The organism is Caballeronia sp. INML2 (assembly GCF_023631365.1).
Classification (GTDB): domain Bacteria; phylum Pseudomonadota; class Gammaproteobacteria; order Burkholderiales; family Burkholderiaceae; genus Caballeronia; species Caballeronia turbans.
Genome location: NZ_JALQDH010000023.1, coordinates 56,165 through 171,080, shown reverse-complemented (window position 1 = coordinate 171,080; position 114,916 = coordinate 56,165). Strand labels below are relative to the sequence as shown.

The following is a 114,916-nucleotide window of genomic DNA, read 5'->3' as shown; positions in this document are numbered from 1 at the left end:
AATGCGGCGGCCCCGAGTTCTTCTCGGGCGGCTCGAAGCTGCTCACCGCGCGTGGCGAGAACGGCAAGCTCACGCCCGATGCGATCGAAGAACTCGTCACGAAACGCGCGGACATCCACTATCCGAAGCCGAAGGTCGTCGCGCTCACGCAGGCGACGGAAGTCGGCACCGTGTACACGGTCGAGGAAATCCGCGCGATCGCCGCGATTGCGAAGCGCCGCCATCTGAAAGTTCACATGGACGGTGCGCGTTTCGCCAACGCGGTCGCGACGCTGAACGTGCATCCGTCGGAGATCACGTGGCGCGCGGGCGTCGACGTGTTGTGCTTCGGCGGCACGAAGAACGGCTTGCCGGTGGGCGAGGCGGTCGTGTTCTTCGACAAGGCGCTCGCCGCCGATTTCGCCTATCGACTCAAACAGGCGGGGCAGCTCGCATCGAAGATGCGCTTCATCTCCGCGCCGTGGCTCGGCCTGCTCGACAACGACGTGTGGCTGCGCAACGCGCGTCATGCGAATGCGATGGCGCAACTGATGGCCGAGCGCCTCGCCGACATTCCCGGCGTGAGCCTGCTCTTCAAGCCCGAATCAAACGCGGTGTTCGCGGAACTGCCGGCGCGCGTTGCCACGGCGCTGCGTGCGAAGGGCTGGCGCTTCTATCAGTTCATCGGATCCGGCGGCTGCCGTCTGATGTGCGCATGGGACACGAAGCGCGAGACCGTTGAACGGTTCGTCGATGACGTGCGCACGTTGGCCGCGTCGATCTAACCCCGATTGACACGCGCGTCGCAGCGCTCCAACATGCCCGCACATTCCTCACCGGTTCCCGCGCCATGGCCTACATTTTCTACCTGACCCATATCCACCTCGGCTACGACGCGCTTCAGGCGCTGGAAAGCGAATGCGCGCGCATCGGGGTGAAGCGTCCGCTCGTCATCACCGATAAAGGCGTCGCGGCGGCGGGCCTCGCGAATCGTGTGATCGAAAGCGCGAAGCTCGGCGCGCTGCCGGTGTTCGACGACACGCCTTCGAATCCGACCGAAGCGATGGTCCTGCGAGCCGCGGAGCAGTACCGGCGCGAAGATTGCGATGGCCTCATCGCGGTGGGCGGCGGCTCGTCGATCGATCTGGCGAAGGGCGTTGCGATTGCGGCGACGCACGACGCGCCACTGACGACCTTCGCGACGATCGAAGGCGGTAGCGGCAGGATCACCGAGCGCGCCGCGCCGCTGATCGCGGTGCCGACCACGTCGGGCACGGGCAGCGAAGTGGCGCGCGGCGCGATCATCATTCTCGAGGACGGGCGCAAGCTCGGCTTCCATTCCTGGCATCTTTTGCCCAAATCCGCGATCTGCGATCCGTCGCTCACGCTCGGCCTGCCGCCGGCGCTCACCGCCGCAACCGGCATGGACGCGATCGCGCATTGCATCGAAACGTTTCTCGCGCCCGCGTTCAATCCGCCCGCCGACGGCATCGCGCTCGACGGGCTCGAACGCGCGTGGGCCAACATCGAGCGCGCGACGCACGACGGCCAGGACCGCGACGCGCGCCTGAACATGATGTCCGCGTCCATGCAGGGCGCGATGGCCTTTCAAAAGGGCCTGGGCTGCGTGCATTCGCTGTCGCATCCGCTGGGCGGGCTCGCGGTGAACGGCCGCACGTCGCTGCATCACGGCACGCTGAACGCGGTGGTTTTGCCCGCGGTGCTGCGCTTCAACGAGAGCGCGCCGTCGGTCGTCGCGGAACGGCGCTTCGCGCGCATGCGCCGCGTGATGAATCTCGCGGAGCACGCCGATGTCGCGCAGGCCGTGCACGACATGACCGCGCGCCTCGGCTTGCCGACGCGTCTCTCGCAGATGGGCGTCGACGAGAGCATGTTCGACAAGGTGGTGAAGGGCGCGCTCGCGGATCATTGCCACAAGACGAATCCGCGCGAGGCGAGTGCCGGCGATTATCGACGCATGCTGACGGAGTCTCTTTAAGCAATGAGCAAGCCGGTTCCGACCACGCGCGCGGACTACGCGCACTTTCTCGCGATCAGCACGCGCTGGTCGGATAACGACGTCTACGGGCATATCAACAACGTCGTCTACTACAGCTACTTCGACACGGTCGTCAACGAGTATCTGCTGCGCGCAGGCGTGCTCGATTTCAGCGAGGGCGAGACCACCGGCCTCGTCGTCGAGACGCGCTGCAACTTCTTTGCGCCGGTGGTGTTTCCTGAGCCGATCGAAGCGGGCTTGCGCGTCGAGCGGCTCGGCAACACGAGCGTGCGCTACGAAGTGGCGATCTTCACGCAAGGCTCAGACACCGCCGCCGCGCAAGGACACTTCGTGCATGTCTATGTGGATCGCGTGACGCGCAGGCCGGTGCCGCTGCCCGCGCCGCTCGTCGATGCGCTGAAGCCGCTCATCAACGGCTGAGGGTCGCGTTTTGCTCCAGTGGTTCTGCGTAAGTCTGCTCAACGGCGTGAGCGTGGGATTGCTGCTCTTCATGTTGTCGGCGGGCCTTACGCTGATCTTCTCCATGCTCGGCGTGCTCAACTTCGCACACGCGAGTTTCTATATGCTCGGCGCGTATGTCGGGCAGGCGCTCGCCGCGCATGGCGGATTCTGGTCCGCGTTGATGCTCGCGCCGGTCGTCGTGGGCATCGCGGGCGCCTTGTTCGAGCGATTGTTGTTGAGACGCGTGCATGCGCGCGGCGCGCTCGGGCAAATGCTGCTCACGTTCGGCGCGGCCATCGTGATCGGCGAAGGCGTCAAGCTCGTATGGGGGCTCGGGCCCTTGCCCGCGTCGATTCCTTCCGTGCTCGACGGTCCGCTTTTCACGCTCTACGGCGCGTCGTTCGCGCGCTACCGCGTGTTCATGATGACGATCGCGGTCCTGATGCTCGGCGCGCTCTGGCTGATACTGCGCATATCGAAGACGGGACTCGTCGTACGCGCGGCGCTCACGCATCCCGCAACGGTCGAAACGCTCGGCCATGACGTGCCGCGCGTGTTCACGATGGTCTTCGCCGTCGGCACCGCGCTTGCCGCGCTCGGTGGCGTGATCGGCGCGCCGCTCGCCGTCATCGAACCGGCGATGGCCGATGCAATGGGACCGATCGTGTTCGTCGTCGTCGTGATCGGCGGGCTCGGATCGCTGGGCGGCGCGCTCGTCGCGTCGCTTCTAATCGGCTGCGTGCAGACCTTCGCCGTGGGCGCGAGCGTGTCGGCGGGCAGCATCGCAGCATCGCTCGGCCTGACGCTGCCGCCCGCGTGGAGCGCGTTGACGGTCGCGCAGCTCGCGCCCGTGCTGCCCTATCTCGTGCTGGTCGCGATGCTGGCCGCGCGGCCGCGCGGACTCTTCGGCGAGCGCATGCAAGATGCGTAAGTTTCTTGCGCTCGCGCTGGCGCTCGCGCTGCCGCTCTTCTTCGATCGATCCTGGCTGCTCGCCTACAGCGCGCAGACCGCGACGCTCATCGTTTTCGCGCTCTCGTACAACTTGTTGCTCGGCGAGACCGGCCTGCTGTCGTTCGGCCACGCCGTATATTCGGGGCTCGGCGCATTCGCCGCCGCGCATGTGTTCAATCGCTACGGCGTGCCGTTGCCGCTCCTGCCGGTCGTCGGCGGATGCGCCGCGATGCTCGTCGCCGTCGTGTTCGGCGCGATCTCGACGCGGCGCGCGAGCACGCCTTTCGCGATGATCACGCTCGGCATCGGCGAGCTCGTCGCCGCGTGCGTGTGGCTCGTGCCCGGATGGTTCGGCGGCGAGGGCGGGGTGACGATCGACCGGGCGAGCGGGCCGTCGTTCTTCGCATGGACCTTCGGGCCGCTCCGTGAGGCCTATGCGCTGATCGCGTGCTGGTGCGTCGTATCGGCGCTCGCGATGTTCGCGTTCTCGCGCACGCCGATGTGCCGCCTCGCCAACGCCGTGCGCGACAATCCCGCGCGCGCGGCGGCGATCGGTTTCGCACCGGCGCGCGTGCGGTTTCGCGTGCTCGTCGTGTCGGCGTTCTTCGCGGGCATCGCGGGCGTGCTGGCGCTGATCAATGTGGAGCTGGTGTCATCGGAAAGCGTGGGCATCGCGCGCTCCACGAGCGTGCTGGTCGCCACGGTGATCGGCGGGACCGGCGCGTTCTTCGGGCCGGTGATCGGCGCGGTGCTGCTGACGTTCTTCAGCGTCGCCGTGGCGAGCGTGACCGCCGCGTGGCCGATGTATCTCGGGCTCTTTTTCATGTGGGTCGTGCTCGCCGCGCCGGAGGGCGTCGCGGGTGTCGTCAGGCGCGATGCGCGATCGCTGTGCTTCGGGGCGTTCAGCGCGATGGTCTGGGGCGTCGCGGTGGTCGTTCCGGTCGAAGCGCTCTATGCGGGACGAATCGATGCGCGTGCGTGGCTCATCGCGTTGGCGTGCGCATTGCTGGGTCTGTGGCTCACACGACGCGCGAGGGCCGCGCGATGAACGCCGCGCTCGAACTGCACGGCGTCACCCGACGCTACGGTGCGACGCAGGTGTTGCGCGGCGTCGATCTGCGCGTCGCGCAGGGCGAACGGCATGCGCTCATCGGACCGAACGGCGCGGGCAAGTCCACGCTTTTCGATCTGATCTCGGGCCGTGCGCGGCCGGATGACGGGCGCATCGTCGCGAACGGGATCGACATCACGGGCGAGCCGCCGCAGCGCGTCGCCCGAACGCTTGCGCGCAGCTTCCAGACGACGAGCGTATTCGGCGGCTTGTCCGTGCTCGACAATCTGCGTTGCGCGGCGCTCGGCGCGTCGTCATCGGGCTTTCTCGACCGATGGCTGCCTTCGCGAAAAATCGATGCGCGCGCACACGCGATGCTCGATGCCATCGGCCTTGCCGAACGCGCCTGCGAACTCGCCGCGCGTCTCACCTATGCCGAGCAACGCGCGCTCGATCTGGGCATCGCGCTCGCGACCGATGCGCCGCTCATCCTGCTCGACGAACCCACCGCCGGCATGAATCGCGCGGAAGCGACGCGCGCGCTCGCCTTGATCCGCGCGACGACGGAAGGGCGCACGCTGCTCGTGATCGAGCATGACATGGACGCGGTGTTCAGTCTCGCGGATCGCATTTCGGTGCTCGTGCGAGGGCGCGTGATTGCGACCGGCACGCCTGCTGCCATACGTGCGAATCGTGACGTGCGGCAAGCGTATCTCGGCGGAGTCGCGCCATGAGCGCTACATTGCGCATCGAAAATTTGCGTGCGTGGCATGGCGCGGCGCAGGCGCTGCACGGCGTGAATCTTCGTATCGCGGAAGGGGAAGTGGTCGCGCTCGTCGGCCGCAATGGGTCGGGGCGTTCGACGCTCGCGAAAGCCATCATGGGACTCGTGCGATGCGCGGGCGATGTGCGGTATGGCGAAGTTCAGCTCGTCGGGTTGCGGCCGCATCGCATCGCGCGGCTCGGCATCGGCTATGTGCCCGAAACGCGTGACGTGTTTCCGTCGCTGACCGTGCGCGAAAACCTGTTGCTCGGTGAACGCAAAGGCACGCGCTTTTCGCTGAGCGACGCGTATCGATTGTTTCCCGTGCTCGAGGAGCGCGCGTCGGTGAAAGCGGGTGCGCTATCGGGCGGCGAACAGCAAATGCTCGCGCTTGCACGCACGTTGACGGGCGATCCGTCGCTCGTCGTCATCGACGAACCCGGCGAAGGACTCGCGCCGCAAGTGCTCGCGCAAGTGGCCGCTTGTCTCGCGGCGCTGCGCGAACGCGGTGTGGCGATGCTGCTGATCGAAGAACGATTGACGATCGCGCGCATGCTCGATGCGCGCGTCGCGGTGATGGGGCATGGGGCGATTCAGTTCGATGGGGCGTGGGAGAGGCTTGCTCAGGACGAGCAAGTCATCGGCGACTGGCTTTCCATCGGCTAGGTCGACGCCTTGCTATCCCGCTCCACGATCCACTCGTGCTTAGGATCGTTCTTGAAGTGCCACGTGCGCTTGCTGCCCGCCATCACGTTCAGATAGTAGTTGTCGTAGCCATACGGCACGACCACCGGATGATATCCACGCGGCACCATCACGACATCGTGATTCTCGACGGCCATCGTTTCGTCGAGGTCGCGCTCGTCGGTATAGACGCGCTGAAACGCAAATCCTTGCGGCGGATTCAACCGATGATAGTACGTCTCTTCGAGCGAACTTTCGACCGGCACGTTGTCCTGATCGTGCTTGTGCGGCGGATAGCTCGATGCGTGTCCGCCCGGCGTGCGCACTTCGACCACGAGCAGGGACTCGGCCGCTTCCGTTTGCGGAAGAATGTCGCACACATAGCGCGTATTTGCGTTTTTGCCGCGCGTCGAGCGCTTCATCTGCGATGGCTCGATCAGCCGCGGCGGATACTCGCCCTTCGCGGGTGCGCTCGCGACGCCGATTTCCGCATCGCGTTCCGCACGCACGATCGCCGCGAGCTTCGGCGGCACATAGACCGCATAGGGCGCGGCGTCCTCGAACACGCTGTCGCGCGAGCCGATCGACTGATAATGCTCGTCGCCGGCCTCGACGCTCACGGTGCCCGTCAACACGACGATGCAGCTTTCGCGATCCGCGTCATACACATGCACGACATCGCCCGCGTTCAGGCGATACGCCGCGAAGCCGACATGCTTCCAGCCCGCGGAATCGGGCGTGACGCGCGCGATGGTTTGTCCCTCGCGCGATGCTTTCACCAGCAGGCTCATGCTGCCTCCTTGTATGTTCCGTCGACGAGCGCGCGCAGCGTGCGATAGCCCTTCTCGGCATATGCATAGCTCGGCGCGATCACCGGATCCTGTTCCGCTTCCACGACGAGCCAGCCGTCGTAGTCATGTTTCGCGAGACACGCGATGATGCCCGGGTAGTCCACGCAGCCATCGCCCGGGACGGAGAACGCGCCGTTGATGACCGCATCGAGAAAACTCCAGTTGCGGTTGCGCGCGAGCTTCACGATGTCCGGCCGCACGTCCTTGCAATGCACATGACATACGCGGGCGATGTGCTTCTGCAGCACGCTCAGGGCATCGCCGCCCGCGAACGTGATGTGTCCTGCGTCGAACAGGAGACCGACCGCATCGTTCGTCAGGGCCATCAGACGATCGACGTCCGCGGTCGTCTCGACATACGCCCCCATGTGATGATGATAGGCGACGCGCACGCCGCGCGTGAGTGTGAATTCGGCAAAGCGGTTCAGACGCTCGGCGTACTGGTTCCACTGCGCATCGGAGAAGAAGCGCGGACGTTGGTAGAGCGGACGCGGCGCGCCCTGAATCGACTGCGCGACTTCGCCGTAGACCATCACGGTTGCGCCGTTTTTCGCGAGCAGGTCGAGGTGCGGGCCTACGGCTTCGATTTCCTCCTCGGCGGTGCGCTCGGCGAGCCTGCCTGAGTACCAGCCGGATACGAGGGCGAGATCGTATTGGGCGAGCAGCGTCTTGAGCGCTTGCGGTTCGCGAGGGAACTTGTTGCCTAGTTCAAAACCTTCGTAGCCGATCTGTTTTCCTTCGCTTAGTGCGGTAGACAGAGGGGTCTCTCCGCCGAGCGAGGGCAGGTCGTCGTTCATCCACGACAGTGGGTTTATGCCTATGCGTACGTTTATGGGCATTGTTTGGTCCTCGGGTTTTCGTTTGCCTGGGTTTTTTGCGTTTGCTTTTGCTTTCGCTTTCGCCGGATCCCGTTTTCGTATTGGTTTATTAGCACTGCCCCTATGCGGGGCGGCAGTCACTTTCTTTGCTGCTGCAAAGAAAGTAACCAAAGAAAGCAGCTCGTTAGGCCCGCGGTCACACGCAGTTTGGCCACGCTTGCCATGTGATCGTGGGCTACCTAAGTGTCGCCCCCACAAGACTAATCGGGCTTGGCTCGCGCACGGTCTGTCACCGCGCGTCGCACAGCGGAGCGGTTCAGCACCAAATGGCTCCAGCCCGCTTCGCGGCCGACCGGTCCATCGGGTCTGCCCGAACTTTCTTTACTAACGCCTCCATCTCACTGCAAGTGCAGACCGATGTTGTCCCTTGCAAACCCAGCGGCAGCGCGTAGCGCTGTGCCGAAGCCGTTTGGTGCTGAACCAGCTTCGTTTGAGTACTAGCTAGTCAGACCGTGCGCGATCCCCGTCCGATGGGGCCTATGAGGGCACTCGCTACTGAGCCCACGATGGGCTGGCAAGCATGGCCAAACTGCGTGTGACCGCGGGCGTCTCGAGCTGCTTTCTTTGGTTACTTTCTTTGCAGCAGCAAAGAAAGTGACTGCCGCCCCGCACAGGGGCAACGCCAATAAACCAACAACAAAGCAGGCTTCCACGAAAAACCCCTTAAAGTCCCCTAGCCTCGAGCGCCCGCTCATAAGCCTCACGAGCAACGACGACCGCCGCGCGGTCCGATACTTCCGGCACGGCGACTTCCCACCACCATCCACCTTCCTCAGTGGGCCGAGCCGGATCGGTATCAATCGAAATCAGATAACTTCGATCTGCGGCCCGCGCGCGCTTCATCGCGGCTTGCAGCTCGTCGATGCTCGACACATGCTCCGACAAAGCCCCAAGCGCGCGCGCATGCATCGCGAAATCGATCTCGGGCGCACCGGGCGCGCCTTGCCTGCAATCGTCGATGAGATTGTTGAACGGCGCCCCGCCACAAGCCTGCTGCAATCGATTGATGCACCCGAAGCCGCGATTGTCGAGCAGCACCACGATGATTTTTGCGCCCAGCATCACCGAAGTCGCAAGTTCGCTATTCATCATCAGATAGCTGCCGTCGCCGACAATCACGATCACCTCGCGCTCGGGCCGCGCGAGCTTCACGCCCAGACCGCCTGCGATCTCATAGCCCATGCACGAATAACCGTATTCGACGTGATAACCGCCCGGTCGTCCGGTGCGCCAGAGCTTCTGCAAATCCGCAGGCAAGGTGCCGGCCGCACACACGACGATATCGTTCTCGGGCGATGCATCGTCCGAACGCTGCACCGCGCCGATGACATCGGCCTCGCGCGGCAACACGCCGTCCGCGAGTGGCGTGTTCGTCACATGCGCGACGGTCTCGCGCCACTCGTTCGCGAGCCGGTGCGCACGCGTCGTCCATTGCGGCGATGCGCGCCAGTCGCCGAGCGCCGCCGACAACGCATCGAGCGCGACACGCGCATCCGCCTGCACGGCAACGGCGTTCTGCTTCAACGCATCGAACGGATTCGCGTTGATCGCCACGAGCCGCGCCTGCGTGAAAAGCGTGTTCGATCCCGTCGTGAAATCCTGCAAGCGCGTGCCGACAGCGAGCACGCAATCGCTCGCATGGGCGAGTTCGTTCGCGCCCGATCCGCCCGTCACGCCGATGCCGCCGACGTTCAACGCATCGTCCCACGCCAGCGCACCTTTGCCCGCCTGCGTCTCCGCAACGGGAATGCCGTGCCTGTGCGCGAAGGTGCGCAAGGCATCGGTCGCGAGTCCGTACAGCACGCCGCCGCCCGATACGATCATCGGTTCACGTGCTTCGCGCAGCATCGCGGCGGCGCGTTCGATCTCGCGGGGAATCGGCGCGGGTGCATGGAACTCGACGACGGGCGGCGCGAAGAACGATGCAGGATAGTCATAGGCCATCGCCTGCACGTCCTGTGGCAACGCGAGCGTGACGGGGCCGCACAAGGCCGCGTCGGTGAGCACGCGAATCGCGCGCGGCAATGCGCTCAACAACTGCGCGGGATGCACGATGCGATCGAAGTATCGCGAGACCGCTTTCAATGCATCGTTCGCAGACACGCCGCCATCTTGACCGTCCTCGACTTGCTGCAGCACAGGGTCCGGCGCGCGCGACACGAAGATATCGCCAGGCAACAGAAGAACAGGCAAGCGATTCACATGCGCGAGCGCGGCGGCGGTCACGAGATTGGTCGCGCCCGGGCCGATGGACGTCGTCACCGCCATCATGCGGCGGCGCATGTGCGCCTTCGCATACGCGATCGCGCCATGCGCCATCGCCTGCTCGTTGTGCGCGCGATACGTCGGCAATTCATCCCGATGCCGATACAGCGCCTCGCCGATTCCCGCGACATTGCCGTGCCCGAAGATCGCGAACACGCCGCCGAAAAGCGCTTCTCCGTTACCGGTACGAAGCGCCGCGAGATAGCGCACGACGGCCTGCGCGGCGGTCAGTCGAACGGTCGCCGAAGTCGCGGCCGTCTCCGTTTGTGTAGCACGCTGGTTCATGCGGCTTGCTCCTGTTTGATCTGGCGATCGTCCACATGCGACGCGCCACGCGCTTCGCGCCATGCGCCGATCAAAGTTTCGAAGGTACGGCGCACGCGCGCGATCAATTCGCGGTCGTCGATCTCGTTTGCGAGCCACGCATGGCTCGGTTCATGAAAAATCGTGCGTCCGACGGTGAAGCCCTTGCAGGTCTTCGACGATGCCGCAGCCTTGAACCCGTCGCGCAACTGATCGACGGCCGCCGACAGCCCGAGCAGCACGACGCCGCGGCAATACGGATCGCGTTCGGCGATCAGCGCATCGATCGACTGCCACTGCTTCGCGCTCATCGGTTCGAGCTTCCACCATTCCGGATAGATGCCGAGGTTGTAGAGACGCTTCAACGCGCGATACACGGTGTCATCGTCCACGGGCGGACCGTTCTTCGGCACGATCACTTCGAGTAAAAGCTCGTTGCCGCTTTCCTGCACGGCATCGTAGAGCGCGCGCAACTGTGCTTCCTGTTCGAGCCGCACGTCATGCGGATGATCGGGGTGATATTGCACGAGACACTTCGCAACCTGCTCGCGCGGCCATTGCACGAGCGTCGTGCCGATCGAGCGGCCGTGATCGAACACGAGCGGCATCGAGCCCGGCAATTCGACCGGACGTCCGACCCACCAGCCGCGGCCCGTGGCGGCGTTCAGCGCATCCTGGCCGTAGCGGTCGTCGATCAGCACGCCGATGCGTCCTTCGACCCCGAGTTCCTTTTCGGTCTGCGCGACGGCATCGACGAACAGGTTTTTCAATGTGGCGATGCGCGTTTCGCTCGCGCCCGTCTGCTGCGCGAGATCGAAGAACTGGTTGCGATGATCGAACGCAAAGCCGAGCACTTCATCCCATTGCTTGCGCTTCGGGCTCACGCGGTGCAGCCGCGCGAGCGTCGCATCGCGATCCGGTCGGCGCATGCGTGCGGGATCTTCGCTGGCCGCGGCGAGGAAGTAATCCAGTTCGGCAGGCGTGGGCATTGCGGGCGCGCAGCCGTGACGCGACACGACGAGCGCGCCGCATGCATTGGCCGTTCGCGCACAGGCTTCGAGCGGCTCGTCGCGCAGCCAGCCAGAGAGGAAGCCGGACGCGAACGCATCGCCCGCGCCGAGCACGTTGAGCACCTCCACTTCGACGCCGCCGTGTATCGGCGCATCGTCGATGGAGGCGGGCACCGCGCCCTCGATGATCGAGCAGCCGAGCGGCCCGCGCTTCACCACGAGCGTCGCGTTCGTGACTTTGCGGACCATCGCGAGCGCGTTGATCAGATGGTCCTTGCCGCCCGCGATGCGAAACTCTTCTTCCGTGCCGATCACGAGATCGATCAGCGGCAGGATGCGCTGAAGATGCGCGGTAACGCCTTCGTTCGCGATGAAGCGCGTTTCGCCATCGGCCTTGCCCGTGAGACCCCACAGCACCGGCCGATAGTCGATGTCGAGGATCGTGCGCACGTCGTTGCGCCGCGCATAGTCGAGCGCGCGGCGGCTCGTGCGGTTCACCTGCTCGGTCGAGAAGTGCGTGCCCGTGATGAGCAATGCCTTCGACGACGCGATAAACGCTTCGTCGAAATCGGCTTCATCGACGGCCATGTCCGCGCAGTTCTCGCGATAGAACACGAGCGGAAACGTGTCGCGGTCTTCGAGGCCGAGCAGCACGAGGGCGGTGAGCCGTTCACGATCGATGCGCACATGGCTCACGTCGCAACCTTCGCGCTGGAGCGTCTCGGTGAGAAAGCGCCCCATGTGATCGTTGCCGACGCGCGCGAGCATCGACGAAGCGAGACCGAGCCGTGCGCAGCCGAACGCGATGTTCGCGGACGAGCCGCCGAGATATTTCGCGAACGTCGATACGTCTTCGAGGCGCGCGCCGACCTGCTGCGCATAGAGATCGACAGCGAGACGTCCGAGGCACACGATATCGCGTGTTCGGTCCGGCGCGAAGCGAGAGGTGGTTTGTGTTGGCATGGCTTGAATGTCCTCAGATCGTCGCGCCTTCGAGTTCGGTCATCATCTGCTGCATTTCGGCGCCGCCCGCCATCATGTCGAGCACTTCGTTCTTGCTGATGGTGTCCTTCGTGAACGTGCCCATCGAGCGGCCGCGATTGAGCAGCGTGAACGAATCGCCGATCGGATAGGCGTGATGCACGTTGTGCGTGATGAAGATCACCGAGATGCCTTTTTCGCGCGCCTTGTGGATCAGCTTCAGCACGTTGAAGCTCTGCTTCACGCCGAGCGCGGCGGTCGGTTCGTCGAGGATCAGCACGCGTGCGCCGAAGTGGATCGCACGCGCGATCGCAAGGCATTGCTTCTCGCCGCCGGACATCGTGCCGATGGGCTGATGCGGATCGCGCACGTTGATGCCCATTTCCGCAAGCTTGGCGCGCGAGGTTTCGGCGGCGAGATCGAGATCCATCACGCTGAAGAGGCCGAAGCGCTTCTTCTGCGGTTCGCGACCCATGAAAAAATTACGCGCCACCGAAAGCAGTGGCACGAGCGCGAGATCCTGATACACGGTCGCGATGCCGAGATCCAGCGCTTCCTTCGGCGATTCGAAATGGACCGGCTTGCCATCGACCAGATAGTCGCCGGAAGAGGGCGCATGCACGCCCGCGAGCGTCTTGATGAGCGTGGACTTGCCCGCGCCGTTGTCGCCGAGCAGGCAATGCACTTCGCCGCGCTTGAGCCGCAACGTGACGCCGTTGAGGGCGATCACCTTGCCGAAAAACTTGCTGACGTTCTCGAGTGCGAGGATGTTGTCGTCGTTCATGTCGGTTCTCCTCTCATTGAGCCTGCGAGACGCGGCGGCGCACGTAGTGGTTGAAGAGCACGGCGATCAGCAGCATCACGCCGAGGAACACACGGAACCAGTCCGAGCTCACGTTCGTATAAGTGATGCCGATCTGCACGACGCCGAAGATCAGTGCGCCGAAGCATGCGCCGACCACCGAGCCGTAACCGCCCGTCAGCAATGTGCCGCCGATGACCGCCGCGATGATCGCCTCGAATTCCTTCTGCAGGCCGCGGTCGGCCGCCGCGGAACCGATGTCGCACACTTGCAGCACGGCGAACAGGCACGAGCAGAACGCGGTCAGCACGAACAGCGAAATCTTCACGCGCTTCACCGGCACGCCGACGTTCTTCGCGGCATTCGCATCGCCCCCGACCGCGAGAATCCAGTTGCCGTAGCGCGTCTTGGCGAGCACGAACGCGCCGATTGCCGCGAGCACGAGCCACCAGATGATGACCTTCGGAATGCCCGGCACGAGCGGCTCGCCGCTATCGAGCAACTTGCCGATGCCCATGTGCGCGAGCCAGGTGAACACGCCGTGGAGGGCGACGCCATGAAAGAGCGTGTTGGCGATCGGATCGGCCTGCGCGAGATCGCCCACGCCGGAGATGATGGTGCGGTCCGCGAACATGATCGACAGCGCGAGCGTCAGGCCGCGCAGGATGAACAGGAAGGCGAGCGTGACGATGAACGAAGGCAGCCGCGTCCTCATCACGAGATAGCCGTTCAATGCGCCGAGCAGCATCGACATCACGAAGGCGAAGAGAATGGAAAGCGACAACGGCCAGTGAAAGTAGACCGAGGGCAACGCTACCATCATGCCCGCGAAACCGATCATCGAACCGATGGACAGGTCGAACTCGCCCGCGATCATGAGAAGACACGCGCCGACCGCGAGCAGCCCGAGATAGGCGGCGACCTGCGACCAGTTCATGACGCCGTCGAGGTTGAACATGCCCGACGAACCCGCGCCGAAGCCGAACACGAGGAACACGAGCACCGTGCCCGAAATGGCCGCGAATTCAGGGCGATTCAGCAAATGACCGAACCACGATTGCCGGCGTACGCGCTCATCCGAGGGCTTCGCGTTGTCAGGTGTGTCAGCGGTGTCCTGCTGAGGATTCACGTGGGGAGGGTAATGCTTGCCGGCTACGCCCATGATGGCTCCTTGAGACTCGAGACGAAGTTCAGTTCAGCGGCGATGCGCGCGCCCCTGCCGCGTCCGCGAACGGACGCAGTAAGGACACAGTGGACTTGAGAAAAGCGGGCGGTTCCTGGCTTACCGAAGCCGCCCGAAGAAGGTCATGCCGGGATCAACGATATTGACCGGCGTACTTCACGACCTTGTCGAGATTTTCTTTGGTGATGAAGCCCGGACCCGAACGAATGTTCCTGGGGCCGTACGACGGTTCCAATCCGTAGGTTGCGAGGCGTGCCTTGAACTTCGGATTCGCTTCGAGAATCTGGCGGATCTTCGCCGGATCGGTGGTGTGCTCCTTGTGGACGATCGCGAGTACCGCCACCGGGATATAGCCTTGCAGATACGGCTGCTGATCGATCGCGAACTTGATCGTGCCGTCCTTGATCGCTTTCGCGATGTCATCGGAGAAGTCGAAGGTGACGAAATAGACCTTGTTTTGCAGGCCCATTTGGGCGACTGCCTTGAGCGTCGCGGAAGCGGGCGTCGGTCCGAGCGTGAGGATCGCTTGCGTGTCCGGATGATTGCGCAGGAACGCCGAGACTTTCGACTGGATCTCGGTCGGGTCCTGGCCCGAATCGAGCGTCGCGGCCTTGTAGTCGACACCGAGCGCATCGGCGAAACCGCGGCAGCGATCGAACGAAACCGTGTTCGTCGCGATGTGGTTCACGCACAGAAACGATTTGATGCCCGCGGCCTTCGCCTTTTCGCCCGCCGCCTTGCCCGCGACATATTCGGGCTGGCCGACGTGCATGATCGCGCCCAGTTGCGCGCTTTGTTCTTCGGTGCCCGAGTTGATCGTAACGAGTGGAATTTTCTTCGCGGTGACCTTGTTGAGCGAACTCTTCAGCACGTCGAAGTCGGCGATGGTGGTGATGACGCCGTCGTAGTTGCGCGCGGCGGCCTGCTCGATCAGACGCGACATGTCCGCGATATCGCCGTTCGGCGGATTGCGGTAGTCCGTCTGCACGTTGAAGTCTTCATCCGCCTGCTTGATCGCGTTCTTGATGGTGTTCCACCAGGAATCCGAATCCGGCGCGTGGCTGATCAGCACGAACTTCGCGTCGGGCGCCGCGTGAGCGGGACTCGCCGCCATCAACGTTGCGCTGCACAACGCAGCAGCAGCCACCAGCGCGCGCAGCGCGGCCCGACCGTTGCAAAGGGTCATTGTCTCCACCTATCTCGGTTGTTGTTTGGTGTGATGTCTCGCGAGCCGACCTTTTGATGTGCCTTGCTCAGGACCAAGAGTAGGTCAGTTTTCGGTGGTCTGCAACAGATATTTTATTGGTTCAGCAAATGGAAAATACATTCCAATTTGCTTGCCGCGTTCCTATAATCGGTTCTACGACGAACATCGAAAGAGCCTCTGATGGATGACGCCAGCACCGACGTACAAAGCGTCGACGAACTCATGCAGCGGATCACCGACGCGTACGACTCCCTGCCGCGCCAGTTGAAGAGCGTCGCGAGCTACATCGAACAGCATCGCCAGAGCGTGATGATGGATCGCACGAGCGATATCGCGAGTGCATGCGGCGTGCACGCGTCCGCGGTCGTGCGTTTTGCGCAGCGCTTCGGCTTCTCCGGCTTCTCCGACTTGCAGGCCGTGTTCAGGCAGGCCTACACGGGCGCGGGCGGCTCGCAGCAGAGCTATCAGCAGCGCATCCGCAAGCTCATCGACGAGAAGGCGGGCGAGGCGTCGGGCCTGTCGGTGGCGCGCGAGTTCATCGCGGCGAGCCGCACGGGTCTCGACGAGCTCGAAGCCGGCCTCGACGACGCGCAGTTCGAAGCCGCCGTCGACATGCTTTCGCAGGCCGAGAACATCTATGTGATCGGCGTGCGCCGGTCGTTCGCGGTGGCAAGCTACATCGTCTATGCATTGCAGCACACGAAGAAGCGCGTGCATCTGATTTCGGGCTTCGGCGGCATGTTCCGCGAGCAGGTCCGCAGCGTGAAGAAGGGGGATGTGGTGGTCGCGATCAGCTTCGCGCCCTACGGCAAGGAAACGCAGTACTGCGTGCGCGCCGCGCAGCATCACGGTGCGAAGACCCTCGTCATCACCGATAGCCAGCTTTCGCCGCTCGCGCGTCACGCGAGCGCGAGCCTGTTCGTGAAGGAAGGCAGCGCGTTCGCGTTCCGTTCGCTCACGAGCACCATTTGCCTGTGCCAGGCGTTGTTCATCGCGCTCGCGTACCGGCTGGAGTTGAACGTCGAGGAATCCAAGGAGACAGGTGGCTATGACGATTGATGTGGCGGTGTTCGGGGCAGGGCGCATCGGCAAGATCCACGCGGCCAATCTCGCGCGGCAGCCGGGCGTGCGTTTGAAATACGTCGTCGATGTGAATCGTAACGCGGCGTGCGCGTTGGCGGCTTTATATGGAGCGCAGGTCGCCGACGTCGACGGCGCGATGGGCGATGCCTCCGTCGCTGCGACCGTCGTATGTTCGAGCACGGACACGCATGCGGATCTGATTCTCGCCTCCGCGGCGCAGAAGAAGCATGTGTTCTGCGAGAAGCCCGTCGATCTCACGATCGAGCGCGCGCGTGCGTGCGCCGATGCTGTCGCGCAAGCGGGCGTCGTCTGCATGATCGGCTTTCAGCGCCGCTTCGATCCCACGTTTTCGGCGCTGAAGACGCGCATCGATGCGGGCGAGATCGGCGAGCCGGAGATGCTGATCGTCACGAGCCGCGATCCGGGCGCGCCGCCGGTCGAGTACATCAAGCATTCGGGCGGCATCTTCAAGGACATGCTGATCCACGACTTCGATATCTTCCGCTGGATTCTCGACGACGAAGCCGACACGCTGCACGCGACGGGCAGTTGCCTGAGCGATCCGGCCATCGCCGATGCGGGCGATATCGATTCGACGGCAGTGACGATTCGCACGAAGCGCGGGCGTCTGTGCCAGATCAACACGGCGCGGCGCGCGGCGTATGGCTACGATCAGCGCTTCGAGTTGCTCGGCAGCGCCGGCATGCTGCAAGCGGGCAACGTGCGGCCGACGGAAGTCACCGCCTATACGACAGCGGCGGTCTCGAGCGACAAGCCCGAAGCGTTCTTTCTGGAGCGCTATCGCGCGGCCTACGCGGCGGAAATCGCGCATTTCTTCGATGCGGTCGAGTCGGGCAAGCCGGTGCGTACGACGGTCGCGGACGGATTGAAGGCGCTGGAACTGGCCGAAGCCGCGACGTTGTCGTGGCGCGAGAAGCGCATCGTCACGCTTGGGGAGAACGTCGCATGAATCCGTTGCGCGTCGGTATCGTCGGACTGGGGCGGCTCGGGCGCCGGCATGCGGAAAATCTCGCGTGGCACGTGCCGGGCGCGAGACTCGTCGCGGCGTGCAGCCCGGTGAAGGAAGAGCGTGCGTGGGCGGAGGCGTCGTTGCCCGAGTTGTCGCTACATGCGGACTACGATGAACTGCTCGCGGACGCTTCCATCGACGCGGTGTGGCTCGTCACGCCCACGTCGCTGCATGCGCGGCAGATCATCGCCGCATTGCGCGCGGGCAAGCACGTGTTCTGCGAGAAGCCGCTGTCGCTCGATCTCGCCGAATGCGACGCCGTGCTGGAAGAACATGCGCGTCATGCGCATCTGCATGTGATGATCGGCTTCGTGCGGCGCTTCGATGCGAGCTATCGCGATGCGTTCGACAGCATCGCGAAAGGGGCGATCGGCCGGCCCTTCATGGTGCGCTCGCAGACCTGCGACAAGAACGATCCGGACGGCTTCTTCGTGCGATTCGCGCCGACATCGGGCGGGCTCTTTCTCGATTGCAGCGTGCATGACATCGATCTCGCGCGCTGGCTGCTCGGCAATCCGCGCGCCCGGCGCGTATATGCGAGCGGCACCATTGCGATTCACGACGGCTTGCGCGAGTGCGGCGACATCGACAACGGCGTGGGCACCATCGAGTTCGAGGACGGGCGGATTGCGGTGTTGTACGCATCGCGCACGATGGCGCATGGGCACGACACGCAGACGGAGGTGATCGGCACGGCGGGCGCGCTGTCGGTGGGGCGCAATCCGCGCGCGAACCGCGTCGAGATCGCCGATGCAAACGGTATGCGCAATGCCTGCACGCCGACGTTCTTCGAGCGCTTCGAGGATGCGTTTTTGCGCGAGACACAGGCGTTCGTGGCGTTGCTCGCGGACGGGAGACCGACCGGGCTCACACTGGAAGATGCGCGGGAAGCGACGCGTATCGGCATCGCGATGCGGCAGGCTTATGAAAGCGGGCGGGCGGTGGAGTTGTGACTGCTGCGCTAGAATCGAACCTTCACCGAGCGCTCACCCACAGGCAAAGAAAGGTTCAATCGCGATGGAAGTTCACAAGGAAGTCGACGCGCGCGGGCTCAACTGTCCGTTGCCGATTCTGCGGGCCAAGAAGGCGCTCGCCGACATGACGAGCGGTCAGATTCTGAAAGTGCTCGCAACCGACCCGGGATCGCAGCGCGATTTCGCGGCGTTCGCCAAGCAGACCGGCAACGAGATCGTCGAGTCGACGTCGCAGGACAAGACGTTTATTTTTCTGATGCGTCGTCGCTGAAAGAGACAAACAGGCGTCCAAAGACAAAATGCCCGTCACGCAGGTGACGGGCATTTTTGTTCAACCGGATCGGCCAGTGCTTCAGCCTTCGAGAATCGGCGCGCGGTTGCGCAGGTATTCCTCGAAATCGGCCTTCACTTCCGGATGACGCAGGGCGAACTCCACCGTGGCCTTCAGATAGCCCAGCTTGCTGCCGCAATCGAAACGGGTGCCGTGGTACTTGTACGCGAGCACTTGCTCGTCCGACAGCAGCGATTGGATCGCGTCCGTCAGTTGCAGTTCGCCGCCCGCGCCCGGCTTCAGCGCGCGGATGTGATCGAAGATGCGCGGCTTGAGCACGTAACGGCCGACCACGCCCAGGTTCGACGGCGCCACGGCCGGTTCCGGCTTCTCGACGATGCCCGCGAGCTTGAAGATATTGTCTTCCCACTCCTTGCCGTCGATGACCCCGTAAGACTTCGATTCCTCAGGCGGGATTTCTTCGACGCCGATCACCGAGCTGTGATAGTGGTCGAACACTTCGATCATCTGCGTCATGACGGGCGGCTTGCCGTACAGCAAGTCGTCCGCGAGGATCACGGCGAACGGGTTGTCGCCGACGAGCTTCTCGGCGCACAGCACCGCGTGGCCGAGACCGAGTGCTTCGGCCTGACGAACATAGAAGCAGTCCACGTGGCTCGGCTTGATGCTGCGCACGAGTTCGAGCAGCTTGTCCTTGCCGCGCGCCTCGAGTTCCGCTTCGATCTCATAGGACTTGTCGAAATGGTCTTCGATGGCACGCTTGCTGCGACCCGTCACGAAGATCATTTCTGTAATGCCGGCCGCCATCGCTTCCTCGACCGCGTACTGAATCAGCGGCTTGTCCACGACAGGCAGCATTTCCTTCGGGCTTGCCTTGGTCGCCGGTAGGAACCGCGTGCCCAGACCCGCGACGGGAAAAACCGCTTTGGTAACTTTTAGCATGTGATGACCCTGATCCTCTTAATCATTGAAACGTCGAGACAACCGGAACGGATCGATAAATGATTCGAACCCCCAATTTCAGGCGGGCAGACGCAATAATTGGGCCTGAAGTTTCTCGATGGTGGTTCCGTATTCTGCCAGCCTTTTGCGCTCCTGTTCAACGACGGCCGCCGGTGCTTTTGCAACAAAGCTTTCATTCCCCAGCTTCGCGTTACATTTAGCGATCTCGGCATTCAGCCGGTCCACTTCCTTCGTCAGACGCTCACGCTCCGCGGCGACATCGATCTCGACTTTCAGCACGAGCTTGCTCGTGCCGACGATCGCGACCGGCGCGCCATGAGCCTCTTTGTCGAGGGCGGCTTCGTCGTCGATGATCTTCACTTCGGAAAGACGCGCGAGGGCGGCGATATACGGCGCGAACGTGGTGAGGCGCGCCGCGTCGCCGTGCGCGAGCAACGGCACCTTCACCGCGGGCGACAGATTCATTTCGCCACGCAGATTACGACATGCATCGATGACACTCTTCAGTTCGGCGGCCCACTGTTCCGCGGATTCGTCGATCTTTTTCTGCTCGGCGCGCGGGTAGGGCTGCGTCATGATCGAAACGTCGCCTTCCTTCGCGCCCGACGGGAACGCGTCGGTCAGCGGAGCGACCTTCTGCCACAGCGCCTCGGTGATGAACGGAATGATCGGATGTGCAAGGCGCAGCACCGTTTCCAGCACGCGCAACAGCGTGCGGCGCGTCGCGGTCTGCTGTTCCGGCGTGCCGTTCTGGATTTGCACCTTCGCGAGTTCGAGATACCAGTCGCAGTATTCATCCCACACGAACTTGTAAATCGCGTTCGCTACGTTGTCGAATCGATAGTCCGCGAAGCCCTTCTCGACTTCCGCCTCCACGCGCTGAAGCAGCGACACGATCCAGAAGTCGGCCTGCGAGAAATCGGTGTAGCCGCCCGGACCGCAATCGCCCGGCTTGCACGCGCCCGGATTCGCGAAGCCGCAATCGTGGCCTTCGCAATTCATCAACACGAAACGCGTGGCGTTCCACAGCTTGTTGCAGAAGTTGCGATAGCCCTCGCAGCGCGCGAGGTCGAAGTTCACGTTGCGGCCGAGCGTGGCCATCGACGCCATCGTGAAGCGCAGCGCATCCGTGCCGAACGACGGAATGCCTTCGGGGAATTCCTTGCGCGTCTTCTTCTCGATCTGCGCGGCGGCCTTCGGGTTCATGAGGCCCGTCGTGCGCTTCGCGACGAGCGATTCGAGATCGATGCCGTCCACGATGTCGATCGGGTCGAGCGTGTTGCCCTTGCTCTTCGACATCTTCTGACCTTCGGCGTCACGCACGAGGCCGTGCACATAGACGGTGTCGAACGGCACCTTTCCGGTGAAATGCGTCGTCATCATCACCATTCTGGCGACCCAGAAGAAGATGATGTCGAAACCGGTCACGAGCACGGAAGAGGGCAGGAATGCCTCGAGCTCCTTCGTCTTGTTCGGCCAGCCGAGCGACGAGAACGGCACGAGCGCGGAGGAGAACCACGTGTCGAGCACGTCTTCATCGCGCTTGAGCGGCCCTTTGTAGCCTTGCGCGTCGGCATCGGCGCGGGCCTCTTCCTCGGTCTTCGCGACGAAGATCTCGCCGTTCTCGCCGTACCACGCGGGAATCTGATGGCCCCACCACAACTGACGCGAGATGCACCAGTCCTGAATGTCCTCGAGCCACTGATAGTACGTCGTGGTCCAGTTCTCCGGCACGAACTTGATCCTGCCGCTTCTCACGACATCGAGCGACGTCTCCGTGATCGACTTGCCAGGATTGAACGTGCCTTCGGGCGCGGGCTTGGTCATCGCGACGAACCATTGGTCCGTGAGCATCGGCTCGATCACGACCTGCGTGCGATCGCCGCGCGGCACCATCAGCTTGTGCGGCTTGACGGATTCGAGCAGGCCGAGCGCTTCGAGATCCTTCACGACCTCCTTGCGCGCATCGAAGCGGTCCATGCCGCGATACTTCTCGGGCGCGTTGTCGTTGATCTTCGCGTCGAGCGTGAGGATCTCGATCTGCGGCAGCTTGTGGCGCTGGCCGACGGCGTAGTCGTTGAAATCGTGGGCGGGCGTGACCTTCACGACGCCGGTGCCGAATTCGCGATCGACGTATTCATCGGCGATGACGGGGATTTCGCGATCGCAAAGCGGCAGCACGACCGTCTTGCCGATCAGATGCTGATAGCGCTCGTCATCCGGATGCACCATCACGGCGACGTCGCCGAGCATGGTTTCGGGGCGCGTCGTCGCAACCGTCAGATGGCCGGAGCCGTCCGGCAGCGGATAGCGGATATGCCACAGGCTGCCGTTCTCTTCCTCGCTCACCACTTCGAGATCCGACACGGCCGTGCCGAGCACCGGGTCCCAGTTCACGAGACGCTTGCCCCGGTAGATGAGGCCTTGCTTGTAGAGCGTGACGAATACGTCACGCACGGCGGCCGACATCTTGTCGTCCATCGTGAAGTACTCGCGCGACCAGTCGATCGACGCGCCGAGGCGGCGCACCTGATTCGTGATCGTCGAGCCGGACTGCTGCTTCCATGCCCAGACGCGCTTCAGGAATTCCTCGCGGCCGAGGTCGTGGCGCGAGACGCCCTGCGCGTCGAGCTGGCGCTCGACGACGATCTGCGTCGCGATGCCCGCGTGGTCCGTGCCCGGCACCCACAGCGTGTTCTCGCCGAGCATGCGGTGATAGCGCGTGAGACCGTCCATGATGGTCTGGTTGAACGCATGCCCCATGTGCAGCGTCCCGGTGACGTTCGGAGGCGGCAACTGGATGGAGAAATTCTTCGCGCCTTCTTTGAACGTGGGCGCGCAAAGGCCGCGTTTTTCCCATTCCGGGCCCCATTGGGACTCGATCTTTTGAGGCTCGAAGCTCTTCGCAAGCGTGCTGTCGCTCATTTGTGGAATCTGCCGAAAAATGCGTGAAAAAATGCGGGGGAATCCCCAATTATAAGGTTCCGCGCGGTCCGTCGGACGAATTCGGGCCGTGGGCGGGCGCGCTGCGGCAGCCGGCGACTCCATCAGCGCGGTCTTATAATGACCGGCCCGTCGCCAGAATTATTTCTGGCCCGCTCTCCTGCCGCTGCACTTTCCCATGCCCGACCTGCTCGCGAATCTGAACCCCGAACAACTTGCCGCCGTGACGCTGCCGAACGAGCCCGCGCTCATTCTCGCGGGCGCCGGCAGCGGCAAGACGCGCGTGCTCATCACACGCATCGCATGGCTGATCCAGCAGGGCTATGCGTCGCCGCCGACGGTGCTGGCCGTCACCTTCACGAACAAGGCCGCGCGCGAAATGATGGCGCGTCTCTCCGCGCTTCTGCCGATCGACACGCGCGGGATGTGGATCGGCACCTTTCACGGCCTGTGCAACCGCATGCTGCGCGCGCATTACCGCGACGCCGGCCTGCCGCAGGCCTTCCAGATCCTCGATACGGCCGACCAGCTTTCGGCCATCAAGCGTCTGATGAAGGGCCTGAACGTCGACGACGAAAAGTATCCGGCGAAGAACCTCCAGTACTTCATCAACAACGCGAAGGAGCAGGGCTTGCGTCCGAAAGACGTCGATGCCACCGACGCGTTCAACCGCAAGTTCGTCGAGCTCTACGAAGCTTACGATCAGCAATGCCAGCGCGAGGGCGTCGTCGACTTTCCGGAGCTGCTGCTGCGCTGTCATGAGCTGCTCGCGCACAATCCGCCGCTGCGCGCGCACTATCAGGCGCGCTTTCGCAACATTCTCGTCGACGAGTTTCAGGACACGAACAAGCTGCAATATGCGTGGCTGAAACAGCTCGCGGGCGAGCACAACGCGATCTTCGCGGTCGGCGACGACGACCAGTCGATCTACGCATTCCGCGGCGCGAACGTCGGCAACATGCACGACTTCGAGCGCGAGTTTCGCGTGCGCAATCTCATCAAGCTGGAGCAGAACTACCGCTCGCACGGCCACATTCTCGATACGGCGAACTATCTCATCGCGAACAACGCGCGGCGGCTCGGCAAGAATCTGCGCACCGACGCGGGCCACGGCGAGCCGGTGCGCGTCTACGAGGCCGCCACGGATTCGCAGGAAGCGGGCTGGATCGTCGAGGAGATCAAGGCGCTCATCAATACGGGCGTGTCGCGCGGCGAGGTCGCGGTGCTTTATCGCAGCAACGCGCAGTCGCGGACCATCGAGCATACGCTCGTGAACGCGGGCATTCCGTATCGCGTGTATGGCGGCCTGCGCTTTTTCGAGCGTCAGGAAGTGAAGCATGCGCTCGCGTATCTGCGTCTGATCGACAACCCGAACGACGACACCGCGTTCGCGCGCGTCGTCAATTTCCCGACGCGCGGCATCGGTGCGCGTTCCATCGAGCAACTGGCCGACGCGGCGCGTCTCTACAACTGTTCGATGGCCGCCGCCGTGCCGTATGTCACCGGCAAGGCGGGCTCGAGCCTCGGCGCGTTCGCGACGCTCATCGCAAAGATGCGCGCCGAGACGCAGCAGATGAGCCTGTCGGAAACGGTCGAATACGTCGTGCGCGCGAGCGGTCTCGCCGCATTCTATGAAACCGAGCGCGAAGGGCAGGATCGTCTCGAGAACTTGCAGGAACTCGTGAACGCCGCGGCTGCGTTCGTCAGCGAGGAAGGGTACGGCCTCGACACGCCCGCGCGCTCGATTCCGCTGCGCCCGGGCGCGACATCGGCGCCGGAGATCGCGGCGGTGAGCGAGGACGGCGAGATCGAAGTGCTCGATGCGCCCGGCATCGCCGATCCCGCGCAGAATCCCGACACGATGACGCCGCTCGCCGGTTTTCTGTCGCACGCGTCGCTCGAAGCCGGCGACAACCAGGCGCAGGCCGGCCAGGACGCCGTGCAACTCATGACGGTGCACGCGGCGAAGGGCCTCGAGTTCACGGCGGTGTTCATCACCGGGCTGGAAGAAGGTTTGTTCCCGCACGAGAACAGCGCGCAGGAATCGGACGGGCTGGAGGAGGAGCGGCGTCTCATGTACGTGGCGATCACGCGGGCGAAGGAGCGGCTTTATCTGTCGTTCGCGCAGAGCCGCATGCTGCACGGTCAGACGCGCTACAACATCCGCTCGCGATTCTTCGATGAACTGCCGGAAGGCTCGCTCAAGTGGCTCACGCCGAAGATCGAGGCGGGCGCGCGCTGGGGCGGACGCGCCGACAACGCCGGCTGGGGCCGCGACTGGTTCGCGCGTCCCGGCCAGGAACGCGGGGGTTCGACCTACGGCGGCAGCCAGGCGAGCGCCACGCTGCCCGCGTTCGCGAACGAGCAGCGCGCGGCCGAGTCCGGCTTCAAGGTCGGCCAGGCCGTGTTTCACACGAAGTTCGGCGAAGGCACCGTGACGGCGCTCGAAGGCTCCGGCGGCGACGCGCGCGCGCAAGTGCGCTTCAAGCGCCACGGCGAAAAATGGCTCGCGCTCTCGGTCGCGAAGCTCCAGGCCGTGGAATGAGCATGAAGCGGCTCGGGATCATGGCGGCGCTGCCGCAGGAACTAGGTGATCTGATCGCGCAGATGCAGGCGGCGGGCGAGGTTCGCACGGTCACGCTCGGGCGGCGCGAGTACTACGTCGGCGAGGCGCATGGCCGGGCCGTCGTGGTCACACTGGCGCGCATCGGCAAGGTCGCCGCGGCGGCGACCGCGAGCGCGCTGATCCACGTCTTCGAGGCCGATGCCATCGTCTTCACCGGCGTCGCGGGCGGCGTGCGGGCGGATGTGCAGGTAGGCGACGTCGTCGTCGCGGATGCGTTGATGCAGCACGATCTCGATGCATCGCCGCTCTTTGCGCGCTACGAAGTGCCGCTGCTCGACCGCGCCGGGTTCGACGCCGATCGCCCGCTTTCCGACGTACTCGCCGCGGCCGCCGGCGCGTTCATCGCCGAGGAGGGCGGCGCGCTGTCGGAACGCTTCGCCGTCGCCGCGCCGCGCGTGCATCGCGGGCTCGTTGTGAGCGGCGATCGCTTCATCGCGAGCCACGACGCGCTCTTCGCATTGCGCGCTGCCTTGCCGGACGCGCTCGCGGTCGAAATGGAAGGCGCGGCCATCGCGCAGGTCTGCTACGAGCACGACGTGCCGTGCGCGGTCGTGCGCACGATTTCCGATACGGCCGACGCTGCCGCGCCCGCATCCTTCGCCGAATTCCTGACGTCGATCGCCGCGACTTACTCGTCGGGCATCTTGTCGCGGTTCTTGCGCGCCGCCGCCTGATTCATCGCCAACGCTCGCCTTCCGGTAGTCCTGGTTTTCATCGAAAATTCCCGCTTGTAGTTGAGAATGATTCTCAATACAATGAGTCGCTCGACGTGAGGCAGTCATCGAGCAAACGGGAGGTCCGACGACATGACCAACGATTTCACCGCCAGCGGCATCACGGGTAAAGAGCGTCCGCCGCGCGAGATGGACGAGCGTTGCGCGATTTCGACGAACGCCGCCAAGGTTCTCGAAACCACGCGCCGCGCATGGAGCGAAGCGGCCACTCAGGCGCCGAAGGAAGCGACGCGTCGTCCGCCGCGCGTCACGCAGCCCAGGAAACGCGTGACGCCGCGGCGTTCGCGCTGGCCGTCGCTCGTCGCCGCGCTGAACTACTGGAGCCCGAAACCGCTGTGAACGCCGCCGATTCCACTTCGACACCCGTCACGCTGCCCTCGCTCGCACTCGACGAGCGCCTTTTCGATGCGAGCCGATTCCCGCTCGTGCGCCTGCGTCCTCGCGCCGTGAAACCTGGTTACGCGTTCGCATGGAGTGCGCAGATGCGACGCCTCCTGGCGCTCGCGACGCCCTTCGTGCTGGTGGCCGAGCACGACGAGAACGAAACCGCCGACGACGCGCGTCTGCGCGCCGCCTGGATGCGCACGCATCGCGCGATGCTCGCCGCATATTGCCGCGGCCTGATCGTGATCGAGCCGCGCATCGCGGCGCGCGCAACGACGCGCGAAACGCTGCGCACGCTGACCGAGGGCAGCGGCGTGCGCATGGTCGTCGTGTCGAGCATCCGGGTCGCGGGCGAGCTTGCGCCGGTGCTGCTCAAGCATGCGGCCGCCGGGCCCGCGCCCGTTCCCGCCACGCGCAGCCGGGCGATCTGACGAGCGGACCGATCAGGGCGCGCCCTGTCTAGCAAGCGTTCGATGGCTGCTCTATCCTGTGTCGACCGGAGCCGGCGCTTCAGCGCCTGTTCCGGTCCCATGCACCGCATTCAAGCCAGCCAACGCCGCTTTGCAGAGGACGCGCATGCCGACTTACCAGGAAGCGTATCGACGGTCGATCGAGGAGCCCGAAGCGTTTTGGGCCGAACAGGCCCGACGCATTCATTGGCAGACGCCATTCGATCAGGTGCTCGACCGCAGCAAGCCGCCGTTCGCGCGCTGGTTCGTCGGCGGCAAGACGAATCTGTGCCATAACGCGGTGGACCGGCATCTGGCCTCGCGCGCGCAACAGGACGCGCTCGTCTATGTCTCGACGGAAACGGGCATCGAGCGCCGCTACACCTACGCCGAGCTGCATGCGGAAGTGAACCGGATGGCCGCCGTCATGCGTTCGCTGCATGTGGCGAAGGGCGACCGCGTGCTCATCTATCTGCCGATGATCCCCGAAGCGCTCTTCGCGATGCTCGCGTGCGCGCGTATCGGCGCAATTCATTCGGTCGTGTTCGGCGGCTTCGCGGCGCCGAATCTCGCGGCACGCATCGATGACGCCGAGCCTGCGCTCATCGTCACCGCCGATGCCGGCGCGCGCGCGGGCAAGGTGATCGACTACACGCCGCTCGTCGACGAAGCCCTGTCTCGCGCCGAATACAAGGTGCCGCAGGTGCTCCTGATCGACCGTCAGCTCGCGCCCGAGCGTCTGCAGGCGAGCTATCTCGTCTCGTACGAGCCGCTGCGCGAGCAATTCTTCGATGCCCACGTCCCCTGCGAATGGCTCGAATCCAACGAGCCTTCGTACGTGCTTTACACGTCCGGCACGACGGGCAGGCCGAAGGGCGTGCAGCGCGATGTCGGCGGTTACGCGGTGGCGCTCGCCGCATCGATGGAGCACATTTTTCAGGGCGCGCCGGGCGACACGATGTTCACCGCATCGGATGTCGGCTGGGTCGTCGGGCACAGCTACATCATCTATGCGCCGCTGATCGCCGGACTGACGACGGTGATGTACGAAGGCACGCCGATCCGTCCCGACGGCGGCGTCTGGTGGCGGCTCGTCGAGCAGTACAAAATCAACCTGATGTTCACCGCGCCGACTGCGATTCGCGTGCTCAAGAAGCAGGACCCGGCGCTGATGGAGAAATACGATCTGTCGAGTCTGCGCACGCTGTTTCTCGCGGGCGAGCCGCTCGACGAGCCGACCGCGCAGTGGATCCAGAGCGCGTTGAAGAAGCCCGTCATCGACAACTACTGGCAGACGGAAACCGGTTGGCCGATGATCGCGATTCCGCGCGGCATCGAGGAATTGCCGACGAAGCTCGGCTCGCCGGGCGTGCCGTCGATGGGCTTCGACCTCAAGCTGCGCAACGAAGCAACGGGCGATACATGCGCGCCGGGCGAGAAGGGCGTCGTCACGCTGTCGTATCCGTTGCCGCCGGGCTGCATGCAGACCGTGTGGCGCGATGACAAGCGTTTCGTCGATACGTACTGGAAGAGCGTGCCGGATCAGATGGTCTACTCGACCTTCGACTGGGGCGTGCAGGATGAAGACGGCTACGTGTCGATTCTCGGGCGCACCGACGACGTGATCAATGTCGCGGGGCATAGACTCGGGACGCGCGAGATCGAGGAGGCGCTGTCGGCGCATCCGGCCGTGGCCGAAGTCGCGGTCGTCGGAATTGCGGATTCGGTGAAGGGCCAGGCCGCGGCGGCGTTCGTCGTGCTGCGCGATGCGGATCGCATCAATGCGCCGGGCGCGCGCGAGGGCATGGAGGCGGAGCTCTGTCACGCGGTGGATTCGCAGCTCGGGGCGATCGCGCGTCCGGCCAGAGTCCATTTCGTGACGATGCTGCCCAAGACGCGCTCGGGGAAGCTGCTGCGAAGAGCGATCGCGGCGCTCGCCGAAGGGCGCGATCCGGGCGAGTTGCCGACCATCGAAGATCCGGGCGCGTTGATGCAGGTGAGAGAAGCGCTGGGAAACTGAGTGCCTGAAACGCGAAGGGCGCGCGATCCGCTGAAGGACCGGCGCGCCCGCCGCGATGCATCACGCCATGTTGCGATCAGCCCTTCGCATGCGCCTCATGCGTCTTCGGCAGCAACACTGTCAGCACGCCGAGCAACGGCAGGAACGCGCAAACCTTGTACACGTAGTCGATGCTGGTGGTATCGGCGAGATGCCCGAGCACCGCCGCGCCGACACCGCCCATCCCGAAGGCGAAGCCGAAGAACAGGCCCGCGACCATTCCGACCTTGCCCGGAATCAACTCCTGCGCATATACGAGAATCGCCGAGAACGCCGAGGCCAGCACGAGCCCGATGATCACCGACAGCACGCCCGTCCAGAAGAGATTCGCATAAGGCATCAGCAGCGTGAACGGCGCGACGCCGAGAATCGATACCCAGATCACCGCCTTGCGCCCGACCTTGTCGCCGACCGGCCCGCCGATGATCGTGCCCGCCGCCACTGCGGCGAGGAACACGAACAGGTGAATCTGCGCGGCCTGCACCGACAGGCCGAACTTGCTGATCAGATAGAACGTGAAGTAACTGGTGATGCTCGCGAGATAGAAGTACTTCGAGAACACGAGCAGCACGAGCACGCTCATTGCCATGATGACCTTGTTGCGCGGCAGCGTGGCATGCGCGACCTGCGCGCGGCCCTTCTTCGTCGCCGGATGACGCTTGTACCAGCGGCCGATGTTGGCCAGCACGAACATCGCGACGAGCGCCGCCGCCGAAAACCACGCGATGCTCTTCTGCCCGTGCGGGATGACGATCAGTGCGGCGAGCAGCGGCCCGAGCGACGAGCCCGCGTTGCCGCCGACCTGAAAGAGCGACTGCGCGAGGCCGTGCCTGCCGCCCGACGCCATGCGCGCGACCCGCGACGACTCCGGATGAAACACCGACGATCCGCAACCGACCAGCGCCGCGGCGATCAGCAGCGTGCCGAAATTGCCCGCGACCGACATCAGCAAGAGACCCGACAGCGTGAAGCCCATGCCGACGGGCAGCGAGTAAGGCTTCGGGTGCTTGTCCGTATATAACCCGACGAGCGGTTGCAGGAGCGAAGCCGTGACCTGATACACCAGCGTGATGAGGCCGATCTGTCCGAACGAGAGCGCGAACTCGCTCTTGAACATCGGATAGATCGCCAGAATCAGCGACTGGATCATGTCGTTCAAAAGGTGCGAGAAGCTGATCGCGCCCAGAACGGAATACACGGTGCGTTGCGTGCCCGTGCTCGCGGAACCCGCGGCGGCGGCGCCGGCCGATGCGCCGGAAGGCGACAAAGCGCCCTTGTCGATGCTCGTTTGCATGATGAATGGCAGAAAAGAAGCGGAAAACGTCCCAGGTTTTTGATCTCTTTCAGTGCGACATTTATGCGCAAGCTGAATTTCTGACAAGTTTAGGCTGTCCCCGTTGCGTTGTCCTGCCAAGCTTTGTCGCGAATCGGACACGATAACCGGCGCGTGTCGCGGTTGTTTCGTCTTACGCAACGATTTTTGGCCGGTTATAAAAAAGCGCGAATGGCGAACGCGTGTTCGCTTCGCAATAAAAAGGCTCAAGAAGCCGGCAAACTTGCCGTACTCCCGGTGGGGACCAGACCAGGGCTCGCCGCACGACGGCTTCGCCCGCAGATCAATTCGGGGATCGATCGATGAAACTGTTTTCGCTACGCACCGCAAAAGACGCGGGCTTCGTGGCGCACGCCGACGCCGCGGCGGCTGAAGCACATACGCACGAGCACACGACGAGGCGCGCGCTGTCCGTCAAGGCATCGCTCAGGCTCGCGTTCGGGCTCGTGCTCGCCGGGACGCTTGCCATCGGCGCGATTTCGCTCACGCAGATCAGCCGTCTGAACGGCGCGACCGAATCCATTTACACGCAAGGCTACGTCGCGAGCCGCGCGGCCGAGGAAACGCGCGGTTATCTGCTGCGTGCGAGCCGCTCGCAGAAGATGCTGCTCACCGCGTCCACCGCGAAAGAGCGCGACGATCTTGGCGCGCAGATCGAGCAGTCGCTCGCGGACATCGTGAAGGAGCAGACGCAGCTCGCGCAATATATCGATCACGCCGACAAGGACGCGCTCGCGCAGCAAAAGAGTTTCTCCACGGCGCTCGCGAAGTGGAGCGACAACCTGCGCACCTTCGTCAAGCTCGTGAAAGAGCAGCCGCTCGATCTTTCGCAGATGAACTGGCAAGTCGGCACGCAGGACGTGTCGCTGCTCGTCGAAACGGGCAAGCTCGAAAAGATGGTCGACGATCTCGTCGCGCGCCGTGGCGCCGCGGCCAAGGCGACGATCGATTCCGCCGCGTTCATCTTCCATTCGTCGTTCGTGATGGTCTCGGTGCTGACGCTCGGCTTGCTCGTGCTCGCGATCGTCGTCTCCGAATGGGTCGTGCGCCGTCTCGCCGGACAGCTCGGCGGCGAGCCCGGCTACGCGAAGGACATCGCGCGGCGCATCGCGTCGGGCGATCTCGCGTATCCGGTCAAGCTCAAGCGCCGCGACGATGCCTCGATGCTGCACGCGCTCTCCGAAATGCAGGCGGGCCTTTCGTCGACCGTCGGCGATATCGCCGCGAGCGCGGAGGCGATCGCATCGGCGTCGAGCGAGATTTCCACGGGCAACGTCGACCTGTCGCGCCGCACCGAGGAGCAGGCCGTCGCGCTGGAGAAGACCGCGGCCAGCATGGAGCAGCTCACATCGACGGTGCGTCAGAACGCGGACAACGCGAAGCAGGCGAGCACGCTCGCCGCAAACGCATCGGCGATCGCGGAGAAGGGCGGTGCCGTCGTCGGCCGCGTCGTCGAGACGATGCAGCGCATCGATGCCAGCGCGAAGAGTATCGGCGACATCATCGGCGTGATCGAGGGCATCGCGTTTCAGACCAACATCCTCGCGCTGAATGCGGCGGTCGAGGCCGCGCGCGCGGGCGAGCAGGGGCGCGGCTTCGCGGTCGTCGCGGGCGAGGTGCGCAGTCTCGCGCAGCGCTCGTCGTCGGCGGCGAAGGAGATCAAAGGCCTGATCGATACGTCGGTGTCGCGCGTGTCGGACGGCTCGGCCTACGCGCAGGAAGCCGGCGCGACGATGGAGGAAGTCGTGAAGGCGGTGCGCCGCGTCACGGACATCATGGGCGAGATTTCGGCGGCATCGGCGGAGCAGAAGACGGGCATCGAGTCGATTGGCGAAGCCGTCACGAAGATGGACGCGAACACGCAGCAGAACGCCGCGCTCGTCGAAGAGGCGGCAGCGGCGGCGCAATCGCTCGACGATCAGGCGCGCGCGCTGAAGTCGCTGGTGGGCAAATTCCAGTTGGCCTGACGCATTACGTCGATATAGAATCGCGGACGGGCGCGGCAGGGCGCCCGGTCTCGCGAAAGTCTTACGCACCTGCCACGCCTTGCATCAACTCCGGATCGAACCGCAACGTCGACCTTTACAGCCGCAGCGAGAACGGCGCAACAAAGGAACAACGTCATGTGGTCCACATCCTGTCCGATTTCTTCTTCCGTTTCCAACAGCGACTTTCTGCGCGAACACGCGCGGCGTCTGCTTCGCCATGCGCGCGACGGCGACACGAGCGCATCCATGCCCGTCTTGCGCCGCCTGCTCGCGGCAAAAGTCACGCGAGCGGAACGTCTCGCGGATCTGCACGCGATGCGCGGCGATCTGCAACTGAAGCATCTTCTTGCGATGCTCGCCGCCGAACTCGGCTACGCGAGCTGGGACGTCTGTAAGCCCGATATCGACGAACGAGCGGGCGCGATTATCGACCGCTATCGGCTCGACGCCGGCGCGTTCAACGACTACGAAAAGAACTGGTTTGCGAACGAGGCGGACGCGCGGGAATGGCAGCGTGCACACGGCGGCTATATCGTGCGATACGGCGAGCAGGCCGTGGCGATTCTCAAGCGGGAATGAGGCAGAAAGGCTGATGCGCGCAAGAAGGAAGCCGATCAGATCAGCTCGACTTCCTTCCAGTTCGCGCTAAGAAAAAAACGGCTCAGTTCCTTCGTAAGCTCGTTCAGCGCGCTCATCTCGGGTGCCGAGATCTTGCGCACGTGCTGCGGGGAAGTCCAGTCGCCGTAGATGAGCGCGACCGTCGAATCGTTCGATTTCACCGGCAGCAGCACGAAAGCCTGCGCCTCGCCGAGTGTGTCCTTGTACCAGCGCGGCAGGCGCGCGTCGATGCGCGCGTCGTGCGCATTCTCGATGAAGATGCCGACCGGATTCGTGATCGCGAGATGGAACACGTCCGGCCGGAAATCCGCGGAGAAGCGCAGTTGCGGCAGCATCGGCCCGACGCCCCCGCCGAGCGCGAGACGCGCGTGGAACTCGTTGTTGGCCTGGCGCACGAACACCACGGTGCGCGACAGGTGCAGGCTCCCGAGAATCGACTCCGAGGCCATCGAGAGCGCGGGCGCGAGGGCATTTTTCGATGGCAACGCGCGCAAGTCTTCGACGCTCGCACCGATGCGCGCTTGCGCCGATACATTCGCGCGAGCCATGGCATCGGCGTTTGCCTGCAGCTCGGAGATCTCGCGGATCACGCCGTCGCTCGCTTCCTCGTTCGCGAGCGCGAGGCTCATTGCCGTGAGCGTCTCGGCGTCCGTCTGGAGCGGGCCGCTGTAGCGGCTGGCGATATCGACGAGCGCCGATTCGCGGCCGTCCACGGCCACGTTCTGCGTGGTGAGCGCGTCGGCGACTTCGGTCGAATAGTTGGAGATGGCGCGCAGCCAGCGCACGTGCTTCGGCACGGTTTCGTCGACGGGCGCGTTGGGATCGGTCGCGCGCATGCCCTCGCGGATCGTCTCGGGCAGGCGCCAGCGATCCGCCGCTTCGAGGCCGATCTCATCGAAGGTGACGCCCAGAAGCGCGGCGCACGCATCGCTGTCCGGAATGTTCTCCGAGGCCGCCTTGCGCCGCAACTGATCCCACTCGTGTTCGAGATAGAACGCGACGAGCAGCTTGCCGATCTGCCGCATCAGCGTGCAGACGACCGCTTCCTCGGCGGAGCGCAAATCCTTGTGCTCGGTGAGCTGCCGCGCGACCGCGCCCGAGAGCAGGGTGCGGTTCAGTTCGAGCTTCGCGTCGATACGGCGCGGCGCGCTCTGATGGAAGTGATCGACGAGCTTCAGTCCCACGACGAGATGGCCGACCGCGTCCATGCCGAGGACCATCAGCGCGCGCGTGACGGTGGTGATATTGCCGCCGAACGCGATGTACATGGCCGAATTGGCGAGGCGCAGCACCTTCTGCGTGAGCCCGACGTCCGACAGCACGACTTGCACGAGCGACGTGAAGTCGAGGTCGTCATCGCTCATCGCGGACACGGTCGAGCGCAGCGCCTGAGACAGCATGGGGAAGTCCCCGCGCTCGCTCATGCGTGCCCACAACTTGTCCAGTAATTCGGCCTTGGTGCGTGCCATTGCTAAAAGTAAGAAGCCTGTTCGTTACGCGACGGCTGACCCGAGGCGGCCCAACAAATTCAATCCACCCTGACAACGAAATGTACACGTTATTAGGGAGTTACGGCGCGTCCTTCGATTAGAACACGAACGATCGCCCGCTCATGATGACTCATGCAGCACGAGCGTATTCGACTGGAACGAGCGCGCCAGCTCGTCCGACGGCATCGCGTGGCTGATGAGCCAGCCCTGAATATGGTCGCAGCCGAGGTCCGCCAGCAAATCGCGCTGCGCTTCGGTCTCCACCCCTTCGGCGACCAGTTCCAGCCCGAGCGACTGCGCGAGCCCGACGACCGCGCTCACGATCGCGCGGTTGTTGCGGGACGTAATCAGGTTCTCGACAAAGCTGCGGTCGATCTTGAGCTTCGAAAGCGGAAAACGTTGTAAATACGCGAGGCTCGAATACCCGGTGCCGAAATCGTCCACGGCGAAGCGAATGCCGATCGACCTCAGCGCTTCCAGAAGGCGCGTCGCTTCTTCCGGATCGTGCATCAGGAGGCTCTCGGTGATCTCGAAGACGAGCCGGCGCGCGTCGATGCCGGTGAGCGCGAGCGCTTCCTTCACGGCCGCGGTGAAGCGCTTGTCGCGGAACTGCTGCGGCGACACGTTCACCGACACGTAATCGAGCCGGATGCCGATCGCATCCCACTGCGTGATCTGCATGCACGCGGCCTTCAGCACCCAGTTGCCCAGATAGTTGATGAGGCCGATCGATTCCGCGAGCGGGATGAACGTCGACGGCGGCACGAGCCCGTGCACCGGATGATTCCAGCGCATCAGCGCTTCCACGCCGACCACCGCGCCCGTGCGGATCTTCGTGATCGGCTGGAAGTACAGCGAGAACTCGCCGTTGCGCACGGCTTCGTACAGATCCGCTTCGAGCTTCAGGCGCTCGGCGTCGGCGGGGTTGTCGTCGATCGTGTGGAAGACGAGCGCGTTGCCGCCCGATTCCTTCGCCTGCGCGAGCGCCTGGTCGGCCATGCGCAGCAGACTCGTTTGCGCGCCGCTCTTCGCGTTCTTGCCGCTCTGATCCGGATACAGCGCGACCCCCACGCTCGCCGACAAATGCGTGTGCTGCCCGCGATGCCGATACGGCTGCGCGATCGCGGTGAGCAGGCGCCGCCCGAGACCCTCGGCGAGTTCCGCCGTGGTGCCGGCGGGCAGGAGCACGGCGAATTCGTCGCCGGACACGCGGGCCACGCGCTCCCCGTGCCCGGCCGTGTGCTGGATGCGGCGCGCGGTCTCGCGCAGAAGCTCGTCGCCGGCGTCGTAGCCGAGCGCGCGGTTGATGCGCTGATAATCGTCGATGTCGAGCAGCACGAGTCCGGCGTGCGTGCGCATGAGCTCGGCCTCATCCTGCGCCGCGCTGATCGCCGTCTTGAGCGCAACGAGGTTGTCGAGGCCTGTCAGCGGATCGTGGTTGAGCGCGTGCGTGAGCGATGCCTCGCGCTCCCGCCAGTGCGCCACGTCGAACGCGGCGAGCGCGAAACCGGGCGCGCCGCGCGCGGCCGTCGATACGAGCCGCAGCTCGACGCAGACGGGATAGGTGAGCGACTTCACGACGGTCAGCGTCGCCGATTCGAGCCTGCCGCTCGCGCGCGCCCGGGCGACGAGCGCGTGCAGTTCGTCGGCCTCTTCGGACGCGACGAGATCGTGCAGCGTCAGCATGCTCAGATAGTCACGGTGATAGCCGATGAACTCGATGCTCGCATCCGATACATATTGAAAGCGCAGCGCGTCGTCGAGCTGCGCGAGGAAATCGACCGCGCCGAGCGTCGCTTCGGTTGCGCCGGCCAGGGCGGGTGCGGCGGTTACGGCAGTCGCCGCGCTCGTCACGGCGTCGCCGGACGGCTCCGGCGGGCTTGCTTCGGGATGCGCGTCGGGCGCGCGGTCGTGCTCCTTGCGCGCGGTGCTTCCCCATGCGCGCGCGAGCACATCGAGCGCGATGCGCCACGGTGCACGGCGGGAGACATTGATCCGGTTCGCTTGCATGGTCTCGTAGGGTTCTGGCGGCTGCGCTCCCCTTCGTCGGACGAACGGCGGCGCGCGAAACGCCGCGTCTCGCGGGTTCCGGCCGGGACGTGCCGCAATGCGCGCGGCACGCTCTATCAGGCGAGTTATCGGCGTGGTGAGCGATTTCTTTAACCCGTCACGAAGGTGCAACAATTCCGAGAGAGATCAAGTTTGTCCAGGAATTGTCGATATGAAGTTTCATATTATCTGGTCAGGCGAATTCGGTTACAGTGGCGCGTTTTCAGTGAGAACGGTTTCCCCGCGCGTGCGATCGTTGCCGGGCCTTCGTCGCGCTGTTGACCACCAGCATTCCGTTCGCCCCGTTTCCGCCCCATGATCGAATTCACCATGCAGCCGGCCTGCGCCATCGCCAGAATTCCGGAGCCGGCCTTCACGCAAGGCTTTACAGCGCCGCGGCGCGCCTCCGAGCGGTCCGTGCCATGCCCGATTCGTCCGTAAAGCGCGCGGCGCCGGCGAGGCGCGGACAGCGCGTATATGTCGGGCGCCAGCCGATCCTCGACGGCGACGGCGTGCTCGTCGCTTACGAACTGCTCTTTCGCGACAGTCCCGACAATCGCGCGCGCGTTCACGACGACATGCAGGCGACCGCGCATGTCGTCGCGCGCACGATCGGCGAGATCGGCGTGCCGGCGGTCCTCGGGCCGCATCCGGGCTACGTGAACATGAGCCGCGAGCTGCTGTTCGACGACATCGTCCACATCATGCAGCCCGAGCGCTTCGTGCTGGAATTGCTGGAGAACATCGCCTTCGACGAGACGCTCTTCAAGCGCTGCGCGCAATTGCGCAACGCGGGCTTTCGCTTCGCGCTCGACGATGTCGTGCGGCTCGACGATGCGCTGCTCGGCGCACTGCCATCGGTGGATATCGTCAAGGTCGATTTTCTGGCGGCGGATCATGACCATCTGCCCGAACTCGCGGCGGCGGTGAAACGGCGCGGCAAGCTGCTCGTGGCCGAGAAGGTCGAGACGCCCGACGATTTCACGCAAGCGCGCAAGCTCGGCTTCGACTTCTTCCAGGGCTATTTCTTCGCGCGGCCGCAGGTGCTGTCGGCGCGTCGCGCCAGTCCCGCGCGCGGCTCGCTGCTGCGCCTGATGGCCGTGCTCGCGGGGGAGCCCGGCATGCGCGAGCTGGAGGCGGAGCTGAAGCGCAACCCGGACATCGTCGTGCAGTTGATGCGCCTCGCCAATTCGAGTGCGCAGACGCGCGGGCGGCGCGTGTCGTCGCTGCGCGAGGCGATCGCGGCGACCGGCACGCGCCAGTTGATGCGTTGGACACAGTTGCTGCTCTACGCCGACGGCAGCGGCCTGCCGTGGCGCTCGGACCCGCTCCTGCAGCTCGTCGGCACGCGTGCGCGCTTTCTGGAGCTCGCCGCCGAAATGCTGCGTCCCGCCGACGAAGCCTTCTCCGATGCCGCGTTCATGACCGGCATCTTCTCGCTCGTGCATGTGGTGCTCGACATGCAGCCGGTGGAAATTCTCGATAAGCTCCATCTGGCGGCGGAAATCCGCGGCGCCATCCTGGCGGGCGAGGGGCCGCTCGGCGCGCTGCTCGGTATCGCACGGGCGGCGGAGCGGGGCGATGCGTCCGCGATCGACGCGAGCCGGCACGCCCGGCCATCGTTCGAGGCGCTCACGCCCGCCGTGCTCGCGAAACTGCAGTTCGATGCGGCGGCGTGGTTCGCCGGACATCGCATGGATCAGGGCGCGGACGACGCGTAGCACGCCGTCTTCGCATGAACGAGGTCATCGAAAGGAGCGCGCATGAAGAGCAGGCTTTCCAGCTTTATGGTGGGTGGTGCCTTTGCGATCGCGGCGGCGGTGCATCCGCTCACGGCAGGCGCGACGCTCAAGCCCGGCGATCCCGCGCCCGACTTCACCGCGCAGGCATCGCTCGGCGGCAACGTGTACGACTATTCGCTCGCCGACGCGCTCAGGAAAGGCCCGGTAGTCCTGTACTTCTATCCGGCTGCGTTCACCAAGGGCTGTACGATCGAGGCGCACGAATTCGCCGAAGCGGTCGATCAGTACAAGGCCGAGGGCGCGACGGTCATCGGCGTGTCGCATGACAACATCGACACATTGAAGAAGTTCTCCGTGAGCGAGTGCCGCAGCAAATTCCCGGTCGCGGCGGACGCGGACTCGAAGATCATCCGTTCCTACGACGCCTCCATGCCGATGAAAAGCACGATGGCCAATCGCGTGTCCTACGTGATCGCGCCTGACGGCAAGGTCATCTACGAATACACGAGCCTGTCGCCGGACCAGCATGTCGCGAACACGCTGCAGGCGCTGCGTGACTGGAACGCGAAGCACAAGGCGCAGTGATACGTTTCTGTTTCACCGGTTGAGCGCGCGGGAGACGCCATGCCCATCGTCGTCGGATTGATCGCCCTCGGATTGCTGATTTACGGCGCGATCTGGTCGTTCAACGCGCTTCATGCGCATTTCGGGCTGGGAGTGGCCGTCGCCGTGGCGGTCGTCGTATTGCTCGCGATCGCCGCCGGCGTAATGCGCTGGCTCGCGAGCCGCCGCGAGATCGCGCCGAACCTGCGCAAGGGGGAGAGCGGCGACTGGACGCATGAGCTCAAACGCGACTGGGGCGGCGTGCGGGTCGCGGCGGGCAAGCGTCTGTGCGATGTGCGCGTCGGCGACGAGCGCGGCAGCTATATCTTCGCGGACCTGCGCGGCGCGCGCATGCAGGAGCCGGGCGGCGCAAGCGGCGTGTGGCAGGTGGTGCTCGACGTGCAGGATGCGAACCATGGCGCATGGAATCTGCCGATGCGCGATCGCGGCGAGGCGCGCAAGTGGGCGCGGATACTGTCCCTCGCGACGCAGCAGAAGCTCTGATGCGGCTCGGAGTGCGTTGGGATGTTGTCCTGGGCTTCGCCGGGCGAAAGCCTAAAAGCTCTCACGCGTGATACCCGATATCCCCGCGCACCTTCCCGCGAAACACCCAATACGACCAGATCACATAAATCATCAGCACGGGCAGCAGGAACATCGTCCCGATCAGCAGAAACTGATGCGATAGCGGCGCGGCGGACGCATCCCAGAGCGTAACGGAAGGCGGCGCAATGAACGGCCACAGGCTGATCACGAGCCCCGTGAAGGCAAGAAAGAAGAGGCCGATCGAGCACAGGAACGGCATCACTTCCCGGCCTTTTGCAAGGCTCGACCACAGCGTCCACGCGAGCAGCGCGGTGAGCACCGGCACCGGCGCGAACACGAAGCTCTGCGGAAAGCCGAACCAGCGCGCCGCGATGCGCGCATCCTTGAGCGGCGTCCACAGGCTGATGAGCAGAATGAACACGATCACGCCGAAGAGCGCGTAGCGCGCCATGCGGCGGCTCCATTGCTGCAGTTCGCCTTCGGTCTTGAGCACGAGCCAGGTCGTGCCTTGCAGCGCATAACCGAAGATCAGCCCTACGCCGACCAGCAGCGGAAACGGCGCGACCCAGTTCCAGCTCGTGCCCACATAGACGCGGCCTTCGATCGGGAAGCCCTGAATGAACATGCCGAGCACGATGCCCTGCGAAAACGTCGCGACGAGCGAGCCGCAGCCGAACGCGCCGTCCCAGAGCCACTTGCGCGCGCCGATCACCTCGCGGAACTCGAACGCGACGCCGCGAAATATCAGCCCGAGCAGCATGAAGAGAATCGGGAAGTACACGGCCGGCACGATGATCGCGAACGCAAGCGGGAACACCGCGAAGAGCCCGCCGCCGCCGAGGATCAGCCACGTTTCGTTGAAGTCCCAGACCGGCGCGACGGAGTTGATCATGAGATTGCGCGATTCGGGGTCGCGACGCAGCAGGAACATCATGCCGACGCCGAGATCGAAGCCGTCGAGCAGCACATACATGAACACCGCCAGCGCGAGAATGGCGGCCCACAGCGGCACGAGATCGAGCATCGCGTTCTCCGTTTTCGACGTTAATGGCGCCCGCGGCCAGGCGGCACGATATCGTCGTCGCTGACGGGCCGCGTCGCGCCGCCCGCACTGGCCGATACCGCCGAGAGCGGACGCGCCGCGCGTGTCTTCGCGTCCAGTTCGTCCTTCTCGTGCGCATGCGCGACTTCCGCCGGCCCCACGCGCACGAGGCGCCGCAGCAGGAAGAAGCCCGCGCCGAAGATGACGACATAAGCCAGCATGTAGAGCAGCCACGAGAGGCCGACATCGGCCGCGGTGAGCGATGGCGTCACCGAATCCTTCGTGCGCAGGATGCCGTACACGGTCCACGGCTGGCGGCCGGCTTCGGTCGTCGTCCAGCCTGCGACCACCGCGATGAAGCCGAGCGGCATCGCCCAGGTGGCCGCGCGCAGCCAGCGCGGGCTCGTCTCGATTCTGCCGCGTGCGAACTGCACGATGCCCCACAGCACGAGCGCGAACATGAGAAGCGCGATGCCGACCATGATGTGAAACGCGAAGAACACGACGGCCACGGGCGGACGGTCCTCGCGCGGGAAGTCCTTCAGCCCGCGCACGAAGCCGTTCGGATCGTGCGTCAGATACAGGCTGCCGAGCACCGGAATCGAGATCTCGAAGTGATTGCGCTCTTCCTCCTGATCGGGAATCGAAAAGAGATTGGCGGGGATGCGCGTGCCTGATTCCCAGAGGCCTTCCATCGCCGCGAGCTTGGCGGGCTGATGTTGCAGCGTGTTGAGGCCGTGCGCGTCGCCGATCACCATCTGGACCGGCACCATGATGATGAGAAAGATCAGCGACATTTTCACCATCACGCGGCTTTCCTCGAGTGCGCGGCGCTGGCGCAGGTACATCGCGCCGACGCCGAGAATGACGAAGCCCGCCGTCACGAGAAACGCGCTCACCGTATGCCCGAGCCGGTACGGAAACGACGGCGTGAAGATCACGTCAAAAAAGCTCACCACTTCGAAGCGGCCGTCGGGCAGCATGCGATGGCCCTGCGGCGTCTGCATCCAGCTATTGACGGCGAGTATCCAGAACGACGAGATCACCGTGCCGGCGGCGACGAAAATCGCGGACATCACGTGCGCCCATTGCGGCACGAGCTTGCGCCCGAAAAGCAGCACGCCGAGAAACGCCGATTCGAGGAAGAACGCCGTCAGCACTTCATAGCCCATCAGCGGGCCGACGACGTTGGCGGTCGCGTCCGAAAAGCGGCTCCAGTTGGTGCCGAACTGGAAGGGCATCACGATGCCCGATACCACGCCCATCCCGAAAGACACCGCGAAGATCTTCAGCCAGAACGCCGAGAGCCGCCGGTAGACGTCGCGCTTCGTGATCCACCAGTTGAATTCGAGCGTCGCGATATAGCACGACAGGCCGACCGTGAACGCCGGAAGCAGAATGTGGAACGCGACGACCCACGCGAACTGGAAGCGGGAGAGCAGGACGGAATCGACATCCATGAACGCTCCTTTGTTCAGGCTTTTTGCAGCGGCTATGTCGAACGGCGCGCCCCGCGTGGGCGCTTTTTACTTAATACACGGTTTTCATGAACGCGGCCACGCGCCGCGCGACGCGGCACTGCATGCACCGGGCCGCGCATGCACCAGTTTGATACAATCGCAGGTCTGCTCTTAAGGCCATGTGGACGACCGCATGCGCCTCGTTTCATCGGGGACGGCCCCATTTTTAAAGGGAGTCGCCCGATGTCCTGGATTCTTCTTTTCATCGCCGGTCTGCTCGAAGTTGCGTGGGCCGCAGGTCTCAAATCGTCCGAGGGCTTCACTCGGCTCGGACCGTCCATCTTCACGATCATCACGGCTATCGGCAGTTTCGTTTTGCTCGCCATCGCCATGAAACAGTTGCCGCTCGGCACGGCCTATGCCGTATGGACGGGCATCGGCGCGCTCGGCGCATTCGTGTTCGGCATCGTCTTCCTGGGCGAGGCCTTTTCGGCGGCGCGCATCGTGAGCGCGGTGCTGATCGTCGCTGGGCTCGTCGGGCTCAAGATTTCGTCGGGGCACTAAGGCTTCATCGAGGTCTCGCCCGTTGCGTCGGCGCCACCCCGACGTGCGCCGGCGCACCGGGAAGGGCATTCGCTCGAACCGTTGCTGCACCGCGCGTATTTGGGTGGATATAATGGTCTGAGGTCATCCGTTTTCGTCTGATTCCTATATTCCGTTTTTTTGCACTATCTTCGTGGATGTAGGCACCTTCTTTCGAGATTTTCGGTCAGGCCGCTTTTTTCAGCCGGCAAATCGTCCGCCAGCGACGAACGCCGGCAGCAGGCAGCACAAGGGAGGCGGCAATGCTTGAGTCACTTTCGCTCGCAGCGGGCCTGTCATGGGCGAGCGGGCTGCGCCTGTATCTCACCGTCTTCATCGCCGGCATGTTCCAGCGCATGGGACTTGTCCATCTGCCGGATACGCTTGCGGTGCTCGGCTCGCCGTGGGTGATCGGCGCGGCGGCGGTGCTCGCGCTCGTCGAATTTCTCGCCGATAAAATTCCCGCCGTCGATTCCTTGTGGGACGCGGTCCACACCTTCATCCGCATTCCGGCGGGCGCCGTGCTCGCGGCCGGCTCGCTCGGCCACGCCGATCCGGCCCTGCTCACCGTCGCGGCGCTCGCGGGCGGCACGCTCGCCGGGGCATCGCATTTTGCGAAGGCGGGCACGCGCGCGCTCATCAATCTGTCGCCGGAGCCCGTGTCGAACTGGGCGGCATCGGCGACCGAGGACGTCGGCGCCCTCGCGGGCATCACGCTCGCGCTTTTCGTCCCGTTCCTGTTTCTCGTGCTCTTGCTCGCGTTTCTGGTGCTCGCCGGCTGGGCGCTGCCGCGTCTCGCGCGCGGCGTGCATGGTGGCGTGTCGCGCATGGCGAAGCACATGCTGCCGAGTTCCGATCGCATGAACCGGCTGCGGAGCAAGCACGATTGAGCACCGCATTCAGGAACGATCAGGCTGCACTCAAGGCTGGACATTCTCACCCGGCCATCAAACTCGGTTTTATGCAGACGGTGCGTCAGGCATGGCGCATGACCGCGCGTGACTGGCGCGCGGGCGAACTCACGATGCTCCTGCTCGCGCTGGTGCTCGCAGTGGCGGCGCTCTCGAGCGTGGGGTTCCTCGCGGATCGCATGCGTCAGGGGCTCGCGCGCGACGGCCGTCAGATGATCGCCGCCGATTTCGTCGTGCGCGCGGATCATCCCGTCGATCCGATGTTCGCGAAAGAGGCGAAATCGCTCGGACTGGAGACGGCGGGCACCACGATTTTTCCGAGCATGATCAGCTCGACGGCCGCGGAGCCGCTTTCGAGGCTCGCGGCGATCAAGGGCGTGACGCAAGGTTATCCGTTGCGCGGCGCGCTGCGCATCGCGCCCGGCACGGATGCCGCCGATGCGCCTGCGCATGGCATTCCCGCGCCCGGCACCGTCTGGGTCGATCCTGCCTTGCTCGATGCGCTCAAGACCCGCGTCGGCGGCGCGGTCAAGGTCGGCACGCGCACGTTCACGGTCGCGGGCGTCATCACGCGCGAACTGGATCGCGGCTTCTCGTTCGTCAACTTTTCGCCGCGCCTCATGATGCGCGCCGACGAGATCGCGGGCACGGGACTGATCGGGTATGGCAGCCGTGTGACGTACCGATTGCTCGTCGCCGGTTCCGACAGCAACGTCGAGCGGTTCGCAAGATTCGCGCGCGAGCAGGTCGACGGCGGCAAGCTGCGCGGCGTCGGCCTGGAATCGCTCTCCGACGGGCAGCCGCAGGTGCGCCAGACGATCGATCGCGCGAGCCACTTTCTCACGCTCGTCTCGCTGCTGACGGCGCTGCTCGCGGCGGTCGCGATCGCGATGGCGGCGCATCGTTTCGCGCGCCGGCATCTCGACGGCTGCGCGGCAATGCGCTGTCTCGGCGTCAGCCAGCGCACGCTGCGCGCGCTCTTTCTGAACGAATTCCTCGCGATCGGCGTGATCGGCAGCGCGGTCGGCATCGTGCTGGGTTTCGGCGGTCATCTCGTCTTGCTGAACTGGCTCGGTTCGCTCGTCGATGTCGAGTTGCCGCAGCCGAGCGTGTGGCCGGCGTTGCAGGGCATCGCGATGGGCCTCGTGCTTTTGCTCGGTTTCGCGCTGCCGCCGCTTCTGCCGATCACGCGAGTGCCGCCGGTCCACGTGATCCGCCGTGAACTCGGCGATGCGCAACGCGTCGCGCATGCGGCGTATGGCGTCGGCGTGCTGCTGTTCGCGGCGCTGCTGATCGTCGCGGCGGGAGAAGTGAAGCTGGGCGGCATCGTCGCGGGCGGCTTCGCGGCCGGACTACTCGTGTTCGGCGTGATCGCGCGGGCGGCGCTTTGGGCCGCAGCGCGCTTCGTGCGCCGCGAACGCAGCCGCGCGGGCGTCGGCTGGCGTTATGCGCTCGCGTCGCTGGAGCGGCGCAGTGGATCGAGCGCGCTGCAGATCACCGCGCTCGGCATAGGCCTGATGTGCCTGTTGCTCATCGGCATGACGCGCAACGATCTCATCAAGGGCTGGCGCGACGCGACGCCGCCTGATGCGCCGAATCAGTTCCTCATCGACATTCAGCCCGACCAGCGTCAGGGCGTGCTCGACTATCTGCACACGCACGGCCAGCCCGACGCCGGGCTCTCGCCGATGGTCCGCGCGCGTCTCGTCGCGATCAACGGCAAGCCGGTGAATCCGGACAACTATGACAAGGCCGATGCGAAGCGCCTCGTCGACCGCGAATTCAATCTGTCGTACACGACCGAGTTGCCCGGCGACAACCGCGTGACGCAAGGCGCGTGGTTCGGCAAGGACGGCAAGCCGCAGGTGTCGATCGAGGAGGGCATCGCGAAGACCATCCGCGTGAAGATGGGCGACACGCTGCGTTTCGACGTCGCCGGCCTGCCCGTCGAAGCGAGCGTGACGAGCGTGCGCAAGGTCGACTGGAACTCGTTCAAGGTCAACTTCTTCGTGCTGATGCCGCCCGAGGCGCTCGCCGATCTTCCGGCGACCTTCATCACGAGCTTCCATCTGCCGGCGGAAGAACAGCGCGTGATCGACGGCCTGGTCGCGCGTTATCCGAACGTGACGGCCATCGATATCGCGCCGATTCTCGCGCAGATCCATCGCACGCTCGCGCAGGTGATCGGCGCCGTGCAGTTCCTGTTCCTCTTCACGCTCGCGGCGGGTGTGCTCGTGCTGTACGCGGCGCTCGCCGGCACGCGCGACGAACGCGTGCGCGAGTCGGCGCTTCTGCGCGCGCTCGGCGCATCGCACAAACAGGTGCGCTCGGTGCAGGTCGCGGAGTTCGTGGCTGTGGGCGCGCTTTCGGGCCTGATGGCGGCGATCGGTGCGCAGGCCATCGGCTATGTGCTCGCAGCGCGCGTGTTCGAGTTTCATATCGATTTCAATCCGTGGCTCGTGCCGACGGGCATCGTCGCGGGCGTCGCATGCGCCGCGCTCGGCGGCTGGCTGAGCCTGCGGCGCGTGCTGGCGCGGCCCGCGCTGCAATCCCTGCGCGACGCCTAGTTTTCCGAATCTGAGCAATGACCGACGTAACTCCTGAAGACGAAGGGCAAAAGCCGACCGCTTTCGAGCTGATCGGCGGCGAGGAGCGCGTGCGCGCGCTCGTCGACCGTTTCTACGACCTGATGGATCTCGAGCCCGAATTCGCGGGCATTCGCGCGCTGCATCCGCCCACGCTCGACAATTCCCGCAACAAGACCTTCTGGTTCCTGTGCGGCTGGATGGGCGGGCCGGATCACTACATCGACCGCTTCGGGCATCCGCGATTGCGGGCGCGGCATCTGCCGTTCGCGATTGCATCGGGCGAGCGCGATCAGTGGCTGCGCTGCATGGCGTGGGCGATGGAGGACATCGGCCTCGACGAATCCTTGCGCGAGCGCCTTCTGACGTCCTTCTTCGACACCGCCGACTGGATGCGCAACCGTCCCGGTTGATTCGCGCCGTTTTGTATCGGTTCGACGGGGCCGTATCTGCTGCATCATGTTCGGTCGGCGGCGTGCTGGAGGCGCCCATCCCCGAATACAGCAAGGAATAAGAGACATGAGCACACGCGCACTCTTTCGCGAGGATGCCTATCTGACGCGTTGCGACGCGACCGTCACCGCCATCGACGAGCAGGGCATCCACCTCGATCGGACCGTGTTCTATCCGCTCGGCGGGGGGCAGGCCGGCGACGCCGGCACGCTGACGCTCGCGGACGGCACGGTCATCGCCATTGCCGATACGCGCAAGGCGAAGTTCGAAGGCGCGACGCCGGATGACGCCGTGCATGTGCCCGCGCCGGGTCAGGACGACGCGCTGGCGAAGTTCGCGGTCGGCGACACGGTGAGCGCGGAGATCGACTGGGCGCGGCGTTATCGGCATATGCGCCTGCATACCGCGAGCCATCTGATCTGCGCGGTGCTGCCGTTTCCGGTCGACGGCTGCAGCATCACGACCGATTACGCGCGCCTCGATCTGGCGACGGTCGAGCCAATCGAACGCGAAGCCGTGGAAGCGAAGCTGAACGCACTGGTCGGCGGCGCGCACGACGTGCAGACCGAATGGATCACCGACGACGAGATGGCCGCGCGCCCCGAACTCGTGCGCACGATGAGCGTGAAGCCGCCGATGGGCCTCGGCCGCGTGCGCCTGTTGCGCATCGAGAATGTGGATTTGCAGCCGTGCGGCGGCACGCATGTGCGCAATACCGGGGAGATCGGCGCACTGCGCATCGCGAAACTGGAGAAGAAGAGCGCGCGCACGCGGCGTCTCGTGCTCGAACTGGTTTGAGCATGGATCCGCGCGCTCAGGCGGTGCTCGATCTCTGGTTTGGTGAGCCGGGTTCTGCGGAGTTCGGAGCGGATCGCAAACTGTGGTGGCGGAAAAAGCGCGCTTTCGATTCGCTGCTTGCCGAGCGGTTCGGCTCGTTGCTGGAAGCGGCGCAGGTGGGCGGCTTGCAGGATTGGGAGCGCACGCCGCTCGGCACGCTCGCGTTGATCGTGCTGCTCGATCAACTGTCGCGCAATTGCTATCGGAACACGCCGCGCGCGTTTGCGGGCGACAGCCGCGCGCTTGCGCTGGCGCGGACGCTGGTCGAGCGCGGCGACGATCTGCGCCTGCCGAGCGCGTATCACCGCGCGTTCGCCTACATGCCGTTCGAGCATGACGAAGCGCCCGAAAGCCAACGCGAATCGTTGCGGCTCTTCAGAAAACTAAAAGACGAGACGGGCGTTTCGAGTTTTTACGAATCGGCGCTGGAGCACGCGGAGGTGATCGAACGATTCGGACGCTTTCCGCATCGCAACCGGATTCTCGGGCGGCAGATGTCGGCTGAGGAAGAAGCGTGGCTGGCGAAGCACGGCGGGTTCTGAGCGTCGCGCGTTCTAGAACTCCGTCGAGAGTCTTTCGTCGCGCATCCGCTTAGTCTGAGTCGGCTTTGATTCGATCAGCGCCCGCCCGCGACGTCGAGCAGCGCCCCCGTCACATACGACGACGCATCCGAAAGCAGCCACACGATCGACTCGCCGACTTCATCCGCCGTGCCCGGACGGCCGATGGGCGTCGTCACACCGAGCACCTGGGCGCGGTCGGGCTTGCCGCCGCTCGCGTGAATGTCCGTTTCGATCAGGCCCGGACGGATGGCGTTGACGCGCACGCCTTCACGTCCCAATTCCTTCGCGAGCCCGATGGTCAGCGTATCGATCGCGCCTTTCGATCCCGCGTAGTCCACGTATTCACCGGCACCGCCCAGCCGCGCCGCTGCCGACGAAACGTTCACGAGCGATCCGCCCCTGCCGCCGCGCGAACTCGACATGCGGCGCGCCGCCTCGCGCGCGCACAGGTACGCGCCGAGCACGTTGATGTCGAAGATGCGCTTCATGCGCGCGATGTCCATGTCCGCGAGCGCCGATCCGGGCGCGACGATGCCCGCGTTGTTCACGACGCCATCGATCTTGCCGAACGCCTTTTCGGTCGCATCGAACATCGCGATGATCGCGGCTTCGTCGCTCACGTCGCCGTGGATGGCGATCGCCTTGCCGCCCGCCGCCTGCACGGCTGCGACGGTTTCATCGGCGGCGGCCGCGTTCGACGCATAGTTCACGCCGACGGACCAGCCGCGCGCGCCCGCGAGCACCGCGGCCGAGCGGCCGATGCCACGGCTTGCGCCGGTAATCAGGATGACTTTGGACATTCGCTGTTCCTTAGACGGCGTTGCGCTTTTCGGACCACTTGTCGTTCGCGGGCGGAATGTAGCGCGCGAGTTTGCCGATCATCTCGGCGGGTTCGGCGGCGACCTGGATCATGTCGAGATACGGCGCCCGCATGAAACCTTCTTCGACGGTATGGCGCAGCATCGCCAAAAGGGGATCGAAGTAGCCGTTCACGTCCAGCAGGCCGACCGGCTTCTGGTGATATCCGAGCTGCGCCCACGTGTAGACCTCGAAAAACTCCTCGAACGTGCCGACGCCGCCCGGCATCGCGACGAACGCATCGGAGAGGTCGGCCATTTTCTTCTTGCGCTCGTGCATATCGGGCACGACGTGCAGTTCGGTAAGATCGGTATGGCCGACTTCCTTCGCGAGCAGCAGCTCGGGAATCACGCCCACTGCGCGGCCGCCCGCGGCGAGCACTTCATCGGCGATGAGGCCCATCAGTCCGACGCGGCCGCCGCCATACACGAGCGAAAGATCGTTCTCGACGAGCGCGCGGCCGAACGCCTTGGCCGCTTGCGCATAGACGGGGCGGGCTCCGTTCGAGGAGCCGCAATAGACACATACTGCCTTCATTTATCTGGAATCCTTTGTTTCGGTCTTCGATACCTCGTCGCGCGGCGGCAGGAAGTCCGCATACTCGCGCTTCGGAAGCTTACCGGAAACGAGGTCATCGAATAACTGGCGCGAGCGTCCGCGCAGATACGGCGCCATGATCGAGATGATATGCAGGCTCGCCTGATGCAGCTCGGCGCGGATCGCTTCCTGATCGTTGTACTTGCGCGGATTCATCACGTACTGGTACGAAAGCCAGTACGTGGCGATCACGCCGATATTGGTCGCGATCACCTTGATCTCTTCGGGCGTCGCGACCATTTCCTGATCGGCGACGAGCGCCTCGCACAACTGGCTCGCGAAGTGCACCTTGTGCGTGATGATCTGCTTAAAGTGCGTTTCCAGCGTGCGGTTGCGCGCGAGCAGGTCGTTCAGGTCGCGATACAGGAAGCGGTAAGTCCAGAGGAAATCCGCCATGTATTGCAGATACGACCACATCTCGTCGATCGTCGGGCGATGATCGTCAGGAAAGCGCAGGCGCTTCTGAATCTGCTGCTCGAACTGCGCGAAGATGCTGTTGATGATGTCGTCTTTGTTGCGGAAATGGTAGTACAGGTTACCCGGACTGATTTCCATCTCTTCGGCGATCGTCGTCGTGGTGACGTTCGGCTCGCCGATATCGTTGAACAACTTCAGCGACAGCTCGAGTATCCGTTCGCGGGTGCGGCGGGGTGGTTTGGCTTCCATGTCGTCCGACCTTGGGATCGGGCCGCGTCGGCTCGGGATGAGCGTTCGCGCGGCCGCTTCCGTTGCTATTTTTGAGAATGTCGGACGATTATAAACCGGTCGTTCGGCTGCACGGACGCGGGCTTTGCGCGCGGCTCCTCTCTTTTATAAGATACGCGCGAGCCACGCGGATGCAAGCGGCCACACAATCAGGCCCCACGTGATGACGCAGACGCCGAGCGCGACCATCACCGCCGCGCTGCCGAAATCCTTGGCCCGCTTCGACAGTTCGTGGCGTTCGAGCGAAATGCGGTCGATCGCCGCCTCGACGCTCGAGTTGAGCAATTCGACGATGAGCACCAGCAGCACCGACGCGATCAGCGCCGCGCGCTCGACCGGCGCGACCGGTACGAAGAGGCTGCATGGCAGCAGGATCGCGGCCAGCGTCAGCTCCTGCCGAAACGCGCTTTCCTCGCGGATCGCGACGCGAAAGCCGTAGAGCGAATTCTTCATCGCGTGCCACGCGCGCGTGAAGCCGCGGTTGCCCTTGTACGGATTGAAGGGCAGGTCGTCGGGGCCGAGCGGCTCGGTCGGCTGAGACGGCGTATCGTCGATCTCTTCAATGTCGTCGTCGAACGGATCGTGCGCGCGGGCCGCCGCGTACGACCCGGCGCGCGCGTTCGCTTCGGCTTTCTCCTGCGCCACGGCGCGTCGCGTCATGCGGCCGCCCGGTCCGAACTGGCGGCGCGCGACTCGAACTGCCGAAGATGCGAGGCGAACTGCTCCGACGCCGCGCGCCACGAGAAGCGCTCGGCCCACGCGCGCGCATCGGCGCGCTCGATCTTCAGCGCTTGCAGGCAGGCTTCGCGCAGATCCTCGTCGAGCGCGCCCGGGCCGTGTTCGCCGAGCACGTCGATCGGGCCCGTCACCGGATACGCCGCGACCGGCGTGCCGCAGGACATCGCTTCGAGCAGCACCAGGCCGAAGGTATCGGTGCGGCTCGGAAAGACGAATACGTCCGCCGCCGCGTAGACTTTCGCCAGCTCCGGCTGCGACAGCACGCCGAGATAGTTGACGTTCGTGTAGCGCGACTTCAGCTCCGCGAGCGCCGGGCCTTCGCCCGCGACCCACTTCGAACCGGGCAGATCGAGCTTCAGAAACGCCTCGACGTTCTTCTCGACCGCGACGCGCCCGACATACAAAAAGATCGGCCGCGCGGTGTCGAGCACCTTCGAGTCCATTGGACGAAAGATGTCGAGATCGACGCCGCGCGTCCACAGCACGACGTTATCGAAGCCGAAGCGTTCGAGGTCGCTCTTGACGACGGGCGTCGGCGCCATCACCGCCTGCGAGTCGCGATGGAACCAGTGCAGAAAGCGATACGTCATCGCGAGCGGAATGCCGAAGCGCGCTTTCACATACTCCGGAAAACGCGTGTGATATGCGGTCGTGAACGGCAGCTTGTGACGCAGCGCATACGAGCGCGCAGCGAGCCCGAGCGGGCCTTCCGTCGCGATATGCAGCGCGTCCGGCGCGAATGCGTCGATACGCTCGGCGACGCGCCGGCCCGGCAGCAGCGACAGGCGAATCTCGGGATAGGTCGGGCAAGGAATCGTTCTGAATTCGAGCGGCGTGAGCAACTCCACGCGATGACCGAGCGCGGTGAGTTCCTTCGTCGTTTGCGTGAGAGTGCGCACGACGCCATTGACCTGCGGCTCCCATGCGTCGGTAACGATCATGATTTTCATCGGATGCGGCCCAGAGTTGGTGTTGCCTGTCATGGCGTGGCGCGATGGCTAGACGGTCGCGCGTGCGCGCGTCAGGCGCGCTTCCGGCGAGCGCATCACGGTCCAGTAGACGACCTTCAGTTCGCCGTCATAGGTTTCGACGAGCGCCGAGAGACTCTCGACCCAGTCGCCGTCGTTGCAGTAGAGAATGCCGTCGATGTCGCGGATCTCGGCCTTGTGGATGTGCCCGCATACGACGCCGTCGCAGCCGCGGCGGCGTGCTTCGTCGGTCATCACGCGTTCGAACTGGGAAATGAAGTTCACCGCGTTCTTCACCTGATGCTTCAGGTACTGCGACAGCGACCAGTAATTGAAGCCGAGCCTCGTGCGCACGCGATTGAACCAGCGGTTGAGCAGCAGGATCGCCGTGTAGGCGGTGTCGCCGAGATAGGCGAGCCATTTTGCGTGCTGGATCACGCCGTCGAAGAGATCGCCGTGTACGATCCACAGGCGCTTGCCCGCAAGGGTCGTGTGGAAGGCCTCGCCGCGCACGTGGATGTCGCCGAACGCGAGATCGCAGAACTGCCGCGCGGCTTCATCGTGGTTGCCGGGGATGTAGACGACCTGCGTGCCCTTGCGCGCCTTGCGCAGGATCTTCTGCACGACGTCGTTATGCGCCTGCGGCCAGAACCAGCCTTTGCGCAATTGCCATCCGTCGATGATGTCGCCGACGAGGTACAGATATTCCGATTCGTGGTGCCGAAGGAAATCGAGGAGATAGTGCGCCTGGCAGCCGCCGGAACCGAGATGGATGTCCGAGAGCCAGATCGTGCGATACCGGTGCGGCTTATCGGCCGAATCAGCGAGATCGTCGTGATGGACGGACGCCGTGGCGCGCGAGTCGGACAAGCCCGGCGCGCCAGCGGAAGCAGACTCGGATGATTCGGTGGACTCGGATCGCAGTGCGAAGGGACCGGTGCGCTCGCTATTGTCGAAGCTGAAGGGGGAGGGCGGGTCGATTGCCGGGTGAACTGACGAGTTGAAGGCCATTGGCTCGCGCATCGGGTTTCGGTATGCGCATTGCGCCATGCGGCTGTGACCGAGCCGTGACAGTCACGAGAAGTTCTTATTACTTGGCAGGACGTTGTACTGCGACGATGCGCGTGCCGGCGAGGCGATCATGGAGGAACTGGCGCGCCGGATCGAGCCACACGGCGGCGGCCCACAGCGCGACCCACGCCGCGAAGACGGCGAGCGTCTGCGGTACGGCGAGGGAGAAGAGCGGATGCAGCGCGAGCGGCGGCAGGAACCACAGCCACGCGAGCACGTAGCGCGCGAACGCGCGCGCGGGTCCGACGGGCTGGCCCTGCGCATCGACGACCTTGACGCGCCAGGTCTTCATCGGCAGGGTCTGGCCGCCGTGCGTCCAGAAATACACGAAGTAGGCCGCGAGCACGATGCCGATCCACGACATCAGCCAGTTGTGATGCGTGAGGCCGTTGCGTTGCTGCGTGAGCGTGCTGAAAAGATAGCCGGCGAGGAACACCACGCCGAAGAGGATCACGCTTTCGTAGAGCATCGTTGCGAGGCGGCGGCGCAGCGTGGGCGCGCGCATCGGGTCGACGGTGACGACTGCGGGCTGAGCGCTCACGAGCCGTTGTACATCGAAGGCGCCTGTTGCGGCGATACCGGAATCGGTGTGGCCGGGACGATGCTCGCGGCGTTCGGAATAGCGGGTTGGGTCGGCACGCCGGAGATGGGCGCCGACGGCGCGGCTGCCGCACCCGATCCGCCTTCCGCATGTCCGGGAGCGTGCCCTTGCTCGCGCGCCGTGACGAGGCGATTGATGTCCTTCACTTCGGTCTTGCCCGTAGGCGGCGCGGAGACGATCGTCGGCCGGCGCACGTGCTCGCTCGCGGCCAGTTTTTTCTTCTGCTCTTCGGAGAGCTTCTGATAGGCGTCCCACGCCTTTTCGCGCTTGTCCGGCGGCACCGATTTGGAAACCTGATAGTTCTCGCGCGCGACCTTGCGCTGGTCGGGCGTGAGGCGCACCCATTCCTCCATGCGCTGATGCAGATGCTTCTGAGCCTCGGGCGACATCCGATGAAATCGTGACGCGATCTTCAGCCACTTCTGCTTGCGCTCGTCGGAGAACGAATCCCATTGCGACGCGAAGGGTGCGAGCGCCGCATGCTGCGCTTCGGTGAGGCGGCTCCAGGAGAGCGGGCCGGTGGACGCCAGCGCGGACAGCGTCGAGGCGTTCGAATCGGCCGTCGTGCCGGAGCCGCCGCTCGGCGCCGCGGCGGATGAAGGCGGGACGGCGGCGGGGGAATAAAAGCGCGGATAGGTCGCGGCGAAGGCAACCAGGCCCGCAATCGCGCAACCGAAGACAATCGCGAGACCGCGCTTGTAACTCACCCGAAAATTCCCCCGCTGTACTCAGTGCTTAATGATTGCGCGTCAGATACGCGTTGAACCCGTGATCCAGATAGGCGTCGATCGGCAGGCTGTCGCTCATCATGGCCGCGTCGATATCGGCGAGTTCCGCCTTACGCTGCTGATCTTCCCAATACGCGATGCCCGCCAGCCCGATGACGAGCGCCGCGAGCGGCCAAGCGAGGCCCAGCCCGCCAAGGCGTGCGAGCAGTCCCTTCGGACGACGATCGTCGTCGGTGCCGCCCGTCGTGAGCGTGGCGCCCGCGCCTGCTAGAGCCGGCGCGAACGCGGGCGCGGCCATCGCCACGGCCACTTTCTCCGGCTTCTTGCGCGCGATCGCGGCACGGCGCGCCTCGCGCAGCCGGTCGACGGCGGCAGCCGGAATATTCGACGTGTTCTCGTCCAGCGCGCGCACGACCTTCAGCGCGAACTCGTTTTCCTTCGTTTCAAGAGCGGAACTCATAGCGTGATCCCTTTGGCTTTCAGGGCTTGTGCGAGAGCGTGCGTAGCGCGTGAGCAATGTGTCTTCACGCTGCCCTCGGAGCACCCCATCGCGGCGGCCGTCTCAGCGACATCCATGTCTTCCCAGTAACGCATGAGAAACGCTTCCCGTTGACGCGCCGGCAGTTTCTGGATTTCGGCGTCGATCAGATTCAATACCTGCTCGCGCTCCAGACGGCTCTCGCTGCTTTCGCTGCCGACCGCGCTGTCCTCGGATTCGAAGGTTTCGAGTGGGTCGAATTCGTCGTCGTCGGCGTTGCCGAAGGACGAGAAGAGGCTGACCCAGGTGTTGCGCACCTTCTGGCGACGGAAATAATCGTGCGTCGCGTTCTGAAGGATACGCTGGAATAAAAGCGGAAGCTCGCTCGATGGGCGGTCGCCGTACTTCTCCGCCAGCTTGATCATCGCGTCTTGCACGATGTCGAGCGCCGCGTCGTCGTCGCGAACGGTGTACACGGTCTGCTTGAACGCGCGTCTTTCGACGCTCGCCAGGAAGTCGGCGAGTTCCTTGTCTGATGCCATCCGTTGGGGACCCGGCGCAACGAACTTGCGTCGAAAGGGATCGTGGAGTTCTGGGAAAACCTGCGAATCCTAGCAAAGTTTCGCCGCATCCGGAGCGATTGAGAGGTTTTGTTGCCACTTCCGACCTTCGCACGACCGATTGACCGTTCATTCGACAGGTTGTGCTTGCAAGCCGCTTTCACCCTTGGGGGCGCGCCGTCGGTGCGATCGGCGAATTCGGTAACTTTTTGCTTGACCCGCCGCGCGCCGCGCTGTTACATTTTCTGACTCGCATCATCAGTGAAATGTCTGCTTTGAGGCGAGCCCATGAAGTTCGCCTGTCAAACCTAGACGCGCCGCTTGAACCCGAGCCACAAGCCCGGCAGAGAGCACCCGATCAATTTTTTGCCGAAAATTCGAAAGGTGATGAATGAACATGCCTAGCGCGGAATTCTCCACGTCGGATACCACACCCCCTCACGAAGCTGACTCCATCGGCGGCACCGTGCTCATGCGCGCGCTCGCTGACGAGAACGTCGAATTCATCTGGGGCTATCCCGGCGGCTCGGTACTCTACATCTACGACGAGCTGTACAAGCAGGACCAGATTCAGCACATCCTCGTGCGTCACGAACAGGCCGCCGTGCATGCCGCCGACGCCTACGCGCGCTCGACGGGCAATGTGGGCGTGTGCCTCGTGACATCGGGCCCGGGCGTCACCAATGCCGTCACCGGCATCGCCACGGCCTACATGGATTCGATTCCGCTCGTCGTCATCAGCGGCCAGGTGCCCACCGCGGCCATCGGCCTCGACGCATTCCAGGAGTGCGATACCGTCGGCATCACGCGCCCGTGCGTGAAGCACAACTTCCTCGTGAAGGACGTGCGCGACCTCGCCGCGACGGTCAAGAAGGCGTTCTATATCGCGCGTACCGGCCGTCCCGGCCCGGTGCTGATCGACATTCCGAAGGACGTGTCGAAGGCGCCGTGCAAGTACGAGCCGATCAAGAGCGTGTCGCTGCGTTCGTACAACCCGGTCACGAAGGGTCATTCGGGCCAGATCCGCAAGGCGGTGCAACTGCTTTTGTCGGCGAAGCGTCCGTACATCTATACGGGCGGCGGCATCATTCTCGCGGATGCCTCGCGCGAGCTGAACCAGTTCGCCGATCTGCTCGGCTATCCGGTCACCAATACGCTGATGGGCCTCGGCGGCTATCGCGCGTCCGACAAGAAATTCCTTGGCATGCTCGGCATGCACGGCACGTACGAAGCCAACATGGCGATGCAGAACTGCGACGTGCTGATCGCGATCGGCGCGCGCTTCGACGACCGCGTGATCGGCGATCCGAAGCACTTCGCGTCGTCGCCGCGCAAGATCATCCATATCGATATCGATCCGTCGTCCATTTCCAAGCGCGTGAAGGTCGATATTCCGATCGTCGGCGACGTGAAGGAAGTGCTGAAGGAGCTGATCGAGCAGCTTCAGCACGCCGAGCACGGCCCGGACGCGCAGGCGCTCAAGCAATGGTGGGACGAGATCGAAGGCTGGCGCGCGAAGGACTGTCTGTCCTACGACCGCAAGAGCGAGATCATCAAGCCGCAGTACGTCGTCGAGAAGCTCTGGGAGCTCACCGACGGCAACGCGTTCGTGTGCTCGGACGTCGGCCAGCACCAGATGTGGGCGGCGCAGTTCTATCCGTTCAACAAGCCGCGCCGCTGGATCAACTCGGGCGGCCTCGGCACGATGGGCTTCGGCCTGCCGGCGGCGATGGGCGTGAAGATGGCCTTTCCGGACGACGAAGTCGTCTGCATCACCGGCGAAGGCTCCATCCAGATGTGCATTCAGGAGCTCTCGACGTGCAAGCAGTACAACACGCCCGTCAAGATCATCTCGCTGAACAACCGCTATCTCGGCATGGTGCGCCAGTGGCAGCAGATCGAGTACAAGAAGCGCTATTCCAGTTCGTACATGGACGCGCTGCCCGACTTCGTGAAGCTGGCTGAAGCGTATGGCCATGTCGGCATTCGTGTCGAAAAAACCGCGGACGTCGAACCGGCGCTGAAAGAAGCGCTGCGTTTGAAGGATCGCACCGTATTTCTCGACTTCCAGACCGATCCGACCGAAAACGTATTCCCAATGGTGCAGGCAGGCAAAGGCATCACGGAAATGCTGCTCGGCTCTGAGGATCTATAACGCGGCTTTGTCTCGCGAGGCTCGCGCGCGCCTGTCTTCACAAAGGACATGCGCTGCGCGCGGGTTTTTCGAACACACGCCACTTCTGGACACATTCGGGAATCACGACAATGAAACACATCATCTCCGTTTTGCTGGAAAACGAGCCGGGCGCGTTATCGCGTGTCGTCGGGCTCTTTTCGGCGCGCGGCTATAACATCGAAACGCTGACGGTGGCGCCGACCGAAGACAGTTCGCTGTCGCGGCTGACCATCGTTTCCATTGGCTCGGACGACGTGATCGAACAGATCACGAAGCACCTGAACCGCCTGATCGAGGTGGTGAAAGTGGTCGACCTGACAGAGGGCGCCCACATCGAGCGCGAGCTGATGCTCATCAAGGTAAGGGCGGTCGGAAAGGAACGTGAAGAGATGAAGCGCATGGCGGATATCTTCCGCGGCCGCATCATCGACGTGACCGAGAAGACCTACACGATGGAACTGACCGGCGCGTCCGACAAGCTCGACGCGTTCATTCAGGCGCTCGACGCCACTGCGATCCTCGAAACGGTTCGCACGGGCAGCTCCGGCATCGGCCGGGGCGAGCGGATTCTCAAGGTGTAACGGCGCCTCACCCATTCATTTGCAGCACACGTAGCGCAACCATTCAACGCATCAGGACTCAAGGAACCACCATGAAAGTTTTCTACGACAAGGACGCCGACCTCTCCCTCATCAAGGGCAAGCAAGTCACCATCATCGGTTATGGCTCGCAAGGCCATGCACACGCGCTGAACCTGAAGGACAGCGGCGTAAACGTGACGGTGGGTCTGCGTAAGGGCGGCGCATCGTGGAGCAAGGCCGAGAACGCGGGCCTCAAGGTGAAGGAAGTGGCCGAAGCCGTGAAGGGCGCCGATGTCGTCATGATGCTTCTGCCCGACGAGCAGATCGCCGAGGTCTACAAGAAGGAAGTGCACGACAATGCCAAGCAGGGCGCGGCGCTCGCGTTCGCCCACGGCTTCAACGTGCACTACGGTCAGGTGATTCCGCGCGCGGATCTGGACGTCATCATGATCGCGCCGAAGGCGCCGGGTCACACCGTTCGCAACACGTACAGCCAGGGTGGCGGCGTGCCGCACCTGATCGCGGTGGCGCAAGACAAGTCGGGCGCGGCGCGTGACGTGGCGCTGTCATACGCGGCGGCCAACGGCGGCGGCCGTGCGGGCATCATCGAGACGAACTTCCGTGAAGAAACCGAAACCGACCTGTTCGGCGAGCAAGCGGTTCTGTGCGGCGGCACCGTCGACCTGATTAAGGCCGGCTTCGAAACGCTGGTGGAAGCGGGCTACGCACCGGAAATGGCGTATTTCGAGTGCCTGCACGAACTGAAGCTGATCGTCGACCTGATCTATGAAGGCGGCATCGCCAACATGAACTACTCGATCTCGAACAACGCCGAATACGGCGAATACGTGACGGGTCCGCGCATCGTCACGGAAGAGACGAAGAAGGCGATGAAGGCCGTGCTGAAGGACATCCAGACCGGCGAATACGCGAAGAGCTTCATCATCGAGAACCGTGCCGGTGCGCCGACGCTGCAATCGCGCCGCCGCCTGACGTCCGAGCATCAGATCGAGCAAGTCGGCGAGAAGCTGCGCGCGATGATGCCGTGGATCGCGAAGAACAAGCTCGTCGACCAGTCGAAGAACTAAGCGTCACGATTTTTGCTGAATCGAAAGCCGTCCGGCAGCCCTGTGCGCCGGGCGGCTTTTGCTATCCTACGGTTTTTAGTGCGACGTGAGTCGCATCGACTGGACGGCGCAAGCCGTCCCATTGGTGGCACCTTGGGCCACCCCTTGTGTAGCAAACGAAACCGAGCGCCGTTTGGCTTGGAATCGTAGCTGTAGATGCGCAGGAGTCTTCGGACCCTTGCGCGTAATTGCATTGACCTGATTACCGTCAGGTTCCGCCCAGTTAGCGGCTTCAACTCCGCTAACAAAGCGGATTGGCGTATGTGATTTCAGGGAAGGTCGAGCGCAAGCTCGGTTTGTCATTGTTCAACCTCACGGGATTAGTCCCTATGAGGTAGAGAACCTGCTGTACGACCAGCAGTAGCCTAAGAGGACATGCGTCACTGGCAACGGTGGGGTGTGAAGCTTCTCTGACAATGTAGCCCCCGAAGTTTGGGTGACTGCCTGTTGTGAAACAGGTATTCGGAGACTCCTAGCAGCAAGGGGGTTGAGGCGCTAGGCTGGCTGATACGGTTAACGGAAGTGAACTGCTGATAAACCTCGTAAGTAGGACGATGCCAAAGCTGCTGATAGGCATTAACCAAAACGGTGTGCGGTCGGATAACTCGCTTGAAATTCGGGTTACGTCGTCTGAGGACCGCCGGGGGAAAGGCAGAACCTACGTCAGTCATGTGGCAGGCCGGGAACACGGTAAGCCCGTATCGTTGCCAGTGCAGTTGGGCTGGCAGGCGGCCCGCAAGGAACGCTGTTGACGATGCGGGTAGAGGATGACGGAGAAAGCGAATGACGGGCTGTAATGGTCCGGATAGGGATTGAGACATCATCCCACGCGAAAGCGGGCAGACTTCCGTCTGGTCTACCGTCGCAAGATGGCTGACAGACCTTGTGACTTGGTGAGACACGAGCGCTCGCGTTCGTGCGTAGTACCAGGATGACATATGGGCGCATGCGTCCATATTTGTTCAACTGTTGTTTCCCAGCGGGGTGTGTCTACCCCGCTGGGGAAGATGCGCCTTCTGCTGCGGGAATGATCAACCCAAGGTAGGAGAGCAGCATGAGAGTATCTGTCCGAAAGGATGGATCTGCGCTTTCCCACGTGCCTGACAACTGGCACGCCGTAGATTGGCGTCGCGTCGGACGGAACGTGAGAGGGATGCAGATACGAATTGCGAAGGCGACGCGGGAAGGCGACTGGCGCAGGGTGAAAGCCTTGCAACGGATGCTTACCCGCACGTTGTCCGCAAAGCGGTACGCGGTACGACGTGTTACGCAGAACCAAGGTGCGCGAACGGCCGGAGTCGATCGCGAACTGTGGGATTCGCCTGAGAGCCGGTGGGAAGCCATCGGCAGGTTGAAGCGGCGTGGATATAAGCCTTTGCCATTACGGAGAGTCTTTATCCCCAAGGCCAATGGAAACGAGCGCCCTCTGGGCATTCCGACCATGCGGGACAGGGCGATGCAAGCCCTGTATCTGCTGGCCTTGGAGCCGGTGTCGGAATCGACGAGTGATCCGAACTCTTATGGATTCAGACTCAATCGCTCGACAGCCGATGCCATGTCGCAGATATTCGTCGCAATGTCCCAGAAGGGCTCGGCCCGATGGGTGCTGGAAGCGGATATCAAAGGCTGCTTTGACTGGATCAACCACGACTGGTTGGAAAGCCATGTCCCGATGGACAAGGAGATCCTCCGGAAGTGGTTGAAGGCTGGCCTGATTCACAAGGGGCAGCTACAGGCGACTGAGGCCGGTACGCCGCAGGGAGGCATCATCTCCCCGACGCTGGCAAACGTGACGCTGAACGGGCTGGAGCGTGAACTGATCGCGCACCTCGGTGCGACGTTGGGAATCGCGAAAGCCAAGAAGCTGAAAGTGAATGTGGTGCGATACGCGGATGACTTTGTGATCACCGGCGACTCGAAAGAGATTCTGGAAAACGAGGTCAGGCCTTGGGTGGAAGCATTCCTTGCTGTTCGGGGCTTGCAACTGTCCGAGACAAAAACGCGGATCACCCACATTGACGAAGGCTTCGATTTCCTTGGGTGGAATTTCCGGAAGTATTCGGAAAAGCTGCTCATCAAGCCGAGCAAGAAGAACGTGCAGACGTTCTATCGAAAGGTGTCGGAAACGATCAGTGGCAACAAGACGGTAACGCACGAGGATTTGATCCGATTGCTGAACCAGATGCTACGGGGTTGGGCGCAGTATCACAGCCCCGTCGTAGCCAAGCAGGCGTATAGCCGCATGGAGTCTCTGATCTTCCGGAGACTTTGGTGGTGGTCAAAACGGCGACATCCAAACAAGGGTGCTGAATGGGTGAGGAAGAAATACTTTCATTCAGATGGCGCCCGACACTGGATTTTTGCTGTTCCTGTAGTTCGAGACGATGGCAGTAACGGCTTGACAGAGTTGTACCAGCTTCGCGGTACATCGATCAGGCGGCATCGCAAGATCAAAGGCGACTTCAATCCTTTTGATCCTGATTGGGAGCAGTATGGCGAACAACTGCGACAAGCGCGCATGGAAGCATCAATGCGACATCGCAAGCAATGGGTTTCGCTATACCTATTGCAAGGCGGGCTGTGTGCGCACTGCGGCTGTGCTCTGACACGAGAGACCGGTTGGCACGATCATCATCTGGAGTACCGGATGCATGGTGGTTCCGACGCCCTCTTCAATCGAGTGCTATTGCATCCCGACTGCCACCGACAAGTGCATGTAGGTAAAATTGCGCTAACTAAGCCGGCCCGGTCATAAAGCTGGGCTTTGTACGTAGATTGGAGCCGTATGCGGGGAAACTCGCACGTACGGTTCTTAGGGGGCTCTCCTTCTGCGAAGAAGGGGGGCTACCCTCCTAAAACACAGAACCCGTTCATGAACTATCCTCATCCGATCATTGCCCGCGAAGGCTGGCCGTTCATTGCCATCGCGGCTGTCGTCGCCATCCTCGTGCAAGCGACGGGCGGCTTCGGCTTCGCCTGGTTCTTCTGGCTGATCGTGATTTTCGTCGTCCAGTTCTTCCGCGATCCGGCCCGCCCGATTCCGACCCAGCCCAACGCGGTGCTGTGTCCGGCCGATGGGCGCATCGTCGCGGTCGAAACCGCGCACGATCCGTACGTGGGACGCGAGGCGCTCAAGATCAGCGTGTTCATGAACGTGTTCAACGTGCACTCGCAGCGCTCGCCGGTGGACGGCGCCATCACGAAGGTTCAGTACTTTCCGGGCGCGTATCTGAATGCGGCCGTCGACAAGGCGTCCACCGAAAACGAGCGCAATGCGGTCGTGCTGCAGACGGCGAGCGGGCATACCGTGACGTCGGTGCAGATCGCGGGCCTCATCGCGCGACGCATTCTGTGCTACGTGCACGTCGGCGAGCCGCTCACGCGCGGACAGCGCTACGGCTTCATCCGCTTCGGGTCGCGCGTCGACGTCTATCTGCCGATGGGCAGCCGCCCGCGTGTGTCGATCGGCGAGAAAGTTTCGGCTTCGTCGACGATCCTCGCCGAGTTCGCGCAATAACGCGGAGGACGCGATGGCGGCATTTAAACCGCGCCGTAACCGCGCGCCCGCGACGCCTCCGCGCGCGTTCCGCCGCAACAAGGCGGCTCAGGACGTCGGCGCCGTGGAGACGCGTCGCGCGAAGCGGCAGCAGTTTCTGCGCAAGCGCGGCATTTATTTGCTGCCCAATGCGTTCACCACGGCGGCCTTGTTCTGTGGCTTCTTCGCCGTGGTTCAGGCGATGAACGTCCGTTTCGAGATTGCGGCCATCGCCATTTTCGTCGCGATGGTGCTCGACGGCATGGACGGGCGCGTCGCGCGCATGACGCACACGCAGAGCGCGTTCGGCGAGCAGTTCGACAGTCTGTCGGACATGGTGTCGTTCGGCGTCGCGCCGGCGCTCGTGATGTACGAATGGGTATTGAAGGACCTCGGGCGCTGGGGCTGGCTCGCGGCGTTCGTGTATTGCTCGGGTGCGGCGTTGCGGCTCGCGCGCTTCAATACGAACGTCGGCGTGGTCGACAAGCGCTACTTTCAGGGCTTGCCGTCGCCGGCCGCGGCGGCGCTCATCGCCGGATTCGTGTGGCTCGCGACGGATAACCGCGTGCCGCTCAAGCTCGTGTGGCTGCCGTGGGTTGCGTTCGCGCTGACCGTTTATGCGGGCGTGACGATGGTGTCGAACGCGCCGTTTTACAGCGGCAAGGCGCTCGACGTGCGCTATCGCGTGCCGTTCGCGGGCGTGCTGCTGATCGTGGTGGCGTTCGTGCTCGTATCGTCCGATCCGCCGGTCATGCTGTTCTGCCTGTTCGTGCTGTACGGCTTTTCGGGCTACATCTGGTGGGGATATCTCGCGGTGCGCGGCAGGCCGAATCCGGCGCGCAGTTCGCAGCGGGAGCATTAGAGCGGAATCCGTTCAAGCAAAGAAAAGGCGGCAACCCTCCCGGATTGCCGCCTTTTTTGTTTCTCCATGCGCGTCGATCAACCCGCGACCAGCGTCCCGTTCTGAATGTGCACGCGCTGACCCTGCGCGAACGGCGGCGGGTTCTTGTACGTGAACGTGCGTGTCTTGCCGTTTTCCATCCGGACGCGCACCGAATAATCGGTTTCGCTGCGCAGATGCTTTTCGACCGAGTTACCCGCCAGGCCGCCGCCGAGCGCGCCGAGCAGCGTCATCGCGGTGCGGCCGCCGCCGCGCCCGAACTGATTGCCGACAACACCGCCCGCCACCGCGCCACCGACCGCGCCGATCCCCGTTCCGTGGCCTTCCTGCTTGACGGCGGAGATCGCCTCGACGGTTCCGCAGGCGGAGCAATACGCGGGGTGCTGCTGCGGCTGCTGCGCGTACGATGGCTGCAGGGGCTGCGGCTGTGCGGGCACCTGTTGCGCCTGCTGCTGGGCTGCTTGTTGTTCAACCGCTCGTTGTTGAGCCGCTTGTTGCTGAGCCGCCTGTTGTTGCGCGGCGGTGCGCTGCTGCGCCGCACTGGGCGCCGCGGATTCGACCACCGGCTGCTGCGCAACCGCCGCCGTCTGCGTCTGCGGATTCTGTGCCAGATTGCTCGATGCCTTCGGGAACAGTCCCGTCATCGCGGCAGTGGCCGCAAGGCTCGCGACGATCACAGCGCCCGCTGCCGTCGCGACGAGCGGATGCAGGCGCCGCTGCGGCGGCTGAGCGCCGCCGGAAGAGGGCGACGTGCTGAGTTTGTTGGTTCCGTTATCCATTGTTGAACCTCCGTTTCGAGGCGAAATGCTGCTACCAATGTCCGCTGTTACAACATGTCCGCAACACAATTCTGGGCGAGCCCGGGATTTTCGCTTTTCGGCTTGTAACAATTTGCGGGCGCATCGTGCTTTGATAAAAGCACGACCGGTGCCAACCATTGCAGCGCGCACCCATGGGCCCCCGCCGCCAATCCGGACTTGAAACTTTTACCAGCGGTTACAACAAAATCTGGGGCCGAAAAAAAAGCGCGCCGCGGGGGCGCGCTTTTTTCGCTTTTCGATCGAGCCAGAAACTCAGTCTTCGCGACGCAGATGCGGGAACAGAATCACATCGCGGATGCTCGGGCTATCGGTCAGCAACATGACCAGACGATCCACGCCGATGCCGCAGCCGCCCGTCGGCGGCATGCCGTGCTCGAGCGCGCGAATGTAGTCGGCGTCGAAGTACATCGCTTCCTCGTCGCCGGCGTCTTTCTGATCGACCTGCTTCTGAAAGCGTGCGGCCTGATCTTCCGGATCGTTCAGCTCCGAGAAGCCATTGGCGATTTCGCGCCCCGTGATGAACAATTCGAAGCGCTCGGTGATGCCCGGCACGGAATCCGACGCGCGCGCGAGCGGCGACACTTCGATCGGGTAATCGACGATATATGTCGGTTCCCACAATTGCGATTCCGCCGTCTCTTCGAACAGCGCGAGTTGCAGCGAACCGAGACCCGCGTTCAGGAAAGCCGGCTGCGTCGTATCGACGCCGAACTTCTTCAGTTCCGTGCGCAGGAACGCGGCGTCGGAGAGCTGCCCGTCGGTGTACTGAGGTGCGAATTTCTGAATCGCCTGATTGATCGTCAGGCGATGGAACGGCTTGCTCAGATCGAGCTCGCGGCCTTGATACGTGATGGTCGCTGTGCCGAGTGCATCGATGGCGGCCTGGCGGATCAGTTGCTCGGTGAAGTCCATCAGCCAGCGGTAATCGGTGTACGCGGCGTAGAACTCCATCATCGTGAATTCCGGATTGTGACGCGGCGACACGCCTTCGTTCCGGAAATTACGGTTGATCTCGAACACGCGCTCGAAGCCGCCGACGATCAGCCGCTTCAGATACAGCTCGGGCGCGATGCGCAGGAACATCTGCATGTCGAGCGCGTTGTGATGCGTGACGAAAGGCTTCGCCGCCGCGCCGCCCGGAATCGGGTGCAGCATCGGCGTTTCGACTTCCATGAAGTTCGCCTGCGACATGAAATTGCGGATTGACGTGACGGCCTTCGTGCGCGCCATGAACGTCTTGCGGGACTCCGGCGTGACGATCAGATCGACATAGCGCTGGCGATAGCGCATTTCCTGATCGGCCAGGCCGTGAAACTTGTCCGGCAGCGGACGCAGCGCCTTCGACAAAAGACGCAATTCCGTGCAGCGCACCGACAGTTCGCCCTTGTTCGTGCGGAACAGCACGCCTTTCGCGGCGATGATGTCGCCCAGATCCCACTTCTTGAAGGCGTCGTACGTTTCGACGCCGACATCGGCGGGCGTCACGAAAAACTGGATCTGGCCGCTGCCGTCCTGAACCGTCGCGAAGCTGGCCTTGCCCATTACGCGCTTGAGCATCATCCGGCCGGCGATCGCGACGGGCAGAGGATTCGCCTCGAGCGCGTCCTTGTCCGTTTCGGCGTATTCGCTCTGAAGTGCCGCGGCCTGATGCGTCGGGCGGAAATCGTTCGGATAGGCGACGCCTTGCTCGCGCAGCGCGCGCAGCTTTTCGCGTCGCTCGGCGATGATCTGGTTCTCTTCCAGTTCGGGAGCGGCGCCCGGTTGAGTCGGTTCGGTCATGATGATTCTTGGCTTTTAATGCGCGGATGCGCGGCGAAACGAAGCGAAGCGCGGATATCGCCGATGGATATCCGCGCCGAAAGACTTAAACGCCTTGTTTCAGGCTCGCGCCGATGAAGTCGTCGAGGTCGCCGTCGAGCACGGCGCGCGTGTTGCTCATTTCCACGTTGGTGCGCAGGTCCTTCACGCGGCTCTGGTCGAGCACGTAGGAGCGGATCTGATGGCCCCAGCCCACGTCGGTCTTGCTGGATTCGAGCTTGTCCTGTTCGGCCTGGCGCTTGCGCATCTCGAACTCGTAGAGACGCGCCTTCAGCATCTGCATGGCTTCCGCGCGGTTGCGGTGCTGCGAGCGGTCGTTCTGGCACTGCACGACGATGCCCGTGGGCGCGTGCGTCAGACGAACCGCGGAATCGGTCTTGTTGATGTGCTGGCCGCCCGCGCCCGATGCGCGATACGTGTCCGTGCGGATGTCGGCGGGATTGATTTCGATCTCGATCGAATCGTCGATCTCCGGATACACGAACACCGACGAAAACGACGTATGCCGGCCGCCCGACGAATCGAACGGCGACTTGCGCACGAGGCGGTGAATGCCCGTTTCGGTGCGCAGATAGCCGTACGCGTATTCACCTTCGACCTTGATCGTCGCGCTCTTGATGCCGGCGACATCGCCTTCGGATTCTTCTAGAACTTCGGTCTTGAAGCCCTTGCGCTCGCAGTAACGCAGGTACTGGCGCAGCAGCATGGACGCCCAGTCGCACGCTTCGGTGCCGCCCGCGCCCGCCTGAATGTCGATGAAGCAGTTGTTCGGATCGGCCGGGTTCGAGAACATCCGGCGGAATTCCATGTCCTCGACGCGGGCCCGCAGCGCGGCGGCGTCGGATTCGCAGGCGACGAGCGTGTCTTCGTCCTGTTCGTCGCGCGCCATGTCGAAGAGATCGCTGGCGTCGCGCAGGTCGTTGTCGAGCGCGGTGATGGTCGAGACCACGCCGTCGAGCAGCTTCTTTTCACGACCGAGCGCCTGGGCGTTCTTCGAGTCGTTCCAGACGTTCGGGTCTTCGAGTTCCTTGTTGACTTCGGCTAGACGCGCGGACTTGGCGTCGTAGTCAAAGATACCCCCGTAGCTCGGCCGCGCGGCGGCGCAGGTCGGCCAGAAGGCTTTCGATCGCGTTGAGACGTTCCGCTTCCATTGTCGATCTTCGGCTTCGTAAAAAGATGAAATTATAGCCGATCGACGCCTTCCGCCCGCTGGCGACGGCGCACGCGGATGCGCGCCTTGCAGGCGACACGGACCTGCCTACCGCGCCTCGCGCAGCGCTTCGAGCGCCGCGACGTGCTGCGCGGATTTTTCCGGCTTCGCGCCGATTTTCCTGTCGCAGAAAGTCTTTTCGATTTTCTGTACGCAGACGAAAGTCCGCAATCTTGCTTTGAGGCAACTCAGACAAAGACCGATGAAATCGATAGGGAGCGCCGAGCTTCGCTGGGCGTTTTTTGCGCGAAGAAAATCAGATCGTCGTCTTCGACATGGCGATACATATTGAACACGCCGTGAAACCGAAGGTCCGGTCGCGCTGCACGATGAAATCCGGCTGAAAACCGGTCGGCGATATAGCAGCGCCCGGGGCGTCGAAATATATTCGAGCACTTGCGTCATGACGAAGACGCTATATTCTTCTCGCGATTTGATGGCGGTATCCAACCGATTCGCGCATTCGCTTCGATTCGCTGGTCGGTCAGGAGAACGAGTCGCCGAAGAGGCAATGTCTTTTCGAAATATCCAGTGCGCGGGCGGTAAGCGCGGGATTCAGGCAACCCACCGCGCAAAGCGTGACATTGCGCAAGTTAATTTTTTTCGGCATTCATCGAGAGAAGAAAACGTCGGCTTCCGTAATCGCGTGATTTTAGTTGCGCCGGCGCGGGATGCGTGAGCACGTCCGTGAAAATGACAATTGATTGAGTCGTGCCGGCTGGCTTCCGCATGCGATCGTTTCGCCGAAGCCAGCCTGCTTGTTTCGTCAGACGGAGATCGGGGCGCGAGCGCGCTTCGATTCGAAGAATGCAACGAGTGCCGCGGCGTCTGGTCGACTAACGCCGTTGTGAATAAGGATTTGCTCGATATGCCGTGGAGGACTCACCTCTCGCATTCGCGCATACAGTTCATGTGCGACAGCGACTTTTTCCGGCGGAAAACAGTACATCCAGAGGGCGAAGAATTCGCCCGAAGCGACCGTGGCGGGATGAGCGTTTTGCGCAAGGAACCGGAGCTCGTCGACGTCGACGAGACGAGCCATGTTGAACAGCGCATGAAAGCCAAATGTCGGACCTGCCGGTTCGGTCAGCTCGATGGAAAATCGGTCGGCGATGCTTTCCGGCGCAAAGCGGATTGCATATTCCGTTTCGAGCACCGGGCGAAAGTTTCGACAGATGAGTACGTCTTCCGCGATGGCAGGATCAGGCTGGAATCGTGGATCGTTTGCCAAGATGTGCAAAAGCCGGGTAGAACGCAAGGAGAACCCGCCGTTTCCAACAGCCATGCCATTGGGGGAATTCGGCCAGCGTGCGCCGATGTAGTCGTATTCGAGAAAGTGGTCCGTCCATAGTCCGCCATCCAGAACGAAGCCGTCCCACTGAACGATGAGCACCCACGGCGTGCTGATGTGCTTGGCGAGCTCTTTCAGGATGAAGGCGCTGTACTGTGCCGCCGAGCTAATCGAAGGAATGGAAACGAGTCTCGCATGGGTGTCGATCTGCTTGTCCGTGAGCAGAATGGTCTCCCCGAAGAGGCAGTGTTTCTCTGAAAGAGCGAGTGCTCTCGATGCGAGCACAGGGTTCAGACAGTCCACCGCGCAAAGCGTGACGTTGCGCAGATCTATTTTTTCTTTTGGCATGAGGATCGAGGAAAACCTGGCGGCCGCGCCCTGGCATTGATGTCCTTCATCTCAGGACGATCAGATTTTTCGATAAATGAGACGAGGCGGAATTTAAATTCGGCCTCCCGTGCGATGCCCGACACGTCGTTCAGTCTGCATGCTCGACAATCAATTGCACCCGCGCGACACCATTCCACGAATCGCTGACGAGCCGGTACGCGACAGTCGCACGCGGCGGCAGCGGATCGACGTGGTTGAACCAGATCGCGTTGAAGCGCTGACGCCCGCGCAACAGCGACAGCTTCAGGTGCTTCTCTTTCACGAGTGCCTGCGACGCGACTTCGAACTCGCCAGAAAACGTGGGCGCGGGAAAGCCTTGTCCCCAGACGGCGGCGTCGAGCAGGTCGACGAACTGCGGCGTGAAATACGCGTCTTCCAGCTCGCCATCGGTTTCGAGCGTGCGCGAAAGCGCTTCGGGCGTCAGCCATTCGCGTCCGACTGCTTCGAACGCTTCGGTGAAGCGCGGAATGTCGGCGGTGGAAATCGTCAGGCCCGCGGCCATCGCGTGGCCGCCGAACTTGTGGATGAGGCCGGGCTCGCGCTTGCTGATGAGATCGACGGCATCGCGCAGATGAAAGCCGGGAATCGAACGGCCGGAGCCCTTGCAGAGCGTGCCGCTGTCGTCGGCGTGCGCGAACGTGAAGGACGGCCGATGGAACCGCTCCTTGAGCCGTCCCGCGACGATGCCGATCACGCCCTGGTGCCAGCTCGCATCGTAGAGCGTGAGCGTCGCGCGCTCGCCGGGATCGATCGTCTGCAGCTCGGCGAGCGCCTGCTGCTGCATGCCCGCTTCGATTTCGCGACGCTCGCGGTTCATCGAATCGAGTTGCTGCGCGAGTTCCCACGCGCGGCCGATGTCGTCGGTCGTCAGGCATTCGATGCCGAGCGACATGTCGGACAGCCGTCCCGCCGCGTTCAGGCGCGGGCCGAGCGCGAAGCCGAGATCGAAGCCCGACGCCGCGCGCGCATCGCGGCCGGCGGCGCGGAAGAGCGCCGCGACGCCCGGCTGCATGCGGCCCGAGCGAATCCGCTTCAAGCCTTGTGCGACGAGAATCCGGTTGTTGCAGTCGAGCTTGACGACATCGGCGACGGTGCCGAGCGCGACGAGATCGAGCAGGCCGTCGAGACGCGGCTCGGGCGCGTCCGTGTAAGCGCCGCGCTTGCGCAACTCCGCGCGCAACGCGAGCAGCACATAGAACATCACGCCCACGCCCGCGATGCACTTGCTCGGAAACTCGCAGCCCGGCTGGTTCGGATTGACGATCGCGCGCGCGGCGGGCAGTTCGTCGCCGGGCAGGTGGTGATCGGTGACGAGCACGTCGATGCCGAGGGCATTCGCCGCGGCGACGCCGTCCACGCTCGCGATACCGTTATCGACGGTAATCAGCAGATCCGGCAGGCCGGCTTTCGAACGCGCCGCCAACTCGACGATTTCCGGCGTGAGCCCGTAGCCGTATTCGAAGCGATTCGGCACCAGATAGTCGATGGTCGCGCCGAACATGCGCAGGCCGCGCACGGCGACCGCGCAGGCGGTGGCGCCGTCGCAGTCGTAATCGGCGACGACGAGCATGCGCTTGCCCGCGGCGAGCGCATCGGCGAGCACGACGGCGGCATCGTCGCAGCCTTTCAGGCCGGCGGGCGCGTGCAGGCGCTTGAACTCGGTTTCGACTTCATCGGGCGAGCTCACGCCGCGCGATGCATAGAGGCGCGCAATGACGGGATGCAGGCCGTGGCGCATCAGCGCTTCGGCGTCGGCGGGAGAAGAGGCGCGCGTAACGATTCGCGTCATTGCAGGGTATGCCTTATTCGATGAAGAGCGCCGCGATCGGACGGCGCCGCCAGAACTTGCGCAGATCGGCGCGCGTGACGGAAAGCGTGACCGAGCCGGTGTCGCCGCAGAGCGTAAGGCTCAGGCGGCCGAGCGAGCCATCGCCGAGCGCCTGCAGCGCGGGGGCGAACCACGCGGCTTCGAGTTCCTTGAGCGACGCGTTCCAGCGCGCCCAGTCCTGCTCGATGAACGGCGCGGAGAACGGATTCAGCTCGACGAGCGTCGCGCCTTGCGAGCCGTCTTTCGACACCGATGCAAACGACTCGGGCGGCGTCGACGGCTTGACGCCCGACGCGAGCGCGAGACCGCGCGTCGCCGCGGCGTCTGACATCACGCGTGCGAACGGTCTCGCCACGGGCCGCATCGTGCCTTGTCCGTGGAGCCAGATCGAGTTGATCGCGGGCAGGCCGCGCGATTCGCGTTCGAGATTCAGCGGGTGCTCGAACCACGCCATCTGCACTTCGTTCTGCAGCTTCATCCACGCGCGCGAGCGCTCGCCGGTGCGGGCTTCGTGGGGCAGCCAGATTTCGATGTTGCGGCCCGTCGCCCGCAGCGGCGATGCGCCCGCGAGCGAGCCGAGCGCCTCGCCCGAGACATACCAGCGCAACGGCGTCGGCGCTTGCAGCGTCACGCCGAGGTCTTCGATCACCGGCCGCGCCGTCTGAAGCAGTGCGCGCGCTTCTTCCGTATGCACGCCGAGCGTCTCGGGATCGATCAGCACCAGATGATCGTGCGCGATGCGCACGTGAACCGGCTCGATGCAGGCCCAGGGCGCATTGCCGGGCGTGCCGCCGTCGGCGAGCAGCATGAAGGGGGCGAGCGGGGCATCGTCGGCGTAGCGTTGATCGGCGGGCGTGACGGCGTTGAAGCGCCGGGCGATCCAGCGTTCGTGCGGCAGCGTGCGCTGGAAGTCCTCGCCGATGACGCGTTCCTCGAGCGTCGCGCGGGCGAGCAGCTTGTCGAGCGCCGCGCTCTCCAGGCCGTGCAGGGCGATGGCGGCGTCCGCGGCCGACGGCAGGGCGAACGGCAGCAGGAGATGGAGGTCGTGAACGGGCATGATGCTCGGCATTGTAGGGCAAAGCGGGTGGGGCGATGACGCCCGCCATGCCGGTTTTGCCCCGCGATCGACGCGTGCTCATGCGTCGCTTTCTCCATATATGGCAAACTTTCGCAGATTTCACGCTTGGTCGTGGCAAGCCGGCGCGCTTCGCCGCCGTCGCCATGCATCCGCGAAGATCGCCGCGTCATTTCAGACGATGCCGGCGATGCCGCGCAAAGAGCGACCACCGCGCCACCGGGGCATAACAACGCTGGACAGCAGCAGAAAGGAATCGCTTGAAACTTCCGTACGAATGGCAGATCGGCTGGCGCTACACGCGCGCCAGCAAACGCACCACAGGCAACGGCTTCATCTCCTTCATCGCGCTCGTGTCGATGGCGGGCATCGCGCTCGGCGTCGCTGCGCTGATCGTCGTGCTGTCGGTCATGAACGGCTTCCAGAAGGAAGTGCGAGACAGGATGCTGTCGGTGCTCGCGCACGTCGAAATCTTCTCGCCGACCGGCTCCATGCCCAACTGGCAACTGACCGCCCAGGAAGCGCGCCGCAATCCGGAAGTGATGGGCGCCGCGCCCTATGTCGAAGCGCAGGCGCTGCTGACGCGCCAGGGCGCGGTGAGCGGCGTCGCGCTGCGCGGCGTGGAGCCGTCGCTGGAGCCGGAAGTGTCGGATATCGGCAAGGACATGCGCGCAGGCAAGCTGACGGATCTCAAGCCGGGCGAGTTCGGCATCGTGCTGGGCAAGGATCTCGCCGCCAATCTCGGCGTGATAAACGGCGACAAGATCACGCTCGTCGCGCCCGAAGGCACCATCACGCCGGCAGGGATGATGCCGCGACTCAAGCAGTTCACCGTCGTCGGCGTCTTCGAGTCCGGTCACTATGAATACGATTCGACGCTCGCGCTCATCGAAATCCACGACGCCGAGGCGCTCTTCCGTCTGCCCGCGCCGACCGGCGTGCGCCTGCGCCTGAAGGACATGCAGCGCGCGCCCGAAGTCGCGCGGCAGCTCGCGCGCACGCTGTCGGGCGATTTGTATATCCGCGACTGGACGCAGCAGAACAAGACGTGGTTCTCCGCCGTGCAGATCGAAAAGCGCATGATGTTCATCATCCTCACGCTGATCATCGCGGTGGCGGCGTTCAATCTCGTGTCCTCGCTCGTGATGACCGTCACCGACAAGCAGGCCGATATCGCCATCCTGCGCACGCTCGGCGCGCAGCCCGGCTCGATCATGAAGATCTTCGTCGTGCAGGGCGTGACGATCGGCTTCATCGGCACGGCGCTCGGCGTGACCTTCGGCTGTCTCGTCGCGTGGAGCATTCCGTGGCTCGTGCCGATGATCGAGCATCTCTTCAACGTCCAGTTCCTGCCGTCTTCGGTGTATTTCATCAGCGAACTGCCGTCGGAACTCGTGCCGGGCGACGTCGCCAAGATCGGCGTCATCGCGTTCCTGTTGTCGTCGCTCGCGACGCTCTATCCGAGCTGGCGCGGTGCGAAGGTTCGTCCGGCGGAGGCGCTGCGCTATGAGTGATCTGATTCCGCCCAGCAATCTCGTTCTGCAGGCATCGGCCATTTCGAAGACGTTCGTGCAGGGCGGCTTCAATGTGCAGGTGCTCAACAACGCGCAGCTCGACGTGATGCGCGGCGAGAAGCTCGCGATCGTCGGCGCATCGGGCTCGGGCAAGAGCACGCTCCTGCATGTGCTCGGCGGGCTGGACGAGCCGAGCGCGGGCAAGGTTTCGCTGCTCGGCAAGCCGTTCACCGAGCTGAAGGAGAAGGAGCGCAACGAGCTGCGCAACCGTGCGCTCGGCTTCGTGTATCAGTTCCATCATCTGCTGCCGGAATTCACGGCGCTCGATAACGTCGCGATGCCGTTGCGCATCCGCCGCATGTCCGAAGAGGATGCGCGCCGCCAGGCGCAGGAGATGCTGGAACGCGTGGGCATCGGTCATCGCGCGAAGCATCGGCCGGGCGAGTTGTCGGGCGGGGAGCGACAGCGTGTGGCCATCGCGCGCGCGCTCGTCACGCGTCCCGCGTGCGTGCTCGCCGACGAACCCACAGGCAATCTCGACGGCGGCACGGCCGACACCGTCTTCAACCTGATGCTGGAGCTGTCGCAGACGCTCGAAACGAGTTTCGTGATCGTCACGCACGATCCCGATCTCGCCGCACGCTGCGACCGCATCATGCGCCTGCGCGACGGCGTGCTGCACGAAGAGCCGCCGGTGCCGGTATAACGCGTTGCTGTGCGGGAGGCGTCATGTGGATCGATACGCATTGTCATCTCGATGCCGGAGAGTTCGACGCCGACCGCGATGCCGTCGCGAGCGCGGCGCTCGATGCGGGCGTGACGCGCATCGTGATACCGGGCGTGGATCGCGGCAACATCGCGGCGGTGCGCGCGCTCGCGCATCGCATCGCGGGCGGCGCATACGCGCTCGGCATTCATCCGCTTTTCACGCCGGGCGCGCATGAAGACGATCTGCGCGTGCTGCGCGAGGAGATCGAGGCGAGTCTCGATGATCCGTTGTTCGTCGGCATCGGCGAAATCGGGCTCGACTATTTCGTTCCGACGCTCGACGATGCGCGCCAGCAATTCTTCTACAACGAACAGTTGAAGCTCGCGCGCGAGTTCGGCCTGCCGGTGATTTGCCATGTGCGCAAGTCGCAGGACAAGGTGCTGAAAGGCTTGCGCGTGCACGATATTCATCGGGGCATCGCGCACGCGTTCAACGGTAGTTTCCAGCAGGCCGAGGCGTTCATCGCGCACGGCATGCATCTCGGATTCGGCGGCAATCTCACGTTCGAACGCGCGCTGCAGATCCGGCGGCTCGCGGCCGAGCTTCCGCTTGAGGCGATCGTGCTCGAAACCGATGCGCCCGATATCGCGCCTTCGTGGCGCTACAAGCAACGCAACACGCCCGATCAGGTCGCGCGCATCGCAACGGTGCTCGCGCAGTTGCGCGGCATCGACGAAAACACGCTTGCCCTAGGCACAACGGCTAACGCTCACGCAGCGCTCCCACGGCTCGCGCCCGCCTCTTCATAATCGTTTCGATCGACGTCCGTCTCTGCGAGCGCGCGTCTGCGGCAACGAAAACGAAGAGGAAGAAGTGCGGGCGATTCTGCTGGGATTTGCGCTGGGCGTCTGGGGATTGCAACAGCAGGCTCGCTTGCCGGACGCAATCGTGTGGTTCGCGGGCTGCGCGGCGTTCATCGTGGCGATGACGCTCGGCGCGATGAAGCCGCGCGTGCGCATCGCGAGCTTCGCGCTCGGCGCCTGCGCGCTCGGCTTCGCCTATGCCGCGGTGCGCGCTGAAGTCCGGCTGCGCGAGCAGTTGCCCGCCGCGTACGAGCAACGCGACATCGAGCTGACGGGCTTCGTGCGCGGGCTTTCCGAGCAACGGGCGGACGGCGCGCGCCTGCTCTTCGAAGTCGAAGCGAACGGCGCGGGTCTGCGCGACTTTCCGCGCATCGTGCGATTGTTGTGGATGTCGCCGGATCGAACGCCACTCCGCGCTGGCGAACGATGGACGCTGAGCGCGCGTTTGAAGCGCGCGCATGCCGATGCGAACTTCGGCCTGCGCGATGGCGAAGCGAGCCTGCTCGAACGCGGCATTCGCGCAACGGGCACTGTGTCGGCTGCGCGCACGCCGCGGCGCGTGAGTCCCGATGCGATGGGCCCGCGTCTGATGATCGACCGTCTGCGTGCCCGCGCGCGCGATCGCATCGAATCGGTGCTGGGGCACGCGCCGCATCGCGGGATCATCGTCGCGCTCGCGGTGGGCGCGCAGGAGGCGGTCAGCGATGCCGACTGGGCCCTCATGCGCGCGACCGGCACGAGTCATCTCGTCGCGATATCGGGGTTGCACATCGGCTTCGTCGCGGGACTGGCGGCGTTGATCTTCGGCTTCGTGTGGAAGCGGCTCAGGTTGCGCGGCGTGCCCGCGCCATTGATCGTGGCCGCGCCGAAAGTGGCGGCGGCCGGTGCGGCCGTGTTCGCCGCCTGCTACGCCGCGCTCGCCGGATTCAACGTGCCGGCGCAACGCACGGTCTGGATGCTGCTGATCGTCGCCATCGCGTTTCTGTGCGGAAGGCGGCCCGCGTCGTCGCTCGTGCTCTTGTGGGCGCTCGTGCTCGTGCTGGTCGCCGATCCGTGGGCGGTGACATCGCCGGGATTCTGGCTGTCGTTCTGCGCGGTGGCGGCGATATTGCACGCGATCGCGGCGGCGGGGCGAGTCGAGTCACGCGCGCAGGCTCGAGAGCACGACGAAATCGAACAGTGGGATCGCGTCGATCCGAGTGAAGTCGGACAGCGGCCGGCGCACGCGACCGGGCCGAGACTGCTTCCTCGCATCACGCGGCTCGGCGGCCGTGCACGGCGTCACGCCACGTCGAGCGCGCGCGTGCAGTACGCGATAACCATCGCGCTCGCGCCGCTCACCGTGTATTGGTTCTCACAGATTCCGTTGCTCGGTCCGCTCGCGAACGCGTTCGCGATACCGTGGATCAGCGTGCTCGTGACACCCGCGACGCTCGCGGGCCTGATGCTTCCCGCGCCGCTCGATGCGCCGATGCTCCACGCCGCGCACGCCGCGCTCTCGGTGCTTTGCGACTTACTCGCGCGCCTCGCCGACGCCGTGCCATCGCCGCTCTGGTTTCTCCCGAAGCCTGATGCGTTTGCGCTCGCGGCATCGTGCATCGGTGTCGCGTGGGCGCTCGCGCCGCGAGGCTGGCCGCTGCGCTTCGCCGCGCCGCTCACCTGGCTGCCGCTTCTCGCTCCCGCGACGCATCCCGCGCCCGAAGGCGCGTTTCGCGTCACCGCGCTCGATGTCGGGCAGGGCTCGGCACTCGTCGTCGAGACGGCGCGGCATGCGTTGCTCTTCGACGCCGGGCCCGGTCCCGAATCGACGCACGCGGGCGAGCGCATCGTCGCGCCGTATCTCCAGGCCGCGGGCGTTCGCATGCTCGATACGCTCGTCATCAGCCATTCCGATTCGGATCACGCAGGCGGCGCGCCCGCCGTATTGCAATCGATCGAAGTGCGCCAGTTGCTGGCGTCGCTGCCCGCGACGGACGCGTTGTGGCCGAACGCGCGCGCACGCGGCGCGCAAACGCTGCGCTGTACGGCGGGACAGCGCTGGACGTGGGACGGTGTGGAATTCCGCGTGCTGTGGCCCGAGCCGGGGCCGCTCTCGGGAAAGCCGAATCATCAGTCGTGCGTGCTGAAGGTGACGAGCGCGGCGGGGCGCGCGGCGCTGTTCGCGGCCGATATCGAAGCGGACGTCGAACGCGCGCTGATCGCTCGCGACCGCGCCGCCTTGCATGCCGACGTGCTGATCGCGCCGCATCACGGCAGCCGGACGTCGTCGACCGAGCCTTTCCTCGATTCTGTCGGGCCGTTGGCGGCGATATTTCAGGTAGGCTATCGCAACCGCTTTCACCATCCGCACCCGACCGTGTTCGCGCGCTACGGGTTGCGCGAGATCGCGCTTTCGCGCAGCGACGACGACGGCGCGGCGCGCATCGACATCGGCGGGCAGATCGTGCTCGAGCGCTACCGGCAGACGCACGCGCGCTACTGGATGGGGCGTTGAAACCAGAACAAGAACGGAGACGAATCCCGCTTGAAAGACATCATCCATTTCTCACACGCGAACGGCTTTCCGGCATCGGTCTATCGCACGATTTTTGCGGAGCTTTCCGACGATTACGACGTTCGCAGCATCGAGTGCATCGGGCATGATGCGCGCTTTCCGGTGACGCGCGACTGGCCGTATCTCGTCGATCAGCTCATCGACGACATGAGCCGCTATCGGCGGGAAGCGGACAGCGCGCATCCGAAGGTGTGGCTCGTCGGGCATTCGCTGGGCGGCTATCTGTCGCTGATGGCGGCGCTGAAGCGCCCGCAATGGGTGAAAGGCGTGGTGATGCTCGATTCCCCCGTGATTGCCGGCTGGAGAAGCAGCCTTCTGCGCGTTACGCAATGGACCGGACTGGATGAGCGGCTGTCGCCCGCCGCCGCGACCAGGAAGCGCCGGACGCAGTGGGCGAGCCGCGACGAGGCATGGCGGCATTTTTTGTCGAAGCCCGCGTTCGCGCGCTGGGACGAGCGCATGCTCTCCGACTACATCGACTTCGGCATTCCGCAGACTCATGCGAACGGCGCGCGCTCGCTCGCATTCGATCGTCACATCGAATATCTGATCTATCGCACGCTGCCGCATACGCTCGGCGCGCGACTCGCGCACGGCGTGCCGGTGCCGGTCGGGTTCATCGCGGGGACGCGTTCGCGCGAGGTGCGGCAAGTGGGACTCGGCATGACGCGGCGCATCGCCGGCGCGCGGATCGAATGGATGGAAGGCAGCCATCTCTTTCCGATGGAGCGCCCGATCGACACCGCGCGCGCAGTGCAGCGCCTGCTTAAAGCGATGCAGTCATCACAATGACGAAGCGGCCAAAAGGGCGCGAGCACGCACGCGGGACTTGACGAACGGCCCGTGCGACGTTCCGCAAAAATGACGCGGAAATGCGCAGATTCGTAGCCAATCCCGACGTCTGGCGCGCTTCGTGGGAATCTGCCTTTACGGTATAATCCGTTTTTCCCGCGAGCATCTAGCGATGACCAAATATGTATTCGTCACCGGCGGCGTAGTTTCGTCCCTTGGCAAGGGTATTGCCGCCGCCTCTCTCGCCGCGATCCTCGAATCGCGCGGTCTCAAAGTCACTCTCCTCAAGCTCGATCCCTACATCAACGTCGACCCCGGCACGATGAGCCCGTTTCAGCACGGCGAAGTGTTCGTGACGGAAGACGGCGCGGAGACCGACCTCGACCTCGGCCACTACGAGCGCTTCATCAGCACGAAGATGCGCAAGGCCAATAACTTCACCACCGGCCAGATTTACGAATCGGTGATCCGCAAGGAACGCCGCGGCGAATATCTGGGCAAGACGGTGCAGGTCATTCCGCACATCACCAACGAAATCCAGGCTTTCGTCGAGCGTGGCGCCGCAGCGGCGACGTGCGGTCAGCCGGATGTGGCGATCGTGGAAGTCGGCGGCACGGTGGGCGACATCGAGTCGCTGCCGTTCCTCGAAGCCGCGCGTCAGATGAGCCTGCGCATGGGCCGCAACAGCGCGTGCTTCGTGCACCTCACGCTAGTGCCGTTCATCGCGACCGCGGGCGAGCTGAAGACGAAGCCCACGCAGCACAGCGTGCAGAAGCTGCGCGAAATCGGTATCTATCCGAACGTGCTGCTGTGCCGCGCGGACCGTCCGATTCCCGATGACGAGCGCGCCAAGATCTCGATGTTTTCGAACGTGCCTGAAGACGCCGTGATCTCCGTGTGGGACGCGGACAGCATCTACAAGATTCCGCAGATGCTCAACGACCAGCACCTCGACGACATCATCTGCGAAGAGCTCAAGCTCTCGCCGCCGCCGGCCGATCTGACAATGTGGTCGAACCTCGTCGAGAAGCTCGAGAACCCGAAGCATGAAGTGACCATCGGCATGGTCGGCAAGTATGTCGAGCTGACGGAGTCGTACAAGTCGCTGATCGAAGCGCTGCGTCATGCCGCCATCCATACGTCGACGAAGGTCAACATCGAGTACATCGATTCCGAGCAGATCGACGCCGAAGGCACCGATGCGCTCAAGCATCTCGACGCGGTGCTCGTTCCGGGCGGTTTCGGCCGTCGCGGCACGGAAGGCAAGATCAAGGCCATCCGTTATGCGCGCGAATCGAAGACGCCTTATCTCGGCATCTGCCTCGGCATGCAGCTCGCGGTGATCGAATTCGCGCGCGACGTCGCCGGTCTCGCCGATGCGAACAGCACCGAGTTCGATCAGGACACGCAGAACCCGGTCGTTGCGCTCATCACCGAGTGGTACGACCGCGCGGGCCGCATCGAGAAGCGCAGCGAGGAGTCGGATCTCGGCGGCACCATGCGTCTCGGATCGCAAAAGTGCCCGATCAAGCCTGGCACGATGGCCGAGCGCATCTACGGCAGCGATGTGAACGAGCGTCATCGTCACCGTTATGAAGTCAATAACCGTTTCGTGCCCCAGCTCGAAGCCGGCGGGCTTATCATCAGCGCCCGTACCCCGAGCGAGGACCTGCCCGAGATGATGGAGTTGCCGCAGTCGCTGCACCCGTGGTTCGTCGGCGTGCAGTTCCACCCCGAATTCACGTCGACGCCGCGCGACGGGCATCCGCTCTTCAAGGCGTTCGTCGATGCGGCGCGCGTTCATGCCGAATCCGTCGACGCGAAGGCGCCGGCCCGGGCTGCGGCGACCGCGGGAGCGCAAGCATGAAGCTGTGTCACTTCGAGGCCGGCCTCGACAAGCCGTTTTTTCTGATCGCGGGCACGTGTGTCGTCGAATCGGAGCAAATGACGATCGACGTCGCCGGGCGCCTCAAGGAGATGACCGAGAAGCTCGGCGTGCCGTTCATCTACAAGTCGTCCTACGACAAGGCGAACCGCAGCTCGGGCAAGTCGTTCCGTGGCCTCGGCATGGACGAAGGGCTGCGCATTCTCGGCGAAGTGAAGAAGCAACTCGGCGTGCCGGTTCTCACGGACGTCCACGCCGAGCACGAGATCGAAGCGGTCGCATCGGTCGTGGACGTGCTGCAGACGCCCGCGTTTCTGTGCCGCCAGACCGATTTCATCCACGCTTGCGCGCGTTCGGGCAAGCCGGTGAACATCAAGAAGGGTCAGTTTCTCGCGCCGCACGACATGAAGAACGTGATCGACAAGGCGCGCGATGCCGCGCGTGAAGCGGGTCTCTCGGAAGACCGCTTCATGGCGTGTGAGCGCGGTGTGTCGTTCGGCTATAACAACCTCGTGTCCGACATGCGCTCGCTTGCGATCATGCGTGAAACCAATGCGCCGGTCGTGTTCGACGCGACGCACTCGGTGCAGTTGCCGGGCGGGCAGGGCACGAGCTCGGGCGGTCAGCGCGAATTCGTTCCGGTGCTGGCGCGCGCGGCGGTCGCCACGGGCGTCGCGGGCCTCTTCATGGAGACGCATCCGGAGCCGGCCTGTGCGAAGTCGGACGGCCCGAACGCGGTGCCGCTGCAGCACATGGAGGCGCTGCTCTCCACGCTCATCACCATCGATCGCGCGGTGAAGAGCGGCTCGTTCCTCGAGAACGATTTCAACTGAGTATCTGCGGCAAAAGGAAGTGGGGCGCGGGCGTCATCATCGGCGGGCGTGTCACGAAAAAACAGGTCGCCTGGCGTGACCGGAGCAACGGAGGAGCGTGCAGCGCGTGAGGGCGGTATCCGCGTACCCGCGCCGATCAGCGGGGCCAACGCCCGCTCCAACGAAAGCGATGCGGATCGAGTCGCTATCCCGAAACGACCGCTCTTTGCGCCGGCGCTGAACCGGTGGTCATCGAAAGGGTCTGAGCGAAGCAGTGAAGCGCGTGCCGCCGCGTGTATCGAAGTGTAAAAACAGGCGGCGCGCTTCGTTGCGACTGACAGAATTCATCGTCATTTCTTGAGGAAACCATGAGTGCTATCGTAGATATCATCGGCCGCGAGATTCTCGATTCGCGAGGCAATCCGACCGTCGAATGCGACGTGTTGCTCGAATCGGGCACGATGGGCCGCGCGGCGGTTCCGTCGGGTGCGTCCACCGGTTCGCGCGAAGCCATCGAACTGCGCGACGACGAAGCCGGCCGCTACAACGGCAAGGGCGTGCTGAAGGCCGTCGAACACATCAACACCGAGATTTCCGAAGCCATCATGGGCCTCGACGCCTCGGAACAGGCTTTCCTCGACAAGACCCTGCTCGAGCTCGACGGCACCGACAACAAGTCGCGCCTCGGCGCCAACGCGATGCTCGCCGTCTCGATGGCGGTCGCGAAGGCCGCGGCCGAGGAAGCCGGCCTGCCGCTGTACCGCTACTTCGGCGGCTCGGGTGCGATGCAACTGCCGGTGCCGATGATGAACATCGTCAACGGCGGCGCGCACGCGAACAACAGCCTGGACATTCAGGAATTCATGATCGTCCCGGTCAGCCAGCCGACTTTCCGCGAAGCGCTTCGCTGCGGCGCGGAAGTGTTCCACGCGCTCAAGAAGATCCTGGCCGAGCGCGGCATGAGCACGGCCGTGGGCGACGAAGGCGGCTTCGCACCGAACTTCGGTAGCAACGACGAGTGCCTGTCGACGATTCTGCAGGCTATCGAGAAGGCCGGTTATCGCGCCGGTGAAGACGTGCTGCTCGCGCTCGACTGCGCGGCGAGCGAGTTTTACCACGACGGCAAGTACCAGCTCGCGGGCGAAGGCCTGCAATTGTCGTCGAACGAATTCGCCGATTACCTCGCGACGCTCGCAGACAAATTTCCGATCGTCTCGATCGAAGACGGCATGCACGAGTCCGACTGGGAAGGCTGGAAGATCCTGACCGACAAGCTCGGCAAGAAGATCCAGCTCGTCGGCGACGATCTGTTCGTGACGAACACGCGCATCCTGAAGGAAGGCATCGAGAAGGGCATCGCCAACTCGATCCTCATCAAGATCAACCAGATCGGCACGCTGACGGAAACCTTCGCGGCAATCGAAATGGCCAAGCGCGCAGGCTACACGGCCGTGATCTCGCACCGCTCGGGCGAGACGGAAGACTCGACGATCGCCGATATCGCCGTCGGCCTCAACGCCGGGCAGATCAAGACCGGCTCGCTGTCGCGTAGCGACCGCATCTCGAAGTACAACCAGCTGCTGCGCATCGAGGAAGACCTCGGCGATATCGCGAGCTACCCGGGCAAGTCGGCGTTCTACAACTTGCGCTAAAGCTTTTGCCGCTTTAGTCGATAAAGACGCTTAGTCGTCTTTAAAGCGTCATCTTTTGAAGCCCGCCGCCCACGGCATTCTTGCCGCCGGGCGGCGCTTATTTCGGCTACGTGAATGCGGCTCGTAACTGTCGTTCTGATTCTGCTGCTGGTGCTGATCCAATACCCGCTCTGGTGGGGCCACGGCGGCTGGCTGCGCGTGCATGAATTGCAGCAGCAGCTCGCGCAGCAGACGGAGAAGAACACGAACCTGAGGTTGCGCAACGAGCGCGTTCAGGGCGAAGTGCAGGATCTGCAAAACGGCACTGCCGCCGTGGAAGAGCGTGCGCGCTACGAAATGGGCATGGTGAAGGACAGCGAGGTATTCGTTCAGTTCGTCGCGCCGAATTCGAATGCGCCCGTCAACTCCGCCAACGTGCCGGGCATGAACGGTTCGACGCGCGGTCAGGTCTCGGCGGCGCCGCTGCGCGTGGTGCCGAATCCGGTGTCGCGTTCGAAGCAGGAATTGCGCGATCTGGACAAGAAGGCGCAGAAGGAAAAAGCAGCCGAAGCGAAGAAGAAACAGCCGGCAGGCACGGCGCAGTAGCGTGGCGGCTCCCCGGTCGGAACAAAAAAGCGCGGTCATCGACCGCGCTTTTTTTCTGCCGAGCCTGTTGCCGGATCGATTACCACCAGGTGCCGAATCCGACGCCAGTGCCCCAGTACGGACCGCCCCAGCCGCCGCTCGAATAGCCTCCGTACACCGAGACCGGCATGGGTGCGTAGAACTGCGACATCGTCTTCGCCGCATTGCCCGCGGCGGCAGCTTGCTGCGATTCGTTTAGCGCCTGCTTGTCGATGGCGTTGTACCGTTCCATCTGCTGCTGTGGCGTCAGCGTCTCTTGGGGCGCGGACGGCGTATCGGGCAAGCGGCTATAGATCGGCGAAGGACCGGGCGGATCCATCATGCAGCCGGCGAAGAGTGCGACGCCGGCAAGGCATGGCAGCAGTTTCCAGTTGAATGGTGTGGTTTTCATTTACGACCTCCAGCGGGCCGGACATCTGTACAGGAGCCCCAATCATAGCTTGCGGAGTCTGTCGTGAGTCTAGGCCGTAAGCGGGTGCGCCGAACGGTCACCGGGCCTCCGAAGCCCTTGGCGCATGCGGCGCAACCTCCCGCTGGACAAGGCTTTCGCGGCGTTTCAGTGGCGCCGGTCCGACGCCGGACTCACGCCTTGTGAGAGTTCTTTTGCGACAAAAAGTTGCGCAACGTCGACGGTGTCGAAGTCGTAGCGCTGATTGCAGAACTCGCAATGCACTTCGACGTTACCGCGCTCTGCGATCACGCCGTCGACTTCCTCGCGGCCGAGCATCTTGAGCATGCCGCCGACTTTTTCACGCGAGCACGTGCACTGAAAACGCGCCGGCGCGGGATCGAAGTGCTGCACGTTCTCCTGCCAGAACAGGCGCTTGAAGACCGTGTCCGGTTCTTCTTTCAGCAATTCTTCCGTCGAAAGCGTGCTGCCGAGATGGCAGACGCGCTGCCAGGTGTCCGCGTCGTGTTCGCCCGGGTGCGGAACGATGCCGCCATCGCCCGGCAGCTTCTGCAAAAGCATGCCGACGGCGCGATCGGTGTCGGCGGCGAGCCATAGGCGCGTGTCGAGCTGCTCGGAGTGATGCATGTAGTGCTCGAGCACCTCGGCCATCGACGAGAGCGGGCCGTGTTCGCCCGACAGCGGCACGATGCCCTGATACGGTTGCTGTCCCGGCTTCTTGTCGGCCGGATCGAGCGTGATGACGCAGCGCCCGCGTCCGTGACGGTTCAGTAGCTCGGCGAGCGACATTTCGTTCTCGAGCTCGCGCTCGGTCCCTTCGGCGAGCTTCGCAGTGGCGCGCAGCGAGAGGTTGGAATTGCATTGCACGACCAGCATCTTCACCGGTCCGTCGCCGTAGATTTGCATGACGAGCGTGCCGTCGAACTTGAGGTTCGCGGATAAAAGCGCACATGCGGCCATCATCTCGCCGAGCACGTTGCGCACTGCCGCAGGGTACGAGCGGCGCGCGAGCACTTCCTGCCACGTATGGCGCAATGAGACGATCTCGCCGCGCACGGGCGCCGCGTTGAACATGAATTTCTGCAACTGGTCGTTCACAACTCTTCCTTGGGTGTTGAGGCTCGCCCGGTCTTCCGGGTCTCAGCCGATGCGCACGAGCTGCGCCTTGTAATATTCGCGCCGGTCGGCGTAACTTGCCGTGGCCGCGCGCATGCGTGCGATATCCGCCTCGCCGATTTCCCGCACCGCCTTCGCGGGCGCGCCGAGAATCAGCGTGTTGTCCGGGAATACCTTGCCTTCGGTGACGACGGCGCCCGCGCCAACCAGACAGTTGCGGCCGATCACCGCACCATTCAAGACCACGGCCTGGATCCCGATCAGCGAGCCTTCCTTGATCGTGCAGCCGTGCAGCATCGCCTGATGACCGACGGTGACATCGTTTTCGATCGTCAGAGGAAAGCCGGGGTCGGCGTGCAGCACCGCGCCTTCCTGCACGTTGCTGCCACGCCCGACGACGATCGGCTCGTTGTCGCCGCGCAGCGAGGCGCCGGGCCACACGCTCGTGTTTTCCTCGAGCGTCACGCGCCCGATGATGGTCGCGGTGTCCGCGAGGAACACGCTTTCATGGATGGTCGGGGCGTCGTCGCCGAGTTTGTAGATGGCCACATTGTCTCCTGGGGCGTGGTGTCGTAAGGGCGGGGCGCTGGTGGCGCTAAAATGCGCGCCTGCCGGTGCGGCTTGACGGTCACGGCCGTCCCGGTCGCACCGATCGTTGCGCGGATTGTTACGCGGATTGTTACGCGATGTGCGGCGTCCGCCGGGATTACCATTTTAGCTGTTTGCCGTAAGCGTCCGCTGGACCGCGCGGTTCGAGGCCTGTTTTCGAGATCGTTCGATGCACCACCCTGTGATTCCCACCAAAGACGACGCCGACGCCTGCGCGCGCCGCGCGGCGCTCGCCATCCTGCGCGAGCGCGACCCCGCGACGAAGGCGGCGCGCGCCGGCGCGCTGTTCGAGGCGGCGCGCGCGCAGCCATCCCGAATCGATCGGCAGGCCACGTTCGATGAACCCGGTGATCTGCCCGGCCGGCCCGGACGTCCGGAACTCGTCGAGCCGTCGTCGCTGAAGCGTCGCAGCATGCAGTCGGAGGCGGGCCGCGCCGTATTGCTGCATGCGCTCGCGCACATCGAATTCAATGCCATCAATCTCGCGCTCGACGCCGTCTGGCGATTTCCGTCGATGCCGCAGGATTTTTATCTCGACTGGTTGAAAGTCGCGGCTGAGGAAGCGCATCACTTTTCGCTGCTGAGCGCGCGGCTGGCCGATTTCGGCCATGCCTACGGCGATTTCCCGGCGCACGACGGCCTGTGGGAGATGGCGCAGCGCACGCGCGGCGACGTGCTCGCCCGCATGGCCCTCGTGCCGCGCACGCTGGAGGCTCGCGGGCTCGACGCGTCGCCGCCCATCCGCAAGCGCCTCGCGCAGGCGGGCGATCACGCGTCCGCGGCGATTCTCGATGTCATCCTGCGCGACGAAATCGGCCACGTGCTGATCGGCAATCGCTGGTTCCGTTTCCTGTGCGACGGCCTGGGTCTCGATCCGCACGCGACCTATGAACGCCTCGCCGAGCAGTACCACGCGCCGAAGCTGCGCGGCCCGTTCAACTTCGAGGCGCGCCGCGACGCGGGTTTTGACGAAGCCGAACTGCGAGCGCTCGCCGGCCTGGACGACGCGAAATAGGCTGCGGCCATCGCCGCTATAATCGAACGATCATCCTTTATTCGAGGCGGCATCATGAAAGAATCGCGCTCCGAATTCGTCGATGCGCGCGGTGTGCGTCTGCATGTGCGCCGCTGGGGTTCGCCCGACGCCCCGATGCTCTTCATGCTGCACGGCTGGATGGATATGAGCGCGTCGTTCCAGTTCGTCGTCGATGCGCTCGCCGGCGACTGGCAGGTCCTCGCGCCCGACGCGCGCGGCTTCGGCCTGTCGGACTGGCCGGTCGCTCAAAAGGGCGGCGGGCATTACTACTTTCCGGACTACCTCGCCGATCTCGACGTGCTGCTCGATCAGTTCGCGCCGGGCGTGCAGGTGAATCTCGTCGGTCACAGCATGGGCGCGAACGTCGCGCTGCTTTATGCAGGCGTGCGGCCCGAGCGCGTGCGCCGCGTGGTCGATCTGGAAGGCTTCGGTCTGCCGGCTGCGCGCGCATCGCAATCGCCCGGGCGCATCGCGCAATGGCTCGACGATCTGCGCGCGCCGCCGGCACTGCGCAGCTATGCGGGCCTCGATGAAGTCGCCGATCGGCTGATCCGCACGAATCCGCGTCTGCCGCTCGCGCGTGCGCGCTATCTCGCGCAGCACTGGTCGCGCGAGCAAAGCGACGGACGCTTCCATCTGCTGGCCGACCCGGCGCACAAGTTGCGCGGACCGACGCTGTATCGGCTGGACGAGGTCACCGCCGCGTGGGCGCGGGTCACGGCGCCGGTCCTGCACGTCGAGGCGAAGGACTCGCCGACGCTCGCCGCCCTCGCGGGACAGACGCCCGTCGCCGAGTTCAAGACGCGCTTCGCCGCTTTTGCCGACTGGCGCGAGGAAATCGTCGACGGCGCCGGGCACATGATCCATCACGACCAGCCGGCGCGCGTCGCGTCGCTGATTGACGCGTTCTGCGCATGAGCGGCGCGCCGGTAAGAAGGGGCCTGCATAACCGGCGTGTCATGCCATTACAGTTAGAATGTCAGTGAAACCCCAGAGCCGAAAATGAACGCCGATCTGCATTGCCACTCCACCGTGTCCGACGGCCAGTTCGCGCCCGCCGAAGTTGCGCAGCGCGCGCATGCGAACGGCGTGACGCTGTGGTCGCTCACGGATCACGATCAGCTCGGCGGGCAGAAGGAAGCGCGCAAGGCCGCCGAGGCGCTCGGGATGGGCTACCTGCCCGGCGTCGAGATCTCGGTGACGTGGGCGTCGCGCACGGTGCACATCGTCGGCATGAACGTCGATCCGGACAACGAGGCGCTGCTTGCCGGGCTCGAATGCACGCGCAACGGGCGCGCGGCGCGCGGTGTGGCGATCGGCGAGGCGCTCGCGGCGATCGGCATTCCGGATTGCTACAAGGGCGCGCTGCGCTTCACCGACGATCCCGACATGATTTCGCGCACGCACTTCGCGCGGTATCTGGTGGAGGCGGGTTACGCGCAGTCCACCGCGGACGTGTTCACGCGCTATCTCGGCGACGGCAAGCCGGGCTTCGTCGGGCATCGCTGGGCGAAGCTCGCGGATGCCGTCAAATGGATCAAGGATGCGGGCGGTGAGCCGATCATCGCGCATCCGGGGCGTTACGATTACACGCCGGTCGAATTCGCCGCGCTCTTCGACGAATTCATCCAGCTCGGCGGCCATGCGATCGAGGTGGTGACGGGCAGCCACACGCCCGACCAGTACCGCGAATACGCCGACGTTGCGCGCCGCTACGGCTTTGAGGCGTCGCGCGGCTCGGACTTTCACGGCGCGGGCGAAGGGCGCGTCGATCTCGGCCGCCTTCCGCCGCTGCCTGACGATCTCACGCCCGTCTGGGAACGCTGGCTCTAGCGTTTCCCTGGCGCGCGTCGTTCCGGCCCTGCGCGCACGGTCTTTGCATCAACGGTAATTTTCCGCACGCACATCGCGTCAGGCGCGCTCGCGCGTGATCCGCGCCGCGCCTGGGCATTCGCGATAACGATCGAAACAATAAGGCGTCGCCATGTCTCAATTCTTTCGCATTCATCCGGACAATCCGCAGCCGCGGCTCATCAATCAGGCCGTGCAGATCATCAAGGACGGCGGCGTCGTTGCGTTGCCAACGGATTCGAGCTACGCGCTCGGATGCCATCTCGACGACAAGGACGCCGTCGAGCGATTGCGACGCATTCGCGGCATCGACGACAAGCAGTTGCTGTCGCTGCTCGTGCGCGATCTTTCCGAGCTCTCGAACTTCGCGATGGTCGACAACCAGCAGTACCGCCTCATCAAGTCGGTGACGCCGGGGCCTTATGTGTTCGTACTGCAGGCGACCAAGGAAGTGCCGCGCCGGCTGTCGCACCCGTCACGCAAGACGATCGGGCTGCGCGTGCCGGACCACGCGATCACGCTTGCGCTGCTGGAGGCGCTCGGCGAGCCGCTTCTCGCCTCGACGCTGATCCTGCCGCCCGACACCGAGCCGCTCAACGACGCGGAGGAAATTCGCGAGCGCCTGGAAAAGCAGGTCGAGCTCGTGATCGATGCCGGTGCGTGTCCGGCGGAGCCGTCGACGGTGATCGACCTTTCATCGGGGGAGCCAGTGCTCGTGCGCGCGGGGAGAGGCAGTCTCGAACCGTTCGGGCTCACGGCGTAAGCGCCGCGCAGTAGCGCACACGGGCCTACGACCCGATCAAGCGTTTTCGCACATCATGGGCGAAATAGTGCGCGCCCGGCGCCGTCGTGCGCGTCGGATCGGACCTGCCCGCTTGATACAATAGCGCCCCATGGACCCTTCCCTGATACAGACCATCGCGGTTTACGCGCTCCCCGTGATCTTCGCAATCACGCTGCACGAGGCCGCGCATGGCTATGCCGCGCGCTTGCTCGGCGACAACACGGCCTACGTTCTGGGCCGCGTTTCCATGAACCCGATGCGCCATATCGATCCGATCGGCACGATCCTGATTCCGATCGTCCTGTACTTCGTGACGAGCGGCGCGTTCATGTTCGGCTACGCGAAGCCTGTGCCGGTCGCGTTCGGCAACCTGCGCAATCCACGCTGGGGCAGCCTGTGGGTCGCCGCGGCCGGCCCGGGCAGCAACTTCGTGCAGGCGCTCATTTGGGGCGTGATCGCGGTAATGCTCGCGGCTTTTCACGTCGACGAACTGTTCTTCACGCGCATGGCGGCCGCGGGCGTCGGCGTGAATCTCGTGCTCGGCGTCCTGAATCTTTTCCCGTTGCCGCCGCTCGACGGCGGCCGCGTCGTCATGGCGCTCCTGCCGGTGCGCGCGTCGATCGCGTTTTCGAAGCTCGAGCCGTACGGCTTCTTCATCGTGATGGCGCTTGTCGTGACCGGCGTGCTGACGCGCTACTGGCTCGGGCCGCTCGTGAACGTCGGTTACACGGCGGTGTCGGCTATTCTGAATCCCCTTGCTTCACTATTCCCATAACATCATGTTCCCAGACCGTATCTTCTCCGGCATGCGGCCCACCGGGTCGCTGCACCTCGGCCACTATCACGGCGTGCTGAAAAACTGGGTGCGGCTGCAGTCCGAGTACCCGTGCTTCTTCGCGGTGGTCGACTGGCACGCGCTCACGACGCACTACGAGACGCCCGAGGTCATCGAGAAAAACGTGTGGGAGGTGCTCATCGACTGGCTGGCATCAGGCATCGATCCGGCGCAGGCGACGCTTTTCATCCAGAGCCGTGTGCCCGAGCATGCCGAACTGTCGCTGCTGCTCGGCATGGGCACGCCGCTCGGCTGGCTCGAACGCGTGCCGACCTATAAGGAGCAGATCGAGAAGCTGCGCGAGAAGGATCTTTCGACCTACGGCTTCCTCGGCTATCCGGTGCTGATGGCGGCGGACATCCTCCTGTATCGCGCGTCGCTCGTCCCGGTCGGTGAGGATCAGGTGCCGCACGTCGAGATGACGCGCGAGATCGCGCGCCGCTTCAACTACCTGTACGGCCGCGAGCCGGGCTTCGAGGAAAAGGCGATGGAAGCCGCGAAGAAGCTCGGCGGCAAGCGCGCGAAGCTCTATCACGAGTTGCGCGTCGCGTATCAGCAGGAAGGCGACGACGAAGCGCTCGAGCAAGCGCGCGCGATGCTGCAGGAATCGCAGAGTCTGTCGATGAGCGACCGCGAGCGGCTGTTCGGTTATCTGGAAGGTTCGCGCAAGATCATTCTCGTCGAGCCGCAGGTGCTGCTGACCGAAGCGTCCCGCATGCCGGGGCTCGACGGGCAGAAGATGTCGAAATCCTATGGCAATACCATCGGTTTGCGCGAGGATGCCGCGACCATCGAGCAGAAGGTCCGCAGGATGCCGACCGACCCGGCGCGCGTGCGGCGCACCGATCCGGGCGATCCCGACAAGTGCCCGGTGTGGCAGCTGCATCAGGTCTATACGGACGAAAAGACGCACGAATGGGTGCAGAAGGGCTGCCGTAGCGCAGGCATTGGCTGCCTGGAATGCAAGCAGCCGGTGATCGAAGGCATTCTGCGCGAGCAGCAGCCGATGCTCGAGCGCGCGCAAAAGTACATGGACGACCCGTCGCTGTTGCGCGCGATCGTCGCGGACGGCTGCGACAAGGCGCGCAAGTTCGCCACGGAGACGATGCGCGACGTGCGCGAGGCGATGGGCCTGTCCTACAGCTGATGGAAGGCGTGCCGAGTCCGTGGGTCGTGCGCTGGGCGCATCTCGTCGCGCCCGCCGGCGTTGTGCTCGACGTCGCTGCGGGCAGCGGCCGACACACGCGCTGGTTCGCGGCGCGCGGCTTTTCGGTTCTGGCCATCGACCGCGATGCCGACGCGCTCGTTTCGATGTCCGCCATACCGCGCATCGAGACGCTTACGGCCGACATCGAAAATGCGCGCTGGCCGCTGCCGGACGACCGAACGTTTGACGCAATCGTGGTCACGAATTACCTGCATCGCCCGCTGTTCGGGCACTTCATCGATGCGCTCGCACCCGGCGGCGTGCTGATCTACGAGACCTTCGCGGCCGGCAATGGCAGTATCGGCAAGCCGTCGAATCCCGCGTTTCTGCTCGAACCCGGCGAATTGCTCGAAGTAGTGAGAGGGCGTCTGCGCGTGATCGCCTACGAGGACGGATTCACCGACGTCCCGCGTCCTGCCTATGTGCAGCGAATTTGCGCGGTTCGTGAAGCGCAGTCAGCGAAAGGGTGGGCGGAAAACGCGCTCACGATTGGTAACACACCCTCGGGTCCGCCGCGTTACGCGCTCGGCGGCTAATCCGCTACAATCGCGTAATATCGCTTTTTGCGATTAAATTCACGATTAAATTCATAGAGTTTCATGACAAACGGAACACACGGCGGCATCCAGATCCGCGGCAGCATCCCTGCCATCGTCACACCGATGCACGAGGACGGTAGTCTTGATCTGCCGGCGTTTCGAAAACTGATCGACTGGCACGTCGAGCAAGGCTCGAACGGTCTCGTCGTGGTCGGCACCAGCGGCGAATCGGCCACCTTGTCGGTCGAAGAGCACATTCTGATGATCCAGACGGCCGTCGAGCACACGGCGAAGCGTTTCCCGATCATCGCGGGCGCGGGCGGCAATTCGACGGCCGAGGCCATCGAACTCTCGAAGCACGCGAAGAAAGTCGGCGCCGACGCCACGCTGCAAGTCGTGCCGTATTACAACAAGCCGACGCAGGAAGGCATGTACCGCCATTTCCGCACCATCGCGGAAGCGGTCGATCTGCCGGTGCTCCTCTACAACGTGCCGGGCCGCACCGTTGCCGACATGAGCAACGAGACGATCCTGCGCCTCGCCGAAGTGCCGGGCATCATCGGCGTGAAGGAAGCGACGGGCAATATCGATCGCGCGGCGCATCTGATCAAGCACGCGCCGGCGAACTTCTCGATTTTCAGCGGCGACGATCCCACGGCCATCGCGCTGATGCTTCTGGGCGGCCACGGCAATATCTCGGTGACGGCCAATGTCGCGCCGAAGGAAATGAGCCAGCTCTGCCGCGCCGCGATCGAAGGCGATGCGATCACCGCGCGCCGCATCCATCTGAAGCTGCTGTCGCTGCACAAGCAACTCTTCTGCGAATCGAATCCGATTCCGGCCAAGTGGGCGCTGCAAGCGCTCGGCCGTATGGAAGGCGGCATCCGTCTGCCGCTCACGCCGCTCGACGCGCGTTATCACGACGTGGTGCGTGACGCGTTGCGCGACGCCGGGCTTCTTGCCTGATCACACGTGGCGGCGCGCCAAGTCACAAAGAATCGAAAGGCCGCGCCGCCGCAGGTGATCGAAATGAACCACACCTTCAGTCATCAACCGCCGCTCATTGGCCTCGACATTGGCTTCGCTGAGCCGCTCGGCTAGACCGGGTTCGGCGCGAGGCAATGCGTCATCAGCAGCAAAGAAGGACCTCATGAAATTTTCCGCTCTTCTTACTCATGCCAAACGTGTGAGCGTGCTGTCGCTCGGCGCCGGCGCGCTCTTCTCGCTTGCGGGTTGCGACACGCTCAACGACTGGCTCGCGCCGGATCGCGTCAACTACAAGGCTGCCGAAACCGCGCCGTCGCTCACGGTTCCGTCCGACCTGACCACGGCCGACATCAGCCAGCGCTATGCCGCGCCGCCGAAGATCAACTCGCTCGGCGGCGCCGCCGAGCGTTCGGTCACGCCGGCCGGCAACCCGACGCTCGGCGTGCCGAACGCGCAGGATCCGTTCGGCATGCACATCGAGAGCGACGGCGATCGCCGCTGGCTCGTCGTCGATGGCCGCTCGCCCGATCAGATCTGGGGACCGCTGAAGGAGTTCTGGGAAGAGAACGGCTTCACGCTCAAGACCGATGCGCCGCAGACCGGCATCATGGCGACCGACTGGGCGGAGAACCGCGCGAACATTCCGAACGACTGGTTCAGAAACAGCGTGGGCAAGCTGCTCGATTTCGCGTACTCGTCCGGGACGCGCGACATGTTCCGCACACAAGTCGACCGCGCGTCCGACGGCTCGACGGATATCTCCATCACGCACAGCGCGATGGAAGAAGTGCTGACGGGCCAGGACAAGACCTCATCGCGCTGGGAGGCGCGTCCGCGCAATCCGGCGCTCGAAGCCGCGGTGCTCACGAAGCTGATGCAGAAATTCGGCCTGACCGAAGCGCAGTCGCAAAAGCTGATGGCACAGGCGCGTCCGTCGGGGGCGAAGGTGGCCGTGGATCAAAGCGCGGGCGGTTCCACGCTCGACCTCGCCGAGCCGTTCGATCGCGCATGGCTGCGCGTGGGCCTCGCGCTCGATCGCACGAACTTCACGGTCGACAATCGCGATCGCGACAAGGGCATCTACTACGTCCATTTTTCGGACTCCATGGCGGAGCTGAAGAAGGACGGTCTCTTCGGCAAGTTCTTTTCGGGCAACACGCCAAAGCCGACGCGACAGTTCCTCGTCAACGTGAGGCCGAAGGCAGAGTCGGTCACGCAAGTCGGTGTCGTCGATGCGAATGGCCAGCCGGACACCTCGTCCGATGCGCAGCGTATCGTGTCGTTGCTGCATGCTCAGTTGAACTAGACGAACGCGTTAGTCAGTCGATGATGAGTTCATTGTGAGATTCGCCAGTCTCGGCAGCGGCAGCGAGGGCAATGCATTGCTCGTCGAGGCGTCGAGCGGCGCGACCACGACGCGCGTGCTGCTCGATTGCGGATTCTCCGGCAAGGAAGTCGAGCGCCGCCTCGCGCGCCTGAACTGCCGCGCCGAGGATCTGGACGCCATCGTCATCACGCACGAGCACACGGATCATATCGGCAGCGCGTTGACGCTCGCGCGCCGGTGGTCCATTCCGCTGCACATGAGCTGGGGCACGGCGCGCGCGATCGGCGCCGACGAAGCCAACGTCGAATTGAACGTGCTCTGGGGCGATGAAAGCGTCGCGATCGGCGATCTGAACGTGATGCCGTACACCGTGCCTCACGATGCCCGCGAGCCGCTGCAATATGTCTTCTCCGACGGCGCTTGCCGTCTCGGCGTGCTGACGGATGTCGGCGTCTCCACGCCGCATATCACGAACGTGCTGAGCGGCTGTGACGCGCTCGTGCTCGAATCGAATCACGATGTCGAGATGCTCGCCGCGAGCCGCTATCCGCCTTCGCTGAAGGCGCGCATCGGCGGAACGCACGGGCACCTGAACAATGAAGCGGCGGCGGCCATTCTCGCATCGCTCGACCGTTCCAGGCTGCGTCATCTCGTGGCCGCTCACCTTAGCCAGCAAAATAATCTGCCGCATCTTGCGCAAGCTGCGCTTGCGGCCGTGCTGGGCGCGTCTGCGGTCGATATCGTCGTCGCGACCCAGGCGGAAGGTTTCGACTGGCTCACGCTCTAGATAAATAACGCGACGCGCTGCGCGCGCATCGGCGCAGAATGCAGATACAAAAAAACCGGCCCAAGAGCCGGTTTTTTTGTTTGCAGGACCGCATCGAGCGGCCTGCGGCGTGCGCCAACCGCCTTACTGGCTTGCGCCCGATGCCGGAGCGGCAGCCGAAGCGGCAGCGTCCGAAGCTGCGCCAGCAGCCGAAGCTGCGTCGCTTGCAGCGGCCGAAGCGCTCGATGCAGCAGCGTTTGCGTCCGAAGCAGCAGCAGCCGGAGCCGAAGCAGCCGACGTATCGCTTGCAGCGCTCGGAGCAGCCGTTTCGCTAGACTTGTTGCATGCAGCCAGAGCAACAGCAGCCAACAGGGATGCTACGAGGAGGGATTTCTTCATGATCACGTCCTTTTATGGTTAAAGGTAAGCAACAGCGCAAAGTACCGGTAATGTGTGCTCCAACACCGACCTGGGCCGCTGTGGAGACTCACAATTCTTTTTTGTGTGAGACTTCCTACGGCTTGGCCGGAAATTATAGGCACTTTCGTAACGACCGTCGATAAATCAGGGGACGATACGTTGTCTTTCTCATACAAACTTTCATATTGCGGAACAGCAAAATTCTAGCATCCGCAGCGTATCAGGAAGTCTCGTGAAGGCAAGCCTGTCAAGGCAAAGCACCCATCCGGAGCCAGCCCGCACAATACCATTCGTGCAGCAGCGCTGTCATTGACGATTCGTCTGTAAGTGTTACAAAGCGTTTCGCTTCCAGACAGCGAGCATCGGCCAATTCGGGGAGCCACTTTTTAAGCCTGGACGACAACATTGCGGCTTCACCATTTACGAAAAATGACCGCGCGTCATAGAGCAAAATAGTCTTTCTATCCAGCCTGACGCCCGTCTTTTTGGCTCTTTCCACAAATTTTTGCTCATTCAACGCGCGCTCGGGCGGGTCGAATACGACATTCGCTTTCGGCTCGCTCAAATACGTGCCTAAAAACGCCGCGATGTCCTTTTCGTTCCAGTTGACGTTCGCAAGGATCGCGCCAACACGGTCGACGAGCAGGGCGGGCAGCGCCGCCGGACTCGACACGGGCTCCTGCGCCGGATCGCGATAGCGCGCGTTCCCTTTAGGGCCATCCGAGGCGTCGCCCATGCGCTCGGCGAGGTGATAGAGAAACTGCGCCGTGAGTTCGTGCGTGGAGGGCGCGCGAAAGCCGATCGACGCGGTCATGCATTCGCCTTCCGCGATGCCGTCGTGCGCGATATGCGGCGGCAGATAGAGCATGTCGCCGGGCTCCAGCACCCATTCCTCCTCGGGCTCGAAGTGCTGTAAAACTTTCAACGGCAGTCCGGGTATTAGCGAAAGGTCGCGCTGCGCCCCGATGCGCCAGCGCCGCTTGCCATGCACCTGGAGCAGAAAGACATCATAGGAGTCGAAGTGCGGTCCGACACCGCCGCCATCGGTCGCATACGAGATCATCATGTCGTCGAGACGCGCGTCCGGAATGAAACGGAACCGGTTCATCAACGCGTGCGCGCGATCGTCGTGCAGATTCACGCCCTGCACGAGCAGCGTCCACTCGCGTTTCTTCACCGGGGGCAATTCGTCGGGCGCGAACGGGCCGTGCTCCAGATTCCAGGTGTTGCGAAAATGTGTGATGAGACGCGACTCGACGTCGTCGAGATCTGCGAGCTCGAACAGCTCGTCGCGTGCGAGCGGCGCCGTAATATCGGGAATGGCCTGCCGGATCAGAAGGGGCTTTTTCTGCCAGTAACGCCGCATGAACTGTCGCGGCGTACGGTTGCCCAACAGGGGTGTGAGTTCGTCTGGCAAAGGCGCGCGAGCATGCGCGGGAAGGCCGGAAACCGGGGATGGTGTTGCGTCTTGGGGCCGCTTGGGCATCGTATAATCGAGGCTTGTATCTTGGAGGATCCAATGAAAATTGCGAAAGACACTGTCGTTTCGGTCGCTTACAAGCTATCGGATGCGCAAGGCAATCTGATCGAGGAGAGCGACGAGCCGATGGTCTATCTGCACGGCGGCTATGATGGCACGTTCCCCAAGATCGAGGAAGCGCTCGACGGTCACGAGGCGGGCTATGAAACGCTCATTCAGCTCGAACCGCAGGATGCGTTCGGCGAGTACGATCCGGAACTCGTGAAGGTCGAAGAGCGCAGCCGTTTTCCCGAGCCGCTGGAAGTGGGCATGCAGTTCGAGGGCACGCCCGAAGACGGCGATGACGACGTCGACTCGCTGATCTACACCGTGACCGACGTCGCCGAAGACAAAGTCGTGCTCGACGGCAATCATCCGCTCGCGGGCATGGCGCTGCGTTTCTCGTTGTCGGTGCAGGAAGTACGCACGGCGACGGATGACGAGATTCAGCATCAGCACGCGCATGGCGCGGACGGCCTGCACGTCATCGACGAAGATGAAGACGACGATGACGGCGAGCCGCGCAAGGATGCAGGTCCGACGCTGCATTGAGCGCGTCGACCGCTCAGGAAAGCGCAGCTTCGGCTGCGCTTTTTTATTGTCCGCTCGCGCCGTTTTGCACGCCCGATGCAGGTACCGGATAGATCGGCGGCAAGGACTGCGGCGGCGTCAGGATCGGCGGCAGACCGGACGCAGGTAGCGGCATCGAAGGCGGCGGGGGCAGCGACTCCGGCAGATCGTTGCGCGGCAGCGCAGGCGGCGCCGATTCCGGCAACGCGGGTTGCGGTGCGGGATAGGGCGCCGGATAAGGTGCATAAGGCTCGCTCGGCTGCGCGGGCGCTCCGGGCGGCGGCGCGTTCGATTCTCGCGTACGGGTCTCCTTCACATCGCGCACGCGCAGTCGAAACGGCGGATGCCATTGCGCATCGCTTTGCACTTCGAGCCATTGCGATTGCGGCTTTCTGAACGCGAGCGCGACGCGCGTGAGATTCGTGACGATCAAGCCCTTGTCGTTGCGCAATGGCTGGTCGATATGAAAGCCGTTCGGCTCCGGCGCATCGGTGCCGTGGATCACGATGACCGGTCCGCGAAAACTTTCGGCCGCCTTCACGAGACTGCGCTTCAGTTCGAGGAAGCCATCGCGCGGCTGGTTCGAGCGCGAGAAGTGCAGCCATGCAAAGCGTTCGCGCCGCTCGTAGCGAGAGAAGTCAGGATCGGCCTGAAGCACGATCACGAGCGCGCGCATCTCGGAGCGTCGCGCCGATTCCGCCGCATGTTCCAGCCAGAAGCTCGTCGCGACGGCGCGGTCTTCGAACTCGCCGTTGCGTCCCCCCGCGGTCAGATAGTGATTGTTCGGGCTCGGCACATTCAGCCCGATGAACGCGATGCCTTGCGCCTGCCAGCGCACGATTTCGCGGAACGTGCGAAAGCGCGCGAGGTCGCTCTCGCGCGACAGTGTGAGCGGACTTTGTCCAAGCGAACTGGCATCCGTGAAGAAGAGCTGACGCACGAAATCGAGCCGTTCGACCGGGTCGTAAGCGCCCGCATGCGCGAGGCCGCAATCGGCCCAGTCGTGCTGGCCGAGCAATAGCACGACTGGCGTGCGCGACGCGTCCAGCAGGTCGTGCCGCGACTGATAGATGCTGTCGCGACACGGCTCGGTGCTGCCCTTGAAGTTGCCGTCGTAGACGATGAACGCGATGCTGCCGTCGCGCCCGATCGCATCGAGCATGCGGCGCACGGGTGCTTCGTCGGCGGGGCGGGTGAGGGCGTCGGAAATCACGGCGAAGCCGAGCGGCGCGTTCCCCTCGGCGTGCGCATGCGCGATCGCGCCGCATGCGAGCGCGACCGCGATCGTCACGGCGCTTGTCAGGCGCGCCGCGGCGTTGCGCTCGACGCGCGGAGCGCCACGCTCAACGCGATGCATCCGGCGGACGATTCGCCAGTTCATGCAGTTCGTAGAGCAGATCGAGCGCTTCGCGCGGGCGCAGATCGTTCGGATCGAGCGCGCGCAGCTTGTCCATCACCGGATGTTCCGGCGCTTCGGTCTTCTCCAGCTCTTCGTGGGGCGGATCGTCGTCTCCATACGGCGTATACGGCTGGCTCGCGAACAGATCGAACTGTGCAGCGGGCTGGCTGGCCGATTGCTGTTCCAGATGCACGAGATGCTTGCGCGCCGCGCGAATCACCGCCGCTGGCACGCCCGCGAGTTGCGCGACCTGCAGGCCGTAGCTCTGATTGGCCGGACCTTCGCTCACCGCGTGCAGGAACACGATGCCATGATCGTGCTCGACCGCCGACAGATGCACGTTCGCCGCCTGGGCGAACTCCGCGGGCAGTTGCGTAAGCTCGAAGTAGTGCGTCGCGAAGAGCGTGTAACAGCCGTTGTGCGTGAGCAGATGCCGCGCGATCGCCCACGCGAGCGCGAGGCCGTCGAAGGTCGAGGTGCCGCGCCCGATCTCGTCCATCAGCACGAGGCTCGATGCGCTCGAGTCGTTGAGGATCGCCGCCGCTTCGGTCATCTCGACCATGAAAGTCGAGCGGCCGCCCGCGAGATCGTCGGCCGCGCCGATGCGGGTGAAGATGCGGTCGAGGGCGCCGAAACGCGCGCGTTTCGCGGGCACGTAACTGCCGACGTAAGCCATCAACGCGATCAGCGCGGTCTGACGCATGAAGGTCGATTTGCCGCCCATGTTCGGGCCTGTGATGAGCAGGAGCTTCCGGTCCTGACTCAGGCAACAATCGTTGGCGATGAACTGCTCGACCTGCGCCTCGACGACCGGATGCCGGCCCTGTTCGATATCGATGCCCGCATCGGCGGTGAATTCCGGCGCGACCCAGTCGAGCGCGCGGGCGCGTTCGGCAAACGCGCACAGGAGATCGAGTTCCGCGAGCGCACTTGCGACGCGCTGGCAATCCCCGATGAATGGCAGCAGAGTCTGCAGCAGCGCGTCGTACAGCGCGCGTTCTCGGGCGAGGGCGCGCTCCTGAGCGGACAGCGCTTTGTCCTCGAAAGCCTTCAATTCTGGCGTGATGTAGCGCTCGGCGTTCTTGAGCGTCTGACGGCGGCGGTAGTCGTCGGGAACCTTGTCGGTCTGCCCGCGCGTGACTTCGATGTAGAAGCCATGCACCTTGTTGTATTCGACGCGCAGATTCGCAATGCCCGTGCGCGTGCGCTCGCGCGCTTCGAGGTCGATCAGGAACTGATCGCAGTTCTCCGAAATATCGCGCAGTTCATCGAGATCCGGATCGTAACCGCGCGCGATCACGCCGCCGTCGCGAATCAATGCGGCGGGCTCGGTCGCGATGGCGTTCGTCAGAAGATCGAGACACTCGTGCGGCGGCTCCAGCTCGGCGGCGATGCGCTCCAGCGCCGGCGTGTGCGCGGCGAGGCTCGCGACGAGCGCGCGCAGGTCTGGCAGCGCGGCGAAGGTATCGCGCAGGCTCGACAGATCGCGTGGCCGCGCCGACAGCAACGCGAGACGGCCCGTGATGCGCTCGATGTCCGAGATCTTGCGCAGCGCGCCGCGCAGGGTGTCGAGACCGCCGGTCGTGGGCGCGTCGAGCAATGCGCCGATCGCTTGCTGGCGCGCCTGCGCGATCGATGCATCGCGCGGCGGATGATGCAGCCAGTGGCGCAGCAGACGGCTGCCCATCGTCGTGCAGCAGGTGTCGAGCAGCGAGAAGAGGGTGGGCGACTCGGTGCCCCGCAGCGTCTCCGTGAGTTCCAGATTGCGCCGCGTGGCGGGATCGAGCCCGATGTATTCCGATTCGTATTCGACCTTCAGGCTGCGCACGTGACGCAACTGCTGACCTTGAGTCGCCGCAGCGTAGAGCAGCAGCGCGCCAGCCGCGCCGCACGCGCAGGTGAGGGTTTGCGCGCCGAAGCCGTCGAGGCTCGCGACGTCGAGCTGCTCGCGCAAGCGCTGCGTGCCCGACCCGACATCGAAGTGCCATGCCGGAACGCGCGTGGTCGCACCGGGATTCGTCACGCCGAGCGATGCCGGGACGTCGGTGATCGAATCCGCGATGAGCGTTTCGGCCGGACGAATGCGCTCGAGCGCCGTGCTGACTTGTCCCGGCGCGACTTCCGCGAGGCGCAATGCGCCGCTCGCGAGATTGAGCCACGCGAGACCGACGCTCGTGACGACGCCGCGACGATTGTGCGCAGGGCAGAGCGCCAACAGATAGACGTCGCTCTTGTCCGAGAGCAGGGCCGCGTCGGTCAGCGTGCCCGGCGTGACGACGCGCACGACCTTGCGCTCGACCGGCCCCTTCGAGATCGCCGGATCGCCGATCTGTTCGCAAATCGCAACCGACTCGCCGAGCTTCACGAGCTTCGCGAGATATTGCTCGCATGCGTGATGCGGAACGCCCGCCATTTTGATCGGATTGCCGCCCGACGCGCCGCGCTGCGTGAGCGTGAGATCGAGCAGGCGCGCGGCCTTTTCGGCGTCATCGAAGAAAAGCTCGTAGAAATCGCCCATCCGGTAGAAAACGAGCGTGCCGGGATGCTCCGCCTTGATGCGCAGATACTGCTGCATCATCGGCGTGTGCTGGGACAGATCCGCGAGCGGCGCGGTGTCGGTGGAGGTGTCGGGGGATGCCGTGTGATTGCCCATCTTGCGTGCTGTGAAAGCCGGAACGACCAAACGGCCGGACGCGACGTGCACCGGCCGCCAATCAGCCGATAGGGCAAGAGTTTAACCTGTCGCGGGAAGACGGCGATTCGGCCAGATGGCCAATGGACTGTTGCTGCGGGCAATTACATCGTGCCCTCACGCCTATCGCGAGAACAGCGCATGCCGCCGGAACAATCGCGAGACCGTTCCGGCGGCAGATTCAGACGAAGCCGCAGCGCTTCACGCGCGCCCGGCGAGATAACCGATGAGCAACGCGAGGCCGGCCACCGCGCCGAGCGTGTGCCACGGCTTGTCATGGACGAATTCGTCGGCGTAACCGGCGGCATCGTTCAGCTTGCCGGTGATGGCGCCGCCCGCGCCGTTCATCTGCGAACGCGCGATTTTGAGCTTCGATTGCAACTCCTTGCGCAGCTTGTCCGCGTCGATGTCCTTGGCGTTCTGGATCGAGCTTTCCAGATCGTCGAGCAGACTGCGCAACTGGCCGCTGGCCGAATCGACCGCGTCACTCGCACCGCGCACCGCGCGCTGGCCGAGATCGGCTGCGCCATTGATCTTGCTGTCGAGCGTCGAACGTGTGAACAATCCCATTTTCATGCTCCTTTATTGACGTTGCCGAATGAATGTCGCCGGGTCCGCCTTCCTGTCGTCACTGTCGTCACGTCTTGTGCGGAAATCCCTGCGCGCCTACAACTTTACGACTTCGCCCCGGGCGTGCGCGTTCCCTCCCTTCTTCCTCCTCCGCGGCGCCGGGGTATGAACCCAGAATATACGCTGCAGCAAGGTTCATTCCTCGACCAGCGCGATGAGATCCGTATTACGCTCGTTCTGCGTGTGACGGCGCATTGCGAGCGCCATCATCAGACACACGAACAGACCGAATACGACGATGATCCATTGCACCGGCACATTGATCGTCAAGAGCAGCGCGTAGGTGCCGAGCATCGCGAGCACGGCGATATTCTGATTGAAGTTCTGCACCGCGATGGAATGTCCGGCGGACAGCAACGTCGCGCCGCGATGCTGCAGGATCGCGTTCATGGGCACGATGAAAAAGCCGGACAGGCTGCCGAGCGCGATCATCAGCGGATACGCCATCAGGATGTACGCCGGCGCGAACCACGGGCCGATATGCACGCCCGAGTCTGCCGGGAACAGGTCCTTGTTATAGAACGCCATCGCGACCGCCACCGCGCCGATGAGCACGCCCACGGGCAACACTTTGAGCGACTGGCGCAGCATGATCCACGCGGACGCCGCCGCCGCCCCCAGCGCGATGCCCAGGCCTGTCACGCCCTGCAGGATGGCGGCTTTCGAGAGCGACAGGCCCAGATTCGCGTCGGCCCATTTGAGCACGAGCAACTGAAGTGTGACGGCCGAGCCCCAGAGCAGCGTCGTGACCCACAGCGCGATCTGCCCGAGCTTGTCTTTCCACAGCACCTTGAAGCAATGCGAAAAATCGTGGACGAGCCTCGTCGGCTCCGTCAAAAGGTTTGGATAACGCGCGCCGGTGTCGGGAATGAACACGTTGATGACGGCCGCCGACGCATAGATCACCATCACGGCGAAAAGCGCGGCGTGCGCGGCGGTATTCACGAGCGGCAAATGCGCATGCGTAACCCAGCGCGCGACGACCTGACTCACGAGCGCGCCGCCGATCACGGTGCCGAGGATCGTCGAGCCGACCGTCGCGGATTCGAGCCACGCGTTCGCCGCGATCAGCTTCTGCGGCGGCAGCAGCTCGGTGAGAATGCCGTACTTCGCAGGCGAATAAGCGGCCGCGCCGAGACCGACGACGCCATATGCGAGCATCGGATGGACGCCTGCGATCATCATCGCGCAGCCGGCCGCCTTGAGCGCGTTCGAGACGAACATGACGTGGCGCTTCTGGATGGCATCGGCGAATGCGCCCACGAACGGTGCGAGCACCACATACGAAATCGTGAAGAAGATTTGCAGAAGCGGTGTGACCCACGGCGCCGAATGCACGACGGCGAGCATCGCGATCGCGGCGATCAGGAGCGCATTGTCGGCGAGCGAGGAGACGAACTGCGCGGCGATGATCGTGTAGAAGCCTTTCTTCATGAGCTGGCGTGACGTGTGGCGCGGCGCGCGGCGCAAGAGCGGGGCAGACGGGGAAAAAGTGCGCATCGCCCGTGCGGACACGAGGGCAAAGTTTGCACTGTAACGGAGCCCTGCATTCGTTGCAGAGCAGGCGGCGCGCCCGGGGCGCGAGAGGAGGGAAACGACGGGGCGCAAGGCGCGCCCCGCCGATGCGCTTATTCGCCGGTCAGACGCGTGCGCGAATACATGTCGAGAATCTTGACCATCTGCGCGTACACCTTCGGATTGGCGGCGACGATCTCGTTCTTGAACAGGAAATCCGATTCGCCGGTGTAGTTGCCGACGAGCCCGCCCGCTTCGGTCACGATCAGGCTGCCCGCGGCCACGTCCCACGGATGGATGCCTTGCTCGAAGAAGCCGTCGAGACGCCCAGCCGCGACGTTCGCGAGGTCGAGCGCGGCGGCGCCCGGACGGCGCAGGCCCGCGCACGACAGCGTCATTTCGCTGAAGAGGCGCATGTAGCCGTTGAGGCCCTGGCCGTCGCGGAACGGAAAGCCCGTGCCGATGAGCGCGTCCGACAGACGATCTAGCTTGCCGACGCGAATGCGCCGTTCGTTCAGATACGCGCCGCGGCCGCGCGATGCGGTGAAGAGGTCGTTGCGCGTCGGATCGTAGATGACCGCCTGCTGCACGACGCCCTTGTGCGCGAGCGCGATCGACACGCAATAGTACGGAAAGCCGTGGATGAAGTTGGTCGTGCCGTCGAGCGGATCGATGATCCACTGGAACTCCGACTCGCGATCCGTTTCGCCGGATTCTTCGGCGAGGATGGAGTGATCGGGATAGGCAGTGTGCAGTGTCTCGATGATGGCGGCTTCGGACGCCTTGTCGACTTCCGTCACGAAGTCGTTGTGCTGTTTCTTGCTGACCTGGATGCGATCCAGATCGAGCGACGCGCGATTGATGATCTGTCCGGCGCGGCGTGCGGCCTTGACAGCGATGTTGAGCATCGGATGCATGAGCGAAATCCTCTGACCGCCGCGCGCTCATGTGAACGGATGCGCGCGGGCGGAAAAGTTGGCGACAACGACTATGTCGACGAAAGACGAATTGAATAAGAGCGGTGCGTTCGCGCGAAGGTTCGACTCGATGAAAAAACCGTTCGCGGCGCGCGAAGGGGCCATTTTACCCGAAAGTGGCCGCGCGCTTTCGCCGGTTCTGCAAAGCGCGTTAACATAGCGGGTTCGCACATCAGCAGACATCGCGCCTTGGAACCCAACGAACTTTCCGCGCCCGCAGGCGGCTTCACCTCCACGCGCTTCATCCTCGTCGAGCCGAGTCATCCGGGCAATGTCGGCGCCGCCGCGCGCGCGTTGAAGACGATGGGCTTCGCGCGCCTGGTCCTCGTCGCGCCGCGCATCGCCGGCGTCAAGAACGAGCCCGAAGCCATCGCGATGGCCTCCGGCGCCGATGACGTCCTCGCGTCCGCCCACGTCGTCGATACGCTCGCCGACGCGCTCGTGGGCGTGCACTGGTCCGTCGCGCTCACGGCACGCATGCGCGAATACGGTCCGCCGCAGATGCCCCCGCGCGCGCTTGCCGGGCGCGCGCATGAGTTCGTGCGCCAGGGCGACATCGCGCTCGTGTTCGGCAACGAGCGCACGGGCCTGTCGAACGCGGATGTCGAGCGCTGCAGCGCGCTTGCGCATATTCCTGCCAACCCCGCCTACAGTTCGCTCAATCTCGCGCAGGCCGTCCAAGTGCTCGCTTACGAGCTGCGGCTCGCGTTTCAGGCGCCGGCGCGTGCGCTCGCCGTCGCCGAATCGTCGGGGCAGAGTGCGTCGAGCGATGAAATCGAAGGCATGTACGCGCATCTCGAAGAGGCGCTCGTCGCGCTCGAGTTCCTCGATCCGGACAATCCGAAGAAGCTGATGTCGCGCGTGCGGCGGCTCTTCGCGCGCGCGGGGCTGGAGCGCGAAGAGGTGAATATCCTGCGCGGAATGGCAAAGCACATCCTCCTGCACGCGAACAAAGACTAGAACGCGCGTGCTCTGATCTGACCGATAGCAGCGACCGCGCTGCCATCGGGGGCATCGAGCGAACTCTCCGCGCTCGCCCTACAATCGGCAAAAAACCGCGACAGCCGATATAAGCTTTGCGTGTTCCGTGCTTAAGGCCTTGCACTGCACGAACGTCTGCGCGCCCCCTTCCCACAATCGAGATATCGCCATGTTCGACCGACTTCGCGAAGACATTGCCGCCATCCGCGAGCGCGATCCCGCCGCCCGCAGCGCGTGGGAGGTCGTCACCTGTTATCCCGGGCTGCACGCGATCGTCCTGCATCGTGTAGCAAACGCGTGCTGGCGGGCGCAATGGCGCTGGCTCGCGCGCTTCGTGTCGCAGCTTGCGCGCTTCCTTACGGGCATCGAGATTCATCCGGGCGCGACGCTCGGGCGGCGCGTGTTCATCGATCACGGCATGGGCGTGGTGATTGGCGAGACCGCTGAAATTGGCGACGACTGCACGATCTATCAGGGCGTGACGCTCGGCGGCACCTCACTCACGCGCGGCGCGAAGCGCCATCCGACGCTCGAGCGCGGCGTGATCGTCGGCGCGGGCGCAAAAGTGCTCGGCGGCTTTACTATCGGCGCGGATGCGAAGATCGGCTCGAACGCGGTGGTCGTGAAGCCGGTGCCGGCGGGCGGCACGGCGGTGGGCAATCCGGCGCGCATCGTGATGCCGGCGGTTTCCAGGCCGAAGGAAACGAAGCACGAAGGTTTCTGCGCTTACGGCATCACGCCGAACGCGGACGATCCGGTCTCGCTCGCCATCCACGGCCTGATCGATCACGCGTCGACGCAGACGCAGCGCATCGACGACATCGTCGCGGCGCTCGAGCGGCTCGGCGCGCGCGTGGAAGCGCTCAATGCCGTCGATGGCGCCGCGCTCGTCGATCTCAAGCGTCTGTGTACGTCGATGGACGGCAAGACGGCGGAAGAGCGCGCCGCTTCGCTGGAGCGATAGGGCGCTACTAGAGCGGCAGCGCGCGCACGCCTTCGTCGTCGAGACGGAGATAGCCGCCGCGCGGCGTATTGGCGTCCAGCTCCCAGTCCGGCAAGACCCAGCGCACGCCCTCGACTTCGCGATGCATCGCCGGACGATGTGTGTGGCCGTGAATCAGCGTATTCGTGCGGCTCTTGATGAAGAGTTCGGACACTGCCTTCCTGGTCACGTCGTATTTGGCCTTGATGCCGGTCATGCGCGAGCCTTCGCTCTTCGTGCGCATGCGCTGGCCTATTCCCAGGCGCGTGTCGAGCGGCAACGCCAGAAAAAGGCGCTGCGCGAACCTGTTGCGCGCGAACGCGCGAAAGCCCTGATACGCGCGATCCGCCGTGCACAGACCGTCGCCGTGCGCGAGCACGATGCGCTTGCCGAACGCGGTGATCACGAAGGGGTCGGGCAGGGGCAATGCGCCCGCATCTTTCATGAAGCGCTTGCCCAGCAGGAAATCGCGATTGCCGTGCATCACATAGAGACCGATGCCGCGTTCGGACAGCGTGTGCATGAGGCGCGTCATGCGGCGCGCGAAGTCGGCGCGCGCGTCGGTCGCGGGACCGTCGAGAATGTCGTCGCCGATCCAGAACTCGAACAGGTCGCCGAGAATGAAAACGGAGTCCGCGTCGTTCGCCGTGACCTCGATGAAATGCTCGAAGGCGGCGACCGTTTTCGGAATCGCTTCCGAGAGATGCAGGTCGGCAATGAAAAACAGCGGGCGCGCTTTGTTCGCTGCGCCCGCTGCTTCGCGATCGAATGAAGTCTTCGTATCGATCATGCAATGACCGGGATCAGACCACGACGGCCTTCTCGATCACCACGTCGTCGACCGGCACGTCCTGGTGGAAGCCCTTCGAACCCGTCTTGACCTTTTTGATCTTCTCGACCACGTCCATGCCTTCGACGACACGGCCGAACACGGTATAGCCCCAACCTTGCGGCGTCGGCGACGAGTGGTTCAGGAAGTCGTTGTCCTTCACGTTGATGAAGAACTGCGCGGTTGCCGAATGCGGATCGTTCGTGCGCGCCATCGCGATCGTGCCGGTGTCGTTCTTGAGACCGTTGTTGGCTTCGTTGTTGACCGGCGCATCGGTCGGCTTCTGGTTCATGCCCGGCTCGAAGCCGCCGCCCTGGATCATGAAGCCGTCGATCACGCGGTGGAACACGGTGTTGTCGTAATGACCCTTCTTCACGTAGTTGAGGAAGTTCTCGACGGTCTTCGGCGCCTTCTCGGCGTCCAGTTCCAGCTTGATGACGCCGTGGTTCGTATGTAGTTCGACCATGATGGTGTTTTCTCCAATGTGTTTGATTGAGCCCCGACGCGGCCTGCGCGCGAGGTCAGCGACATGCGCTTCGGATTACTGCGAGACCACGGTGGCCGACTCGATCACGGTCGGCTTTTGCGGCACGTCCTGCATCGGGCCGCGCGTGGTGGTCGGGCTGCCCTCGATCTTCTTCACGACGTCCATGCCCGCGACGACCTTGCCGAACACGGCATAGCCGTTGCCGTCAGGGCTCGGATAGTCGAGACCCGCATTATCGACCGTATTGATGAAGAACTGGGCGGTGGCCGAGTTCGGGTCGCTCGTGCGCGCCATCGCGATCGTGCCCGTTGCGTTCTTCAGACCGTTCTTGCTTTCGAGCGGAATCGGCGCCCGCGTCGGCTTCTCGGCGAAGCTCGTGCTGAAGCCGCCGCCCTGGATCATGAAGCCCGGAATCACGCGGTGAAAGATCGTGCCGCTGTACTGACCGGACTTCACATAGTCGAGAAAGTTCGCGACTGTCTTCGGCGCCTTCTCGGGATACAGCTCGACCTTGATGTCGCCTTGCGTGGTCTTGAAGAGCACGGTGGGGTGCGCAGCCTGCGCAGTCGGCTGGGCGAACGCCGGTGCGCTCGCAATCAGGGCAGCGCTCGAAAGCGCCAACATCAGGAATTTCATGAAGGATGGATCCTCGTGTGGTGAATGCAGACAGTCGAGCGCGAAGGGCGCTTACGGTTGCGCCTTCGGCGCGACATAGGGCGTGGTCGGCAGCGGGCCGGTCGGCCCGCCGAACGGCGAATACTCGTCGGGCGCTGGCATGGCCGGCGAGCCGGTGTCGGACGCAGGCGCCCATTCGTCGGCGGCCGTGCGCGGCGCGATTGCCGCACCCGCGCCGGATGCGCCTTCCGCCGCGCCCGCGCGCTTCTTCGGAGGCGTGTAGATGTTCTGGATCGCCGTGATGCGCTGGCTCGTGATCGGGCTCTTCGAGCCGAGCGATTGCGCGCGCTTGTACGACTCGCTCGCGAGACGAAGATAAAGATCGCCCAGATTGTCGTATGCGAGCGCATAGCCGGGGTTCGCCTTGACCGCCGTTTCGAGCGCGGCGCGCGCGTCTTCGTAGCGGCCCTTCTTCGCGTAGAGAGCGGCGAGATTGTTGTATGGCTCGGGCAGTTCTGGATAGGCCTGCGTGAGCTCGGTGAAGGCGGTGATGGCTTCGTCGTCGCGGTTCAGGCGCGCGAGCACGGTTGCGCGCTTGAACTTCGCCTGCACGTCGCGCGGATTGGCCGCGATGCGCGCATCGAGTTGCGTGAGTGCGGCGCTCCAGTCCTTGTTCGCGATGGCCGAATCGACTTGCGGCGTGTCGTCGCGCGTGGCGGTCGAGGTCTGCGCGAGCGCGGCCCCGGACATGCCGACGCATGCGGCGAAGCCGAGCGTCGCGATGGCGAGCGTCCGGGCGGCGAATGTGCCGAGCGTCCGGGAAGCGAACCGGCAAGAGAGTTGCAGAGACGTGCGCGCTTTGCGATGAGTCACTTGGAATCGAGTCAATGAAGGTTGCAGCGAAAGAAGCCACGAAAGCGGCGAAAGAGACCGCGAGCGCGTGAGGGCGTGAACGATCGCGAGGATCGGAGAGCGAGCAGATTTGCCCGATGCGGCGCACTGTCCGGCAAGGCTTTCGGCCTGGCCCGGAGCGCGGCTTGCAAAGCCCGCCGCGCGGCCGCTTCGACATTTCATAGGCTCAAGTCCCGGTGTTATACTCCGACCCATTCTAACAAAAGGTCTGCACGTCCCGCGCACGTGTCTTGCGCCTGGTTCTCCGGGCACGCATGCCGCGCCGACGCCAGACTATCTTTCGCCACTCGTGGCCGCCTCCGTCCTGGTCGCATGACCGTCGTGTTCGTGCTCGCGTGTGGGTCTCGTTTGCTCCCGCGCGCTTCGAACACGCCGCCTGCTGCCCGGCATACGGTCGACTCCGGTCCATGCTTCGCCTTCTATGAACTCGCTGCGCATCTACAACACGCTCGCCCGTGACAAGCAACCCTTCACGCCGCTCAAAGCCGGCGAGGTACGCATGTATGTCTGCGGAATGACGGTGTATGACTATTGTCACATCGGCCATGCGCGCGTGATGGTGGTCTTCGATATCGTGCAACGATGGCTGCGCACGCTCGGCTACAAGGTCACGTATGTGCAGAACATCACGGACATCGACGACAAGATCATCCGCCGCGCAGTCGAGAACAACGAGCCGATCAAGTCGCTCACGCATCGCTTCATCACGGCGATGCATGAAGACGCGGCCGCGCTCGGCGTCGCGCGCCCGGACATCGAGCCGCGCGCGACCGACTTCATCCCGCAGATGCTCGGCATGATCGATGCATTGGAGGCGAACGGCTACGCGTATCAGGCGAAGGACGGCGACGTGAACTACGCGGTGCGCAAGTTCGCCGACTACGGCAAGCTGTCGGGCAAGTCGATCGAAGACCTGCGCGCGGGCGAGCGCGTCGCCGCGAACGATGCGAAGGAAGATCCGCTCGACTTCGTGCTGTGGAAGCGGGCGAAGGCCGGCGAGCCCGCCGACTCCGGCTGGGATTCGAAGTGGGGCCGCGGGCGTCCGGGCTGGCACATCGAATGTTCCGCGATGGGCTGCACGCTGCTCGGCGATCACTTCGACATTCACGGCGGCGGGCAGGACCTGCAGTTCCCGCATCACGAGAACGAAATCGCGCAGAGCGAAGGCGCGACCGGCAAGACGTTCGTGAACTACTGGATGCACAACGGCTACGTGCAGATCGACAACGAGAAGATGTCGAAGTCGCTCGGCAACTTCTTCACGATCCGCGAAGTCCTTGAAAAATTTGATGCCGAAGTGGTGCGCTTCTTTATTGCGCGGGCACACTACCGGTCGCCGCTGAATTACAGCGACGTGCATATCGACGATGCGAAGAACGCGTTGACGCGCCTATATACGGCGTTGAAGGATGTCGAGCCGGACAATCAGCAACTTGACTGGAACGAGGCGAACGCGCAGCGTTTCCAGTCTGCGATGAACGACGACTTCAACACGCCGGTGGCCGTATCAGTGTTGTTCGATCTCGCGAGCGAAGTGAATCGTACGCGCGAGCCCGCGCTCGCTCGTCAGCTCAAGGGTCTCGCGGGCGTGCTCGGTCTACTCGGGCGCGAGCCGCGTGTGTTCCTGCAGCAGGCGAGCGGCACGGGTTCGGAGCCGCGACTTTCGCCGCAGGAGATCGAAGCGAAGATCGCCGGACGCATTGCCGCGAAGCAGGCGAAGAACTACGCCGAAGCAGACCGGATTCGTGCCGAATTGCTCGAAGCCGGTATTGCGCTTGAAGACAAACCGGGTGGGTCGACCGAATGGCGCCGCGTGTGAGCGCGACCATTCGAACCCTCTGATCGACTCACCAGGCAGGAGGCAAGATGGCAACGGCCAGGAAGACGCCGGTCAAACGACCCGCGTCTGTCAGCGATGCGTCGGGCGCGGCAAAGCGCACGCGCGGCGCGCAAACGAAAGCGGACACGCAGCAGATTGATGGCGCAGGTGCGACGGGCGGCCGCAAGACGGCGCTCAAGCGCGGCCCCGCCGGCGCGAAGCCGGCGAGAAGCGCCGCGCTCAAGGCGGCGAAGCCCGAGACGGCGGCGCGCCTGAACGGGGCCGCACGCCCATCCAACGCAGGCACGGAAGAAGCCGAAGCGTCGCCCGCGAAGGGCAACGGCCGCGCGGTTGCCGGCGATGGCGCGAGCGCGCAGGCGCTCGTCGCGGAGCGGGGCGAAGTCGTGCGCAAGTCGCGCGTCGTCACGGCCGACGCGGCGGTGCCGGTGCAGATCGGCGGGCTCACGCGCGAAATCGTTCGTCCCGACTACTGGGATCGTGCGTGCGCCGATCTCATGAAGCGCGACCGCATCCTCAAGAAGCTGATCCCGAAGTTCGGCGAGATCCATCTCGTCAATCTCGGCGATCCATTCTCGACGCTCGCGCGCTCGGTGGCCGGTCAGCAGATTTCAGTGAAGGCGGCGCAAGCGATCTGGGAGCGCGTGAAAGGCGCATGCCCGGAGGTCCATCCCGCGCATTTCATCCGTCTCGGCCACGAGAAGCTGCAGGCGTGCGGTTTGTCCAGACGCAAGGCCGAATACATTCTCGATCTCGCGCAGCATTTCGAATCCGGCGCGCTGCATGTCGATGCATGGACATCGATGGACGACGAAGCCGTGATCGCCGAGCTCACGCAGATTCGCGGCATCGGCCGATGGACGGCCGAGATGTTCCTCATCTTCAATCTGTCGCGCCCGGACGTTTTGCCGCTCGACGATCTCGGCCTGATTCAGGCAATCAGCGTCAACTACTTCAGCGGGGAGCCGGTGACGCGCAGCGAGGCGCGCGAAGTGGCGGCGAACTGGGAACCATGGCGCACGGTCGCGACCTGGTACATGTGGCGCAGTCTCAATCCGATTCCGGCGGATCACTAAAATACACACGCGCGGGGCGCGCGAATTTCGCGACCTATCGTTGATTTATAATCGATAGTTCCCGCGCGAATTTTTGAGGGACGGACGCGGTTAGAATACGCGCTGCCCGATGTTCTAGGACTCGAACATATGAAGACCACGTTTCTGGATTTCGAGCAGCCGATCGCTGAACTCGAAGCGAAGATCGAAGAACTCCGCTTCGTTCAGGACGATTCCGCTGTCGATATTTCGGAAGAAATCGAGCGGCTGTCGAAAAAGAGCCAGCAGCTCACGAAGGATCTCTACGCGAACCTGTCGCCCTGGCAAGTTTCGCAGATTGCGCGTCACCCGCAGCGTCCGTACACGCTCGACTATGTGAGCGAGCTTTTCACCGATTTCCACGAATTGCATGGCGACCGCGCCTTCGCGGACGACCTCGCGATCGTCGGCGGTTTCGCGCGTTTCAACGGTCAGCCGTGCATGGTGATCGGCCATCAGAAGGGCCGCGATACGAAGGAACGCGCGCTGCGCAACTTCGGCATGCCGCGTCCGGAAGGTTATCGCAAGGCCGAGCGTCTGATGCGCACGGCCGAGAAGTTCAGCCTGCCGATCTTCACGTTCGTCGATACGCCGGGCGCCTATCCGGGCATCGGCGCGGAAGAGCGCGGACAGTCCGAAGCCATCGGACGCAATCTGTATGTGATGGCCGAGCTCAAAACGCCGATCATCACGACGATCATCGGCGAGGGCGGCTCGGGCGGCGCGCTCGCGATCGCAGTCGCCGATACCGTGATGATGCTGCAGTTCTCAACCTATTCGGTGATTTCGCCCGAAGGCTGCGCGTCGATTCTGTGGAAGAGCGCGGCGAAGGCGCCCGAGGCGGCCGAGGCACTCGGCCTCACGGCGCATCGCCTGAAGGCGCTCGGTCTGATCGACAAGATCGTGAACGAGCCGCTCGGCGGCGCGCACCGCGATGCGAAGGGTATGGCCGCGCTCCTGCGCCGCGCGCTCGCCGATTCGCTGCGTCAGTTCCAGGGCATGAGCGTCAACGACTTGCGCGAGCGTCGCTTCGAGAAGCTGATGGCGTACGGCAAGTACAAGGAATCGCTGCCGGGCGCGTAATCCCGCCATCGTTCGTCATCTCATCTTTCACGAACTCTCGTGACATCCGATAACGAAACCCCAGCCGGCCGCCTCGTCTTCGAGGCGGTGCGCGCGTCGGTTTCGGACGCGGACCTTTCCTCCGATGCGCTTCTCGCGGTCGCCTTGAGCGGCGGGCTCGACTCCACCGTGCTGCTCGATGCCGCCGTGCGCTGCTTCGGCGCGCGGCGCATCGTCGCGCTGCATATTCATCATGGCCTGAGTCCCAATGCGAACGCGTGGGCCGCGCATTGCGAGCGCTTCGCGGCGTCGCTCGACGTGCGTTACGCCGCGCGTCATGTCGATGTCGCGCGCGCGGGCGGCGAGAGCCTCGAAGCGGCGGCGCGCGACGCGCGTTACCGCGCGCTCGACGACCTCTGCGACGAGCACGGCGCGAACGCGCTCCTGATCGCGCATCACGCCGACGATCAGGCCGAAACCGTGCTGCTGCAATTGCTGCGCGGCGCGGGCGTCGCGGGTCTGGCGGCGATGGCGCCGCAGCGGGCGGACGGCGCGGTGCCGCGTCTGCGTCCGCTTCTGCGATTGCTGCGCGCGCAACTCGAGCAATACGCGCACGAGCGCGATCTGAGCTGGATCGACGACGAATCCAACGGCGACACGCGCTACTCGCGCAACGCGCTTCGGCATGACGTGCTCCCCGTGCTCGCGGTGCATTTCCCCGGTTTTCGCGACGCGCTCGCGCGCACGGCATCGCATGCGGCGTCGGCGCAGCGGCTTCTGGATCAGCTCGCGCGCATCGATCTCGTGCATGTGCGAAGCACGAGCGAAGAGGGCGCGCTCATGCTCGACGCGTTCCTCGCACTCGACGACGATCGCGCGATCAACCTCATGCGTTTCTGGATTCGCTCGCGCGGCCTGCTGGCGGCATCGACGGCGCGTATCGCCGACATGCTGCGCCAGTTGCGCGATGTGGCTGCCGCGCGCGATGGCCATGCGCTGCGCGTCGATCATGCGGGGCATAGCCTGCGCGTCTATCGCAATGTGCTGTTCTGGGAACCGGGCGACAGCGCTGACGCGCCCGATCTCGACGACGGCGCGGCCCCGTTCAAAGCCGTTGTGGAACTGCAATGGCGGGACGAGGAGGTGTGGCGCCTGCCGCAATGGCGCGGCTCGTTCGTGTTCGAACCTGTCGATGCGCCCGGCGACGACGTCGTCGGGGAAGGCGTGTTGCGCGCCGCGCCGCTCGCCGCGCGCTCGCGGGTGGGCGGGGAACGCATGCGCGTGGCGTCCGAAGCGCCGAGCCGCACGCTCAAGAACCTGTTTCAGGAGCGCGGCGTGCCGGCGTGGAAGCGCGATGTGCCGATGCTTTTCGTCGGCGAGGCGTTGCTCTTCGTGCCGCATGTGGGCGTGAATCGCGACGCGGCGCCGAGTGCGGCGCACGGCCCGCTGCGCCGCATTTCATGGCGGCCGGATTTACTGCTGGCGTAGGGCGCTTGAGGCAGGCGTTGAGCCGAAGTCGGTAAAATCGCCGCCACGGTCGCTCCATCTTGTAATTTCAGCCTCGATCGGGTACGGTAACTCGTTTTCGCCCAAGCGCGTGTTTGCGCGGCATCTCCGTTCAAAAGACTCGATTTCGCCCGCAACGACGCATCCGTGCGCCGCATACAACATTCGTGCGAGCGCGCGACGGGCGTGCGGCAGCGCCCGCTGCTCGTAGGCTTCGACATCCCCTGAAGCAAATCGAGCGCGAGTCTCAAG

Annotated in this window: 105 protein-coding genes (1 of these 105 only partly in view); 59 read left to right on the top strand and 46 right to left on the bottom strand. The window is 64.1% G+C overall.

From position 1 onward, the window contains the following. The 7 genes from NCT32_RS09250 to NCT32_RS09220 all read left to right on the top strand — a co-directional run. Positions 1–764, top strand: the 3' portion of a protein-coding gene (locus tag NCT32_RS09250; RefSeq protein ID WP_061121001.1) for a low specificity L-threonine aldolase. Its footprint begins 271 nt before the window's first position; 764 of the gene's 1,035 nt are visible here — the last part of the coding sequence; the start codon falls outside the window, past its left edge; its stop codon occupies positions 762–764. A 65-nt stretch (positions 765–829) separates the two neighbouring features. Beyond that, positions 830–1,978, top strand: a complete 1,149-nt coding sequence (locus NCT32_RS09245; protein ID WP_061120944.1) for an iron-containing alcohol dehydrogenase — start codon at positions 830–832, stop codon at positions 1,976–1,978. Positions 1,979–1,981: 3 nt separating this feature from the next. Beyond that, positions 1,982–2,419, top strand: coding sequence for a thioesterase family protein (locus NCT32_RS09240; RefSeq protein ID WP_061120943.1), 438 nt, complete (start codon positions 1,982–1,984; stop codon positions 2,417–2,419). A gap of 70 nt (positions 2,420–2,489) precedes the next feature. Continuing rightward, positions 2,490–3,371 carry a branched-chain amino acid ABC transporter permease gene (locus NCT32_RS09235; protein ID WP_061120999.1) on the top strand — a complete coding sequence of 294 codons (882 nt, stop codon included), beginning with the start codon at positions 2,490–2,492 and terminating at the stop codon, positions 3,369–3,371. Continuing rightward, on the top strand, positions 3,364–4,440 hold the full coding sequence (locus NCT32_RS09230; RefSeq protein WP_061120942.1) for a branched-chain amino acid ABC transporter permease: 1,077 nt from the start codon (positions 3,364–3,366) through the stop codon (positions 4,438–4,440). The genes NCT32_RS09235 and NCT32_RS09230 overlap by 8 nt, the downstream gene beginning before the upstream one ends. Further along, complete coding sequence (locus NCT32_RS09225) at positions 4,437–5,177, top strand: ABC transporter ATP-binding protein (protein WP_061121000.1); 741 nt, start codon at positions 4,437–4,439, stop codon at positions 5,175–5,177. Before NCT32_RS09230 ends, NCT32_RS09225 begins: the two co-directional genes overlap by 4 nt. Beyond that, positions 5,174–5,872, top strand: coding sequence for an ABC transporter ATP-binding protein (locus NCT32_RS09220; RefSeq protein WP_061120941.1), 699 nt, complete (start codon positions 5,174–5,176; stop codon positions 5,870–5,872). Before NCT32_RS09225 ends, NCT32_RS09220 begins: the two co-directional genes overlap by 4 nt. Here the strand turns inward: NCT32_RS09220 and iolB are convergent. The 7 genes from iolB to NCT32_RS09185 all read right to left on the bottom strand — a co-directional run bounded on the left by iolB (position 5,869) and on the right by NCT32_RS09185 (position 15,349). Further along, positions 5,869–6,681 (bottom strand): 5-deoxy-glucuronate isomerase, encoded by an 813-nt coding sequence (gene iolB / locus NCT32_RS09215; protein ID WP_061120940.1) that lies wholly within the window; start codon positions 6,679–6,681, stop codon positions 5,869–5,871. The genes NCT32_RS09220 and iolB overlap by 4 nt on opposite strands. Further along, positions 6,678–7,580 carry a myo-inosose-2 dehydratase gene (iolE, locus tag NCT32_RS09210; RefSeq protein ID WP_061120939.1) on the bottom strand — a complete coding sequence of 301 codons (903 nt, stop codon included), beginning with the start codon at positions 7,578–7,580 and terminating at the stop codon, positions 6,678–6,680. The genes iolB and iolE overlap by 4 nt, the downstream gene beginning before the upstream one ends. Before the next feature lie 702 nt (positions 7,581–8,282). Next, positions 8,283–10,169 carry a 3D-(3,5/4)-trihydroxycyclohexane-1,2-dione acylhydrolase (decyclizing) gene (gene iolD / locus NCT32_RS09205; protein WP_061119723.1) on the bottom strand — a complete coding sequence of 629 codons (1,887 nt, stop codon included), beginning with the start codon at positions 10,167–10,169 and terminating at the stop codon, positions 8,283–8,285. Beyond that, positions 10,166–12,160: a bifunctional 5-dehydro-2-deoxygluconokinase/5-dehydro-2-deoxyphosphogluconate aldolase gene (iolC, locus tag NCT32_RS09200; protein ID WP_061119722.1), complete on the bottom strand. Its 1,995-nt coding sequence runs from the start codon at positions 12,158–12,160 to the stop codon at positions 10,166–10,168. The genes iolD and iolC overlap by 4 nt, the downstream gene beginning before the upstream one ends. A 13-nt stretch (positions 12,161–12,173) precedes the next feature. Then, positions 12,174–12,962: an ATP-binding cassette domain-containing protein gene (locus tag NCT32_RS09195; protein WP_061119721.1), complete on the bottom strand. Its 789-nt coding sequence runs from the start codon at positions 12,960–12,962 to the stop codon at positions 12,174–12,176. A gap of 13 nt (positions 12,963–12,975) precedes the next feature. Then, positions 12,976–14,142 (bottom strand): ABC transporter permease, encoded by a 1,167-nt coding sequence (locus tag NCT32_RS09190; RefSeq protein ID WP_061119720.1) that lies wholly within the window; start codon positions 14,140–14,142, stop codon positions 12,976–12,978. A 154-nt stretch (positions 14,143–14,296) separates the two neighbouring features. Further along, on the bottom strand, positions 14,297–15,349 hold the full coding sequence (locus NCT32_RS09185) for a sugar ABC transporter substrate-binding protein (protein ID WP_061119719.1): 1,053 nt from the start codon (positions 15,347–15,349) through the stop codon (positions 14,297–14,299). A 201-nt stretch (positions 15,350–15,550) separates the two neighbouring features. Between NCT32_RS09185 and NCT32_RS09180 the strand changes: the two genes are divergently transcribed. The 4 genes from NCT32_RS09180 (at position 15,551) to NCT32_RS09165 (ending at position 18,728) form a co-directional block, all read left to right on the top strand. Beyond that, the gene (locus tag NCT32_RS09180; protein WP_061119718.1) at positions 15,551–16,429 is read left to right on the top strand and encodes a MurR/RpiR family transcriptional regulator; all 879 of its coding nucleotides are present in this window, start codon (positions 15,551–15,553) and stop codon (positions 16,427–16,429) included. Further along, positions 16,419–17,423: an inositol 2-dehydrogenase gene (iolG, locus tag NCT32_RS09175; RefSeq protein ID WP_061119717.1), complete on the top strand. Its 1,005-nt coding sequence runs from the start codon at positions 16,419–16,421 to the stop codon at positions 17,421–17,423. The genes NCT32_RS09180 and iolG overlap by 11 nt, the downstream gene beginning before the upstream one ends. Further along, a complete protein-coding gene (locus NCT32_RS09170) occupies positions 17,420–18,436 on the top strand; it encodes a Gfo/Idh/MocA family oxidoreductase (RefSeq protein WP_061119716.1) in 1,017 nt (338 codons plus the stop codon). The genes iolG and NCT32_RS09170 overlap by 4 nt, the downstream gene beginning before the upstream one ends. 64 nt (positions 18,437–18,500) lie before the next feature. Continuing rightward, positions 18,501–18,728, top strand: coding sequence for a sulfurtransferase TusA family protein (locus NCT32_RS09165; protein ID WP_035509205.1), 228 nt, complete (start codon positions 18,501–18,503; stop codon positions 18,726–18,728). A gap of 81 nt (positions 18,729–18,809) precedes the next feature. Here NCT32_RS09165 and galU read toward each other — a convergent pair whose 3' ends face one another. Further along, positions 18,810–19,691 (bottom strand): UTP--glucose-1-phosphate uridylyltransferase GalU, encoded by an 882-nt coding sequence (gene galU, locus NCT32_RS09160; protein WP_061119715.1) that lies wholly within the window; start codon positions 19,689–19,691, stop codon positions 18,810–18,812. A 78-nt stretch (positions 19,692–19,769) separates the two neighbouring features. After that, entirely contained in the window at positions 19,770–22,637 is a 2,868-nt protein-coding gene (locus tag NCT32_RS09155; RefSeq protein ID WP_061119714.1) for a valine--tRNA ligase, read from the bottom strand. A gap of 196 nt (positions 22,638–22,833) precedes the next feature. Here NCT32_RS09155 and NCT32_RS09150 point away from each other — a divergent pair, with 196 nt between their 5' ends. From NCT32_RS09150 to NCT32_RS09130, 5 genes are all read left to right on the top strand, one after another. Further along, entirely contained in the window at positions 22,834–25,200 is a 2,367-nt protein-coding gene (locus NCT32_RS09150) for a UvrD-helicase domain-containing protein (RefSeq protein WP_061119713.1), read from the top strand. Positions 25,201–25,202: 2 nt separating this feature from the next. Further along, positions 25,203–25,955, top strand: coding sequence for a 5'-methylthioadenosine/adenosylhomocysteine nucleosidase (locus NCT32_RS09145; protein ID WP_086961307.1), 753 nt, complete (start codon positions 25,203–25,205; stop codon positions 25,953–25,955). A gap of 132 nt (positions 25,956–26,087) precedes the next feature. Continuing rightward, positions 26,088–26,354 (top strand): hypothetical protein, encoded by a 267-nt coding sequence (locus tag NCT32_RS09140; RefSeq protein ID WP_061119711.1) that lies wholly within the window; start codon positions 26,088–26,090, stop codon positions 26,352–26,354. Beyond that, positions 26,351–26,830, top strand: coding sequence for a hypothetical protein (locus NCT32_RS09135; protein WP_061119710.1), 480 nt, complete (start codon positions 26,351–26,353; stop codon positions 26,828–26,830). Before NCT32_RS09140 ends, NCT32_RS09135 begins: the two co-directional genes overlap by 4 nt. Positions 26,831–26,975: 145 nt before the next feature. Then, positions 26,976–28,868 (top strand): propionate--CoA ligase, encoded by a 1,893-nt coding sequence (locus tag NCT32_RS09130; RefSeq protein WP_061119709.1) that lies wholly within the window; start codon positions 26,976–26,978, stop codon positions 28,866–28,868. Between the two features lie 76 nt (positions 28,869–28,944). Here the strand turns inward: NCT32_RS09130 and NCT32_RS09125 are convergent, their stop codons facing one another. Further along, a complete protein-coding gene (locus NCT32_RS09125; protein ID WP_061119708.1) occupies positions 28,945–30,201 on the bottom strand; it encodes an MFS transporter in 1,257 nt (418 codons plus the stop codon). Between the two features lie 341 nt (positions 30,202–30,542). Here NCT32_RS09125 and NCT32_RS09120 point away from each other — a divergent pair, with 341 nt between their 5' ends. Further along, positions 30,543–32,207, top strand: coding sequence for a methyl-accepting chemotaxis protein (locus NCT32_RS09120; RefSeq protein ID WP_061119707.1), 1,665 nt, complete (start codon positions 30,543–30,545; stop codon positions 32,205–32,207). Positions 32,208–32,363: 156 nt separating this feature from the next. Beyond that, positions 32,364–32,807 carry a hypothetical protein gene (locus NCT32_RS09115; RefSeq protein WP_061119706.1) on the top strand — a complete coding sequence of 148 codons (444 nt, stop codon included), beginning with the start codon at positions 32,364–32,366 and terminating at the stop codon, positions 32,805–32,807. A gap of 35 nt (positions 32,808–32,842) precedes the next feature. On the opposite strand, the gene NCT32_RS09110 is transcribed toward NCT32_RS09115, so the two are convergent. Continuing rightward, positions 32,843–34,315 carry an HDOD domain-containing protein gene (locus NCT32_RS09110; RefSeq protein WP_061119705.1) on the bottom strand — a complete coding sequence of 491 codons (1,473 nt, stop codon included), beginning with the start codon at positions 34,313–34,315 and terminating at the stop codon, positions 32,843–32,845. Positions 34,316–34,456: 141 nt separating this feature from the next. Next, positions 34,457–36,346: a bifunctional diguanylate cyclase/phosphodiesterase gene (locus NCT32_RS09105; RefSeq protein ID WP_061119704.1), complete on the bottom strand. Its 1,890-nt coding sequence runs from the start codon at positions 36,344–36,346 to the stop codon at positions 34,457–34,459. 461 nt (positions 36,347–36,807) lie between these two features. On the opposite strand from NCT32_RS09105, the gene NCT32_RS09100 reads away from it, so the two are divergent. From NCT32_RS09100 to NCT32_RS09090, 3 genes are all read left to right on the top strand, one after another. Next, a complete protein-coding gene (locus NCT32_RS09100; RefSeq protein WP_061119703.1) occupies positions 36,808–38,106 on the top strand; it encodes an EAL and HDOD domain-containing protein in 1,299 nt (432 codons plus the stop codon). A 66-nt stretch (positions 38,107–38,172) separates the two neighbouring features. Next, entirely contained in the window at positions 38,173–38,712 is a 540-nt protein-coding gene (locus NCT32_RS09095; protein WP_409219275.1) for a peroxiredoxin, read from the top strand. 39 nt (positions 38,713–38,751) lie between these two features. Further along, a complete protein-coding gene (locus tag NCT32_RS09090) occupies positions 38,752–39,234 on the top strand; it encodes a hypothetical protein (protein ID WP_061119701.1) in 483 nt (160 codons plus the stop codon). Between the two features lie 61 nt (positions 39,235–39,295). Here the strand turns inward: NCT32_RS09090 and cydB are convergent, their stop codons facing one another. Both cydB and NCT32_RS09080 read right to left on the bottom strand, forming a co-directional pair. Continuing rightward, positions 39,296–40,300 carry a cytochrome d ubiquinol oxidase subunit II gene (cydB, locus tag NCT32_RS09085; protein WP_061119700.1) on the bottom strand — a complete coding sequence of 335 codons (1,005 nt, stop codon included), beginning with the start codon at positions 40,298–40,300 and terminating at the stop codon, positions 39,296–39,298. Between the two features lie 20 nt (positions 40,301–40,320). Beyond that, the gene (locus NCT32_RS09080; protein WP_061119699.1) at positions 40,321–41,778 is read right to left on the bottom strand and encodes a cytochrome ubiquinol oxidase subunit I; all 1,458 of its coding nucleotides are present in this window, start codon (positions 41,776–41,778) and stop codon (positions 40,321–40,323) included. A gap of 243 nt (positions 41,779–42,021) precedes the next feature. On the opposite strand from NCT32_RS09080, the gene sugE reads away from it, so the two are divergent. The 6 genes from sugE (at position 42,022) to NCT32_RS09050 (ending at position 47,688) form a co-directional block, all read left to right on the top strand. Continuing rightward, complete coding sequence (gene sugE, locus NCT32_RS09075) at positions 42,022–42,342, top strand: quaternary ammonium compound efflux SMR transporter SugE (protein ID WP_061119698.1); 321 nt, start codon at positions 42,022–42,024, stop codon at positions 42,340–42,342. A gap of 281 nt (positions 42,343–42,623) precedes the next feature. Then, entirely contained in the window at positions 42,624–43,250 is a 627-nt protein-coding gene (locus NCT32_RS09070; protein WP_061119697.1) for a DUF4126 domain-containing protein, read from the top strand. A 71-nt stretch (positions 43,251–43,321) separates the two neighbouring features. Further along, entirely contained in the window at positions 43,322–45,838 is a 2,517-nt protein-coding gene (locus tag NCT32_RS09065) for an ABC transporter permease (protein ID WP_409241527.1), read from the top strand. Positions 45,839–45,855: 17 nt separating this feature from the next. Further along, entirely contained in the window at positions 45,856–46,269 is a 414-nt protein-coding gene (locus NCT32_RS09060; protein ID WP_061119695.1) for a group II truncated hemoglobin, read from the top strand. A gap of 106 nt (positions 46,270–46,375) precedes the next feature. Next, positions 46,376–47,107 carry an alanyl-tRNA editing protein gene (locus tag NCT32_RS09055; RefSeq protein ID WP_250476832.1) on the top strand — a complete coding sequence of 244 codons (732 nt, stop codon included), beginning with the start codon at positions 46,376–46,378 and terminating at the stop codon, positions 47,105–47,107. A 2-nt stretch (positions 47,108–47,109) separates the two neighbouring features. Continuing rightward, positions 47,110–47,688, top strand: a complete 579-nt coding sequence (locus NCT32_RS09050) for a DUF924 family protein (RefSeq protein WP_061119693.1) — start codon at positions 47,110–47,112, stop codon at positions 47,686–47,688. Between the two features lie 74 nt (positions 47,689–47,762). Here the strand turns inward: NCT32_RS09050 and NCT32_RS09045 are convergent, their stop codons facing one another. The 10 genes from NCT32_RS09045 to NCT32_RS09000 form a co-directional block, all read right to left on the bottom strand. After that, the gene (locus NCT32_RS09045; protein WP_061119692.1) at positions 47,763–48,509 is read right to left on the bottom strand and encodes an SDR family oxidoreductase; all 747 of its coding nucleotides are present in this window, start codon (positions 48,507–48,509) and stop codon (positions 47,763–47,765) included. 10 nt (positions 48,510–48,519) lie between these two features. After that, positions 48,520–49,104, bottom strand: coding sequence for a TIGR00730 family Rossman fold protein (locus tag NCT32_RS09040; protein ID WP_061119691.1), 585 nt, complete (start codon positions 49,102–49,104; stop codon positions 48,520–48,522). Then, positions 49,105–49,830: a TetR/AcrR family transcriptional regulator gene (locus tag NCT32_RS09035; RefSeq protein ID WP_061119690.1), complete on the bottom strand. Its 726-nt coding sequence runs from the start codon at positions 49,828–49,830 to the stop codon at positions 49,105–49,107. Positions 49,831–49,974: 144 nt separating this feature from the next. Further along, a complete protein-coding gene (locus tag NCT32_RS09030) occupies positions 49,975–50,529 on the bottom strand; it encodes a diacylglycerol kinase (RefSeq protein ID WP_061119689.1) in 555 nt (184 codons plus the stop codon). Next, on the bottom strand, positions 50,526–51,557 hold the full coding sequence (locus NCT32_RS09025) for a glycosyltransferase family 1 protein (RefSeq protein WP_061119734.1): 1,032 nt from the start codon (positions 51,555–51,557) through the stop codon (positions 50,526–50,528). Before NCT32_RS09025 ends, NCT32_RS09030 begins: the two co-directional genes overlap by 4 nt. A gap of 48 nt (positions 51,558–51,605) precedes the next feature. After that, positions 51,606–52,586, bottom strand: a complete 981-nt coding sequence (locus tag NCT32_RS09020) for a UDP-2,3-diacylglucosamine diphosphatase (RefSeq protein WP_250476846.1) — start codon at positions 52,584–52,586, stop codon at positions 51,606–51,608. A 79-nt stretch (positions 52,587–52,665) separates the two neighbouring features. After that, on the bottom strand, positions 52,666–53,187 hold the full coding sequence (locus tag NCT32_RS09015) for an RDD family protein (protein WP_409219273.1): 522 nt from the start codon (positions 53,185–53,187) through the stop codon (positions 52,666–52,668). After that, positions 53,184–53,954, bottom strand: a complete 771-nt coding sequence (locus tag NCT32_RS09010) for a DUF3106 domain-containing protein (protein WP_061119688.1) — start codon at positions 53,952–53,954, stop codon at positions 53,184–53,186. Before NCT32_RS09010 ends, NCT32_RS09015 begins: the two co-directional genes overlap by 4 nt. A 28-nt stretch (positions 53,955–53,982) precedes the next feature. Beyond that, the gene (locus NCT32_RS09005) at positions 53,983–54,435 is read right to left on the bottom strand and encodes a DUF3619 family protein (RefSeq protein ID WP_061119687.1); all 453 of its coding nucleotides are present in this window, start codon (positions 54,433–54,435) and stop codon (positions 53,983–53,985) included. Next, the gene (locus tag NCT32_RS09000; RefSeq protein WP_061119686.1) at positions 54,432–54,995 is read right to left on the bottom strand and encodes an RNA polymerase sigma factor; all 564 of its coding nucleotides are present in this window, start codon (positions 54,993–54,995) and stop codon (positions 54,432–54,434) included. The genes NCT32_RS09005 and NCT32_RS09000 overlap by 4 nt, the downstream gene beginning before the upstream one ends. Positions 54,996–55,404: 409 nt before the next feature. On the opposite strand from NCT32_RS09000, the gene NCT32_RS08995 reads away from it, so the two are divergent. The 6 genes from NCT32_RS08995 (at position 55,405) to pssA (ending at position 63,294) form a co-directional block, all read left to right on the top strand. Next, the gene (locus tag NCT32_RS08995; RefSeq protein ID WP_061119685.1) at positions 55,405–57,168 is read left to right on the top strand and encodes an acetolactate synthase 3 catalytic subunit; all 1,764 of its coding nucleotides are present in this window, start codon (positions 55,405–55,407) and stop codon (positions 57,166–57,168) included. Positions 57,169–57,278: 110 nt separating this feature from the next. Beyond that, on the top strand, positions 57,279–57,770 hold the full coding sequence (ilvN, locus tag NCT32_RS08990; RefSeq protein WP_008341906.1) for an acetolactate synthase small subunit: 492 nt from the start codon (positions 57,279–57,281) through the stop codon (positions 57,768–57,770). A 71-nt stretch (positions 57,771–57,841) separates the two neighbouring features. After that, positions 57,842–58,858 carry a ketol-acid reductoisomerase gene (gene ilvC / locus NCT32_RS08985; RefSeq protein ID WP_061119684.1) on the top strand — a complete coding sequence of 339 codons (1,017 nt, stop codon included), beginning with the start codon at positions 57,842–57,844 and terminating at the stop codon, positions 58,856–58,858. Between the two features lie 1,093 nt (positions 58,859–59,951). Further along, positions 59,952–61,652 (top strand): group II intron reverse transcriptase/maturase, encoded by a 1,701-nt coding sequence (gene ltrA, locus NCT32_RS08980; protein ID WP_250490107.1) that lies wholly within the window; start codon positions 59,952–59,954, stop codon positions 61,650–61,652. 117 nt (positions 61,653–61,769) lie between these two features. Further along, on the top strand, positions 61,770–62,414 hold the full coding sequence (locus NCT32_RS08975; RefSeq protein WP_061119682.1) for a phosphatidylserine decarboxylase: 645 nt from the start codon (positions 61,770–61,772) through the stop codon (positions 62,412–62,414). A 13-nt stretch (positions 62,415–62,427) separates the two neighbouring features. Next, on the top strand, positions 62,428–63,294 hold the full coding sequence (pssA, locus tag NCT32_RS08970) for a CDP-diacylglycerol--serine O-phosphatidyltransferase (protein WP_061119681.1): 867 nt from the start codon (positions 62,428–62,430) through the stop codon (positions 63,292–63,294). A gap of 77 nt (positions 63,295–63,371) precedes the next feature. Here pssA and NCT32_RS08965 read toward each other — a convergent pair whose 3' ends face one another. The 7 genes from NCT32_RS08965 to NCT32_RS08935 all read right to left on the bottom strand — a co-directional run bounded on the left by NCT32_RS08965 (position 63,372) and on the right by NCT32_RS08935 (position 71,760). Continuing rightward, on the bottom strand, positions 63,372–64,112 hold the full coding sequence (locus NCT32_RS08965; protein WP_061119680.1) for a glycine zipper 2TM domain-containing protein: 741 nt from the start codon (positions 64,110–64,112) through the stop codon (positions 63,372–63,374). A 294-nt stretch (positions 64,113–64,406) separates the two neighbouring features. Next, the gene (gene lysS / locus NCT32_RS08960) at positions 64,407–65,933 is read right to left on the bottom strand and encodes a lysine--tRNA ligase (protein WP_061119679.1); all 1,527 of its coding nucleotides are present in this window, start codon (positions 65,931–65,933) and stop codon (positions 64,407–64,409) included. A gap of 85 nt (positions 65,934–66,018) precedes the next feature. Beyond that, positions 66,019–67,123 (bottom strand): peptide chain release factor 2 gene (prfB, locus tag NCT32_RS08955; protein ID WP_096031957.1). Its coding sequence is split into 2 segments (ribosomal slippage): positions 66,019–67,041 and positions 67,043–67,123, totalling 1,104 coding nucleotides; the frame shifts between segments, so codons are not numbered across the junction. A gap of 107 nt (positions 67,124–67,230) precedes the next feature. Further along, positions 67,231–67,632 (bottom strand): hypothetical protein, encoded by a 402-nt coding sequence (locus NCT32_RS08950; RefSeq protein WP_250490106.1) that lies wholly within the window; start codon positions 67,630–67,632, stop codon positions 67,231–67,233. A gap of 316 nt (positions 67,633–67,948) precedes the next feature. Continuing rightward, positions 67,949–68,821 carry a DUF5672 family protein gene (locus NCT32_RS08945; protein WP_250490105.1) on the bottom strand — a complete coding sequence of 291 codons (873 nt, stop codon included), beginning with the start codon at positions 68,819–68,821 and terminating at the stop codon, positions 67,949–67,951. Positions 68,822–68,951: 130 nt separating this feature from the next. Then, the gene (gene recJ, locus NCT32_RS08940; protein ID WP_061119675.1) at positions 68,952–70,652 is read right to left on the bottom strand and encodes a single-stranded-DNA-specific exonuclease RecJ; all 1,701 of its coding nucleotides are present in this window, start codon (positions 70,650–70,652) and stop codon (positions 68,952–68,954) included. A gap of 13 nt (positions 70,653–70,665) precedes the next feature. Beyond that, positions 70,666–71,760 (bottom strand): hypothetical protein, encoded by a 1,095-nt coding sequence (locus NCT32_RS08935; RefSeq protein WP_061119674.1) that lies wholly within the window; start codon positions 71,758–71,760, stop codon positions 70,666–70,668. Between the two features lie 266 nt (positions 71,761–72,026). On the opposite strand from NCT32_RS08935, the gene NCT32_RS08930 reads away from it, so the two are divergent. The 9 genes from NCT32_RS08930 to ftsB all read left to right on the top strand — a co-directional run bounded on the left by NCT32_RS08930 (position 72,027) and on the right by ftsB (position 83,132). Continuing rightward, complete coding sequence (locus tag NCT32_RS08930; RefSeq protein WP_061119673.1) at positions 72,027–73,280, top strand: lipoprotein-releasing ABC transporter permease subunit; 1,254 nt, start codon at positions 72,027–72,029, stop codon at positions 73,278–73,280. Beyond that, positions 73,273–73,986: a lipoprotein-releasing ABC transporter ATP-binding protein LolD gene (lolD, locus tag NCT32_RS08925; protein WP_061119672.1), complete on the top strand. Its 714-nt coding sequence runs from the start codon at positions 73,273–73,275 to the stop codon at positions 73,984–73,986. The genes NCT32_RS08930 and lolD overlap by 8 nt, the downstream gene beginning before the upstream one ends. Positions 73,987–74,009: 23 nt before the next feature. Then, entirely contained in the window at positions 74,010–74,798 is a 789-nt protein-coding gene (locus NCT32_RS08920; RefSeq protein WP_061119671.1) for a TatD family hydrolase, read from the top strand. A 64-nt stretch (positions 74,799–74,862) separates the two neighbouring features. Then, positions 74,863–77,346 carry a ComEC/Rec2 family competence protein gene (locus NCT32_RS08915; protein WP_061119670.1) on the top strand — a complete coding sequence of 828 codons (2,484 nt, stop codon included), beginning with the start codon at positions 74,863–74,865 and terminating at the stop codon, positions 77,344–77,346. Between the two features lie 30 nt (positions 77,347–77,376). After that, the gene (locus NCT32_RS08910; protein WP_061119669.1) at positions 77,377–78,198 is read left to right on the top strand and encodes an alpha/beta fold hydrolase; all 822 of its coding nucleotides are present in this window, start codon (positions 77,377–77,379) and stop codon (positions 78,196–78,198) included. A 172-nt stretch (positions 78,199–78,370) separates the two neighbouring features. Beyond that, positions 78,371–80,065 carry a CTP synthase gene (locus NCT32_RS08905; RefSeq protein ID WP_061119668.1) on the top strand — a complete coding sequence of 565 codons (1,695 nt, stop codon included), beginning with the start codon at positions 78,371–78,373 and terminating at the stop codon, positions 80,063–80,065. After that, positions 80,062–80,916 (top strand): 3-deoxy-8-phosphooctulonate synthase, encoded by an 855-nt coding sequence (gene kdsA, locus NCT32_RS08900; protein ID WP_061119667.1) that lies wholly within the window; start codon positions 80,062–80,064, stop codon positions 80,914–80,916. Before NCT32_RS08905 ends, kdsA begins: the two co-directional genes overlap by 4 nt. Before the next feature lie 347 nt (positions 80,917–81,263). Then, complete coding sequence (gene eno, locus NCT32_RS08895) at positions 81,264–82,547, top strand: phosphopyruvate hydratase (RefSeq protein WP_061119666.1); 1,284 nt, start codon at positions 81,264–81,266, stop codon at positions 82,545–82,547. A 114-nt stretch (positions 82,548–82,661) separates the two neighbouring features. Further along, complete coding sequence (ftsB, locus tag NCT32_RS08890) at positions 82,662–83,132, top strand: cell division protein FtsB (protein WP_061119665.1); 471 nt, start codon at positions 82,662–82,664, stop codon at positions 83,130–83,132. Positions 83,133–83,211: 79 nt separating this feature from the next. Here the strand turns inward: ftsB and NCT32_RS08885 are convergent, their stop codons facing one another. The 3 genes from NCT32_RS08885 to NCT32_RS08875 all read right to left on the bottom strand — a co-directional run bounded on the left by NCT32_RS08885 (position 83,212) and on the right by NCT32_RS08875 (position 85,245). Then, positions 83,212–83,562 carry a hypothetical protein gene (locus NCT32_RS08885; RefSeq protein WP_061119664.1) on the bottom strand — a complete coding sequence of 117 codons (351 nt, stop codon included), beginning with the start codon at positions 83,560–83,562 and terminating at the stop codon, positions 83,212–83,214. A gap of 165 nt (positions 83,563–83,727) precedes the next feature. Next, a complete protein-coding gene (hslO, locus tag NCT32_RS08880) occupies positions 83,728–84,678 on the bottom strand; it encodes an Hsp33 family molecular chaperone HslO (RefSeq protein WP_061119663.1) in 951 nt (316 codons plus the stop codon). Between the two features lie 42 nt (positions 84,679–84,720). After that, positions 84,721–85,245, bottom strand: a complete 525-nt coding sequence (locus NCT32_RS08875; protein ID WP_061119662.1) for a gamma carbonic anhydrase family protein — start codon at positions 85,243–85,245, stop codon at positions 84,721–84,723. A 229-nt stretch (positions 85,246–85,474) separates the two neighbouring features. Here NCT32_RS08875 and NCT32_RS08870 point away from each other — a divergent pair, with 229 nt between their 5' ends. The 8 genes from NCT32_RS08870 to dapA all read left to right on the top strand — a co-directional run bounded on the left by NCT32_RS08870 (position 85,475) and on the right by dapA (position 92,523). Beyond that, positions 85,475–86,320 (top strand): ferritin-like domain-containing protein, encoded by an 846-nt coding sequence (locus NCT32_RS08870; RefSeq protein ID WP_061119661.1) that lies wholly within the window; start codon positions 85,475–85,477, stop codon positions 86,318–86,320. Positions 86,321–86,374: 54 nt separating this feature from the next. Continuing rightward, entirely contained in the window at positions 86,375–87,259 is an 885-nt protein-coding gene (locus NCT32_RS08865; protein ID WP_250490104.1) for an alpha/beta fold hydrolase, read from the top strand. An 84-nt stretch (positions 87,260–87,343) separates the two neighbouring features. Next, positions 87,344–88,174 carry a 3',5'-nucleoside bisphosphate phosphatase gene (locus NCT32_RS08860; RefSeq protein ID WP_061119659.1) on the top strand — a complete coding sequence of 277 codons (831 nt, stop codon included), beginning with the start codon at positions 87,344–87,346 and terminating at the stop codon, positions 88,172–88,174. Positions 88,175–88,325: 151 nt separating this feature from the next. Next, complete coding sequence (locus NCT32_RS08855) at positions 88,326–88,955, top strand: L-threonylcarbamoyladenylate synthase (RefSeq protein ID WP_061119658.1); 630 nt, start codon at positions 88,326–88,328, stop codon at positions 88,953–88,955. A gap of 130 nt (positions 88,956–89,085) precedes the next feature. Continuing rightward, a complete protein-coding gene (locus NCT32_RS08850; protein WP_061119657.1) occupies positions 89,086–89,751 on the top strand; it encodes a site-2 protease family protein in 666 nt (221 codons plus the stop codon). Positions 89,752–89,755: 4 nt separating this feature from the next. Next, complete coding sequence (locus tag NCT32_RS08845) at positions 89,756–90,958, top strand: tryptophan--tRNA ligase (protein WP_061119656.1); 1,203 nt, start codon at positions 89,756–89,758, stop codon at positions 90,956–90,958. After that, the gene (locus NCT32_RS08840; protein WP_061119655.1) at positions 90,958–91,554 is read left to right on the top strand and encodes a bifunctional 2-polyprenyl-6-hydroxyphenol methylase/3-demethylubiquinol 3-O-methyltransferase UbiG; all 597 of its coding nucleotides are present in this window, start codon (positions 90,958–90,960) and stop codon (positions 91,552–91,554) included. Before NCT32_RS08845 ends, NCT32_RS08840 begins: the two co-directional genes overlap by 1 nt. 63 nt (positions 91,555–91,617) lie before the next feature. Next, positions 91,618–92,523: a 4-hydroxy-tetrahydrodipicolinate synthase gene (gene dapA, locus NCT32_RS08835; protein ID WP_061119654.1), complete on the top strand. Its 906-nt coding sequence runs from the start codon at positions 91,618–91,620 to the stop codon at positions 92,521–92,523. Here dapA and NCT32_RS08830 read toward each other — a convergent pair whose 3' ends face one another. Continuing rightward, a complete protein-coding gene (locus NCT32_RS08830) occupies positions 92,524–92,709 on the bottom strand; it encodes a hypothetical protein (protein ID WP_143756369.1) in 186 nt (61 codons plus the stop codon). Here NCT32_RS08830 and bamC point away from each other — a divergent pair. Next, positions 92,708–93,850: an outer membrane protein assembly factor BamC gene (bamC, locus tag NCT32_RS08825; protein WP_250490103.1), complete on the top strand. Its 1,143-nt coding sequence runs from the start codon at positions 92,708–92,710 to the stop codon at positions 93,848–93,850. The genes NCT32_RS08830 and bamC overlap by 2 nt on opposite strands. Positions 93,851–93,884: 34 nt before the next feature. Beyond that, the gene (locus NCT32_RS08820; RefSeq protein ID WP_061119652.1) at positions 93,885–94,658 is read left to right on the top strand and encodes an MBL fold metallo-hydrolase; all 774 of its coding nucleotides are present in this window, start codon (positions 93,885–93,887) and stop codon (positions 94,656–94,658) included. Positions 94,659–94,781: 123 nt separating this feature from the next. Here the strand turns inward: NCT32_RS08820 and NCT32_RS08815 are convergent, their stop codons facing one another. Then, complete coding sequence (locus tag NCT32_RS08815; RefSeq protein ID WP_074168913.1) at positions 94,782–95,036, bottom strand: hypothetical protein; 255 nt, start codon at positions 95,034–95,036, stop codon at positions 94,782–94,784. A gap of 268 nt (positions 95,037–95,304) precedes the next feature. After that, positions 95,305–96,543, bottom strand: coding sequence for a cupin domain-containing protein (locus NCT32_RS08810; protein ID WP_061119650.1), 1,239 nt, complete (start codon positions 96,541–96,543; stop codon positions 95,305–95,307). 33 nt (positions 96,544–96,576) lie between these two features. Between NCT32_RS08810 and NCT32_RS08805 the strand changes: the two genes are divergently transcribed. After that, complete coding sequence (locus NCT32_RS08805; RefSeq protein ID WP_061119649.1) at positions 96,577–97,128, top strand: peptidylprolyl isomerase; 552 nt, start codon at positions 96,577–96,579, stop codon at positions 97,126–97,128. A gap of 43 nt (positions 97,129–97,171) precedes the next feature. Here NCT32_RS08805 and NCT32_RS08800 read toward each other — a convergent pair whose 3' ends face one another. From NCT32_RS08800 to NCT32_RS08780, 5 genes are all read right to left on the bottom strand, one after another. After that, positions 97,172–98,527: a hypothetical protein gene (locus NCT32_RS08800; protein ID WP_250490102.1), complete on the bottom strand. Its 1,356-nt coding sequence runs from the start codon at positions 98,525–98,527 to the stop codon at positions 97,172–97,174. Beyond that, the gene (gene mutS / locus NCT32_RS08795; RefSeq protein WP_061119648.1) at positions 98,490–101,198 is read right to left on the bottom strand and encodes a DNA mismatch repair protein MutS; all 2,709 of its coding nucleotides are present in this window, start codon (positions 101,196–101,198) and stop codon (positions 98,490–98,492) included. Before mutS ends, NCT32_RS08800 begins: the two co-directional genes overlap by 38 nt. A 240-nt stretch (positions 101,199–101,438) precedes the next feature. After that, the gene (locus NCT32_RS08790; RefSeq protein ID WP_061119647.1) at positions 101,439–101,807 is read right to left on the bottom strand and encodes a YqjD family protein; all 369 of its coding nucleotides are present in this window, start codon (positions 101,805–101,807) and stop codon (positions 101,439–101,441) included. Between the two features lie 195 nt (positions 101,808–102,002). After that, positions 102,003–103,301 (bottom strand): lysophospholipid transporter LplT, encoded by a 1,299-nt coding sequence (gene lplT, locus NCT32_RS08785; protein WP_061119730.1) that lies wholly within the window; start codon positions 103,299–103,301, stop codon positions 102,003–102,005. 194 nt (positions 103,302–103,495) lie between these two features. Further along, positions 103,496–104,299 (bottom strand): inositol monophosphatase family protein, encoded by an 804-nt coding sequence (locus NCT32_RS08780; RefSeq protein WP_061119646.1) that lies wholly within the window; start codon positions 104,297–104,299, stop codon positions 103,496–103,498. 249 nt (positions 104,300–104,548) lie between these two features. Between NCT32_RS08780 and NCT32_RS08775 the strand changes: the two genes are divergently transcribed. Both NCT32_RS08775 and cysE read left to right on the top strand, forming a co-directional pair. Then, on the top strand, positions 104,549–105,319 hold the full coding sequence (locus NCT32_RS08775) for an RNA methyltransferase (protein WP_061119645.1): 771 nt from the start codon (positions 104,549–104,551) through the stop codon (positions 105,317–105,319). Positions 105,320–105,509: 190 nt separating this feature from the next. Beyond that, entirely contained in the window at positions 105,510–106,304 is a 795-nt protein-coding gene (gene cysE / locus NCT32_RS08770; RefSeq protein ID WP_061119644.1) for a serine O-acetyltransferase, read from the top strand. A gap of 7 nt (positions 106,305–106,311) precedes the next feature. Here the strand turns inward: cysE and NCT32_RS08765 are convergent, their stop codons facing one another. The 4 genes from NCT32_RS08765 to NCT32_RS08750 all read right to left on the bottom strand — a co-directional run bounded on the left by NCT32_RS08765 (position 106,312) and on the right by NCT32_RS08750 (position 109,126). Next, entirely contained in the window at positions 106,312–107,112 is an 801-nt protein-coding gene (locus NCT32_RS08765) for a UDP-2,3-diacylglucosamine diphosphatase (RefSeq protein ID WP_061119643.1), read from the bottom strand. 13 nt (positions 107,113–107,125) lie between these two features. After that, positions 107,126–107,617: a peptidylprolyl isomerase gene (locus NCT32_RS08760; protein WP_061119642.1), complete on the bottom strand. Its 492-nt coding sequence runs from the start codon at positions 107,615–107,617 to the stop codon at positions 107,126–107,128. A gap of 75 nt (positions 107,618–107,692) precedes the next feature. Continuing rightward, complete coding sequence (locus NCT32_RS08755; RefSeq protein WP_061119641.1) at positions 107,693–108,274, bottom strand: peptidylprolyl isomerase; 582 nt, start codon at positions 108,272–108,274, stop codon at positions 107,693–107,695. A gap of 51 nt (positions 108,275–108,325) precedes the next feature. Continuing rightward, entirely contained in the window at positions 108,326–109,126 is an 801-nt protein-coding gene (locus NCT32_RS08750; protein WP_086961305.1) for a tetratricopeptide repeat protein, read from the bottom strand. 460 nt (positions 109,127–109,586) lie between these two features. Here NCT32_RS08750 and cysS point away from each other — a divergent pair, with 460 nt between their 5' ends. The 4 genes from cysS to tilS all read left to right on the top strand — a co-directional run bounded on the left by cysS (position 109,587) and on the right by tilS (position 114,646). Continuing rightward, entirely contained in the window at positions 109,587–110,984 is a 1,398-nt protein-coding gene (gene cysS, locus NCT32_RS08745) for a cysteine--tRNA ligase (RefSeq protein WP_061119640.1), read from the top strand. Between the two features lie 47 nt (positions 110,985–111,031). Then, the gene (locus NCT32_RS08740) at positions 111,032–112,078 is read left to right on the top strand and encodes an endonuclease III domain-containing protein (protein WP_061119639.1); all 1,047 of its coding nucleotides are present in this window, start codon (positions 111,032–111,034) and stop codon (positions 112,076–112,078) included. A 129-nt stretch (positions 112,079–112,207) separates the two neighbouring features. Continuing rightward, on the top strand, positions 112,208–113,179 hold the full coding sequence (locus tag NCT32_RS08735; protein ID WP_061119638.1) for an acetyl-CoA carboxylase carboxyltransferase subunit alpha: 972 nt from the start codon (positions 112,208–112,210) through the stop codon (positions 113,177–113,179). 39 nt (positions 113,180–113,218) lie between these two features. Then, the gene (gene tilS, locus NCT32_RS08730; protein ID WP_061119637.1) at positions 113,219–114,646 is read left to right on the top strand and encodes a tRNA lysidine(34) synthetase TilS; all 1,428 of its coding nucleotides are present in this window, start codon (positions 113,219–113,221) and stop codon (positions 114,644–114,646) included. Positions 114,647–114,916: the final 270 nt, after the last annotated feature.

Bases quoted from the DNA above. Each gene is read 5' to 3' on its own strand.
- NCT32_RS08905 (WP_061119668.1), top strand. From the start codon at position 78,371: ATGACCAAATATGTATTCGTCACCGGCGGCGTAGTTTCGTCCCTTGGC.
- cysS (WP_061119640.1), top strand. From the start codon at position 109,587: ATGAACTCGCTGCGCATCTACAACACGCTCGCCCGTGACAAGCAACCC.
- mutS (WP_061119648.1), bottom strand. From the start codon at position 101,198: ATGGGCAATCACACGGCATCCCCCGACACCTCCACCGACACCGCGCCG.
- NCT32_RS09025 (WP_061119734.1), bottom strand. From the start codon at position 51,557: ATGAAAATCATGATCGTTACCGACGCATGGGAGCCGCAGGTCAATGGC.
- NCT32_RS08935 (WP_061119674.1), bottom strand. From the start codon at position 71,760: ATGCCGAGCATCATGCCCGTTCACGACCTCCATCTCCTGCTGCCGTTC.
- NCT32_RS09225 (WP_061121000.1), top strand. From the start codon at position 4,437: ATGAACGCCGCGCTCGAACTGCACGGCGTCACCCGACGCTACGGTGCG.
- NCT32_RS08945 (WP_250490105.1), bottom strand. From the start codon at position 68,821: ATGCCAAAAGAAAAAATAGATCTGCGCAACGTCACGCTTTGCGCGGTG.
- NCT32_RS09035 (WP_061119690.1), bottom strand. From the start codon at position 49,830: ATGGAAGCCAAACCACCCCGCCGCACCCGCGAACGGATACTCGAGCTG.
- NCT32_RS09080 (WP_061119699.1), bottom strand. From the start codon at position 41,778: ATGGATGTCGATTCCGTCCTGCTCTCCCGCTTCCAGTTCGCGTGGGTC.
- iolC (WP_061119722.1), bottom strand. From the start codon at position 12,160: ATGCCAACACAAACCACCTCTCGCTTCGCGCCGGACCGAACACGCGAT.
- iolG (WP_061119717.1), top strand. From the start codon at position 16,419: ATGACGATTGATGTGGCGGTGTTCGGGGCAGGGCGCATCGGCAAGATC.
- NCT32_RS08865 (WP_250490104.1), top strand. From the start codon at position 86,375: ATGAAAGAATCGCGCTCCGAATTCGTCGATGCGCGCGGTGTGCGTCTG.
- NCT32_RS09120 (WP_061119707.1), top strand. From the start codon at position 30,543: ATGAAACTGTTTTCGCTACGCACCGCAAAAGACGCGGGCTTCGTGGCG.
- NCT32_RS08805 (WP_061119649.1), top strand. From the start codon at position 96,577: ATGAAAATTGCGAAAGACACTGTCGTTTCGGTCGCTTACAAGCTATCG.
- NCT32_RS08870 (WP_061119661.1), top strand. From the start codon at position 85,475: ATGCACCACCCTGTGATTCCCACCAAAGACGACGCCGACGCCTGCGCG.
- NCT32_RS08920 (WP_061119671.1), top strand. From the start codon at position 74,010: ATGTGGATCGATACGCATTGTCATCTCGATGCCGGAGAGTTCGACGCC.
- NCT32_RS09060 (WP_061119695.1), top strand. From the start codon at position 45,856: ATGACCGACGTAACTCCTGAAGACGAAGGGCAAAAGCCGACCGCTTTC.
- NCT32_RS09065 (WP_409241527.1), top strand. From the start codon at position 43,322: ATGCAGACGGTGCGTCAGGCATGGCGCATGACCGCGCGTGACTGGCGC.
- NCT32_RS08965 (WP_061119680.1), bottom strand. From the start codon at position 64,112: ATGGATAACGGAACCAACAAACTCAGCACGTCGCCCTCTTCCGGCGGC.
- NCT32_RS09030 (WP_061119689.1), bottom strand. From the start codon at position 50,529: ATGACGCGACGCGCCGTGGCGCAGGAGAAAGCCGAAGCGAACGCGCGC.
- NCT32_RS09100 (WP_061119703.1), top strand. From the start codon at position 36,808: ATGCCCGATTCGTCCGTAAAGCGCGCGGCGCCGGCGAGGCGCGGACAG.
- NCT32_RS09020 (WP_250476846.1), bottom strand. From the start codon at position 52,586: ATGGCCTTCAACTCGTCAGTTCACCCGGCAATCGACCCGCCCTCCCCC.
- NCT32_RS09110 (WP_061119705.1), bottom strand. From the start codon at position 34,315: ATGGCACGCACCAAGGCCGAATTACTGGACAAGTTGTGGGCACGCATG.
- NCT32_RS09040 (WP_061119691.1), bottom strand. From the start codon at position 49,104: ATGAAGGCAGTATGTGTCTATTGCGGCTCCTCGAACGGAGCCCGCCCC.
- iolE (WP_061120939.1), bottom strand. From the start codon at position 7,580: ATGCCCATAAACGTACGCATAGGCATAAACCCACTGTCGTGGATGAAC.
- NCT32_RS08850 (WP_061119657.1), top strand. From the start codon at position 89,086: ATGGACCCTTCCCTGATACAGACCATCGCGGTTTACGCGCTCCCCGTG.
- NCT32_RS08760 (WP_061119642.1), bottom strand. From the start codon at position 107,617: ATGGTCGAACTACATACGAACCACGGCGTCATCAAGCTGGAACTGGAC.
- NCT32_RS09115 (WP_061119706.1), top strand. From the start codon at position 32,364: ATGTGGTCCACATCCTGTCCGATTTCTTCTTCCGTTTCCAACAGCGAC.
- NCT32_RS09190 (WP_061119720.1), bottom strand. From the start codon at position 14,142: ATGGGCGTAGCCGGCAAGCATTACCCTCCCCACGTGAATCCTCAGCAG.
- iolD (WP_061119723.1), bottom strand. From the start codon at position 10,169: ATGAACCAGCGTGCTACACAAACGGAGACGGCCGCGACTTCGGCGACC.
- lplT (WP_061119730.1), bottom strand. From the start codon at position 103,301: ATGAAGAAAGGCTTCTACACGATCATCGCCGCGCAGTTCGTCTCCTCG.
- kdsA (WP_061119667.1), top strand. From the start codon at position 80,062: ATGAAGCTGTGTCACTTCGAGGCCGGCCTCGACAAGCCGTTTTTTCTG.
- NCT32_RS09045 (WP_061119692.1), bottom strand. From the start codon at position 48,509: ATGTCCAAAGTCATCCTGATTACCGGCGCAAGCCGTGGCATCGGCCGC.
- NCT32_RS08740 (WP_061119639.1), top strand. From the start codon at position 111,032: ATGGCAACGGCCAGGAAGACGCCGGTCAAACGACCCGCGTCTGTCAGC.
- NCT32_RS09095 (WP_409219275.1), top strand. From the start codon at position 38,173: ATGGTGGGTGGTGCCTTTGCGATCGCGGCGGCGGTGCATCCGCTCACG.
- ltrA (WP_250490107.1), top strand. From the start codon at position 59,952: ATGAGAGTATCTGTCCGAAAGGATGGATCTGCGCTTTCCCACGTGCCT.
- NCT32_RS09050 (WP_061119693.1), top strand. From the start codon at position 47,110: ATGGATCCGCGCGCTCAGGCGGTGCTCGATCTCTGGTTTGGTGAGCCG.
- NCT32_RS09230 (WP_061120942.1), top strand. From the start codon at position 3,364: ATGCGTAAGTTTCTTGCGCTCGCGCTGGCGCTCGCGCTGCCGCTCTTC.
- bamC (WP_250490103.1), top strand. From the start codon at position 92,708: ATGAAATTTTCCGCTCTTCTTACTCATGCCAAACGTGTGAGCGTGCTG.
- NCT32_RS09240 (WP_061120943.1), top strand. From the start codon at position 1,982: ATGAGCAAGCCGGTTCCGACCACGCGCGCGGACTACGCGCACTTTCTC.
- NCT32_RS09195 (WP_061119721.1), bottom strand. From the start codon at position 12,962: ATGAACGACGACAACATCCTCGCACTCGAGAACGTCAGCAAGTTTTTC.
- NCT32_RS08845 (WP_061119656.1), top strand. From the start codon at position 89,756: ATGTTCCCAGACCGTATCTTCTCCGGCATGCGGCCCACCGGGTCGCTG.
- NCT32_RS08755 (WP_061119641.1), bottom strand. From the start codon at position 108,274: ATGAAATTCCTGATGTTGGCGCTTTCGAGCGCTGCCCTGATTGCGAGC.
- NCT32_RS08995 (WP_061119685.1), top strand. From the start codon at position 55,405: ATGAACATGCCTAGCGCGGAATTCTCCACGTCGGATACCACACCCCCT.
- NCT32_RS08780 (WP_061119646.1), bottom strand. From the start codon at position 104,299: ATGCATCCGATGCTCAACATCGCTGTCAAGGCCGCACGCCGCGCCGGA.
- cysE (WP_061119644.1), top strand. From the start codon at position 105,510: ATGTTCGACCGACTTCGCGAAGACATTGCCGCCATCCGCGAGCGCGAT.
- lolD (WP_061119672.1), top strand. From the start codon at position 73,273: ATGAGTGATCTGATTCCGCCCAGCAATCTCGTTCTGCAGGCATCGGCC.
- NCT32_RS08815 (WP_074168913.1), bottom strand. From the start codon at position 95,036: ATGAAGAAATCCCTCCTCGTAGCATCCCTGTTGGCTGCTGTTGCTCTG.
- NCT32_RS09130 (WP_061119709.1), top strand. From the start codon at position 26,976: ATGCCGACTTACCAGGAAGCGTATCGACGGTCGATCGAGGAGCCCGAA.
- ftsB (WP_061119665.1), top strand. From the start codon at position 82,662: ATGCGGCTCGTAACTGTCGTTCTGATTCTGCTGCTGGTGCTGATCCAA.
- NCT32_RS09180 (WP_061119718.1), top strand. From the start codon at position 15,551: ATGGATGACGCCAGCACCGACGTACAAAGCGTCGACGAACTCATGCAG.
- NCT32_RS08860 (WP_061119659.1), top strand. From the start codon at position 87,344: ATGAACGCCGATCTGCATTGCCACTCCACCGTGTCCGACGGCCAGTTC.
- recJ (WP_061119675.1), bottom strand. From the start codon at position 70,652: ATGACGCGAATCGTTACGCGCGCCTCTTCTCCCGCCGACGCCGAAGCG.
- NCT32_RS08735 (WP_061119638.1), top strand. From the start codon at position 112,208: ATGAAGACCACGTTTCTGGATTTCGAGCAGCCGATCGCTGAACTCGAA.
- NCT32_RS08885 (WP_061119664.1), bottom strand. From the start codon at position 83,562: ATGAAAACCACACCATTCAACTGGAAACTGCTGCCATGCCTTGCCGGC.
- galU (WP_061119715.1), bottom strand. From the start codon at position 19,691: ATGCTAAAAGTTACCAAAGCGGTTTTTCCCGTCGCGGGTCTGGGCACG.
- NCT32_RS08810 (WP_061119650.1), bottom strand. From the start codon at position 96,543: ATGCCCAAGCGGCCCCAAGACGCAACACCATCCCCGGTTTCCGGCCTT.
- NCT32_RS09005 (WP_061119687.1), bottom strand. From the start codon at position 54,435: ATGAGTTCCGCTCTTGAAACGAAGGAAAACGAGTTCGCGCTGAAGGTC.
- NCT32_RS09245 (WP_061120944.1), top strand. From the start codon at position 830: ATGGCCTACATTTTCTACCTGACCCATATCCACCTCGGCTACGACGCG.
- cydB (WP_061119700.1), bottom strand. From the start codon at position 40,300: ATGCTCGATCTCGTGCCGCTGTGGGCCGCCATTCTCGCGCTGGCGGTG.
- dapA (WP_061119654.1), top strand. From the start codon at position 91,618: ATGACAAACGGAACACACGGCGGCATCCAGATCCGCGGCAGCATCCCT.
- NCT32_RS09220 (WP_061120941.1), top strand. From the start codon at position 5,174: ATGAGCGCTACATTGCGCATCGAAAATTTGCGTGCGTGGCATGGCGCG.
- eno (WP_061119666.1), top strand. From the start codon at position 81,264: ATGAGTGCTATCGTAGATATCATCGGCCGCGAGATTCTCGATTCGCGA.
- NCT32_RS09150 (WP_061119713.1), top strand. From the start codon at position 22,834: ATGCCCGACCTGCTCGCGAATCTGAACCCCGAACAACTTGCCGCCGTG.
- NCT32_RS09125 (WP_061119708.1), bottom strand. From the start codon at position 30,201: ATGCAAACGAGCATCGACAAGGGCGCTTTGTCGCCTTCCGGCGCATCG.
- NCT32_RS09000 (WP_061119686.1), bottom strand. From the start codon at position 54,995: ATGGCATCAGACAAGGAACTCGCCGACTTCCTGGCGAGCGTCGAAAGA.
- NCT32_RS09090 (WP_061119701.1), top strand. From the start codon at position 38,752: ATGCCCATCGTCGTCGGATTGATCGCCCTCGGATTGCTGATTTACGGC.
- NCT32_RS08830 (WP_143756369.1), bottom strand. From the start codon at position 92,709: ATGAGGTCCTTCTTTGCTGCTGATGACGCATTGCCTCGCGCCGAACCC.
- NCT32_RS08800 (WP_250490102.1), bottom strand. From the start codon at position 98,527: ATGAACTGGCGAATCGTCCGCCGGATGCATCGCGTTGAGCGTGGCGCT.
- NCT32_RS08765 (WP_061119643.1), bottom strand. From the start codon at position 107,112: ATGATCGATACGAAGACTTCATTCGATCGCGAAGCAGCGGGCGCAGCG.
- sugE (WP_061119698.1), top strand. From the start codon at position 42,022: ATGTCCTGGATTCTTCTTTTCATCGCCGGTCTGCTCGAAGTTGCGTGG.
- NCT32_RS08855 (WP_061119658.1), top strand. From the start codon at position 88,326: ATGTCTCAATTCTTTCGCATTCATCCGGACAATCCGCAGCCGCGGCTC.
- ilvC (WP_061119684.1), top strand. From the start codon at position 57,842: ATGAAAGTTTTCTACGACAAGGACGCCGACCTCTCCCTCATCAAGGGC.
- NCT32_RS09140 (WP_061119711.1), top strand. From the start codon at position 26,088: ATGACCAACGATTTCACCGCCAGCGGCATCACGGGTAAAGAGCGTCCG.
- NCT32_RS09145 (WP_086961307.1), top strand. From the start codon at position 25,203: ATGAAGCGGCTCGGGATCATGGCGGCGCTGCCGCAGGAACTAGGTGAT.
- NCT32_RS09165 (WP_035509205.1), top strand. From the start codon at position 18,501: ATGGAAGTTCACAAGGAAGTCGACGCGCGCGGGCTCAACTGTCCGTTG.
- pssA (WP_061119681.1), top strand. From the start codon at position 62,428: ATGGCGGCATTTAAACCGCGCCGTAACCGCGCGCCCGCGACGCCTCCG.
- NCT32_RS09170 (WP_061119716.1), top strand. From the start codon at position 17,420: ATGAATCCGTTGCGCGTCGGTATCGTCGGACTGGGGCGGCTCGGGCGC.
- lysS (WP_061119679.1), bottom strand. From the start codon at position 65,933: ATGACCGAACCGACTCAACCGGGCGCCGCTCCCGAACTGGAAGAGAAC.
- NCT32_RS09185 (WP_061119719.1), bottom strand. From the start codon at position 15,349: ATGACCCTTTGCAACGGTCGGGCCGCGCTGCGCGCGCTGGTGGCTGCT.
- NCT32_RS09070 (WP_061119697.1), top strand. From the start codon at position 42,624: ATGCTTGAGTCACTTTCGCTCGCAGCGGGCCTGTCATGGGCGAGCGGG.
- NCT32_RS08975 (WP_061119682.1), top strand. From the start codon at position 61,770: ATGAACTATCCTCATCCGATCATTGCCCGCGAAGGCTGGCCGTTCATT.
- NCT32_RS09155 (WP_061119714.1), bottom strand. From the start codon at position 22,637: ATGAGCGACAGCACGCTTGCGAAGAGCTTCGAGCCTCAAAAGATCGAG.
- NCT32_RS08840 (WP_061119655.1), top strand. From the start codon at position 90,958: ATGGAAGGCGTGCCGAGTCCGTGGGTCGTGCGCTGGGCGCATCTCGTC.
- NCT32_RS09235 (WP_061120999.1), top strand. From the start codon at position 2,490: ATGTTGTCGGCGGGCCTTACGCTGATCTTCTCCATGCTCGGCGTGCTC.
- NCT32_RS09055 (WP_250476832.1), top strand. From the start codon at position 46,376: ATGAGCACACGCGCACTCTTTCGCGAGGATGCCTATCTGACGCGTTGC.
- NCT32_RS09105 (WP_061119704.1), bottom strand. From the start codon at position 36,346: ATGCAAGCGAACCGGATCAATGTCTCCCGCCGTGCACCGTGGCGCATC.
- NCT32_RS08790 (WP_061119647.1), bottom strand. From the start codon at position 101,807: ATGGGATTGTTCACACGTTCGACGCTCGACAGCAAGATCAATGGCGCA.
- iolB (WP_061120940.1), bottom strand. From the start codon at position 6,681: ATGAGCCTGCTGGTGAAAGCATCGCGCGAGGGACAAACCATCGCGCGC.
- ilvN (WP_008341906.1), top strand. From the start codon at position 57,279: ATGAAACACATCATCTCCGTTTTGCTGGAAAACGAGCCGGGCGCGTTA.